The organism is Nocardioides sp. Z22_16, assembly GCF_058134365.1.
Map to the genome: position 1 here is coordinate 113,294 of NZ_JBYTTI010000001.1, position 110,193 is coordinate 223,486.

The 110,193-nt window shown below is 72.7% G+C and carries 113 protein-coding genes, 1 tRNA gene, 1 pseudogene and 1 riboswitch (2 of these 116 only partly in view); of the genes and pseudogenes, 49 read left to right on the top strand and 66 right to left on the bottom strand.

Annotation, left to right across the window (positions count from 1 at the left end):
• The 8 genes from AC3X7R_RS00535 to AC3X7R_RS00570 form a co-directional block, all read right to left on the bottom strand.
• Window positions 1-359, bottom strand: the 5' portion of a protein-coding gene (locus AC3X7R_RS00535; RefSeq protein WP_489963588.1) for a hypothetical protein. 388 nt of this gene lie to the left of the window's left edge; only the first 359 of its 747 coding nucleotides appear in the window; the start codon lies at window positions 357-359; its stop codon lies off the left edge, out of view.
• A 49-nt stretch (window positions 360-408) separates the two neighbouring features.
• On the bottom strand, window positions 409-1,032 hold the full coding sequence (locus AC3X7R_RS00540) for a hypothetical protein (protein WP_489963589.1): 624 nt from the start codon (window positions 1,030-1,032) through the stop codon (window positions 409-411).
• Window positions 1,029-1,676: a hypothetical protein gene (locus AC3X7R_RS00545; RefSeq protein WP_489963590.1), complete on the bottom strand. Its 648-nt coding sequence runs from the start codon at window positions 1,674-1,676 to the stop codon at window positions 1,029-1,031. Before AC3X7R_RS00545 ends, AC3X7R_RS00540 begins: the two co-directional genes overlap by 4 nt.
• A gap of 9 nt (window positions 1,677-1,685) precedes the next feature.
• Complete coding sequence (locus tag AC3X7R_RS00550; protein ID WP_489963591.1) at window positions 1,686-2,945, bottom strand: hypothetical protein; 1,260 nt, start codon at window positions 2,943-2,945, stop codon at window positions 1,686-1,688.
• Window positions 2,946-3,082: 137 nt separating this feature from the next.
• Window positions 3,083-3,379 (bottom strand): flagellar protein FlgN, encoded by a 297-nt coding sequence (locus AC3X7R_RS00555; protein ID WP_489963592.1) that lies wholly within the window; start codon window positions 3,377-3,379, stop codon window positions 3,083-3,085.
• A gap of 70 nt (window positions 3,380-3,449) precedes the next feature.
• A complete protein-coding gene (locus AC3X7R_RS00560; protein ID WP_489963593.1) occupies window positions 3,450-3,737 on the bottom strand; it encodes a WXG100 family type VII secretion target in 288 nt (95 codons plus the stop codon).
• Between the two features lie 91 nt (window positions 3,738-3,828).
• On the bottom strand, window positions 3,829-8,325 hold the full coding sequence (locus AC3X7R_RS00565; RefSeq protein WP_489963594.1) for a type VII secretion EssC family protein: 4,497 nt from the start codon (window positions 8,323-8,325) through the stop codon (window positions 3,829-3,831).
• A 44-nt stretch (window positions 8,326-8,369) separates the two neighbouring features.
• Complete coding sequence (locus AC3X7R_RS00570; protein ID WP_489963595.1) at window positions 8,370-9,755, bottom strand: RDD family protein; 1,386 nt, start codon at window positions 9,753-9,755, stop codon at window positions 8,370-8,372.
• A gap of 799 nt (window positions 9,756-10,554) precedes the next feature.
• Between AC3X7R_RS00570 and AC3X7R_RS00575 the strand changes: the two genes are divergently transcribed.
• Window positions 10,555-10,701, top strand: a complete 147-nt coding sequence (locus AC3X7R_RS00575) for a hypothetical protein (protein ID WP_489963596.1) — start codon at window positions 10,555-10,557, stop codon at window positions 10,699-10,701.
• 7 nt (window positions 10,702-10,708) lie between these two features.
• A complete protein-coding gene (locus AC3X7R_RS00580; RefSeq protein WP_489963597.1) occupies window positions 10,709-10,996 on the top strand; it encodes a transcriptional regulator in 288 nt (95 codons plus the stop codon).
• 59 nt (window positions 10,997-11,055) lie between these two features.
• On the opposite strand, the gene ychF is transcribed toward AC3X7R_RS00580, so the two are convergent.
• A complete protein-coding gene (gene ychF, locus AC3X7R_RS00585; RefSeq protein WP_489963598.1) occupies window positions 11,056-12,129 on the bottom strand; it encodes a redox-regulated ATPase YchF in 1,074 nt (357 codons plus the stop codon).
• A 67-nt stretch (window positions 12,130-12,196) separates the two neighbouring features.
• On the opposite strand from ychF, the gene AC3X7R_RS00590 reads away from it, so the two are divergent.
• From AC3X7R_RS00590 to AC3X7R_RS00610, 5 genes are read left to right on the top strand one after another with little or no spacing between them, the layout of a single operon-like run.
• The gene (locus AC3X7R_RS00590) at window positions 12,197-12,727 is read left to right on the top strand and encodes a PH domain-containing protein (RefSeq protein WP_489963599.1); all 531 of its coding nucleotides are present in this window, start codon (window positions 12,197-12,199) and stop codon (window positions 12,725-12,727) included.
• A complete protein-coding gene (locus AC3X7R_RS00595) occupies window positions 12,724-14,400 on the top strand; it encodes a PH domain-containing protein (RefSeq protein WP_489963600.1) in 1,677 nt (558 codons plus the stop codon). Before AC3X7R_RS00590 ends, AC3X7R_RS00595 begins: the two co-directional genes overlap by 4 nt.
• 9 nt (window positions 14,401-14,409) lie before the next feature.
• Window positions 14,410-15,186, top strand: a complete 777-nt coding sequence (locus AC3X7R_RS00600; protein WP_489963601.1) for an exodeoxyribonuclease III — start codon at window positions 14,410-14,412, stop codon at window positions 15,184-15,186.
• A 47-nt stretch (window positions 15,187-15,233) separates the two neighbouring features.
• The gene (locus tag AC3X7R_RS00605) at window positions 15,234-16,433 is read left to right on the top strand and encodes a DNA recombination protein RmuC (RefSeq protein ID WP_489963602.1); all 1,200 of its coding nucleotides are present in this window, start codon (window positions 15,234-15,236) and stop codon (window positions 16,431-16,433) included.
• Window positions 16,434-16,455: 22 nt separating this feature from the next.
• Window positions 16,456-16,893, top strand: a complete 438-nt coding sequence (locus AC3X7R_RS00610; protein ID WP_489963603.1) for a DUF6542 domain-containing protein — start codon at window positions 16,456-16,458, stop codon at window positions 16,891-16,893.
• On the opposite strand, the gene AC3X7R_RS00615 is transcribed toward AC3X7R_RS00610, so the two are convergent.
• Together AC3X7R_RS00615 and AC3X7R_RS00620 are read right to left on the bottom strand one after the other, a co-directional pair.
• Window positions 16,839-17,462, bottom strand: coding sequence for an L-threonylcarbamoyladenylate synthase (locus AC3X7R_RS00615; protein ID WP_489963604.1), 624 nt, complete (start codon window positions 17,460-17,462; stop codon window positions 16,839-16,841). The genes AC3X7R_RS00610 and AC3X7R_RS00615 overlap by 55 nt on opposite strands.
• Complete coding sequence (locus AC3X7R_RS00620; protein WP_489963605.1) at window positions 17,462-18,466, bottom strand: 4-hydroxy-3-methylbut-2-enyl diphosphate reductase; 1,005 nt, start codon at window positions 18,464-18,466, stop codon at window positions 17,462-17,464. The genes AC3X7R_RS00615 and AC3X7R_RS00620 overlap by 1 nt, the downstream gene beginning before the upstream one ends.
• A gap of 65 nt (window positions 18,467-18,531) precedes the next feature.
• Between AC3X7R_RS00620 and xseA the strand changes: the two genes are divergently transcribed.
• Window positions 18,532-19,776, top strand: coding sequence for an exodeoxyribonuclease VII large subunit (xseA, locus tag AC3X7R_RS00625; protein ID WP_489963606.1), 1,245 nt, complete (start codon window positions 18,532-18,534; stop codon window positions 19,774-19,776).
• A 24-nt stretch (window positions 19,777-19,800) separates the two neighbouring features.
• Window positions 19,801-20,007 (top strand): exodeoxyribonuclease VII small subunit, encoded by a 207-nt coding sequence (locus AC3X7R_RS00630; protein WP_489963607.1) that lies wholly within the window; start codon window positions 19,801-19,803, stop codon window positions 20,005-20,007.
• 5 nt (window positions 20,008-20,012) lie between these two features.
• On the opposite strand, the gene AC3X7R_RS00635 is transcribed toward AC3X7R_RS00630, so the two are convergent.
• On the bottom strand, window positions 20,013-20,582 hold the full coding sequence (locus AC3X7R_RS00635; protein WP_489963608.1) for a DUF4245 domain-containing protein: 570 nt from the start codon (window positions 20,580-20,582) through the stop codon (window positions 20,013-20,015).
• Window positions 20,583-20,693: 111 nt separating this feature from the next.
• Here AC3X7R_RS00635 and glpX point away from each other — a divergent pair, with 111 nt between their 5' ends.
• Window positions 20,694-21,716, top strand: coding sequence for a class II fructose-bisphosphatase (gene glpX, locus AC3X7R_RS00640; RefSeq protein WP_489963609.1), 1,023 nt, complete (start codon window positions 20,694-20,696; stop codon window positions 21,714-21,716).
• On the opposite strand, the gene AC3X7R_RS00645 is transcribed toward glpX, so the two are convergent.
• A complete protein-coding gene (locus tag AC3X7R_RS00645) occupies window positions 21,681-22,511 on the bottom strand; it encodes an alpha/beta fold hydrolase (RefSeq protein WP_489963610.1) in 831 nt (276 codons plus the stop codon). The two genes, glpX and AC3X7R_RS00645, sit on opposite strands and share 36 nt — an antisense overlap.
• An 88-nt stretch (window positions 22,512-22,599) precedes the next feature.
• Here AC3X7R_RS00645 and AC3X7R_RS00650 point away from each other — a divergent pair, with 88 nt between their 5' ends.
• From AC3X7R_RS00650 to AC3X7R_RS00670, 5 genes are all read left to right on the top strand, one after another.
• Window positions 22,600-23,553: an alpha/beta fold hydrolase gene (locus tag AC3X7R_RS00650; RefSeq protein WP_489963611.1), complete on the top strand. Its 954-nt coding sequence runs from the start codon at window positions 22,600-22,602 to the stop codon at window positions 23,551-23,553.
• A gap of 120 nt (window positions 23,554-23,673) precedes the next feature.
• On the top strand, window positions 23,674-24,963 hold the full coding sequence (locus AC3X7R_RS00655; protein ID WP_489963612.1) for an extracellular solute-binding protein: 1,290 nt from the start codon (window positions 23,674-23,676) through the stop codon (window positions 24,961-24,963).
• Complete coding sequence (locus tag AC3X7R_RS00660) at window positions 24,960-25,904, top strand: carbohydrate ABC transporter permease (protein WP_489963613.1); 945 nt, start codon at window positions 24,960-24,962, stop codon at window positions 25,902-25,904. Before AC3X7R_RS00655 ends, AC3X7R_RS00660 begins: the two co-directional genes overlap by 4 nt.
• Window position 25,905: 1 nt before the next feature.
• Window positions 25,906-26,745 carry a carbohydrate ABC transporter permease gene (locus AC3X7R_RS00665; RefSeq protein WP_489963614.1) on the top strand — a complete coding sequence of 280 codons (840 nt, stop codon included), beginning with the start codon at window positions 25,906-25,908 and terminating at the stop codon, window positions 26,743-26,745.
• Window positions 26,746-26,749: 4 nt separating this feature from the next.
• Window positions 26,750-28,036, top strand: coding sequence for an ABC transporter ATP-binding protein (locus AC3X7R_RS00670; RefSeq protein WP_489963615.1), 1,287 nt, complete (start codon window positions 26,750-26,752; stop codon window positions 28,034-28,036).
• Between the two features lie 152 nt (window positions 28,037-28,188).
• Here the strand turns inward: AC3X7R_RS00670 and AC3X7R_RS00675 are convergent, their stop codons facing one another.
• The 12 genes and pseudogenes from AC3X7R_RS00675 to AC3X7R_RS00730 all read right to left on the bottom strand — a co-directional run bounded on the left by AC3X7R_RS00675 (window position 28,189) and on the right by AC3X7R_RS00730 (window position 38,076).
• On the bottom strand, window positions 28,189-28,839 hold the full coding sequence (locus AC3X7R_RS00675; RefSeq protein ID WP_489963616.1) for a DUF1707 SHOCT-like domain-containing protein: 651 nt from the start codon (window positions 28,837-28,839) through the stop codon (window positions 28,189-28,191).
• 91 nt (window positions 28,840-28,930) lie between these two features.
• On the bottom strand, window positions 28,931-29,719 hold the full coding sequence (thiD, locus tag AC3X7R_RS00680; RefSeq protein ID WP_489963617.1) for a bifunctional hydroxymethylpyrimidine kinase/phosphomethylpyrimidine kinase: 789 nt from the start codon (window positions 29,717-29,719) through the stop codon (window positions 28,931-28,933).
• Window positions 29,716-30,303: a thiamine phosphate synthase gene (locus AC3X7R_RS00685; protein ID WP_489963618.1), complete on the bottom strand. Its 588-nt coding sequence runs from the start codon at window positions 30,301-30,303 to the stop codon at window positions 29,716-29,718. The genes thiD and AC3X7R_RS00685 overlap by 4 nt, the downstream gene beginning before the upstream one ends.
• On the bottom strand, window positions 30,300-31,076 hold the full coding sequence (locus tag AC3X7R_RS00690; RefSeq protein ID WP_489963619.1) for a thiazole synthase: 777 nt from the start codon (window positions 31,074-31,076) through the stop codon (window positions 30,300-30,302). Before AC3X7R_RS00690 ends, AC3X7R_RS00685 begins: the two co-directional genes overlap by 4 nt.
• Complete coding sequence (gene thiS / locus AC3X7R_RS00695; protein WP_489963620.1) at window positions 31,073-31,270, bottom strand: sulfur carrier protein ThiS; 198 nt, start codon at window positions 31,268-31,270, stop codon at window positions 31,073-31,075. The genes AC3X7R_RS00690 and thiS overlap by 4 nt, the downstream gene beginning before the upstream one ends.
• Before the next feature lie 131 nt (window positions 31,271-31,401).
• Window positions 31,402-32,313: pseudogene (locus AC3X7R_RS00700) on the bottom strand (FAD-dependent oxidoreductase); the annotation flags it as partial.
• Between the two features lie 14 nt (window positions 32,314-32,327).
• Window positions 32,328-32,894 carry a thiamine phosphate synthase gene (locus tag AC3X7R_RS00705; protein ID WP_489963621.1) on the bottom strand — a complete coding sequence of 189 codons (567 nt, stop codon included), beginning with the start codon at window positions 32,892-32,894 and terminating at the stop codon, window positions 32,328-32,330.
• A 23-nt stretch (window positions 32,895-32,917) separates the two neighbouring features.
• Window positions 32,918-33,027: riboswitch (TPP riboswitch) on the bottom strand.
• Between the two features lie 54 nt (window positions 33,028-33,081).
• Window positions 33,082-34,176 carry an NAD(P)-binding domain-containing protein gene (locus AC3X7R_RS00710; RefSeq protein ID WP_489963622.1) on the bottom strand — a complete coding sequence of 365 codons (1,095 nt, stop codon included), beginning with the start codon at window positions 34,174-34,176 and terminating at the stop codon, window positions 33,082-33,084.
• Window positions 34,177-34,212: 36 nt separating this feature from the next.
• Entirely contained in the window at window positions 34,213-35,268 is a 1,056-nt protein-coding gene (locus AC3X7R_RS00715; RefSeq protein ID WP_489963623.1) for an ABC transporter ATP-binding protein, read from the bottom strand.
• An 8-nt stretch (window positions 35,269-35,276) separates the two neighbouring features.
• Window positions 35,277-36,083, bottom strand: coding sequence for an ABC transporter permease (locus AC3X7R_RS00720; RefSeq protein ID WP_489963624.1), 807 nt, complete (start codon window positions 36,081-36,083; stop codon window positions 35,277-35,279).
• Window positions 36,080-36,958: an ABC transporter permease gene (locus AC3X7R_RS00725; RefSeq protein ID WP_489963625.1), complete on the bottom strand. Its 879-nt coding sequence runs from the start codon at window positions 36,956-36,958 to the stop codon at window positions 36,080-36,082. The genes AC3X7R_RS00720 and AC3X7R_RS00725 overlap by 4 nt, the downstream gene beginning before the upstream one ends.
• A gap of 2 nt (window positions 36,959-36,960) precedes the next feature.
• The gene (locus tag AC3X7R_RS00730) at window positions 36,961-38,076 is read right to left on the bottom strand and encodes an ABC transporter substrate-binding protein (protein WP_489963626.1); all 1,116 of its coding nucleotides are present in this window, start codon (window positions 38,074-38,076) and stop codon (window positions 36,961-36,963) included.
• A 163-nt stretch (window positions 38,077-38,239) separates the two neighbouring features.
• On the opposite strand from AC3X7R_RS00730, the gene AC3X7R_RS00735 reads away from it, so the two are divergent.
• From AC3X7R_RS00735 to AC3X7R_RS00745, 3 genes are all read left to right on the top strand, one after another.
• Window positions 38,240-39,850 (top strand): hypothetical protein, encoded by a 1,611-nt coding sequence (locus AC3X7R_RS00735; RefSeq protein ID WP_489963627.1) that lies wholly within the window; start codon window positions 38,240-38,242, stop codon window positions 39,848-39,850.
• Window positions 39,851-39,926: 76 nt separating this feature from the next.
• Window positions 39,927-41,597, top strand: a complete 1,671-nt coding sequence (locus tag AC3X7R_RS00740) for a hypothetical protein (RefSeq protein WP_489963628.1) — start codon at window positions 39,927-39,929, stop codon at window positions 41,595-41,597.
• A gap of 60 nt (window positions 41,598-41,657) precedes the next feature.
• A complete protein-coding gene (locus AC3X7R_RS00745; protein WP_489964299.1) occupies window positions 41,658-43,394 on the top strand; it encodes a fumarate hydratase in 1,737 nt (578 codons plus the stop codon).
• 20 nt (window positions 43,395-43,414) lie between these two features.
• Here the strand turns inward: AC3X7R_RS00745 and AC3X7R_RS00750 are convergent, their stop codons facing one another.
• A complete protein-coding gene (locus tag AC3X7R_RS00750; RefSeq protein WP_489963629.1) occupies window positions 43,415-44,668 on the bottom strand; it encodes an MFS transporter in 1,254 nt (417 codons plus the stop codon).
• Window positions 44,669-44,724: 56 nt separating this feature from the next.
• Here AC3X7R_RS00750 and AC3X7R_RS00755 point away from each other — a divergent pair, with 56 nt between their 5' ends.
• Window positions 44,725-45,702 (top strand): ArsR/SmtB family transcription factor, encoded by a 978-nt coding sequence (locus AC3X7R_RS00755; protein ID WP_489963630.1) that lies wholly within the window; start codon window positions 44,725-44,727, stop codon window positions 45,700-45,702.
• 4 nt (window positions 45,703-45,706) lie between these two features.
• Here AC3X7R_RS00755 and AC3X7R_RS00760 read toward each other — a convergent pair whose 3' ends face one another.
• Window positions 45,707-46,465: a cobalamin B12-binding domain-containing protein gene (locus tag AC3X7R_RS00760; protein WP_489963631.1), complete on the bottom strand. Its 759-nt coding sequence runs from the start codon at window positions 46,463-46,465 to the stop codon at window positions 45,707-45,709.
• A 158-nt stretch (window positions 46,466-46,623) separates the two neighbouring features.
• Between AC3X7R_RS00760 and AC3X7R_RS00765 the strand changes: the two genes are divergently transcribed.
• The 3 genes from AC3X7R_RS00765 to AC3X7R_RS00775 are packed head-to-tail and all read left to right on the top strand — an operon-like array spanning window position 46,624 to window position 50,202.
• The gene (locus AC3X7R_RS00765; RefSeq protein ID WP_489963632.1) at window positions 46,624-47,313 is read left to right on the top strand and encodes a spermidine synthase; all 690 of its coding nucleotides are present in this window, start codon (window positions 46,624-46,626) and stop codon (window positions 47,311-47,313) included.
• Window positions 47,314-47,354: 41 nt separating this feature from the next.
• The gene (locus AC3X7R_RS00770) at window positions 47,355-48,728 is read left to right on the top strand and encodes a class II fumarate hydratase (protein WP_489963633.1); all 1,374 of its coding nucleotides are present in this window, start codon (window positions 47,355-47,357) and stop codon (window positions 48,726-48,728) included.
• Window positions 48,729-48,771: 43 nt separating this feature from the next.
• On the top strand, window positions 48,772-50,202 hold the full coding sequence (locus AC3X7R_RS00775; RefSeq protein ID WP_489963634.1) for an acyl-CoA synthetase: 1,431 nt from the start codon (window positions 48,772-48,774) through the stop codon (window positions 50,200-50,202).
• Window positions 50,203-50,225: 23 nt separating this feature from the next.
• Here AC3X7R_RS00775 and AC3X7R_RS00780 read toward each other — a convergent pair whose 3' ends face one another.
• From AC3X7R_RS00780 to AC3X7R_RS00790, 3 genes are all read right to left on the bottom strand, one after another.
• Window positions 50,226-50,858: an aggregation-promoting factor C-terminal-like domain-containing protein gene (locus AC3X7R_RS00780; RefSeq protein ID WP_489963635.1), complete on the bottom strand. Its 633-nt coding sequence runs from the start codon at window positions 50,856-50,858 to the stop codon at window positions 50,226-50,228.
• A 188-nt stretch (window positions 50,859-51,046) separates the two neighbouring features.
• Complete coding sequence (phoH2, locus tag AC3X7R_RS00785; protein ID WP_489963636.1) at window positions 51,047-52,354, bottom strand: RNA 5'-3' helicase PhoH2; 1,308 nt, start codon at window positions 52,352-52,354, stop codon at window positions 51,047-51,049.
• 279 nt (window positions 52,355-52,633) lie between these two features.
• Window positions 52,634-53,410: an isoprenyl transferase gene (locus AC3X7R_RS00790; RefSeq protein ID WP_489963637.1), complete on the bottom strand. Its 777-nt coding sequence runs from the start codon at window positions 53,408-53,410 to the stop codon at window positions 52,634-52,636.
• A gap of 108 nt (window positions 53,411-53,518) precedes the next feature.
• On the opposite strand from AC3X7R_RS00790, the gene trhA reads away from it, so the two are divergent.
• The 4 genes from trhA to AC3X7R_RS00810 are packed head-to-tail and all read left to right on the top strand — an operon-like array spanning window position 53,519 to window position 58,074.
• Window positions 53,519-54,238, top strand: coding sequence for a PAQR family membrane homeostasis protein TrhA (trhA, locus tag AC3X7R_RS00795; protein WP_489963638.1), 720 nt, complete (start codon window positions 53,519-53,521; stop codon window positions 54,236-54,238).
• Between the two features lie 60 nt (window positions 54,239-54,298).
• Window positions 54,299-55,801, top strand: coding sequence for a protein adenylyltransferase SelO (locus tag AC3X7R_RS00800; protein ID WP_489963639.1), 1,503 nt, complete (start codon window positions 54,299-54,301; stop codon window positions 55,799-55,801).
• A gap of 18 nt (window positions 55,802-55,819) precedes the next feature.
• Window positions 55,820-56,461, top strand: coding sequence for a DUF1775 domain-containing protein (locus tag AC3X7R_RS00805; protein ID WP_489963640.1), 642 nt, complete (start codon window positions 55,820-55,822; stop codon window positions 56,459-56,461).
• Window positions 56,458-58,074 (top strand): copper resistance CopC/CopD family protein, encoded by a 1,617-nt coding sequence (locus AC3X7R_RS00810; RefSeq protein ID WP_489963641.1) that lies wholly within the window; start codon window positions 56,458-56,460, stop codon window positions 58,072-58,074. The genes AC3X7R_RS00805 and AC3X7R_RS00810 overlap by 4 nt, the downstream gene beginning before the upstream one ends.
• Here AC3X7R_RS00810 and AC3X7R_RS00815 read toward each other — a convergent pair.
• Complete coding sequence (locus tag AC3X7R_RS00815) at window positions 58,068-58,196, bottom strand: hypothetical protein (protein ID WP_489963642.1); 129 nt, start codon at window positions 58,194-58,196, stop codon at window positions 58,068-58,070. The genes AC3X7R_RS00810 and AC3X7R_RS00815 overlap by 7 nt on opposite strands.
• A gap of 159 nt (window positions 58,197-58,355) precedes the next feature.
• Between AC3X7R_RS00815 and AC3X7R_RS00820 the strand changes: the two genes are divergently transcribed.
• Complete coding sequence (locus AC3X7R_RS00820) at window positions 58,356-59,030, top strand: VOC family protein (RefSeq protein WP_489963643.1); 675 nt, start codon at window positions 58,356-58,358, stop codon at window positions 59,028-59,030.
• Between the two features lie 21 nt (window positions 59,031-59,051).
• Here the strand turns inward: AC3X7R_RS00820 and AC3X7R_RS00825 are convergent, their stop codons facing one another.
• Window positions 59,052-60,437 carry an SGNH/GDSL hydrolase family protein gene (locus AC3X7R_RS00825; RefSeq protein ID WP_489963644.1) on the bottom strand — a complete coding sequence of 462 codons (1,386 nt, stop codon included), beginning with the start codon at window positions 60,435-60,437 and terminating at the stop codon, window positions 59,052-59,054.
• Between the two features lie 63 nt (window positions 60,438-60,500).
• On the opposite strand from AC3X7R_RS00825, the gene AC3X7R_RS00830 reads away from it, so the two are divergent.
• Entirely contained in the window at window positions 60,501-61,079 is a 579-nt protein-coding gene (locus tag AC3X7R_RS00830) for a 1-acyl-sn-glycerol-3-phosphate acyltransferase (protein ID WP_489963645.1), read from the top strand.
• Window positions 61,080-61,170: 91 nt separating this feature from the next.
• Here AC3X7R_RS00830 and AC3X7R_RS00835 read toward each other — a convergent pair whose 3' ends face one another.
• Genes AC3X7R_RS00835 through mca form a run of 3 tightly spaced genes read right to left on the bottom strand, consistent with a single transcriptional unit; the run spans window position 61,171 to window position 62,712 of the window.
• On the bottom strand, window positions 61,171-61,443 hold the full coding sequence (locus tag AC3X7R_RS00835; RefSeq protein ID WP_489963646.1) for a GlsB/YeaQ/YmgE family stress response membrane protein: 273 nt from the start codon (window positions 61,441-61,443) through the stop codon (window positions 61,171-61,173).
• Window positions 61,444-61,498: 55 nt separating this feature from the next.
• Entirely contained in the window at window positions 61,499-61,756 is a 258-nt protein-coding gene (locus AC3X7R_RS00840) for a hypothetical protein (RefSeq protein ID WP_489963647.1), read from the bottom strand.
• Window positions 61,757-61,803: 47 nt separating this feature from the next.
• Window positions 61,804-62,712 carry a mycothiol conjugate amidase Mca gene (gene mca / locus AC3X7R_RS00845; RefSeq protein WP_489963648.1) on the bottom strand — a complete coding sequence of 303 codons (909 nt, stop codon included), beginning with the start codon at window positions 62,710-62,712 and terminating at the stop codon, window positions 61,804-61,806.
• 29 nt (window positions 62,713-62,741) lie between these two features.
• Between mca and AC3X7R_RS00850 the strand changes: the two genes are divergently transcribed.
• Window positions 62,742-63,137 (top strand): DUF4307 domain-containing protein, encoded by a 396-nt coding sequence (locus AC3X7R_RS00850; RefSeq protein WP_489963649.1) that lies wholly within the window; start codon window positions 62,742-62,744, stop codon window positions 63,135-63,137.
• A gap of 173 nt (window positions 63,138-63,310) precedes the next feature.
• Complete coding sequence (greA, locus tag AC3X7R_RS00855; protein WP_489963650.1) at window positions 63,311-63,808, top strand: transcription elongation factor GreA; 498 nt, start codon at window positions 63,311-63,313, stop codon at window positions 63,806-63,808.
• 7 nt (window positions 63,809-63,815) lie between these two features.
• Here the strand turns inward: greA and ilvA are convergent, their stop codons facing one another.
• From ilvA to AC3X7R_RS00875, 4 genes are read right to left on the bottom strand one after another with little or no spacing between them, the layout of a single operon-like run.
• A complete protein-coding gene (gene ilvA, locus AC3X7R_RS00860; protein ID WP_489963651.1) occupies window positions 63,816-65,030 on the bottom strand; it encodes a threonine ammonia-lyase in 1,215 nt (404 codons plus the stop codon).
• Window positions 65,017-66,426: an AI-2E family transporter gene (locus AC3X7R_RS00865; RefSeq protein WP_489963652.1), complete on the bottom strand. Its 1,410-nt coding sequence runs from the start codon at window positions 66,424-66,426 to the stop codon at window positions 65,017-65,019. Before AC3X7R_RS00865 ends, ilvA begins: the two co-directional genes overlap by 14 nt.
• A 12-nt stretch (window positions 66,427-66,438) precedes the next feature.
• The gene (locus AC3X7R_RS00870) at window positions 66,439-67,857 is read right to left on the bottom strand and encodes a glutamate mutase L (protein ID WP_489963653.1); all 1,419 of its coding nucleotides are present in this window, start codon (window positions 67,855-67,857) and stop codon (window positions 66,439-66,441) included.
• Window positions 67,844-69,016, bottom strand: a complete 1,173-nt coding sequence (locus AC3X7R_RS00875) for a cystathionine gamma-synthase (RefSeq protein ID WP_489963654.1) — start codon at window positions 69,014-69,016, stop codon at window positions 67,844-67,846. The genes AC3X7R_RS00870 and AC3X7R_RS00875 overlap by 14 nt, the downstream gene beginning before the upstream one ends.
• Before the next feature lie 115 nt (window positions 69,017-69,131).
• Between AC3X7R_RS00875 and msrA the strand changes: the two genes are divergently transcribed.
• The 6 genes from msrA to AC3X7R_RS00905 all read left to right on the top strand — a co-directional run bounded on the left by msrA (window position 69,132) and on the right by AC3X7R_RS00905 (window position 74,612).
• Complete coding sequence (gene msrA, locus AC3X7R_RS00880) at window positions 69,132-69,779, top strand: peptide-methionine (S)-S-oxide reductase MsrA (protein ID WP_489963655.1); 648 nt, start codon at window positions 69,132-69,134, stop codon at window positions 69,777-69,779.
• 1 nt (window position 69,780) lies between these two features.
• Window positions 69,781-70,314: a GNAT family N-acetyltransferase gene (locus AC3X7R_RS00885; protein WP_489963656.1), complete on the top strand. Its 534-nt coding sequence runs from the start codon at window positions 69,781-69,783 to the stop codon at window positions 70,312-70,314.
• A gap of 24 nt (window positions 70,315-70,338) precedes the next feature.
• A complete protein-coding gene (locus AC3X7R_RS00890) occupies window positions 70,339-71,670 on the top strand; it encodes an ABC1 kinase family protein (RefSeq protein WP_489963657.1) in 1,332 nt (443 codons plus the stop codon).
• Window positions 71,671-71,792: 122 nt separating this feature from the next.
• The gene (locus tag AC3X7R_RS00895) at window positions 71,793-72,614 is read left to right on the top strand and encodes an ABC transporter ATP-binding protein (RefSeq protein WP_489963658.1); all 822 of its coding nucleotides are present in this window, start codon (window positions 71,793-71,795) and stop codon (window positions 72,612-72,614) included.
• A 130-nt stretch (window positions 72,615-72,744) separates the two neighbouring features.
• The gene (locus AC3X7R_RS00900; RefSeq protein WP_489963659.1) at window positions 72,745-73,767 is read left to right on the top strand and encodes an aliphatic sulfonate ABC transporter substrate-binding protein; all 1,023 of its coding nucleotides are present in this window, start codon (window positions 72,745-72,747) and stop codon (window positions 73,765-73,767) included.
• Window positions 73,767-74,612: an ABC transporter permease gene (locus AC3X7R_RS00905; RefSeq protein WP_489963660.1), complete on the top strand. Its 846-nt coding sequence runs from the start codon at window positions 73,767-73,769 to the stop codon at window positions 74,610-74,612. The genes AC3X7R_RS00900 and AC3X7R_RS00905 overlap by 1 nt, the downstream gene beginning before the upstream one ends.
• A gap of 18 nt (window positions 74,613-74,630) precedes the next feature.
• Here AC3X7R_RS00905 and AC3X7R_RS00910 read toward each other — a convergent pair whose 3' ends face one another.
• From AC3X7R_RS00910 to AC3X7R_RS00935, 6 genes are all read right to left on the bottom strand, one after another.
• Window positions 74,631-75,746 carry a MalY/PatB family protein gene (locus AC3X7R_RS00910; RefSeq protein ID WP_489963661.1) on the bottom strand — a complete coding sequence of 372 codons (1,116 nt, stop codon included), beginning with the start codon at window positions 75,744-75,746 and terminating at the stop codon, window positions 74,631-74,633.
• An 18-nt stretch (window positions 75,747-75,764) separates the two neighbouring features.
• Window positions 75,765-77,792, bottom strand: coding sequence for a vWA domain-containing protein (locus tag AC3X7R_RS00915; protein ID WP_489963662.1), 2,028 nt, complete (start codon window positions 77,790-77,792; stop codon window positions 75,765-75,767).
• Between the two features lie 24 nt (window positions 77,793-77,816).
• Window positions 77,817-79,229 (bottom strand): sigma 54-interacting transcriptional regulator, encoded by a 1,413-nt coding sequence (locus tag AC3X7R_RS00920; protein ID WP_489963663.1) that lies wholly within the window; start codon window positions 79,227-79,229, stop codon window positions 77,817-77,819.
• A gap of 196 nt (window positions 79,230-79,425) precedes the next feature.
• Window positions 79,426-79,920: a GNAT family N-acetyltransferase gene (locus tag AC3X7R_RS00925; protein WP_489963664.1), complete on the bottom strand. Its 495-nt coding sequence runs from the start codon at window positions 79,918-79,920 to the stop codon at window positions 79,426-79,428.
• An 11-nt stretch (window positions 79,921-79,931) separates the two neighbouring features.
• Entirely contained in the window at window positions 79,932-80,495 is a 564-nt protein-coding gene (locus AC3X7R_RS00930; RefSeq protein ID WP_489963665.1) for a DinB family protein, read from the bottom strand.
• 39 nt (window positions 80,496-80,534) lie between these two features.
• On the bottom strand, window positions 80,535-81,365 hold the full coding sequence (locus tag AC3X7R_RS00935) for a VOC family protein (protein ID WP_489963666.1): 831 nt from the start codon (window positions 81,363-81,365) through the stop codon (window positions 80,535-80,537).
• A 22-nt stretch (window positions 81,366-81,387) separates the two neighbouring features.
• Here AC3X7R_RS00935 and AC3X7R_RS00940 point away from each other — a divergent pair, with 22 nt between their 5' ends.
• The 3 genes from AC3X7R_RS00940 to AC3X7R_RS00950 are packed head-to-tail and all read left to right on the top strand — an operon-like array spanning window position 81,388 to window position 82,508.
• Window positions 81,388-81,774, top strand: a complete 387-nt coding sequence (locus AC3X7R_RS00940) for a YchJ family protein (RefSeq protein WP_489963667.1) — start codon at window positions 81,388-81,390, stop codon at window positions 81,772-81,774.
• Window positions 81,775-81,806: 32 nt separating this feature from the next.
• Window positions 81,807-82,046, top strand: coding sequence for a hypothetical protein (locus tag AC3X7R_RS00945; RefSeq protein WP_489963668.1), 240 nt, complete (start codon window positions 81,807-81,809; stop codon window positions 82,044-82,046).
• A 48-nt stretch (window positions 82,047-82,094) separates the two neighbouring features.
• On the top strand, window positions 82,095-82,508 hold the full coding sequence (locus AC3X7R_RS00950; protein WP_489963669.1) for a hypothetical protein: 414 nt from the start codon (window positions 82,095-82,097) through the stop codon (window positions 82,506-82,508).
• 51 nt (window positions 82,509-82,559) lie between these two features.
• On the opposite strand, the gene AC3X7R_RS00955 is transcribed toward AC3X7R_RS00950, so the two are convergent.
• The 3 genes from AC3X7R_RS00955 to AC3X7R_RS00965 form a co-directional block, all read right to left on the bottom strand.
• Entirely contained in the window at window positions 82,560-83,315 is a 756-nt protein-coding gene (locus AC3X7R_RS00955) for a hypothetical protein (protein WP_489963670.1), read from the bottom strand.
• Window positions 83,316-83,359: 44 nt separating this feature from the next.
• Window positions 83,360-83,533: a hypothetical protein gene (locus AC3X7R_RS00960; protein ID WP_489963671.1), complete on the bottom strand. Its 174-nt coding sequence runs from the start codon at window positions 83,531-83,533 to the stop codon at window positions 83,360-83,362.
• 293 nt (window positions 83,534-83,826) lie between these two features.
• The gene (locus AC3X7R_RS00965) at window positions 83,827-84,297 is read right to left on the bottom strand and encodes a tRNA (cytidine(34)-2'-O)-methyltransferase (RefSeq protein ID WP_489963672.1); all 471 of its coding nucleotides are present in this window, start codon (window positions 84,295-84,297) and stop codon (window positions 83,827-83,829) included.
• A gap of 83 nt (window positions 84,298-84,380) precedes the next feature.
• Here AC3X7R_RS00965 and AC3X7R_RS00970 point away from each other — a divergent pair, with 83 nt between their 5' ends.
• Complete coding sequence (locus tag AC3X7R_RS00970; protein WP_489963673.1) at window positions 84,381-85,115, top strand: VOC family protein; 735 nt, start codon at window positions 84,381-84,383, stop codon at window positions 85,113-85,115.
• Between the two features lie 10 nt (window positions 85,116-85,125).
• Window positions 85,126-85,683 carry a TetR/AcrR family transcriptional regulator gene (locus tag AC3X7R_RS00975; protein WP_489963674.1) on the top strand — a complete coding sequence of 186 codons (558 nt, stop codon included), beginning with the start codon at window positions 85,126-85,128 and terminating at the stop codon, window positions 85,681-85,683.
• 19 nt (window positions 85,684-85,702) lie between these two features.
• Here AC3X7R_RS00975 and AC3X7R_RS00980 read toward each other — a convergent pair whose 3' ends face one another.
• Both AC3X7R_RS00980 and AC3X7R_RS00985 read right to left on the bottom strand, forming a co-directional pair.
• Window positions 85,703-86,323 (bottom strand): YigZ family protein, encoded by a 621-nt coding sequence (locus AC3X7R_RS00980; RefSeq protein WP_489963675.1) that lies wholly within the window; start codon window positions 86,321-86,323, stop codon window positions 85,703-85,705.
• 7 nt (window positions 86,324-86,330) lie between these two features.
• Window positions 86,331-87,122, bottom strand: coding sequence for a TSUP family transporter (locus tag AC3X7R_RS00985; protein ID WP_489963676.1), 792 nt, complete (start codon window positions 87,120-87,122; stop codon window positions 86,331-86,333).
• A 122-nt stretch (window positions 87,123-87,244) separates the two neighbouring features.
• Here AC3X7R_RS00985 and AC3X7R_RS00990 point away from each other — a divergent pair, with 122 nt between their 5' ends.
• A complete protein-coding gene (locus tag AC3X7R_RS00990) occupies window positions 87,245-88,756 on the top strand; it encodes a sensor histidine kinase (RefSeq protein ID WP_489963677.1) in 1,512 nt (503 codons plus the stop codon).
• Between the two features lie 50 nt (window positions 88,757-88,806).
• Here AC3X7R_RS00990 and AC3X7R_RS00995 read toward each other — a convergent pair whose 3' ends face one another.
• Window positions 88,807-90,219: a cystathionine beta-synthase gene (locus AC3X7R_RS00995; RefSeq protein WP_489963678.1), complete on the bottom strand. Its 1,413-nt coding sequence runs from the start codon at window positions 90,217-90,219 to the stop codon at window positions 88,807-88,809.
• Window positions 90,220-90,273: 54 nt separating this feature from the next.
• Here AC3X7R_RS00995 and AC3X7R_RS01000 point away from each other — a divergent pair, with 54 nt between their 5' ends.
• The gene (locus AC3X7R_RS01000; RefSeq protein WP_489963679.1) at window positions 90,274-91,320 is read left to right on the top strand and encodes an SGNH/GDSL hydrolase family protein; all 1,047 of its coding nucleotides are present in this window, start codon (window positions 90,274-90,276) and stop codon (window positions 91,318-91,320) included.
• 75 nt (window positions 91,321-91,395) lie between these two features.
• Here the strand turns inward: AC3X7R_RS01000 and AC3X7R_RS01005 are convergent, their stop codons facing one another.
• The 6 genes from AC3X7R_RS01005 to AC3X7R_RS01030 form a co-directional block, all read right to left on the bottom strand.
• Entirely contained in the window at window positions 91,396-92,244 is an 849-nt protein-coding gene (locus AC3X7R_RS01005) for a Bax inhibitor-1/YccA family protein (RefSeq protein ID WP_489963680.1), read from the bottom strand.
• Between the two features lie 186 nt (window positions 92,245-92,430).
• A tRNA-Leu gene (locus tag AC3X7R_RS01010) sits at window positions 92,431-92,504 on the bottom strand.
• A gap of 17 nt (window positions 92,505-92,521) precedes the next feature.
• Entirely contained in the window at window positions 92,522-93,082 is a 561-nt protein-coding gene (gene def / locus AC3X7R_RS01015) for a peptide deformylase (RefSeq protein ID WP_489963681.1), read from the bottom strand.
• A complete protein-coding gene (locus tag AC3X7R_RS01020) occupies window positions 93,079-93,609 on the bottom strand; it encodes a glycine cleavage system transcriptional repressor (RefSeq protein ID WP_489963682.1) in 531 nt (176 codons plus the stop codon). Before AC3X7R_RS01020 ends, def begins: the two co-directional genes overlap by 4 nt.
• Window positions 93,602-94,510 carry a uracil-DNA glycosylase gene (locus AC3X7R_RS01025; RefSeq protein WP_489963683.1) on the bottom strand — a complete coding sequence of 303 codons (909 nt, stop codon included), beginning with the start codon at window positions 94,508-94,510 and terminating at the stop codon, window positions 93,602-93,604. Before AC3X7R_RS01025 ends, AC3X7R_RS01020 begins: the two co-directional genes overlap by 8 nt.
• The gene (locus tag AC3X7R_RS01030; protein WP_489963684.1) at window positions 94,507-95,448 is read right to left on the bottom strand and encodes an EamA family transporter; all 942 of its coding nucleotides are present in this window, start codon (window positions 95,446-95,448) and stop codon (window positions 94,507-94,509) included. Before AC3X7R_RS01030 ends, AC3X7R_RS01025 begins: the two co-directional genes overlap by 4 nt.
• 73 nt (window positions 95,449-95,521) lie before the next feature.
• Here AC3X7R_RS01030 and AC3X7R_RS01035 point away from each other — a divergent pair, with 73 nt between their 5' ends.
• Together AC3X7R_RS01035 and AC3X7R_RS01040 are read left to right on the top strand one after the other, a co-directional pair.
• Window positions 95,522-96,481: a LysR family transcriptional regulator gene (locus AC3X7R_RS01035; protein WP_489963685.1), complete on the top strand. Its 960-nt coding sequence runs from the start codon at window positions 95,522-95,524 to the stop codon at window positions 96,479-96,481.
• Between the two features lie 32 nt (window positions 96,482-96,513).
• Window positions 96,514-96,900, top strand: coding sequence for a hypothetical protein (locus tag AC3X7R_RS01040; protein ID WP_489963686.1), 387 nt, complete (start codon window positions 96,514-96,516; stop codon window positions 96,898-96,900).
• Here the strand turns inward: AC3X7R_RS01040 and AC3X7R_RS01045 are convergent.
• From AC3X7R_RS01045 to AC3X7R_RS01080, 8 genes are all read right to left on the bottom strand, one after another.
• On the bottom strand, window positions 96,897-97,823 hold the full coding sequence (locus AC3X7R_RS01045; protein ID WP_489963687.1) for a Ppx/GppA phosphatase family protein: 927 nt from the start codon (window positions 97,821-97,823) through the stop codon (window positions 96,897-96,899). The two genes, AC3X7R_RS01040 and AC3X7R_RS01045, sit on opposite strands and share 4 nt — an antisense overlap.
• Entirely contained in the window at window positions 97,820-98,350 is a 531-nt protein-coding gene (locus tag AC3X7R_RS01050; protein WP_489963688.1) for a DUF501 domain-containing protein, read from the bottom strand. The genes AC3X7R_RS01045 and AC3X7R_RS01050 overlap by 4 nt, the downstream gene beginning before the upstream one ends.
• Window positions 98,347-98,838: an FtsB family cell division protein gene (locus tag AC3X7R_RS01055; protein WP_489963689.1), complete on the bottom strand. Its 492-nt coding sequence runs from the start codon at window positions 98,836-98,838 to the stop codon at window positions 98,347-98,349. The genes AC3X7R_RS01050 and AC3X7R_RS01055 overlap by 4 nt, the downstream gene beginning before the upstream one ends.
• 156 nt (window positions 98,839-98,994) lie before the next feature.
• Complete coding sequence (eno, locus tag AC3X7R_RS01060) at window positions 98,995-100,272, bottom strand: phosphopyruvate hydratase (RefSeq protein WP_489963690.1); 1,278 nt, start codon at window positions 100,270-100,272, stop codon at window positions 98,995-98,997.
• 208 nt (window positions 100,273-100,480) lie between these two features.
• Complete coding sequence (locus tag AC3X7R_RS01065; protein WP_489963691.1) at window positions 100,481-101,137, bottom strand: MazG nucleotide pyrophosphohydrolase domain-containing protein; 657 nt, start codon at window positions 101,135-101,137, stop codon at window positions 100,481-100,483.
• 10 nt (window positions 101,138-101,147) lie between these two features.
• Window positions 101,148-101,834, bottom strand: coding sequence for a hypothetical protein (locus AC3X7R_RS01070; RefSeq protein ID WP_489963692.1), 687 nt, complete (start codon window positions 101,832-101,834; stop codon window positions 101,148-101,150).
• A 25-nt stretch (window positions 101,835-101,859) separates the two neighbouring features.
• On the bottom strand, window positions 101,860-105,363 hold the full coding sequence (gene mfd, locus AC3X7R_RS01075; RefSeq protein WP_489964300.1) for a transcription-repair coupling factor: 3,504 nt from the start codon (window positions 105,361-105,363) through the stop codon (window positions 101,860-101,862).
• Between the two features lie 172 nt (window positions 105,364-105,535).
• Window positions 105,536-105,694, bottom strand: a complete 159-nt coding sequence (locus AC3X7R_RS01080; protein ID WP_489963693.1) for a hypothetical protein — start codon at window positions 105,692-105,694, stop codon at window positions 105,536-105,538.
• Window positions 105,695-105,896: 202 nt separating this feature from the next.
• Between AC3X7R_RS01080 and AC3X7R_RS01085 the strand changes: the two genes are divergently transcribed.
• A complete protein-coding gene (locus AC3X7R_RS01085; protein ID WP_489963694.1) occupies window positions 105,897-106,556 on the top strand; it encodes a hypothetical protein in 660 nt (219 codons plus the stop codon).
• A gap of 71 nt (window positions 106,557-106,627) precedes the next feature.
• On the opposite strand, the gene AC3X7R_RS01090 is transcribed toward AC3X7R_RS01085, so the two are convergent.
• Window positions 106,628-107,407: a 3'(2'),5'-bisphosphate nucleotidase CysQ gene (locus AC3X7R_RS01090; RefSeq protein ID WP_489963695.1), complete on the bottom strand. Its 780-nt coding sequence runs from the start codon at window positions 107,405-107,407 to the stop codon at window positions 106,628-106,630.
• Window positions 107,408-107,676: 269 nt separating this feature from the next.
• Between AC3X7R_RS01090 and AC3X7R_RS01095 the strand changes: the two genes are divergently transcribed.
• The 3 genes in view from AC3X7R_RS01095 to wecC are tightly spaced (at most 25 nt apart) and all read left to right on the top strand, a layout consistent with a single transcriptional unit that may run on beyond the window.
• Window positions 107,677-108,747, top strand: coding sequence for a hypothetical protein (locus tag AC3X7R_RS01095; protein ID WP_489963696.1), 1,071 nt, complete (start codon window positions 107,677-107,679; stop codon window positions 108,745-108,747).
• Entirely contained in the window at window positions 108,740-109,567 is an 828-nt protein-coding gene (locus AC3X7R_RS01100) for a WecB/TagA/CpsF family glycosyltransferase (protein ID WP_489963697.1), read from the top strand. The genes AC3X7R_RS01095 and AC3X7R_RS01100 overlap by 8 nt, the downstream gene beginning before the upstream one ends.
• A gap of 25 nt (window positions 109,568-109,592) precedes the next feature.
• Window positions 109,593-110,193, top strand: partial view of a UDP-N-acetyl-D-mannosamine dehydrogenase gene (wecC, locus tag AC3X7R_RS01105; protein WP_489963698.1) — the 5' end (the start) only. The gene runs 656 nt beyond the window's last position; 601 of the gene's 1,257 nt are visible here — the first part of the coding sequence; it begins with the start codon at window positions 109,593-109,595; the stop codon falls past the right edge of the window.

A 110,193-nucleotide genomic window follows, 5' to 3' on the forward strand; every position in this document is an offset into this window, starting at 1 on the left:
CGGCGACGCGACTCCAGCCACATGTAGACCGTGAAGAGCGCCAGGAGGATGGCGCCGCCGAAGCAGAGCTGCACCAGGATGCCCCAGCCGTCCGGCTCCTTGTCGAAGGCGACGAACGCGAGCACGAACGCCAGGCCCAGGACAGGAAGACCCAGCGTGGGCACGAGGATCGGGGCCACCAGCAGCGAGCCCAGGAGCGTGCCCCCCGCTCCCCGCTTCGGCGCCCGCGAGGTGACCAGGGCCAGCTCCTCGGCCGTGGGCTGCGGTTCCGCGGCGATCCGGGCCTCGACCTCCCCCCAGTTGAGGGGATCGGAGAACTCCGTCGTCCTCGCCCACTGCTGCAGTTCCTTCAAGGACACCGGTGACAACTCCTCATCGACGGACGAATCTTCACAATCGGGCCAGGGCTCAGAGGCTCTGCGGTGCCTTCCACCTCAGCGTGGCGACGCAGCTGTCGAAGAGGTACTTCGTCTTCATCACGAAGGGATCGTCGCTCGGCTCGTCGGGCGCGCGGCCGAAGCCGGCGACCAGCTGCAGGGCCCGGCGCCGCCCCGTGCCGGGGATCGGCGTCAGGTAGATGATCGAGTGGCTGATCATCGTCTGCGAGCCCAGGCGCACGGTCTTCTCACGTTCGAAGCGGAGCGTCCGCTTGTCACCGGCGAGGGGAGTCGCCCCCTGCTCCCGGATCAGCACCGTGGCGAGGTCGTCGAGGTTCTGCCCCGCTTCTGCCCGCCGCTCGGAGGCGATGATGGAGGCAGGCAGCCACACGGTCGACTCGTCAGGCTCGGTCGCGGAGAAGAACGCGAACGCGCCTTCGCGCTGCATGGCCTGGAACGACTGCTTGACCAGAGGCTGTAGCTCGACGTAGGCGTCCGGACGGTGTGCCTCCCTCAGCCTGGTGCGCAGCGAGCCGAGCATGTCGTCGAGCGTGCTGTCGTCGACGGGTCTGCGCGTCCATCCGGTCGGCAGAGTCATCTCGAAGTCAGGCACAGCGCGCACTCCCAGCTCGGCTCGTAGGTCAGCGGCAGTCATCGGGTCACCTCGAAGTCCCAGGGCTCCTCGACGAGCAGCCCCGGAGGCGCCACGCCCTCGAACGCCGTGCCGTCGGCGGTGTTGACGACGCGGATGTTGTGGGTGAGCGCGACGAGGCCGGGCATCGTCAGCCCCACCAGCGGGGTCAGGGTCTCATCGAGACTCAGCATGACGGTGACCTCGCCGTTGTCGAAGATGAAGTGGACGCCTGTGATCTGGACCTCGGCTCCGCCGTCCGTCGGGACCGTGCGCTGGGTGACCACGTGGAGACCGCGACCCAGGTGCGGCGCGTCCGTGGGGTGGACGACGGCGTCGTCCAGCTCGGTCCACGCCGGCATGGCGGCACTGGGCAGGATGTTGACCAGGCACATGGCCGTCTGGCCGTCGAACGGAGGCCACACCTGCAGCATCGCCACCGCCTCCGACCGGGCCCTCATCTCCAGGGCCTGCTCGAGCAGCTCGCGAGCCTCCTGCGCCGTGACCTGGTCCTCGTCCCACCCGACCATGCCGTCGATCTCGGCCGCTGATCCGGCCAGCCAATCCTCGCGCGACTCCGCGTCGAGCTCGGGAGGAAGGAACCTCCACCCCTCGAGGTCGAGGTCCTCGTCGACGAGCTCGATCACCCACCCGGCTTCGTTCGTCATCGCCACAGCCTAGGAGGTCGCGAACTTGATGAGCGGATGCTTGGGGATCGTCGGCACGCTGCCGCCGAACTGCCCCGCGGCGAGGTTGGCGTAACCGAGGTTGCGACCCGTGGTCGCGGCGAAGGTGACCACCTGGTCGACCCTGGCCAGTCGCCTGACCGAGCTCATGTTGCGCAGCCCGGCGAACGCCAGGCCTTCGTAGAGCTTCTTCTGACCGCGGTGGAACTGGGTGAAACCGGTCCGGGAGCCGGTGAACAGCTGACGGAACCCGGCGGCGGCTCCGTGGTTCTTGAAGATCGCTGCCAGACCGGCCTTGTGGAGGAACTGCTGGCCCTTCGCCATCTTGGCGGCCTGGGTGCCGGCACCCTTCAGGGCCTGGATCCCGGTGGCGGTCTTGAGGATGGTCTTGGTCGACCCGGCGCCAGCGTTCAGCAGCTTGGTCACCGACGTGATCTTGCACAGGGGGATGGCGGCCATGGCCGCGAAGGCGATGTCCGTGCCTGATCTCTCCCCGTTCTTGTAGGCCATGACCGTCACCAGCAGGAGCGCGGCGCCCACCGCGAGCGCGATGGCCGCCATCAGCGGGCCGCCGATGATGAGTGCCGCGATCCCGATGACCAGGGCCGCGATCTCCAGGAAGTCGGCCAGGGACGACCAGAAGCTGTCCTTGATGGACCCGGAGAGCTCGTCGTCGATCTTGTCCACCGCGTCGTTGAAGGCCTGCTCCCAGGTGTCGTAGCCGGCCTCGAACTCCTCAGCCGACTCCTTCCACTCCTCGTAGGCCTGCGCCTTGGCCTCGTTGTTGGCGGCCTTGTCCTTCTGGGCGTCGGTCGGCCCGTCGTCGTCCTTCTTGGTCAGTGCCCCGAAGTCGAAGACGTCTTCTGCGTCGGTCGGGCCGTCCTTGTCACCCGGGAGGCTCTGGTAGGTCTCCCACTTGGACTCGCAGTCGGCGACGGCGTTGTTGATGACCGGCTTGCACTCGTCCAGCGCCGTGCCGTAGTCCTTGATGACCGGGCCGACCGGCTGATAGAGGTTGCCTGCCTCCTCCAGGGTCTTGTAGGCGTCTCCGATCGACTCCTTGAGCTTCTCGATCGCCTTGCCCTTCTGGCTGCCGTCACCCACGGCTTCGTTCTTGATGCTCTTCAGCACCTCCGCGCTGTCCAGCATCTGCTGCCCCAGGGACTCGATCTTCTCCCCGCGGTCGATGATGTCGCCAGGCCTCCCCTCGACACGCTCGATCTCGAGCTGCCGCGTTGGCGATCGATCCATCGTCCTTCTCCTTGGGTTCTAGTTGGTGGGCGGGCTCTCCCTGACGCGGGTGGAGCCCGGCCCGACACAAGAGTCGCTTCGTGGGCGTACGCGCGGACGGCCCCGGGGTGGGGGTGGAGATCCTCCTGAGCGGAGGGTCAGCTCCCCTGCAGCTGGATCGCGGTCTGGGCGTCCCAGTCCTTGATCCCGTCGACGACTCCCTGCACGTGTTCCTTGATGCCCTTCAGGCTGTCGTTCAGCTCGCCGCGCTTGTCGTCCCAGCGCTCCTCGAAGTCGCGCGCCTTGTCGCGCAGGCTGCCCTCCCCGAAGGGCTTCCCGATCGCGGACTCGAGCGCTTCGGAGTTCGAGGTGGCGTTGTCGAACTCGTCGGTGATCGCGTCGAGCTGCGTCACGACCTGCTCGAGCTGGTCGAGCGTGATGTAGATGTCAGCCATGGTGTGGTTCCTTCCGAATCACCCCGGTGGTGGCGGGGCCGCCCGGTGCGGGCGGCCCCACCACGGACGGTCAGCCTCCGGCGAGCTGGTCGTCGAGGTCGCGGATGGCCTGGGCCATGTCGCGCAGAGCCTGGGCCATGTCGGTCACGCCGTTGGACGCGTCCTTGAGGCCGGTGGTCAGCTCCTCGTAGCCCTCCTGGAACTTGCCCGACGCCTTCTCGGTCTTGAAGCCGTCCTGGACCAGCTCGTCCACGTAGCCCTGGCACTCGGTCAGGGCGTTCTCGATGGACTCCTTGCCGTCGTCCAGCTTGGTGGCGGTGCTTTCCATCTCGTCGTAAGTTGCGCCGAAGTCGCTCATCGCTCAGTCCGTCCTCTTTGGTATGGCCTGAGGGTTTTCAGAAGCCCCCCGGCCCTCTGTCGGAGGTGAGATTCCCCCCGTGGAGCGACATCTAAACATCGGCTACGGGCATTTGGACGGTAATTCCACGGCCGGCCTGGACGAAGATCCCGCGACCGTCGGGGAAGTCGGTCCTCTTCACCCGGCCGAAGGGGACCTTGAACAGGTTGTCGCCGTCGTGGGTGTCCGCCTTCAGCGCGATCCCCTGGCGGTCCGCCTTCCAGGCACCGAGGATCCCCGAGCTGCTGGTGGCCCGGGAGATGTCGGCCTCGCCCACCAGCAGGTGCTCACTGTTGGAGATCGCCTGGAGCAGGGCCCGCATGGCCCGGTCGGCCGGCCCGTCGATCAGGTGCGGCACGTCCTCGATCACGACCATGATCCGTCCCTTCACCGACTCGTCGGCCACGATCTCGGCCAGCTCGGTGGCGAGCTCCTTCTGGTCCTCGGGCCGGGTGGCGCTGCGCACCCACTCGCGGTACGACGTCAGCTCGGAGCGGCGGCCGCCGAAGTGGAAGAGCCTGACGTCGGGGTCGAACCGCTCCACCGCCCTCACCAGCGCGCGCAGTGCGTTCGTCTTGCCCGACTGCGGCGGCCCGGTGACCACGAAGAGGCCGACCGGCTCGAAGCCGCAGGGCCCCAGCGTGTCCTCGCCGATGCCGAAGACTGGCTGCCCGTCGACCAGGTCGGGCAGCTCGGAGCTGTCGATCCGGGTGGGCAGTGCGCCGATGGGCGCGACGTCCGGCACCCCGCGGGCGCGCAGCTCGGTGGCGAGCGCGTCCATCGCCTTGGTCTGCTCGGCCACGTTGGCGGTCCCACCGAGCACCGCCATCTGCACCTCGTTCTTGTCCACCACGGCGCGGCCGGGCGGCGAGGTGTCGTCGAGGACGTCCTTCGGCGCCCCGAGCAGGGTGTACTGGTTGACGTCCGCCAGCCGGAGCACCACTCGGCGCGAGATGTTCGCCGCGACCGCCGTGGGCACGGCGCCGCTGCGGTCGGCGGTGATCGCCGCGTGCACCCCGAGGGGACGCCCCTCCCCCAGCAGCCGCATGAAGACCTGGTAGTACGGCGCCCGGGCCGAGTTGATCTCCCACTCGGTCTTGAAGGCCGGGTAGTTGTCGATCAGCAGGATGATCCGGGGCAGCGACGGATCGACCAGCTCCCGGTACTCGGTGAGGTTGGCCGCGTGTGCCTGGGCGAAGAGCTCCGAGCGCCGGTCCAGCTCCTGGCCGAGGGTCCGCAGCAGCCGCTGCACCCGCTCCGCGTCGTCACCGTCGATGATCGAGCCCACGCTCGGCAGCCGCTCGAGCGAGCCGAGGGCGCCGGAGGCGAAGTCGAGCCCGTGGACCTCGCAGGTGCCGAGGTCGGGGCGCATGCCCGCGGCCGTGGCGATGGTCTTGAGCACCGTCGTCTTGCCCGATCCCGAGGTGCCGAAGACGATGATCGAGCCGTCGCGGTCGGGCACGAAGTAGGTGGCGTTTTGCTGCTGCTTCTCCGGGAGGTCCGCGAGCCCCAGCAGGATCTGCCCGTCGCCCCGCGCGGGCAGGTCGCGCAGGTCGACGACGTTCGCGAGGTCGTCGAGCCACGGACGCCGCGGGGTCGGCAGGCCGGCCACGTCGGCGGCCCGGATCAGCGTGGTGACGACGCGCTTCTGGTCGTTGGGACCCAGGTCCTCGTCATGGGAGTCCGACTCCGCCGCCCGCTCAGGCTCCCACTCGATGATCGAGCCGAAGCGGAGCTCCGCCACCCGCACGTCGGCCGTCGGGACCTCGTCCTCGCTCGTCCAGCCGCCCACGTAGGCGGACTGGAACGGCGTGAGGCGCCCCGGACCGGTCTTGGCGATCCCACGCCCCGGCAGGCTGGCAGGGAAGGTCGCGGCCACCGGGTCGTCCACCACGTCCTTGGAGTCCGACTCGTCAGCCATGCGCAGCGCCACCCGGAGGTTGGTGTTGGCACGCAGGTTGTCCTTGATGACCCCGGCCGGGCGCTGGGTGGCCATGATGAGGTGGATGCCCAGGGAGCGACCCCGCTGCGCCACGTCGACGACACCGTCCACGAACTCCGGGACCTCGCTGGCCAGGGCCGCGAACTCGTCGATCACCAGCACCAGCGCGGGCGGGCACTCGGGATCCTGACGGCGCTCCAGCTCGAGCAGGTCCTTGGCCTTCTTGCGGTTGAACAGGTGCTCGCGGTGGTGGAGCTCGGCCCGCAGGCTGGTCAGCGCGCGGCGCACCAGGTGCGGACTCAGGTCGGTCACCAGCCCGACGCAGTGCGGCAGCTCGACGCAGTCGGCGAACGCGGAGCCGCCCTTGTAGTCGATGAAGAGGAAGGTCACCCGGTCCGGGCTGTGGGCGGCCGCCAGGCCGAGCACCCACGCCTGGAGGAACTCCGACTTGCCGGCACCCGTCGTCCCGCCGACCAGGGCGTGCGGACCCTGCCCGCGCAGGTCGAGGGTCATCGCGTCGCTGGCGCCCTGGCCGATGATGGCGCGCAGGTTGCCCGCGTTCTTCAACCGCGGACGCTCCCCCGGGGTGCGGTCGATGATGGTGTTGTTCTGCCGCCACCGCTCGATGACAGCCTCGGGATCGTGCGCGGTCTCCTTGCCCACCAGGGACAGGAACATCACCGAGTTGGGGATGTCGGAGGCGTCCTGGATCACGGTGCTGACGTCGACGACCGGGGCCATCCGCTTGGCGAACGTGTACATGTAGTTCCTGGAGACCCCCTCGACGACCACGTGCTCGAAGAGGTCGCCGTTGCGGACCAGGCCGACGGTCGCGTCGTCCAGTCCCGCCGTGACGTCGACGAAGCTGCGGCAGGTGGCGGGCAGGGACTCCACGGTCGGCGAGCAGAAGACGGCATGCACGCCCACGTCGGCTCCCCGCTCGAGCACCTGCACCAGGCGCGGTCGGTCGACGGGCGCGTCGTCGGTCACGATGACGATGACCGAGACCGGCTGGCGGGTGGTCTTCTCCTCGGCGGCGCGCGCCACGTCGGTGCCGTACAGCGTCGGGTTCCACCGCTCCGGGAACGGCCCACGCGGCTCCGGGCGCTGACCCGCGCGCATGACGTACTCCTCCAACGCGCTGAGCAGCGCGTTGGCGGTCGGCGGCGAGTCGGCGAGCGGCAGGTCCTTGAAGGGGCTGGTCTCGCTCGTGGTGTGCGGGAGCCACTTCAGCCACGAGAGCTCGGGCATCCAGCTGTCGCCCGCGATCGCGACCGTCACCACCTCGTTGGGCGCATGCAGGCCGTAGAGCTGGACGGCGAGGCCACGGAGCACGTCCGCGGCCAGCGCGGTCGGGCCGGCGACGCCGAGCGAGCCGACGACCCGCAGCGACTCCAGGACCGGGACGTCGTCGACGTACCGGTAGCGCTCGCGCAGCCGATCGAGGCGCTCGATGTACTCCGGCAGCCCGTCCTGGTTGTCCCGGTCCCCGATCGAGTTGCGCGAGGGTGACCTCGTCGTCCCGAGCCGCAGGGCCAGGAAGTTCCAGTGCTCGGGCCGGCGGGTCCACAGCAGCGGGCCCAGCCGGGCGGCGTGGTCGTAGACCTCCGCGACCGGGGGGACCTCGGCGTTCCGGGCGAACTCCTCCTCCGGCTTGGAGTGGAAGAGGGTCTCCTCGAGCTTCTCGAACTGGCGCTCGAAGAGCTCGGCCTCGTACTTCTTCTTCGTCGCCGTCTGGGTGCGCTGGTTCATGAAGTTGCCCAGCGCCATCATCGGCGTCAGGAAGATCAGCAGCAGCGCGCGCTCCCGCCCGGTGAGGGCGTAGATGGCGAGCGCCATGATGATCGGGGCCACCAGGATGGTCCACGGGAAGACCTTGTCCGCCGTCTCCGTGGGCATCCGGGGCGGCGGGTGCTCGGTCCCCGGGTAGCGCACCTCGACGCGGGGGCTGCGGTTGAACTGCAGACCGCCGCCGCGCTCGAGGATCTCCCCCGCGTCCTCCTCGAGGTCGCTGGAGAGGTGCATGACCAGGGTCGTGGCACCGATCACCACAGCCCGGTTCGGGGTGAGCCAGACCCGCTGCACGGGCACCCCGTCGAAGAGGATCCCGTTGGCCGAGTTCAGGTCCACGAGCTCGACGCGGCGACCCACCTCGATCCGCGCGTGCAGCTGGGAGACCATCGGGTCGGCGAGCTCGATCTGGTTGGTGGGAGCGCGCCCGATCGTCGCCTGCCCCAGGTGCACCGGGAACTCCTGGCCGCGCAACGGACCGGCGGTGGCGACCAGGGTGCCGACCTGCCTGCGGGACCCGTACGGGGCGGCGCTCACGGAGCCGCGGGCGCCGCGGTTGACGACCGCAGCCGTGAACCCGGAGCCGATCGGCGCCTCGCCGATGTGCACCGAGGGGTCGAGCGGCGTGAGCTCCGACCCGTCGGGCGGGGCGACGGCCAGGGTCAGGACGTCGTCGGGTCCCACCAGCATCGAGCGTGCGGGATCGGACTCCACGATGTAGCGGGCGACCTCGGCGGCCGTCGCCGTCGAGTCCGCCGTCACGACCACGTCCACCGGCTCCGCACGCTCGCGCAGGAGCGTCAGCTTGACCTTCATCCACTACCCTTCTCGAGCCGCGACGAGCGCCACGGTCTGTGCGCTCAGGTGGCCAGCACCGTGATGGTGCGGTCGCCGATACGGATCGTGTCCCCGACCCCGGCGACGACGATCTCGCCGGCTGCCACCTGGTGCTCGCGTCCCCCCTGGACGAGCAGGGTCCCGTTGGTCGAGCCCTGGTCGATCACCTCCAGGCCTGTCGGCGACGGGCGGAGCAGCGCATGCGTCTTCGACATGGAGAACCCCGGATCGCTGATCGTCAGGGGCAGCGCGCCGTCGACCGAGCGGGGCGAGCGGCCGACCACCACCGGACCCGAGAGGGCGATCCGCTCCCCGTTGTCGAGGACCAGGGTCATGCCCACCCCGGGCGGGGGCGCAGCCAGCACTGGAGCTGGCGGCGGCGGCGGCGCCGTCGCGGGAGTGCTCTCGGGCAGCCCGGGCACCACCGGGGAGACGGCGGGGCCGACTTCGGCAGGCTCCTGCACCAGGTACGCCCCCAGGCGAGGTCCACTGGCTCCCTCCTCGGGCGGCGGTGCGGTCTCACCCGGCTCCAGGCCGGTCAGCCCCACCACCACCCGGCGGTCCCGGTCGTGCGGGCGAGCGGCGCCCAGCACGCCCGCGCTCGTCCTGGCTCCCGGACGGTAGCCGCTGCGGGCGGCGCCGTCGGGCGTCGTGGCGAGCGACGGCAGTCCCTTGGGGCGTGGCGCGGGGGCCGAGGTGATGGTCTTGCGGGCGATCCGCATCCGCTTCTTGTCGTAGGGGTTCATGCCCTCGCGCACGTCGACGACCCACGCCGCCCCGGCACGGTCGTGCCAACCGCGTCCACGGTGGGCCGCGGACCAGGCGGGGGAAGCCAGGACCACCGGCGTGCCCACCACCGTGACCAGCGGCAACCAGGCCGTCAGGGCCCGCCCCGTGGTCCGCCAGAAGCGTGGCGGCCCGAGCGTGGCGACATTCACCACCCGCAGCCCGGTGGCGAGCTTGCCGAGGGTGAATCCCCATCGGCCCTGCATGAAGAGCTGGGCGACGAAGAAGATGATCGAGAGCAGCGCGGTGACCGCCCAGACGATGACAGCGACCAGGAAGTCGGGATGGTTGGTGAAGCCGTACCAGGAGATGCGCCCCCGAAGCAGGCGGCCGATGAGCGGCAACGCCCAGAGGACGAACGGCAGCTGGAGGAGCGCGAAGATGCCGACGTCGATCCCGGCGGCGAGCGCCCGGCGCCCCAGAGGTGCCGAGCGCAGACCGAGCGCCGCGGCGTACTCCGGATCCGGCTCACCGTGCTCGTCGAGACCCTCCACAGGACGCTCGTCGTCGGGCAGCTCCCAGATCGGACTCTGCGGCGTCGTTGACGCGTGCTGCCCCACAGAGTCGACGCCGACGTCGTGCGCCGCCGTGCGCACCCGCGCGCGACGTGACAGATCCCCCATGCGCGAAGGCTAACCCGTCCACCCCGCCGCCGGACGAACACTCGGCCGATGACCTGCCCGCTGACTGCACCTTGCCCCGCAGGATCCGCCGGAAGTAGGCGACCGGGAGGGCGTAGCGGTCGCAGCGCTGCGCCGAGCCCTCGGGGTGGCGCAGGTTGTGGGCAAGGACGGCGACCTGCTTGCGCAGCGGGCTTCTCCAGGGAGGCCATCGTGGCCTCCCCCGCCGCGACATAGCTCAGCAGCGGGCGGTAGCGGTGGACCGACTCGGACTCCACGACCGCCACGTCCCGACGGGCGTGCGGACTGTCTGCGGACCAACTCGACCCCGAGAATCGACAATCCTCAACGCCTACTAGCGAACCCCGACAACGCTAGACATTGAAGCGGAACTCCACCACGTTCCGGTACGGAGCAACCTTTGGCCAGAAGTAGGACGAGCAGAAGCGTCCTGACTAGAAGACAACTACTTGCACATTATGCAAGTAGTTGCGAGCATGGCTACATGAACTCGGCTCTTCCTACTGGTCCCCACCAAGACCAAAGAATCGTCACGCCCGACGAGGCACAGCGCCTTCTCGCCTCCGTCCCGGGAAGACCGCGGCGACAGATCACGATCATCGATCACGCGAGCACCGCAGCGACAGCCACCTGCTCGTTCGCGGCAGGGGTTGTCGCTCTGAGCGGTCACCCTTGGTGGGCGATCCTTCCCGCCCTGTGCGCACTGTTCACCTCGCATGGCTGGCTCGCAAGCCGCCTCAAACGGGCGAACGAACCTCGACTCAAGGCGGACCTCGCAACCGTGGCCTTCACAGTGTGGCTACTTATCCCCATCTGGCGAGGGATCACTCGCGGGGAGACCATCCCCTTCCCCGAGGCCTTCGTCTTCGCGGGCCTCGCACCAGCTGCCTGGTTGGCCTTCTACGTCATCCTGCTGCTCCGTCGCTGAGACACGCATGGCGCACAACGAACTCGACGCACATCTGGTCGCACCGAAACGCTTCGTCACGATGGCGCATCTGAATCAAGTGGAGCAAGCAGACTACTCCGCGCTGCAGGACACCACCGGACTGTCCACATCTGACCTCTCGAAGATCATCCGCGATCTCGAGGAACGGGGGCTGGTCGAAGTCGCCAAAGAACGCCGCTCACGCTATGGCGTAACCCTGGTCAGGCTTTCGTCAGAGGGACGGAAGACCTTCACTGAACTACTAGACACGATCAACCGCATCGCTGGCCGGTAACGGGAGCACCCGACCAGCGAGCCCTGCCGGACGCCTTCAGACGTTGAACCGGAACGCGACTACACGTTGAAGCGGAACTCCACCACGTCGCCGTCGGCCATCACGTACTCCTTGCCCTCGATGCGGACCTTGCCCGCCTCCTTGGCCTTGGCCATGCTGCCCGCCGCGACGAGGTCGTCGAAGGAGACGATCTCGGCCTTGATGAACCCCTTCTGGAAGTCGGTGTGGATGACACCGGCCGCCTCGGGCGCGGTGGCGCCCTGGGGGATCGTCCAGGCCCGGGTCTCCTTGGGGCCGGCGGTCAGGTAGGTCTGCAGGCCGAGGGTGGCGAAGCCGACCCGGGCCAGCACCTCCAGGCCGGGCTCGGTGACCCCGGCCTCGGCGAGGAACTCGGCGGCCTCCTCGTCGTCGAGCTCGACCAGCTCGGACTCGAACTTGGCGTCGAGGAAGATCGCCTCGGCGGGCGCGACCAGCTCACGCATCTTCGACTTGAGGGCCTCGTCGCCGAGCTCGTCGGCGTCGCAGTTGAAGACGTAGATGAAGGGCTTCGCGGTGAGCAGCGAGAGCTCGCGCAGCAGGCTGCGGTCGATCGTGGTCGAGCTGATCGGCGTCCCGGACTCGAGTGCCTCCTTCGCCTCGCGGGCGGCCTCGAGGTTCGCCACCAGCTCCTTGACCTTGCGCGACTCCTTCTCCAGTCGGGCGATCGCCCGGTCCACCGTCTCCAGGTCGGCGAGGATCAGCTCGGTCTGGATGGTGGAGATGTCGTTGCCGGGATTGACCTCGCCGTCGACGTGGGTGACGTCCTCGTCGCGGAAGACCCGGGTCACCTGGCAGATCGCCGCGGACTCGCGGATGTGGGAGAGGAACTTGTTGCCCAGGCCCTCCCCCTGCGAGGCGCCGCGGACGATGCCGGCGATGTCGACGAACTCGACCGTCGCGGGCAGGATCTTCTCGCTGCCGAAGATCTCGGCCAGCTTTGCCAGGCGGGAGTCGGGCACCCCGACCACGCCGACGTTGGGCTCGATCGTCGCGAACGGGTAGTTCGCGGCGAGCACGTCGTTCTTGGTCAGCGCGTTGAAGAGGGTCGACTTGCCGGCGTTGGGGAGTCCGACGATCCCGATGGTGAGGGCCACGGGCGTCGAGTCTAGGTCCGCCGACCTCGGGCCTCCCAATCACACGGCGCTGTGGCAGGCTCGTGCCGTGCTGATCGATCTCCCGGACGACGCGAGCGTCCCCCCGCCGGACCCGGTCGCCCTCCGCGGGCCCGCGCACCGGGTCTCCCCCCGGGCGGTCGGCTACTGGCGGACCCTCTCGCTGATCACCACGGTGGTCGAGCTGGCGATCGCCGGGGTCCTCTTCCTCGTGCTGCCGAGCTGGCCGTGGTGGGCCACGGCCCTGGTCGTCGCAGGGACCGCGGCCAACCTCGGCTACGTGCTCGTCATGCCCGGCCTCCGCTACCGCGTGCACCGCTGGGAGGTCAGCCCCGACGCCGTCCACACCCGCTCCGGCTGGCTCTCGGTCGAGACCCGGATCGCGCCGCTGAGCCGGGTGCAGACCGTCGACTCCCGGCAGGGCGCGGTGATGCGGCTCTTCGGCCTCGCCTCCCTCACCGTCACCACCGCCTCCGCGGCCGGCCCGATCACCATCGAGGGCCTGGACGCCGAGGACGCCCGGCAGCTCGTCGCGCAGCTCTCCGCCATCACCGCCACCAGCGAGGACGACGCCACGTGACCGAGGCGGACGCGTCCGGCGCGCCCGAGGCGCCGGACGTCCCGGAAGTCCCGGCCGCCACGGATCCGGTGGACCCCGCCGACCCTGATGACGGGTGGCGCCGGCTGAGCGCGCGCAAGCTGCTGCTCGACCCGCTGGCGGTGCTCCGCTCCTTCCTGCTGCCGCTGATCGCCGTCGTCATCGGCCTGAGCGGCAGCGGTCGCCCGCTGTGGACGCTGGCGGCGCTCCCCCTCTTCTTGATCGGGGCGGTGGGCCTCGGGGTGATCCCGTGGCTGACCACCTGGTTCCGGCTGGACGACGTCCAGTTCCAGCTGCGCACCGGGCTGCTCAACAAGAAGACCTCCACGGCCCGGCTCGACCGAATCCGCAGCGTCGACCTCGAGGGGCCGCTGATGCACCGGCTGCTGGGTCTGCGCACCGTGCGGATCGGCACCGGGGTCGACGACGAGCGGATCGTGCTGGACGCCGTCACCGTCGAGGAGGCCGCCACCCTGCGCCGGGTCCTGCTGGCCCGGACCAGCCAACCTGCCCCTTCGCCTGCCCCTTCGCCGGCGCCGGCGTCGGTGTCGGTGTCGGGAGCGCCCACGCAGGTCGAGGCGGGAGACGCCCGGCAGGGTGAGCCCGGGCAGCCACCCGAGCCACGGCCCGCCGCGGCACCGCCCGCCTCCGACGAGCAGGTGCTGGCGGTGCTCGACCCGACGTGGGTCCGGTTCGCCCCCTTCAGCCTGGCCCGGCTGGTCGTGGTCGCCGGCGCACTCGGCTTCCTGACCCAGGTGCTCGACGACTTCCCCGTCCTCGACCAGGGCGACGTGGAGAGCTTCTGGGAGTGGCTCACCGGCTTCGCGCTCGTCGTCATGGTCGCCCTGGTCCTAGGCACCGCGCTGCTGGGCTGGCTGGCGATCTCGATGCTCGGCTACCTGGCCCAGTGGTGGGGCCTGCGACTGACCCGCGGTCACGGCTCCCTCCACCTCGTCGCCGGCTTCTTCACCACCCGGTCGGTGAGCATCGAGGAGCAGCGGATCCGCGGCGTCGAGCTGGACGAGAAGGTGCTGCTCCGGCTGGTCCGAGGGGCCGAGCTCTCCACCCTCGCCACGGGCGTGAGCAACGGGGTGACCACCCTGCTGCCGCCCTGCCCGGTCGGGGTCGCCACCGCCGTGGGGGCCGCCGTCGTCGAGGATGACCAGCCGCTCGCGGTGCCGCTGCAGGCGCACGGAGCCGCCGCCCGCCGCCGCAGCCACGTCCGGCACCAGTGGGCCACCGTGGCCCTCCTCGTCGTGCTGGCGGTGCTCCAGCTCGACCTCCTCCGGCCCGTCCGGGAGTGGCTCTCCTGGGTGCCCGAGTGGCTCCCCTGGGCGGCGGTGCCCGCCCTTGCCGTCCTCGGCGCGGTGCTCGCCGAGGCGGCGTACACCCACCTGGGCCACGCCCTCACCTCACGGCACCTGGTCGTCGGGAGCGGTACCACCACCCGGACCCGCACCGTCCTGGAGCGCGACGGGATCATCGGCTGGGTGGTGGAGCAGACGTGGTTCCAGCGCCGCGTCGGGCTGGCCACCCTGGTCGCCACCACGGCGGCCGGACAGGAGCGGGTGGTGGTCACCGACATCCCCCAGGAGCGCGCCGTGGCGCTGGCGAACGCGGCCACCCCCGGGCTGCTCACCGGCTTCCTCGCCTAGACTCCGCCGGTGCGCATCGCGACCTGGAACGTCAACTCCCTCCGCTCCCGCATCGACCGCGTCGAGGCCTTCCTGGAGCGCCACGACGTCGACGTCCTCGCCGTCCAGGAGACGAAGGCGAAGGTCGACCAGCTGCCGCTGATGGGCCTGCAGTCGCTCGGCTACGAGGTCGCCGCGGCCGGCACCAGCCAGTGGAACGGCGTGGCCCTGATCAGCCGGGTCGGGCTGGAGGAGGTCCAGGTCGGCTTCCAGGGGATGCCCGGGTACGGCGACCCGCTCGAGGCGGAGGCCCGCGCGATCGGCGCCGTCTGCGGCGGGGTGCGGATCTGGTCGCTCTACGTCCCCAACGGCCGCAAGCCCGCCGACCCGCACTACGTCTACAAGCTGGACTGGCTGGCGCGCCTGCGCGAGCAGGCCCAGGGCTGGCTCGGCGAGGAGACCGCCCTGGTCGGCGACTGGAACGTCTGCCCCACCGACGACGACGTCTTCGACCCCGCCCAGTTCCGCAACAGCACCCACGTCACGCCGGCCGAACGGGCCGCCTTCCAGGGCTTCCTGGACGACGGGTACGCCGACGTGGTCCGCCCGTTCACCCCGGAGCCGGACAACTACACCTACTGGGACTACTACCGGCAGCGGTTCGAGCGGAACCGCGGCCTGCGGATCGACTTCATCCTGGGCTCCCCCTCGCTGGCCGCCCGGGTCACCCACGCCTTCATCGACCGCGACGAGCGGGCCGGCAAGGGCGCCTCCGACCACGCCCCGGTGGTCGCCGACCTCGCCTGACACGCGGGCCGACGCGCCGCCTCCCAGGACTGTCGGAGGTGGCGGCCATGATCGTGGCCATGGACCTCTCGACCGTGCTGACACTGGTGACCGGCCTCGCCCTCGGGCTCGCCCTGGGCGCGCTCATCGGCTGGCTGTGGGCCGGGTCGCGCGCCCCCGCCGGCGCCGCTGTCGCCGCCCTGGAGTCCCGGGCCGCCGACCAGGCGATGGTCCGTGAGGGGCTGGAGCGGCTGGCCGACCAGCTGAAGGACCTGCACCACGACCGGGCCACCTGGCAGGGCGAGTTCAACGCCCAGGTGCAGGGCATGCGGATGACCACCGAGTCGCTGCGGCGCGAGACCTCGTCGCTGGCGACCGCGCTGCGCAAGCCCCAGGTCCGCGGCCGGTGGGGCGAGATGCACCTCAAGCGTGCCGTGGAGCTGGCGGGCCTGGTCGAGCGGTGCGACTTCTCCGAGCAGCATCGGCTCGACGACGGGGCGCTGCGGCCCGACCTCGTGGTCCACCTGGCCGGTGGTCGCCACGTCGTGGTCGACGCCAAGGTGCCGCTGGACGCGTTCCTCGACGCGACCGCCGCCGAGGACGACGACGAGCGTGACGCCCACCTCGCGCGGCACGCCCGGCAGCTGCGCACCCACGTCGACTCCCTCGCCGGCAAGGCCTACTGGCGGTCGCTGCCCGAGACCCCGGAGTTCGTGGTGCTCTTCGTCCCGGCGGAGGCCTTCCTGTCGGCCGCCCTGGAGTCCGAGCCGCACCTGCTGGAGCATGCCGCCGAGCGCCGGGTGGTGCTGGCGACGCCGACGACGCTGATCGCCCTGCTCCGCACCGTCGCCCACGGCTGGAGCCACGAGACGCTCACCAGCCAGGTGGCGGAGGTCCAACGGCTGGGCCGCGAGCTCTACGACCGGCTCGGCACGATGGGCGACCACGTCGCCCAGGTGGGCCGCGGTCTGACCAACGCGGTCAAGGCCTACAACCAGGCGGTCGGCTCCCTGGAGGGACGCGTGCTCGTCACGGCCCGTCGCCTCGAGGGCCTGGGGCTGGTCGACACCTCGCTCGCCGAGGTCAAGCAGGTCGAGCTGACCCCCCGCTCCGTCTCCGCACCGGAGCTGGCCCTGGTGGAGGAGCAGACCCCCTTCCCCGACCTGGAGCGCCTCAGCGGCGGGGGCAGTAGCGGCGGGGGCAGCGGCGGGGGCAGCGGCGTCGGCAGTGACCAGCGAGCGGCGGCGCGCCGCGAGACCGGAGCGTGAGCCAGGCCCTAGGTTGGGCGCCGTGAGCCGGTCCCGGCAGCCGTGGGTGCACGGCAACGAGTCCGAGAGCCACGTGGTGGCGCTCGGGCTGGCCGTCGCGCTCACCGTGGTGGTGCTGGACCACCTGATGGTGGGCCGTCTCAGCCTCTTCTTCGACCTGTGCTTCATCACCCTCTGCCTCGCGCTGGCGGTCCGGGTGAAGGAGGAGGGCTGGTTCGTGATGGGGCTCTTCCCCCCGGTGCTGATGGTCTCGGTCTTCGTGCTGCTCGGCCTCACCGCACCCCAGCTGATCGCCGAGCACGACGACGGTGTCGTCCAGTCGGTGATCAGCGGGCTGACCCACCACAGCACCGCCCTGCTGGCCGGGTACGCGCTCTCGCTCGCCACCTGGTGGTGGCGCCACGATCAGCTCTCGAAGCGCGACGGGTCGCCCGACCCGACCCTGACCACCTCGGGATAGCCCTCGGACCAGTCGACGACCGTGGTCGGCTCGGCGGAGGTCTCACCGGCCTCGATCACCAGGTCGACCTGGTGGTCGAGCTCCTCCTTGACGTCCCACCCGAGGGTCCGCGGCTCGCTCTCCCCGGGCAGGATCAGCGTGCTGGTGAGCAAGGGCTCCCCCAGCTCGTCGAGGAGCGTGCAGACCACGGGGTGGTCGGTGATCCGGACGCCCACCGTCTTCTTCTTGGGGTGCATCAGCCGCCGGGGCACCTCGCTCGTCGCGGGCAGGATGAAGGTGTAGGGCCCGGGGGTGGCCCCCTTGATGGCCCGGAAGGCGGAGTTGTCCAGCTTGACGAACTGCCCCAGCTGGGCGAAGTCCTTGCACATCAGGGTGAAGTCGTGACGCTCGTCGAGCTGCCGGATCCGCAGGATCCGGTCGCGGCCCTCGCGGTTCCCCAGCTGGCAGCCCAGGGCGTAGCCGGAGTCGGTCGGGTAGGCGATCAGCGCGTCGTCGCGCAGCGCGTCGACCACTTGGCGGATCAGCCGCGGCTGCGGGTTGTCGGGGTGGACGTCGACGTACCTGGCCATCAGGACCCCTGCTGGGCCTTGCGCAGGTCGCGCCGCAGCTCCGGGGGCAGGGCGAAGATGAGCGACTCCTCGGCGGAGCGGACCGCCTTGGCGTCCGGGTAGCCGCGGGCGGAGAGGAAGGCCAGCACCCCGTCGACCAGGTCCTCGGGGACCGAGGCACCCGAGGTCACCGAGACCGTCCGGACGCCGTCGAGCCAGGCCTCGTCGATCTCGGAGGCGTCGTCGACCCGGTAGGAGGCCTTGGCCCCCGCCTCGAGAGCCACCTCGACCAGACGGACCGAGTTGGAGGAGTTCCCCGAGCCGACCACGATCACCAGGTCGGCGTCGACCGCGATCTCCTTGACCGCGAGCTGACGGTTCTGGGTGGCGTAGCAGATGTCGTCCGAGGGCGGGTCGAGCAGGAGCGGGAACCGCTCCCGGATCGCCGCCACCGTCTCCAGCGTCTCGTCGACCGAGAGGGTGGTCTGGGAGAGCCAGGCGACCTTCGACTCGTCGCGCACGACGATGCCGGGGACGTCGGCGGGCGACTGGACGAGCTGGATGTGCTCGGGGGCCTCGCCCGCGGTGCCCTCCACCTCCTCGTGGCCCTCGTGCCCGATCAGCAGGATGTCGTAGTCGTCGGCCGCGAACCGCTTGGCCTCGTGGTGGACCTTGGTCACCAGCGGACAGGTGGCGTCGATCGTCTTCAGCTCGCGCTCGGCGGCCTGCTGGTGGACCGCCGGGGAGACCCCGTGGGCGGAGAAGACGACGGTGGCGCCGGCGGGCACCTCGTCGAGCTCCTCGACGAAGATCGCACCGCGGGCCTCGAGGCCGGAGACCACGTGCTTGTTGTGCACGATCTGCTTGCGCACGTAGACCGGGGCGCCGTAGAGGTCGAGGGCCTTCTCGACCGTGATCACGGCCCGGTCGACGCCGGCGCAGTACCCGCGGGGGGCGGCCAGCAGCACGGCCTTCTCCGCCTCCTCGGCCGAGAGGACGGTCGGCGTACCCAGGTCGATGCTCATGGCACGCGAGTCTACGGGCCCGGCGCAGGGATCACCTGTCGGCGCCGTCACCTAGGGTGGCCGCCGTGGCCCTGGAGACCTCATCGGAGCAGCCGGCACCGGTCCGGCAGATCGCCAACGCGATCTCGGGCTGGATCGACCGCCTGGGAGCCGTGTGGGTCGAGGGCCAGATCGCGCAGGTCAACCGCCGCCCGGGCGTGCAGACCGTCTTCCTCACCCTGCGCGACTCCGTCGCCGACATCTCGGTGCCGCTGACCTGTGCCCGCAGCCTCTTCGACGGGCTCAACCCGCCGCTGGTCGAGGGGGCGAGCGTGGTGGTGCACGCCAAGCCCAGCTACTACGCCAACCGCGGCTCGCTCTCCCTCTCGGTCCGGTCGATCCGGATGGTCGGCCTGGGCGAGCTGCTGGCGCGGCTGGAGCGACGCCGCCAGCTGCTGGCCGCCGAGGGGCTCTTCGCCCCCGAGCTCAAGCGCCGCCTGCCGTTCCTGCCGCACGCCGTCGGCCTGGTCACCGCCCCCGGGTCGGCGGCCGAGCGCGACGTGCTGGAGAACGCGCGGCGGCGGTGGCCGGCGGTGCGCTTCGAGGTGGCCTACGCCGCCATGCAGGGCCCGCGCTCGGCGGCGGAGGTGATGGAGGCCCTCGACCGGCTGGAGCGGCACCCCGAGGTCGACGTCATCGTGGTGGCCCGCGGCGGCGGGTCGGTCGAGGACCTGCTCCCCTTCAGCGACGAGGCCGTCGTGCGCGCGGTCCACACGATGCGCACGCCGGTGGTCTCCGCGATCGGGCACGAGCCCGACCAGCCGCTGCTCGACCTGGTCGCCGACGTCCGCGCCTCCACCCCCACCGACGCCGCCAAGCTGGTCGTCCCGGACATGACCGAGGAGCTCAACGGCGTGCGGTGGGCGCGCGACCGGATCCGCTCCCAGCTCCGCGGGCTGCTCGAGCGCGAGCAGCGAGGTCTCGACGACCTCCGCTCACGCCCCGCGCTGGCCGACCCCCGCCACCTGCTCGACGTCCGCGCCGAGGAGATCGACGCGCTGCGCGACCGCGCCAGGCGCACGCTCTCCCACCGGCTCGACCGCGCCGCCGACGACGTGGGGCACCACCGCGCCCGCGCCCGCTCCCTCTCCCCGCTGGCCACCCTGCAGCGGGGCTACGCCGTGGTCCAGGACGCGGAGGGCCACGTGGTCACCTCGGTGGCCGGCGTGGACGCGGGAGCTGCGCTCACCGTGCGCCTCGCGGACGGCCGCCTCCACGTCACCGCGACGGCGGCCGAGGACGAGCCGATCGGCGGCGAGCAGACCCCATGACCCGACGGAGCACAGGAGCGAGCAATGGCTGAACCCAAGCAGCTGTCCTACGAGGACGCCCGGGAGGAGCTGGTCGAGGTGGTCCGCACCCTCGAGCAGGGCGGCACGACCCTGGAGGAGTCGCTGCGGCTCTGGGAGCGCGGCGAGGTGCTGGCCAAGGCGTGCGAGGAGTGGCTCGACGGGGCTCGCAAGCGGCTGGACGCCGCGATCGAGGGCGACCCCGAGGGCTGACGCCCTCAGGAGCCCGGCGTCGCCGTCCCGGCCAGCGGCTCCTCGGTCAGTCGGGAGGCGAACTCCTCCATCACGTCGCGGGGGGCCGACCCGTAGACCATCACGACGTCGCCGTCGCGCTCCCGCACCAGGGCGGTGTCGCCCCCGGCGTCGGTGAAGACCTGCCACTCACCCCCGAGGTCGCCCCCGACCCGGACGGGCTCGCCCTCGGAGGCCTTCTCGTCGACGAAGACCTCGAGCAGGTCGTCGACCGACTCGTCCTCCTGACGCAGGCCGACGTACTTCCCGGTGTCGGTGAGCATGCCGAGGCCCCAGACCGGCGGGTCGGTGGGCGTGAACGAGAGGCTGGTGACCTTCCAGCCGGCGGGGAGCTCGGCGGGGTGGACCACGTCGTGCCCAGCCTCCTGGGCCGCGACCACAGCGGTCTCCCAGTCCACGGGCTCGACCGTGGTCTCGGCGCTCTGCCGGTTGAGGTCCCTCAGCAGCACGAAGGCCAGGACGGCGACGACCAGGACCGACATCGCCCCGATCATCGCGCCCATCGAGGTCTGGTGGCGCCCGGGCTTCTCACTCACCCCGCCATCCTCTCAGCCTGCAGGTCGGCCGGTTCACCCACCCGGGCGCCGTCCTGTCCGCGCCAGCCCGCCCACGCGGGGCGACGGATCCCGCTCGATAACATGCGACCCATGACGCCCACGGACCTCCACGTCGCCCCTGAGTCCCCCGACCGCAACCTCGCCATGGAGCTGGTCCGGGTGACCGAGGCCGCGGCGATGGCCGCCGGCCGGTGGGTCGGGCGGGGCGACAAGAACGGCGCCGACGACGTGGCCGTCAACGCCATGCGGGTGATGATCTCGACCATCCAGATGAACGGCACGGTCGTCATCGGCGAGGGCGAGAAGGACAACGCCCCGATGCTCTACAACGGCGAGAGCGTGGGAGACGGCACCGGTCCGGAGTGCGACGTGGCGGTCGACCCCATCGACGGCACCACGCTCACCGCCAAGGGGATGAGCAACGCCGTGGCGGTCCTGGCGGTGGCCCCGCGCGGCACCATGTACGACCCGTCGGCGGTCTTCTACATGGAGAAGCTCGTGACCGGCCCCGAGGCGGCCGACGTCGTCGACCTCCGTCTCCCGGTCGCCGAGAACATCCATCTCGTGGCCAAGGCCAAGGGCCGGCGTCCCGAGGACGTCACGGTCGTGCTCCTCGACCGCCCGCGGCACGAGGGGCTGGCCGGGGAGATCCGCGAGGCGGGGGCCAGGATCAAGTTCATCAGCGACGGCGACGTGGCCGGCGCGATCATGGCGGCCCGCCAGGGCACCGGCATCGACCTGCTGCTCGGCATCGGCGGGACCCCGGAGGGGATCATCGCCGCCTGCGCCATGAAGGCCCTCGGCGGCGTGATCCAGGGGCGGCTCTGGCCCACCGACGACGAGGAGCGGCAGCGCGCCCTCGACGCCGGGCACAACCTCGAGCCCGACCACGTCCTGTCGACCGACGACCTGGTCACCGGCGAGGACTGCTTCTTCGTCGCCACCGGCATCACCGACGGCGAGCTGATGCAGGGCGTCCGCTACCTGCCCAACGGGGCGGCGACCACGCACTCGCTGGTCATGCGCTCGCGCAGCGGCACCATCCGCAACATCATCTCCGAGCACCAGCTGGGCAAGCTACGCAATTTCTCCGCGATCGACTTCGACAAGTGAGAGCGGCCGCGGCTCGACCAGGGTGCGGCGCACCAGGTCGATGACGCGGGGCTCGACCACCATCCCCAGGTGCGACGAGGTCACCTCGACGTGGCGCGCCTGCGGGTCCAGGCAGGCGCGGTGGTCGACCACCCCGTCCCGCCGGGAGTAGATGGAGGTGTAGGTCACCGTCTGGGCGAGCGGTGCCCGGCACTGGTCGAAGGCCGCCCGGGCGCACTCCCCGGAGACGCAGTCCTCGGCCATCAGCCCGCGCAGCCCCGCCCTGCTCAGCCGGACCAGCACCTCGACGCTGGCGGTCAGGCTGGGGTGGTGAGCCCCGGGCGCCAGCACCGGGCTGCCGAGCGTGACGATCCCCGAGACCAGGTCGGGGCGGCGAGCCGCGACGCTGCGGGCGAGCATCCCGCCGAGGCTGTGCCCGACGATGCGGACCTGTCGGCCGCGGCGGGCGGCGACCGACTCCAGCCGCGCCTCGAGCTGGTCCGCGGCGCTGGCGGTGCAGCCGACGTTGGCGTGGATGTGGGAGCGGAAGGTCTGCATGCCGTCGAGGCGCAGCGCCCGTGCCAGAGGAGCCAGGCTGGCGTCACCGGCGAGGAAGCCGGGAACCAGCACCACCGGGTCCAGGTCGCGCGTCGGGGCGGAGCCGGCGAAGGGCCGTCGGCCCAGCCGGCTCCGGCCGCGCTGCCAGGCGTAGCGGCCCAGCTCGGTCACCACGCTGCTCTCGCGCAGCACGGCCGCCGCGCTCAGCGGCTCGAACCCGTCGGGCCTCAGGAAGGAGCCCAGTGTGGTCGGTGTCACAGTCCGCACGTTAGCCACGCGACCCACCCTCGGCAGTCATTTCGCGAACCTCGCGTGGCTGCCCGAGAGCTCGTGTTGACTGATCTTCATGCCCTCTCGTACCCCGGACCGGCCTGCGCCAGTCCCGGTCTCCGAGGAGCTGCTGGCCCCCGTCAGCCCGGGCATCGAGCTCTGCTACCAGACGTTCGGCGACCACCAGGGCGACCCGCTGCTGCTCGTGATGGGGCTCGGCGGCCCCATGACCTGGTGGCACACCGGCCTCTGCGAGCGACTGGCCCGTGCCGGGTTCTTCGTGATCCGCTACGACAACCGGGACACCGGGCGCTCCACCCACCTCACGGCCCGAGTCAGCCGGAGCATGCTGGTGCGCGCCCTGCTCGGCCGCCGCGTGCGGGCGCCGTACTCCCTGGCCGACATGGCGGCTGACGCCTTCGGCCTGATGGACCACCTCGGGCTGGAGTCGGCCCACGTGGCCGGGGCCTCCCTGGGCGGGATGATCGCCCAGACGATGGCGATCGCCGAGCCGCGGCGCGTGCGGTCGCTGACCAGCATCATGTCGACCACCGGACGGCGCACGGTCGGCTGGCAGCACCCCCAGCTCCTCCCCGCCCTGATCGCCCCTCGCGACCCCGGCCGCGAGGCCTACGTGCGGGCCAGCGCCGCGCTGTGGAAGGTGATCGGCTCCCCCGCCCATCCGGTGGAGCACGAGGTCCTGGCCGCGCGCGCCCGGGAGACCTACGACCGCGGCTTCGAGGCGCGCGGAGTGCTGCGGCACATGCTCGTCGTCCTCACCCAGCCCGACCGGACGCGGCGGCTGCGAGGACTGCGGATGCCGACCAGCGTCATCCACGGGCTCTCCGACCGCATGGTGCACGTCTCGGGCGGCCGCGCGACGGCCGCGGCCGTGCCGGGCGCCGAGCTGGTCCTCGTCGACGGGATGGGCCACGACCTGCCCGACGCACTCCACCCAAGCTTCGTGGAGGTCATTCGACGCACCGCCGACCGGGCCGCCGGCGCCCACGACCCGGGGCGCACCACGTGAGTCCGGCATCACTTCAGTCACTTGCGGGTACACCGCCTCCACGGCGCGGGGCTTGCCATCCCCTGCCCGGTGCACTACATGTGATCTAGGACACAGAGGGAGGGAACCATGGGATCGCCCATGAGAAGCAGCTCGAGGCGTCGGCGGGCAGGGGTCGCTGTGGCGGCCCTGGCGCTGTGCTCCAGCATGCTCGCGGCGTGCTCCGGAGACGACTCCGGCAAGGCGACGCTCAACTGGTACATCAACCCGGACGGGCAGGAGTCCCTCAACCAGATCGCCGAGGACTGCAGCACCGACGACTACGACATCTCGATCCAGCTCCTGCCCTCCAGCGCCACCGACCAGCGCACCCAGCTGGCCCGGCGCCTGGCGGCCGAGGACTCCTCGACCGACCTGATGAGCCTCGACCCGGTCTTCATCCCCGAGTTCGCGAACGCCGGGTGGCTCGCCCCCTTCGACGGCGAGCAGGCCGACCAGGTGGTCGACGACGACGTGCTCGAGGGACCCGCCGACACCGTCATGTGGGAGGACGAGGTGGTGGCGGCGCCGCAGTGGGCCAACACCCAGGTCACCTGGTACCGCAAGTCCCTGGCCGAGGCCGCCGGGCTCAACCCCGACGAGGACTGGACCTGGGACCAGATCATCGACGCCGCCGCGGAGAACGGCGGCTCCGTGGGTGTCCAGGCCAACCGCTACGAGGGCTACGTGGTGTGGATCAACGCGATGATCCTGGGCGCCGGGGGCGACATCGTCACCGAGACCGAGGCCGGTCGCGACGCGCAGGTGACGCTGGACGACGACGCCGGACGCGAGGCCGCGAGGATCATCGCCAAGCTGGCCGGCTCGAACGCCGCGCAGGCCGACCTGACCGTCTCCAACGAGGGGACCAGCCTGGGCCAGATGTTCCCCGAGGAGGGACCGGGCGAGTTCATGGTCAACTGGACCTTCGTCTACAAGAACTACGAGGGCACCGTCGACGACTTCGACGACCTGGGCTGGAACCGCTACCCCGCCACCGTCGAGGGCGAGGAGTCCAGGCCCCCGCTCGGCGGCATCAACATCGGCGTCGGCGCCTACTCCGAGAACGTGGACTGGGCCAAGGAGGCCGCTGTCTGCGTCACCACGCCGGAGGCCCAGACCCAGCTCGCGGTCAACGAGGGCCTGATGCCCTCGCGCGGCTCGGTCTACGACCAGCCCGAGCTCACCGAGGCCTACCCGGCCGACCTCCTCGCGCTCTTCAAGGAGAGCATCGACGCCGGCGGGCCGCGACCCAAGAGCGCGCTCTACAGCCAGATCTCGAGCGCGATCCAGTCCGTGTGGCACTCTCCCGAGAGCGTCGACCCGGAGAGCACGCCCCAGAGGTCCGCGGAGTTCCTCTCCGACATCCTGGCTGGAAAGAGGCTCCTGTGACCAGCACCGTCGTGGCCCCCGACTCGAAGGCCGACCGCGCCAAGACCGGCAAGATGAGCGACCGGACCCGGGCCGAGCAGCGGCTCGGGCAGAAGCTGGTCCTGCCGGCGATCGCCCTGATGCTGCTGGTGACCGCCTTCCCCATGATGCGGGCGATCTACCTCAGCGTCTTCGACTACACCCTCACGGCCCCCGACGACCGCTCGTTCGTGGGACTCCAGAACTACGTCACCGCGCTGACCGACTCGCTGTTCTGGAAGACCACCCTCAACACGGTCTTCATCATGGTCGTCACCGTCGCGGTGGAGCTGGTGATCGGCTTCATCTTCGCGATGGTCATGCACCGGGTGATCTTCGCCCGCGGCGTCATCCGGACCTCGATCCTGATCCCCTACGGCATCATCACGGTGGTCTCCGGCTTCGCCTGGCAGTTCGCCTTCAGCAACAGCAACGGCTTCATCAACGAGTGGCTGCCCTGGGTGGCTGACAGCTTCAACTGGTTCGGCCAGTACGGCTCCGCGATCGCGGCGATCATGGTCTCGGAGATCTGGAAGACCACACCGTTCATGTCGCTGCTCCTGCTGGCCGGGCTGGCCCAGGTCTCCGAGGACATGCTGGAGGCCGCCAAGGTCGACGGCGCCACCTGGTGGCAGCGGCTGTGGAAGGTGATCCTGCCCAACATGCGCTCCGCGATCATGGTCGCGGTGCTCTTCCGGGCCCTGGACGCCTACCGCATCTTCGACAACATCTTCGTGATGACGGCCGGGGCGCAGGGCACGGAGTCGGTCTCCTTCCTGACCTACCGGCAGGTGATCGAGCAGTTCCAGCTGGGGATAGGCTCCGCGCTCTCGGTGCTGCTCTTCCTCTCGGTGCTGGTGATCGCCGGCCTGATCGTCAAGATCTTCCGCGTCGACCTGGCCGCAGCCCGGCAGGAGGGATGACATGAACACCAAGAACCGCATCGGCGTGGTGGTCGGCGCCCTCCTCATCCTGGTCTGGTGCCTGCTGCCGGTGGCCTGGATCATCTCGCTCTCCTTCAAGTCCCAGGAGGCCATCACCACCGGCAGCCCTGGCTTCCTCCCCCGTGAGGGGGGCGGGGCGGGCTGGCAGAACTATGCCGACGTGATCGCCGACGACCAGTTCCGGCGGGCCATCTTCAACTCCATCGGGATCTCGCTGATCGCCACGCTGCTCTCGGTGATCATCGCCACCCTGGCCGCCTACGCCATCGCCCGGCTGGAGTTCAAGGGCAAGAAGTTCGTGCTCACCACCGCCCTGGTCATCGCCATGTTCCCGGTGGTCGCCCTGGTGGGCCCGCTCTTCGACATGTGGCGCACCTTCGGCATCTACGACACCTGGCTCGGCCTGATCATCCCCTACATGTCCTTCACGCTGCCGCTGGCGATCTGGACGCTGTCGGCCTTCTTCCGGGAGATCCCCTGGGAGATGGAGCAGGCGGCCCAGGTCGACGGGGCGACCTCGTGGCAGGCGTTCCGCAAGGTGATCGTCCCGCTCGCCGCACCCGGGGTCTTCACCGCGGCGATCCTGACCTTCTTCTTCGCCTGGAACGACTTCGTCTTCGGCATCTCGCTGACCTCCACCGAGGCGGCGCGACCGATCCCGGCCGCCCTCTCGTTCTTCGTCGGCAACGACCCGTTCAACCGGCCGGCGTCGCTGCTGGCCGCGGGAGCCGTGGTCTCCACGATCCCGATCATCGTCATCGTCCTGCTGTTCCAGCGCAAGATCGTCGCCGGACTCACCTCCGGCGCAGTGAAGGGTTGATCACATGGCCGCCATCACCATGAAGAACATCGTCAAGCGCTACGGCGACGGCTTCCCGGCCGTCAACGACGTCAGCATCGACGTGCAGGACGGGGAGTTCATGATCCTCGTGGGGCCCTCGGGGTGCGGCAAGTCGACCCTGCTCCGGATGATCGTGGGCCTGGAGGACATCACTGAGGGAGACATGCTCATCGGGGACCGGCGGGTCAACGACCTGGCCCCCCGCGACCGCAACCTGGCGATGGTCTTCCAGAACTACGCCCTCTACCCGCACCTGACGGTCTACGAGAACATCGCCTTCCCCCTCCGGCTGGCCGGCGCCAAGGACGACGAGGTCGACCGCAAGGTGCGTGACGCGTCGAAGACCCTCGAGCTCGACGAGCACCTGGACCGCAAGCCCGGCAACCTCTCGGGCGGTCAGCGGCAGCGGGTGGCGATGGGCCGGGCGATCGTCCGCGACGCCGATGCCTTCCTCTTCGACGAGCCGCTCTCCAACCTCGACGCCAAGCTCCGTGGCCAGATGCGCACCGAGATCTCGCGGCTGCAGAAGCGGCTCGGGATCACCACCGTCTACGTCACCCACGACCAGACCGAGGCGATGACGCTGGGCGACCGGGTGGCGGTGCTGAAGCGTGGGATCCTGCAGCAGCTCGCCTCCCCGCGCGAGCTCTACGAGAACCCCGGCAACCTCTTCGTCGCCGGCTTCATCGGCTCCCCGCCGATGAACATGCTCCCGGCGGAGGTCGAGGGCACCACGGTGAAGCTGCCCTTCGGCTCCGTGGAGATCCCGCCCGAGAAGGCCGAGAAGGCCCGGGGCCGAGGGCTGCTGATCGCCGGCATCCGGCCCGAGCACTTCGAGGACGCCTCCGTCGTCGACCCCTCCAAGAAGGCGTCGGGCTCGACGTTCCGGACCAAGGTCGACGTGGTGGAGTGGCTGGGCAACGAGGCCTACGCCTACATCCCCTTCGAGGCCCCGCCGGAGGTGCAGAAGCAGCTGGCCCAGCTGGAGCAGGACCTGGACGGGGAGTCGCTGCGCACCCAGCTGGTGATCTCGCTCGACGGCGCCAGCCGGATCGCCGAGGGCGACGAGGCGGAGATCTGGGTCGACACCTCCAAGATGCACCTCTTCGACCCCTCGACCGGCGAGAACCTCACCGTCGACGAGGCGCACGCCGGGCGCATCCCCGAGCGCGACAACCCGGAGGCCGCCGCGCACGCCGAGGAGCTGGCCGACGAGGGCGACGAGATCCACGCGGCGAGCGAAGCCGGAGGCGACAGCGGGAAGGTATGAGTCTGACCCCGAGGGGGTACCACACAGACGCCGCGGGCGGTTACGCACAGCCCGTGGTCACACGGAGGGCCTCACGAGCTGCCGCCGGGTAGGCGGATCGTGAGGCCCTCTCCCGTGCCCCCTCGCGCCCGCCCGTCGTGGCCCCCTGCGAGTCAGTGGCCCAGCATCTTCTTGACCTTGCCGGGCTCCCCCGGCATCCGCTTGCGCGTCACCGTCACCGCGCCCATCAGGGCGACGCCCTTGACCCGGACGATCGGGGAGTCGGGCCGCAGGTCGGCCGGCACCTTGTCGCGGGCCTGGTCGAAGGCCCCCATCACGCCGAAGCCCTCCACCACCACGTGGGTGCCGGCGTTCACGTAGATGTCCACCGACCCCATGATCGTGTTGGCGTTGATGAGCGTCTCGGTGGCGGTGAAGCGGGCCTCGCGCAGGTCGAGCACCACGGCACCCATCATGGAGAAGGCGGTGTGGGTCGACCCGATCTGCCACACGCCCTTCCGGTCGACCCCGGAGAGGACCGCCACCGAGCTGTGGTGGCTGACCGTGGCCGGGAGGCCGGCAGCCGGCCGCGGCACGGGCAGCGTCTGGCCCAGGGGCTGCAGGCTGGTCGGGGTCGCGCCCGGGAGGTCCGCGGTCAGCGGTACCAGGTCGGCGTAGACCTTGGCCCCGTAGGCGGCCTCCAGCCGCTCGTCCAGCTCGTCGAGGTCGAGCCGCCCCTCGGCCGCGGCCTCACGCAGTGCCTCCGCCACCCGGTGCCGGTCCTGGTCGGAGATGCGCAGGCGTGAGGGGTCGGGCTGGTCCATGGGCGTCAGCCTAGCGAGCGGCAGCGGCGGAGCCGACCGGCTCCTCCAGAACCAGGGACAGCCCGCCGTCGTGGTGGCAGCGCAGACGAGCTCACCGGTCGTCGCGGAACGAGGCGCCGGGCGCGGTGTGGGCCACCGGCCCCCGGCCGCGGCCGAGCCGCCAGGCGCGGCCGGCGACCAGTCGTCCGGCGGTGTACGCCGCGGCGCGGGCCGCCGCCTCGGCCAGGGGCATCCCGTGGGCGAGGTGGGCGGCCAGCGCGCTGCTGTGGGTGCAGCCGGTGCCGTGGTCGTTGCGGGTCTCCACGCGCGCGTGGGCGATCTCCACCTGCTCCCGGCCGGGCAGGGCCAGCAGGTCGCACCCGCTCTCCCCGCCGGTGACCAGGACGGGGTGGCCGCGCGCGGCGAGCAGCCCGGCCAGCTCCCCCTGCGTGCCCTGGCACCCGGCCAGGGCGGCGGCCTCGTCGGTGTTGGGGGTGGCCACGGTCGCCAACCCCAGCAGGTGGTCGCGGTAGGCGGCGACCACCTCCGCGTCCCCCAGCACCGCCCCGCTGGTGGCCACCAGCACCGGGTCCACCACCACGGGGATCCCGGCGCGCCCGACCCGCTCCGCGACCAGCCGGACCACCTCGGCACTGCCCAGCATCCCCGTCTTGACCGCGGCGACCGGCAGGTCGCCGAGGACGGCGTCGAGCTGCGCGGCCACCACCTCCAGCGGGACGGGGTGGACGGCGTGCACGCCCAGGGTGTCCTGCGCGGTCACGGCGGTGACCACGCACGCCCCGTGGGCGCCCAGGTGGCCGACGGCGGACAGGTCGGCCGCGATCCCCGCGGCCCCACCGGAGTCGGTGCCGGCGATCACGAGCACCACCGGCGGCGTCACGGCGCCACCTCCGCCAGCAGCAGGCCGACCACCGTGGCCGGGTCGGCGGCCCGCATCACCGCGCCCATCAGGGCGACCCCGTGGGCGCCGGCGGCCCGGGCGCGGGCACCGTCCCCGGGTCCCACCCCGCCCAGGGCGAGCACCGGCACCGGATGACCGGCGAAGGCAGAGACCGGCAGCGCCGGTCCGTACCCGGGCTTGCTGCCGGTGGCGGCGTACGGCGAGAGCGTCACCCAGGAGGCTCCCTCCTGCGCGGCGAGGGCCACGTCGTCGCGGGAGTGGCAGGAGCGTCCCCAGCACGAGGCCCCGGCGGGGACCGGCTGGGTGGCAGCCAGGTGGATCCCGTGGGCGGAGGGGTCGGGCAGCCGGGAGGAGAGGACCGCCAGCCCGGGCAGCGCGGCGAGCGCCGCCACCAGGGCCTGCCTCTCCCCAGCCGGCAGGTCGTGCTCGCGGACCACCACGGCGCGCAGACCGGCGGCGTGGCAGGCTGTCACGGCGGCCAGCAGGCCCCGCCCCAGCGGCAGCTGGGAGCGATCGGTGAGCAGCACCACCCGGGGCGGGAGCAGCTCGAGGTGGCGGGTCATCCGACCCGCCCCGCCACCGGGCTGGAGGCGCGGGCCGCCGCCCGGCGCGGGATCCTGCCGGCAGCCCGTGCCGTCCACCCCGCCACGACCGCGAGCCGCAGCGCCCGCGCCATCGCGGGCGGGTCCTCCGCCCGGGTCACCGCCGAGGCCGCGAGCACCGCGGCGCAGCCCAGCTCCATCGCGAGCGCCGCGTCGGAGGCGGTGCCGATCCCGGCGTCCAGCACGACCGGGACCGCGACCGCGCTCACCACGGCCTCCAGGGACCACGGGTCGAGGACGCCGCGACCCGACCCGATGGGCGAGCCCAGCGGCATCACCGCCGCACACCCGGCGTCGGCCAGCCGGCGGGCGAGCACCGGGTCGGGTGGGGCGTAGGGCAGCACCGTGAAACCCCTCGCCACCAGCGCCTCGGCGGCGTCGAGCAGCTCCACGGCGTCCGGCAGCAGCGACTCCTCGTCACCGATCACCTCGAGCTTGACCCAGTCGGTCTCCAGGGCCTCGCGGGCCAGCTCGGCGGTGAGCACCGCCTCCCGGGCGCTGGTGCAGCCGGCGGTGTTGGGGAGCAGCCTGACGCCGTGGGCGCGCAGGGTCGCGAGCAGGCTCCCCTCCCCGGTGCCCGGCATCCGCCGCATGCTGACGGTGACCAGGCCGGGGTCGGCCTCCCGCAGCACGTCGGGCAGCAGGGAGAGCCGGGGCAGCCCTCCGGTGCCGAGCAGGAGCCGCGAGGCCAGCGCTTCGCCCGCGACCACCAGCGGGGCGTCGACGCCGCTCATCCGCCCTGCACCGCCTGCACGACCTCGACCACGTCGCCCGGGCGCAGCGCGTGCCCGGCGTGGTCCGCGCGGGGCACCACCTGGCCGTTGACCGCGACGGCGCACCCGGTCTGCGGGGTGTCCTGGTGGCGCAGCAGGGCGGCCAGGTCCCCGTCGGGCACCTCGACCGGTCGTCCGTTGAGCACGATCCTCATGGGCTCCTCCTCGATGTCGCCCAGGACGGCGCCGACCCGTGCCGGCGCGGGTCCCAGGGCTGGTGGACGGTCCCCGACTCCAGGTGGTCGGCGACCAGGCGGGCGGTCAGCGGAGCGAGCAGCACCCCGTGGCGGTGGTGGCCCGCCGCCAGCACCACCCCCGGCAGGTGGGTGGGGCCGACCAGCGGCCGGTTGTCCCGGGTGCCGGGCCGGTCCCGGGCCACGGCCTCCGACCAGGTCGCCCGGTCGAGGGCCGGGAGCAGCGTCCGCGCCGCGTCGAGCAGCCGGTGCACCCCGCCCGCGGTCACCCGGGGGTCGCTCCCGTGCTCCTCCACCGTCGCGCCCACGATCACCTCGCCGTCCGGGCGGGGCACCAGGTAGACCGGCCGGCCCCGCACCACGCCGCGCACCACGTGGCGCGGCAGGTCGTCGTCCCAGCGCACCCGCAGCACCTCCCCGCGCACCCCGCGGACCAGACCGGCGAACGGCGCGGGCAGCCGCGACCCGGTCGCCACCACGACGGCGTCGTGACCCGGTCCGGGCGCGGGCTCCCGGTCGAGGTCCCAGGACCCCGGCTCCACCACGTCGCCCAGCCGGTCCCGGAGGGCCGCGACGACCGCGCGCGGGTCGACCGCGAGGTCGCCGGGCAGTCGGAAGCCGCCGGCGACCCGGGCCAGGCCGGGCTCCGCCCGCCTCAGCTCCCCCCTGTCCAGCGGCTCGACCCGCTCCCCCAGGCGCTCGAGCAGCTCGGCCTGCCGGGCGAGCTCTTGGAGGTCGCCCGCGTCGTGGCCCACCAGCAGCGTGCCCGCGGTCTGCAGCCGCAGCCCCAGCCGGTCCGCCAGCGCCGGCCAGAGACGGGCCGAGGCCCGGCCGGCGTCCAGCAGGTCGCTCTCCCCGTGCCAGGTCTCCCCCGCCGGGCAGAGCATCCCGGCGGCGGCATACGACGCCCCGCTGCCGGGCGACGGGTCCAGCACGGTGACCCGGTGACCGCGCCGTCGCAGCTCCTCGGCGCAGGCCAGGCCCACGATCCCGGCGCCGAGGACGCGCAACCGGAGGCTCACGCGACCGCCGCCACCAGCTCCTTCGCCGCCGACACCGGGTCTCGCGCGTTCCAGATCCCGGCGATCACCGCCACCCCGTGGGCCCCGGCCGAGCGCGCCAGCGCGGCGCGCTCGGCGTCCACCCCGCCGATCGCGACCAGCGGCAGCACCCCGGCCGCCCAGGTGAGGGCGAACGCACCGAGCGGGTCGGGCAGCCCGGTCTTGCTCGGGCTCGCCCAGACCGGCCCGAAGCCGGCGTAGGACGCCCCGGCCTCCGCGGCCCGGAGCACGTCGACACGACTCCGGCAGGTCGCGCCCACGACCAGGCCGGGGGCGACGCGGTGGACGGCGGCGACGGGCAGGTCGTCGGCACCGAGGTGGACCCCGTCGGCGCCGGCCGCGAGGGCCACGTCGAGGCGGTCGTCGACGACCACCTGGGCGCCCGCGGGGCGCACCGCACCCACCACCACCTGGGTGAGGGCGAGCACCTCACGGTCGGTGCCCGTCTTGTCGCGGACCTGGAAGCCGTCGACGCCCACCGCAGCGAGGTCGGGCAGCAGGGAGAGGTCGTCCCGGGGGGACACAAGGCAGAACAGACGAGGTAGCAACGCGACGCTCCTGACGCTTCCTTCGCCGGCATGACCCGGATCAGGTTCGACGGTCGGAGCGGCTCAGCTCCCTCTCAGCCCGCTGCCGCAGGCTCCCGTGGTGGACGTCAGCGACGATAACGAAGGCCCCGGGACCTGTCCAGGGTCTCCACCGCAGGGTGAGCTAGGCGGCCGCCTCGGCGAGCCGTCGCCGCACGGCGACTGCGGCGGTGCGCCCGGCCCGGCCGGCCCCGACGGTGCTCGCGGAGGGGCCGTAGCCGACCAGCTGCACCCGCGGATCGGCCACCGCCGTGGTCGCCCCCTGCACGTTGCCCGGCACGTGCTCCAGCGCGATCCCGCCCCGCGGCGAGCGCAGCCCGAGCGGCGCCAGGTGGTCCACGGCGGCGCGGAAGCCGGTGGCCCACAGGATCGCCCCCACCTCCTCGAAGGACGGCAGCCCGGACGGCGGCTCGGCCCATCGCACCCCCGCGGGCTCGATCGAGCTGAACATCGGCCGCCACCGGTAGGCACCTAGCTCTGCTGCGCGCTGCTCCTGGGGGCGCAGCATGAGTCCGGTGACGCCGACGACGCTGGTCGGCGGCAGGCCCTCGCGGACCCGCGCCTCCACCGCGGTGACCGCGGCCAGGCCGGCCTCGGCGTCGAAGCGGTCGTCGTCGCGCCAGAGCGGGGGGCGCCGGGTGACCCACAGGGTGTCGGTGACGAGGGCGAGCTCGCCGAGGTGCTGGACCGCCGAGGCGCCTCCCCCGACCACCAGGACGCGGGTGCCACGGAAGTGGTCGGGGCCCGGGTAGCGGGCGGTGTGCAGCTGCTCCCCGGCGAAGGAGGCGATGCCCGGGTAGGAGGGCACGAACGGACGGGTCCAGGTGCCGGTGGCGTTGACCAGGGTCCGGGTCCGCCACGTCTGCTCGCCCGCTGGGCCGCGGCCCCGCACGACGAGCAGGTCGCCCTCGCTCTCCACCCGGTCCACCCGCAGGGGTCGCACCACCGGGAGCCCGTGACGGCGCTCGTAGTCGGCGAAGTAGGCCGGGACCACCTGGTTGGCGGGCGACTCCGAGCGGGTCGGCGCGACGGCGTCCGGCAGGTTCGCCACCCCATGCACGTCGTCCATCGTGAGGGAGTCCCAGCGGTGCTGCCAGGCACCGCCGGGGGCGGTCGCGGCGTCGAGCACCACGTGCTCGATTCCGAGCCGGGAGAGGTGGAAGGAGGCCGCCAGGCCTGCCTGGCCGGCACCGATCACCACGGAGTCGAGGGGACGCACACCTCCTCCAACGCCGGAGGGTGCCGCTCTATTGCGTCAGGCCCCGACGACCAGCACCGGCGCCGGCGCCACGGCCAGGGTGACCCGGTCACCGGGGCGCAGGCCGGTGGCCTGCGCGCTGGCGAGCTGCGCGACCAGCTCGGGGCCGTCGGGCAGGGCGACGTGGACGCGCGTGACGGGGCCCAGGAATCCCACCGAGACCACGGTGGCGGTGCCCTCGGCGTCCGGGGTGAGCTCCAGAGACTCCGGGCGGACCAGCGCCAGTCCCTCGCCGGTGGCCGATCCCTCGAGGACCGGCACCCGCATGCCCAGCACGGTCGCGTGGCCGGACTCGACGGTCGCCGGGACCCGGTTGGAGAGACCGACGAACTCGCCGACGAAGGCGGTCGCGGGAGCGGAGTAGAGCTCGGCCGGCGGGGCGAGCTGCTCCAGCCGCCCGGCGTTCATCACCCCGACCCGGTCGGCGACGGCGAGCGCCTCCTCCTGGTCGTGGGTGACGAAGAGGGTGGTGGTGCCGACCTCGAGCTGCACCTTGCGGATCTCGTCGCGCAGCTGGACGCGGACCTTCGCGTCCAGCGCCGAGAGGGGCTCGTCGAGCAGGAGCACCGAGGGCTCCACCGCCAGTGCCCGGGCCAGCGCCACCCGCTGCTGCTGACCGCCGGAGAGCTGGTGGGCGTAGCGGTCGCGGTGCTGGGCCAGGCCGACCAGCTCGAGCATCTCGTCGGCCCGGGCCTTGCGCTGCTTGCCGGGGCGCCCGCGCATCTTGAGGCCGAACGCGACGTTCTGGGCCACGGTGAGGTGGGGGAAGAGGCTGTAGGCCTGGAAGACCATCCCCATGTCGCGCTTGTTGGCCGGCACCTGGCTCACGTCCTGACCGCCCACGGTGACCGTGCCGGAGTCCTGGCTCTCCAGGCCCGCCAGGATCCGCAGTGCGGTGGTCTTGCCGCATCCCGAGGGGCCGAGCAGCACGACCATCTCACCGGGCTCGATCCGCAGGTCGAGCCCGTCGAGGGCCCGCACCTCCCCGTAGTGGCGGTGCAGCCCCGTCATCTCGACGGCCAGGCCCCCCTGGTCGCTCGTGCTCTGGGCCACCTGGGACATCACTTGCCTCCGGACATGGTGCGTCGACCGCGGTCGAACAAGGAGAGGAGCAGCAGCAGGACCGCCGCGAAGAGGATGGAGGCCAGCGCAGCCGCCATCGAGGTCTGGGCGTCGCTCTTGCCCAGCAGCACGATGGCCACCGGGAGGGTCTCGAAGTTGAGCAGCGAGGCGAAGGTGTACTCCCCCAGCACCAGCGCCACCGAGATGAACGCCGCACCCAGCACGCCGGGCCAGATGTTGGGGAGCACCACCCGGAGGATCACCGTCCACCAGCCGGCGCCCAGCGAGCGGGCGGCCTCGGAGAGGGTGCGGACGTCGAGGGAGGCCAGCGAGGCGTCGATGGAGCGGTACGCGTAGGGCAGGACCAGCACCACGTAGGAGAAGGTCAGCACCAGGGAGGTGTCGCCGAAGAAGTACCGCAGCCAGGTGTAGACGTTGCTGCTCCCCACCACGATCACCAGGGCCGGGATCGTCAGCGGCAGCAGGCAGAGGAACTCCACCAGGCGGGAGGCCTTCGGCAGCCGCAGCCGCACCCAGACCATCGTCGGCACCAGCAGCACCACCATCCCGACGACGGTCAGTCCGGCAAGAGTGAGGCTGGTGAGGATGGCCTGCGACATGGTCGGGTCGTCGAGCAGGCCCTGCCACGCCTCGCCGGTGCGACCCCCGCCGCGCACCTGGGTGCTGAAGTCGAGCAGCGCCACCAGCGGCAGCAGGAAGAACGTCGCGAAGGCCAGCATCAGCAGGCCCCGGACCACGCGGCCGGCCAGCGAGCCGGAGCGCCGGGCGCTGCGGACGGCACTCACTGCAACCACCTCGACGTCCGGCGCAGCAGCAGCGAGTAGCCCACCATCACGACCACGACCACCAGGATCATCTGCAGCGCCAGCGCGAAGGCGAAGTTGGCCTGCCCGAGCACCACCTCGCTGGTCAGGGCGGAGCGGATCAGCAGCGGGGTGATCGGGGCGCCCTGGCTGACCAGGGCGGCAGCCGTCGCGTAGGCCGCGAAGGCGTTGGCGAAGAGGAGCAGCGCCGAGCCCAGGAAGGCCGGGAGCAGCAGCGGGAACCCGACCTGGGTCCAGTACTGCCGGGTGCTGGCGCCGAGGTTGACCGCGGCCTCGCGCCACTGGGGCCGCAGGCCCTCCATCGCCGGCAGGAAGACGATGACCATCAGCGGGATCTGGAAGTAGGTGTAGACCAGGATCAGCCCGGGCAGGTCGTAGAGCCAGCCCGAGCCGGTCGCGTCCACCCCGAAGGCGTCGGCAAGCAGGTCGGTCAGCAGGCCGCCGAAGCCGAGGGTGGCCATCCAGGCGAAGGCCAGGGTGACGCCACCGAACTGGGCCAGCACGGCGCAGATCGACGTGATGACCCGGCGGGCGACGCTGGTCGGCGGCGCGCTCACCACCAGGTAGGTCAGCAGGGCTCCCAGCACCGCCCCGACGGCGGCCGAGCTGGCGGAGAGGAGCACGCTCTGCCACAGGGCACGCAGCGCGGTCTCGCCGCCCAGCGCCTCGATCTTGTCCAGCGAGAACCCGCCGTCGGTGTCCTGGAAGGCACCGACGACGACGGTGATCGTCGGGATGACCAGGAAGAGCGTGACGAAGACCAGGAACGGCAGCAACCCCACCGACGGGCCGACGCCGAAGCGCCGACCCGTCGAGGTGGGGAGTGTGGTCTTCACCGTCAGCCGATGGCCTTGGCCCAGTTGTCGGCCAGGTAGGCGGCGAGCTTCTCGGACTCCTCGTCGCTCACCACGATCGGGTCACCGGAGACCTCGGGCAGGTTGGCCCAGAGCTCCTCGTCGATCGTGCCGGCCTCCACCATGGCCTCGGCGCGGATCGGGCGCGCACCGCCCTTGAGCCACAGGTTCTGGCCCTCGTCGCTGTAGAGGAACTCCTGCCACAGGCGAGCGGCGGCCGGGTGCGGGGCGTCGGCGTTGATCGCCTGGAAGTAGTAGCCGGCGATCGCGGCCCCGTCGGGCACCACGACCTCCCAGGTGTCGATCTGCTCGTTGATCGCGGCGTTGTTGTAGTCCCAGTCGATGACCACGGGGGTCTGACCGGACTCGATGGTCGCGGGGGTGGGGTCGACGGGGATGAAGTTGCCGGCCTTCTTGAGCTGGGCGAACCAGTCGACGCCGGGCTTGATGTCGTCGACCGAGCCGCCGTTGGCGATGGAGGCCATCACCACGCCGGAGAACGCCGCCCCGGCCTGGGTCGGGTCGCCGTTGAGGGCGACCTTGCCCTTGAACGCCGGCTTGAGCAGGTCGTCGAGGCTGGTCACCTCGGGCACCGCGGAGGCGTCGTAGCCGATGGACATGAAGCCGCCGTAGTCGTTGACCCACTCGCCGTCCGCGGCCTTGAACTGCTCGGGAATGTCGTCCCAGGTCTGCACCTGGTAGGGCGCGTACATGTCGACGTTGGCGAGCGCGACCGACTGCCCGAGGTCGAAGACGTCGGGGGCGCGCTTGCTCCCCTTGAGGTCGTTGGCCGCGTTGATCTCGTCCTGGCTGGCCGCATCGGGCTGCGCGGAGTTGACCTTGATGTCGTACTTCTCCTCGAAGGTGGAGATCATCTCGCCGTAGTTGGCCCAGTCCGGGGGCAGCGCGATGACGTTGAGCTCGCCCTCCTCCTGCGCGGCCTCGACGAGACCGTCGAAGTCGCCGAAGTCCTCGACGGAGGTGGCCTGGGCGGCGTCGCTGTCGGCGTTGTCGGAGTCGGACTCGGGCGCAGCGCACGCGGCGAGGGACGCCATCGTCGCGAGGGCCGCGATCGAGACGAGGGAACGGCGGAACTTCACTCAGACCTCCAGGGCTGTGACGGTGAAACCTAGGTGCAACATAGCGTGCGGAGTCTCCACGCTCTTTGTGCCCTCCGCGGTGACCCCGGGTGTCCGGGCGGCGACGGGCAGTCGAACAGTCACCTCCAGTTTGCGCCCCTGGGGAAGGGGAAGGGTGCACGGCATGTCACTGCGCGGTCTCGCCTGTCTCCCCGTCCTCCTCGTGCTGGCCGGCTGCTCCCTGCTCGACGTCGGCTCCGGAGACGACCAGGGGCGGGCGCCGGAGCCGGTGAGCAGGGAGGCGGTGGTGAACCCCGACCGGGACCAGCGGGCCGTGGACCGCCTCCTGGCGGCCCTGGACCCCTGTGCGCTCGGTCTGGCGGCGGGAGCCCGACGGCCCGTGCGGACGTACTCCTCGGGGTCGTGCGAGCTCAGCCTCGCACAGTCGATGCATAGCGTCCGCGTGGATATCGGCATCCCCTTCTCCCAGGACCTGCGCCACCACCGGGCCTACCGGCCCCTCGGCGGCGCCGTCGCCTACGCCTTCAGCCCCGATCAGCCGAACTGCGGGTGGTACCTGCCGGTCAGCCAGACCATGTCGATCTCCGTCTCCCCGGTGGGCCGCCAGGACTGCGCCGAGACGGAGCGCGTCGTGGCCGGTGTGGCGAGGGTCCTGGACCAGGCGCCCGAGACGGTCCTGGCCACCCCCTCCCCGAGCTTCGTCCCGGCGTGCGAGTGGGTGCTGGCCGGCCACGGCAGCCTGGCCGAAGGCGAGCACCTGGTGCCCGGCCTCTACTCCGAGGAGCTGGGCGCGTGCTCGGTGCAGGGCCCGGCCGGAGGCGGCATGAGCGGGCGCCTGCTGGGGGTGGGCCTGGACCACGCCCACCACAGCCAGATCGTCGCGAGTGACCCACGGCAGCGCAACATCCGGGTCGCCGGCCGCGCCGCCGTCCAGGGCAAGGGGTCGACCGAGTGCTACGTCGACGTCGCCGTCGGGCCCCTCGACTCGCCGTTCGCCGGGTTCGACGACACGCTGCGGCTGCGGGCCGTGGCCGTCACCTGCCCGGAGGTCCGCGAGGCCGCGACCGCCATGGTGAAGGCGGTGACGGGGATGGAGCACACGGCCCCGGACTTCTCGGGCGGACCGTTGCTCTACCCGGCCGACGGTCCCGACCCGGCCGAGGCGACCGAGCCGCTCCCGGACTCCGACATCCGCGCCGTAGGGTCGTGCGTGCACGTCATCGACGCGGCCGGGCGCGAGTGCGCGCCGGCGACCGGTGCGGAGGTCCCGCAGGACCCGGCCGACCTCCTGCGTGCCGCGCAGGCCGACGCGCAGGTCACCTGCGCCGCGCTCCTCCCCCTGGTGCGCGAGCACTTCGGCGACGACCTGGTGGCCGGCACCGGCCTCCTCTCCCCCTCCAGCCCGCTGCGCGGCCACGGCGGGGACGACCCCGGACCCCCGGCCTGCCACTTCGGCGAGCCCGACCACGCGCTCCACCTGACCGCCGTCGCCTCGTGGGCCGCACTGGAGGACCTCGACTTCTTCGTCGCCGACGAGGCCGACGTGGTCGGCCACCCGGCCGTCGAGTACCCACCGCAGGAGGTCCTCGGCGCTCCCGGCCGGGCCTGGATGGTCGCCCTGGGCGATCCCGCGGAGCCGGGTGTGCTCGCGATCGAGGCGAGGGTGACCGCCGACCGGGAACACGGGCTGTGGCACGAGTCCCCGGTGGACGAGTCCCTGCTCGACCCGGCCCCGGCCTTCATCGCGGCGGCGGTCGGCGACCTGCTCGGCTGAGCCGGTCCCTGGTGGGCGAGGCGGGGAAGAGTCGCCCCGGTTTGCGCCGAGCCCCCCCCGGGGAAGGGTGTCCGGCATGTCCCTGCGCCGCGCCACGTCCGTGCCGTTCCTCGTGCTCGTCCTCGCGCTGACGGCCGGGTGCTCCCTGCTCGACGATGCTCCCGGCGACGACGCGGCGGCCACGCCCGAGCAGGCCGTCCCGGCGGCCGCGGTCAACCCCGACCGCGACCGGGCCGCGGTCGACCGCCGTCTGGCCGCCCTCGACCCGTGCGCCCTCGCCCTCGCGGCGGGAGCACCGCGCCCGGCGCGGGCCCACTCCCCGAGCTGGTGCGAGCTGGGCGGTGCGTCCAGGACGGTGGACGTGCTGCTCGGCGTCCCACTCCCCCAGGACGCCCGCCGCCACCGCGCCCGGGGTTTCCTGGCGGGGGCGGTGGCCTACGCCTTCATCCCGGGTTCCCCCTGCGGCTACTACCTGCCCGTGAGCCAGCAGCTGGCGGTGCGGGTCTCCGCCCGCGGCGACGCCTGCGCAGACCTCGACGAGCTGGCGACCGGGGTGGCACACCTCCTGCAGTGGGAGCCGGAGACGGTGACGGCCCCCGCCTCCCCCGCCTCCGTCCCGGCCTGCGAGTGGGTGCTCGCCGCGCACGGCGACCTGACGGACGACGAGCGCCTGGTCCACTCCATCTTCGAGGCTCCCGGCGAGCGGTCGGGCGAGTGCTCGGTGCAGGGCCCGGGAGGCGGCGGCCTGTCGGGCCGCATCCTGGGCGTCGCCCTCAGCCACGTCGCCGGCACCGAGCTGGTCGCCGGGGACCCGGAGGTGCCGGCCGGGGTCGCGGGGGCCGTCGTGCTCGAGAAGGAGGTGGAGGTCGAGGGCCGGGCTGCGGTCGAGGCCCGTGGACCCGACGAGTGTGTCCTCGACGTCGCCGTGGCGCCGCTGCCCGCCCCGCTCCCCACCGGCGCCGACACGCTGCGGCTTCGGGTCGCCACCGCCAGCTGCGAGGCGTCCCGCGAGGCGGCCACCGCGATGCTCACCGCCTTCGGTGAGGGTGCGCCCGACCTCCCCGACCTGACCGGCGAGACACTTCTCTACTCCGCCGACGGCCCCGACCCGGCGACCCTCTCCGGCCCGGCCGAGGACTCCGACGTGGCCGCGGTCGGGGCGTGCGTGCACGTCCTCGCCGCCGAGGAGCGCGGCTGCGCGCCCGCGAGCGACGCGGAGGTGCCGCCGGACCCGGCCGACCTCGTGCGCGCGGCCGGGTCGGACCCGCGGGTGACCTGCGCGGCCCTCCTCCCGCTGGTGCGGGAGCACTTCGGCGAGGACCTGGTGGCCGGCACCGGCGTGCTCTCGCGGGACAGCCGGCTGCACCGCAACGACCGGGAGGGCCCGGCGCGGCCGGCGTGCTTCTTCGGCGAGCCCGACCACGCGCTCCACCTGACCGCCGCCGCCTCCTGGTCCACGCTCGACGACATCTACTCCTTCGGTGCCGACGAGACCGAGGTGGCCGGGCACCCCGCCCTGGAGTACGCCCCCGCCGAGAACACCGGCCTCCCCGCACAGGGCTGGGCCCTCGCGCTGGACGATCCGGCCCAGCCGGGCGTGCTCGTGATCGAGGCGACGGTGACCGCCCCCCGCGGATACGGCCTCGATCCGAAGGCGGCGGACCCGGCCCTGCTCGACCCCGTGCCGGCGTTCCTCGCGGACGTGGTGGCGCAGGTGCTCGGCTCCGGGCCGCGCGACGAGGTCTGAGCCGGTGACCGGGCAGGGGCGCGCCCGGAGGTAACCTCACCGTTCGTGAGCACTCCGAGCATCCCCTCGCCCGCCACCCCTGCCGCCCCCGCCGCCGCGGCCGGCCCGGAGTTCCGCTACTCCGACCTGCTGCCCACCGGACGCGACGAGACGCCGTACCGACTGCTCACCACCGAGGGCGTCTCCACCTTCGAGGCGGCCACCCAGGACGGCGAGGTGCAGACCTTCCTCAAGGTCTCCCCCGAGGCGATCCAGCGGCTCACCGCCGAGGCGATGCACGACGTCAGCCACTACCTGCGCCCGGCCCACCTGGCCCAGCTGCGCAAGATCATCGACGACCCCGAGGCCAGCGGCAACGACCGCTTCGTCGCCCTGGACCTGCTCAAGAACGTCAACATCTCGGCCGGCGGCGTGCTGCCGATGTGCCAGGACACCGGCACCGCGATCGTGATGGGCAAGAAGACCGAGGGTGTGCTGACCGGCATCGACGACGGTGAGGCGATCAGCCGGGGCGTCTACGACGCCTACACCAAGCTCAACCTGCGCTACTCCCAGCTCGCTCCCCTGACGACGTACGACGAGAAGAACACCGGCACCAACCTGCCGGCGCAGATCGAGATCTACTCCACCCCGCAGACCAGCGGGCGGCCGGAGTACAAGTTCCTCTTCATGGCCAAGGGCGGCGGCTCGGCCAACAAGTCGTTCCTGTTCCAGGAGACCAAGGCCGTCCTCAACCCGAAGCGGATGCTGGAGTTCCTGGACGAGAAGATCCGCTCGCTCGGCACCGCGGCCTGCCCGCCCTACCACCTGGCGATCGTGATCGGCGGCACCAGCGCGGAGTTCGCGATGAAGACCGCCAAGTACGCCTCGGCGCACTACCTGGACAACCTGCCGACCGAAGGTTCCATGGCCGCGCACGGCTTCCGCGACACCGAGCTGGAGGAGCAGGTCTTCAAGCTCACCCAGGAGTTCGGCATCGGCGCCCAGTTCGGCGGCAAGTACTTCTGCCACGACGTGCGGGTGGTCCGCCTCCCCCGCCACGGCGCCTCCTGCCCCGTGGCCATCGCGGTCTCCTGCTCCGCCGACCGGCAGGCGCTGGGCAAGATCACCCCGGACGGCGTCTTCCTCGAGCAGCTCGAGATGGACCCGGCCCAGTACATGCCCGACGCCGGGATGGCCGAGGAGATCGCCGGCGGCGAGGTCGTCAAGATCGACCTCAACCAGCCGATGCCGGCGATCCTGGCCGAGCTCGCCAAGCACCCGGTCAAGACCCGCCTCTCGCTGAGCGGCCCGCTCGTGGTGGCGCGCGACATCGCGCACGCCAAGATCAAGGAGCGCCTCGACGCCGGCGAGCCGATGCCGGAGTACCTGCGCAACCACCCGGTCTACTACGCCGGGCCGGCCAAGACGCCGGAAGGGATGGCGTCAGGCTCGTTCGGGCCGACCACCGCGGGCCGGATGGACTCCTACGTCGAGCAGTTCCAGGCCGCAGGCGGCTCGATGGTGATGCTGGCCAAGGGGAACCGCTCCAAGCAGGTCACCGACGCCTGCGGCGCCCACGGCGGCTTCTACCTCGGCTCCATCGGCGGCCCCGCCGCCCGCCTCGCCCAGGACTGCATCAAGTCCCAGGAGGTGCTGGAGTATCCCGAGCTGGGCATGGAGGCGGTCTGGAAGATCGAGGTCGAGGACTTCCCCGCCTTCATCGTGGTCGACGACAAGGGCAACGACTTCTTCACCGACCCCTCGGGCGCGGTGACCGTGCCGCTCACCGGGATCCGGGTGCGCTCGGCCCAGTAACAGGTTCGGCCCAGTGACGGCTAGCCCACCAGCGCGGCCTGGGTCCGGCGCACCGCGGCCAGTCGTGCGACCGCGGCGACCCCGGTCCCGGCCGCGGCGAAGACCATCCCGAGCAGGATCCACCCGGGAAGGCCGTGATCCACGGCGGTGACGGTGACCACGGCCGGTGCCGCCATCATCGCCACGGAGTAGCCGGTGGAGGAGAGCCCCTGGTAGGCCCCGGCACTGGCGGGGTCGGCCAGCTCGAAGGCCAGTCCCCAGGCGCCCGCCTCGCACCAGACCTCCGCGAAGGACCCGACCACCTCGGCAGCCAGCAGCGCGATCACCGCCCACACCACGCCGACGCTGCCGGCGGCACCGTAGAGCAGGCAGGCGACCGCCAGCAGCAGGCTGCCCCGGCGCACCACGCGGCCGGCGGTGCCGATGTCGTGGGTGCCGCGGGATGCCTGCACCTGGAAGAGCGCGACCAGCACGGTGTTGACCACGAGCAGCACCGAGATCATCACGTCCGGCGCCTCGGTGCGGGTGGCGATCCACAGCGGCACGCCGACGCTGGTCAGCCCGAAGTGCATCGCGATCACCGAGTTGAGCGCCACCGAGGTGACGTAGGTGCCGTCGCGCAGCGGCGACGGCCCGCGCACCCGGTCGGGCACCAGGTGGGTGTCCATCACCGGCGCGAAGCCGGCGACCCGGGAGCGCAGCCCGGTCAGGGGCACCGTCGCGAGCAGGGCGACCAGGCCCACGGCGACCATCGTCGCCTGGTAGGCCTCGGCGGTGCCGACCAGCAGCGCCCCCGCGGCCAGGACGGTGCCCAGACCGATGAAGAGGTTGGTGATCACCCGCAGCCTGGCCCGGACCGCGACCCGGTCGGGACCGGCGAACCAGCGCACCTGCACCGTCGACTTCGCGGTGCCCTGCACCGCCCGGCCGGCGACCACGACACAGGCGACCAGGGTGAAGCTCGTGGCGTCGTCGGCCAGCACGTAGGCGAGCATCGCCAGGCCGTGCACGGCGTTGGCCCAGACCTGCAGCCGGTCGGCGCCGACCCGGTCGGCGGCGTGACCGCCGACGTACGAGGCCACCACGCCCGCCAGTCCGGCGATCGTCAGGCCCAGCCCCACGGTGGTCGCCCCCAGGCCGATCACCCGGGTGAAGTAGAGAGCGCTGACGCTGTAGAACAGGCCGGTGGCGAGCGCGCCCGCCATGGTGGAGAAGGTCAGCGCCCGCTGCACGGGGTCGGCGGGGAGGAAGAGGCGGCGGAGACGATCGAGCACGCCGCCATTCATCCCACGTTCCACGGCGGTCCGCCAACGATGTAGCGTCCTGCTACATGGTCGGGGCGATCGAGTACGAGCTCAGCGGGTCCGGCTACGCCGCGGTGCGGTTCGCGCTCTCCCCGATGAACGAGCTCGCGCTCTCGCTCCGCACCTGGCGCGACCCCGGCCGCTACCCGCTCCACCTGCCCTGGCTGCAGCGGACCGCCCACGTGCGGGAGGGCCTGGACGCCGAGATGCTGCTGGCGCTCACCAACGAAGGCCTCTGGACGCCGGACTTCCTGACGCCCCGACCGCGCTCGCCCCTCGCCCGCTTCGACGAGGAGCTCATCGCGCTCACCCGGACGCCGCTCCACGTGGTCCGCGAGGACCTCGCGGAGGTTCACCCCCACCCGGCCACGCGGCCGGCCGTGCTCACCGGCCGCGGCGACCGGGTCCTGCGCCGGATCATCGAGGCGCTGGAGGAGTACTGGACGGCGTGCTTCGAGCCCTGGTGGCCCCGGATGCGGGCGGTCCTCGAGGCCGACATCGTCTTCCGTGGCCGCACCATCGCGCGCGACGGACTGGCGGCGATGTTCGCCGGGCTCTCCCCGCGGATCCGGCTCGTCGGGGACGTGGTGCGCGCCGAGATCACCTCCCCCGGCGGCTTCCGGCGCCCCACCGGCGGGGAGGGGCTCACCCTGGCCCCGTCGCTGTTCACCCGTCACGCGACGGCGCCGATCTCCGCCGCCGAGACCCCGCTGATCCTCTACCCCGCCCGCGGCGCCGCCACCCTCTGGGAGAGCGACCGCCCCCAGGCGCCACGAGCCCTGGCGGGTCTGATCGGCGAGGTCCGGGCCCAGCTGCTGCGGATGCTCGACTCCCCCGCCTCGTCCACCGAGCTGGCGGTCCGCCTGGGCGTCACCGCCAGCGCGGTCAACCAGCACCTGCGCGCCATGCGCGACGCGGGACTGCTCAGCGCGGCCCGCCACGGGCGGTCGGTGCTCTACCTGCGCTCCGACCTGGGCGACGCGCTGCTGCGCGCCGGGTCCTAGGGCGTCAGACCTTGGCCCTGACCGCGGCGGCCAGCCGCTGGGCCGCCGGCATCACCTGGTGACCCAGCTTGGTCACGTGCTCGGAGACCCGGTCCTGGTAGCTGCCGCCGACGAGGACCGGCATGCCGGGCGCGGACCTCGCCAGGGTCTCGGCGAGCCGCCGGCAGGCGACGACGTCCTCCTTCGCCGGGACGGCGACCACCACGCCCGCGGGCGGGCGGCGCGACACCGAGTCGACCCAGGCCTGCACCGGCACGTCGCCGCCCAGGTAGATCGCGTCGATCCCCGCGTGCCGCAGCGCGATCGCGAAGGCGAGCACTCCCAGCTCGTGCCGGGAGCCGGGCACGAGGCCCACCAGGACGCGCGGCGCGTGCACGTGGCGGGGCGCCTGGTCGAAGAGGGTGGCGAGTCGCCGGTGCACGCTGGCGGAGGCGAAGTGCTCCTCCGCGACGCTGATCTCGTCCCGGGCCCACGCCAGGCCCAGCTGGTAGAGGGAGGGCAGCAGCCAGCCGTCGACGACCTGCTCGAAGGGGCCGAGGGCGAAGCCCTCATCGAGCACCCGGGTCACGGCGGCGCCGTCGAAGCCGACCGAGGCGCGCCACAGCGCGTGCTGGTCGCCCACCGTGGCGACCGGCTCCCGCGGCTCCTCGGCGTGCTCCTCGACCCGCACCCGGAGGGCGGCCTCGGTGGCGGAAAGTCCCTGGTGGAGGAGGTCCGCGATGCCGGAGAGCCGGCGCTCTGGGCCCCCCTGGTCCTCGTCCATGGGGTGCTCCAAGGTGCTTGCGTCCATCTCATCGCCCGATCACTGATGCTCCATCGCCACCCGGTGACTTGAGCACGACTACGTCGACAGTAGCCCCCTTCACCTGACATGGACAGCCACGAGGTGTGACGGGTCCTCCGGCGGGGAACCGCAGGGACATGAGTGACACCGTCCAGCACACCGAGGTCGCCCGCGCCGAGTCTCCGCGCGGCGAGGTGGTGCTGCGCCGCCGCAGCCGCGCGGGGGCGCCCGACGTGCTCGAGCTGCGGGTCAACGGGGCCTTCGTGATGGACACCCTGGAGACCGGCTCGGAGATCGAGATGGCCGCCCTGGCCCTCGAGCTGGTGCCCGACCCGCGCGACGTGGTGGTCGGCGGGCTCGGCCTGGGCTTCACCGCGCAGCGGGTGCTGGCCGATCCCCGCGTCGAGCGGGTCTCGGTGGTGGAGATCGAGGAGCCCCTGGTCGGGTGGATGCGCGACGGGACCGTGCCGCACGGGCCGGCGCTGCTGGCGGACCGGCGGCTCCAGATCGTGGTCGCCGACATCGCGATGGCGGTGGCGGAGGCACGCACCGGGCACGACCTGCTCCTGCTCGACGTCGACAACGGGCCGCGGTACCTGGTCCACGACGACAACGCCGGCCTCTACGACGAGCCGTTCCTCGCCCGGTGCCGCGACCTGCTCAACCCCGGCGGCGCGCTGGTGATCTGGTCGGCCGCCCCGGCGGCCGAGCTGGCGGAGTCGATGGGCACGGTCTTCGGCCACGTCGAGGAGAGCTCCTACGACGTGCTGCTCCAGGACCGCCCCGAGCAGTACCACCTCTACCACTCACGGCGTCCGGCGCCCTGAGCCCCGGGTGAGGCCCCCGGGTGCTGGGTACGGTCGTCCGCATGAGCGACTTCCGCACCGAGCACGACTCCATGGGCGAGGTCCAGGTGCCCAGCCACGCCCTCTGGCGGGCCCAGACCCAGCGAGCCGTGGAGAACTTCCCGATCAGCGGCACCCCGGTCGAGCCTGCCCTGGTCCACGCCCTCGCCCTGGTCAAGAGGGCCGCGGCCGGCATCAACGCCGAGCTGGGGGTGCTGGACGGCGCGCACGCCGAGGCGATCCGCAAGGCCGCCGCCGAGGTCGCCGCGGGGCAGCACGACGACCACTTCCCCATCGACGTCTTCCAGACCGGGTCGGGCACCAGCACCAACATGAACGTCAACGAGGTGCTGGCCTCGCTGGCGGGTGAGGGCGTCCACCCCAACGACCACGTCAACGCCAGCCAGTCCTCCAACGACACCTTCCCGACGGCGATCCACGTGGCCGCCTCGCTCGCCGTGAGCCGCGAGCTGGTCCCGGCCCTGGAGGTGCTGCGGGGCTCCCTGCAGGCCAAGGCGGAGGAGTTCGCCGGCCTGGTGAAGTCCGGACGCACCCACCTGATGGACGCCACCCCGGTGATGCTCGGACAGGAGTTCGGCGGGTACGCCGCCACCGTGGCCTACGCGGTCGACCGCCTGGAGTCGGTCCTGCCCCGGGTCCGCGAGCTCCCGCTGGGCGGGACCGCGGTCGGCACCGGCATCAACACCCCGCCAGGCTTCGCGCCGCGGGTGATCGCCGCGCTCTCCGACGAGACCGGCGAGGCCTTCAGCGAGGCCCGCAACCACTTCGAGGCCCAGGGCAGCCGCGACTCCCTCGTCGAGCTCTCCGGGGCGCTCCGCACCTACGCGGTGGGCCTGACCAAGATCTGCAACGACCTGCGCTGGATGTCGTCGGGGCCGACCACGGGGCTGGCCGAGATCCGCCTCCCCGACCTGCAGCCCGGGTCGAGCATCATGCCGGGCAAGGTCAACCCGGTCCTCCCCGAGGCGACGCTGATGGTCTGCGCCCAGGTGGTGGGCAACGACGCGACGGTCGCGTGGGCCGGCGCGGCCGGCAACTTCGAGCTCAACGTGATGATGCCCGTGCTGGCCCGCAACCTGCTGGAGTCGATCCGCATCCTCGGTGCCGCCAGCCGGCTGCTGGCCGAGCGCTGCGTCGACGGGATCACCGCCGACGCCGAGCGGATGCGCCGGTACGCCGAGTCGTCGCCGTCCGTCGTGACCCCGCTCAACAAGCACCTCGGCTACGAGGCGGCCGCCAAGGTGGCGAAGCAGGCGCTGGCCGACGGTGCCACGATCCGCGAGACGGTGCTCGCCATGGGCTTCGTGGAGCGCGGCGAGCTCACCGAGGCCGAGCTCGACGAGGCCCTGGACCTGGAGTCGATGACCCACCCCTAGGGGCTCCGGCCCGGCGCGGAGCCGGCGCCTGCATCATGGGCGCATGCTCACCGGACTCACCTCGGGACGGTCGCGCCACCGCGTGACCGTGGCCGGCACGACGCTGACCTACGACGAGCTGCTGGGCGCCGCCGCCGCGGTGGCGGCCGACCTGCGCGGACGGCACCGGGTGGCGGTGCTCGCCACGGCCACGATGGAGACCGTCGTCGCGGTCGCCGGAGCCGTCCTCGCCGGCGTCGAGGTGGTGCCGGTGCCGCCGGACTCCGGCCACGCCGAGCTGCGTCACCTGCTGACCGACTCCGCGCCGCAGGCGTGGCTCGGAACCGCGCCGCAGGCGTGGCTCGGAGCGAAGGGCGACGACACCCTCCCGGTGGTCCCGGTCGACCCGGCCGCTCGGGCGCCGTACCGGCCGACGGAGGTCGACCCCTCCCGGACCGCCTTCGTCCTCTACACCTCCGGCACCACCGGGCCACCCAAGGGCGTCCTGCTGTCGCGGCGCGCGGTCGCCGCGGGCCTGGACGGCCTGGCCGACGCCTGGGCATGGACCGCGGACGACGTGCTCGGGCACGGCCTGCCGCTCTTCCACGTGCACGGCCTGATCCTCGGGGTCCTCGGACCGCTGCGCGTCGGGGGCGGCCTGGTGCACGTGGGCCGGGGCACTCCCGAGGCCTACGCCGACGCCGTGGCCTCCGGGGCGGCGACGATGCTCTTCGCCGTGCCCACGATCTGGTCAAGGATCGCGGACTCACCCGAGCACGCGGCAGCGCTGCGCCCCGCCCGGCTGCTGGTCTCCGGCAGCGCGGCGCTGCCGGCCCCCGTCTTCGAGCGGCTGCGCGAGCTCACCGGCCACGAGGTGGCCGAGCGCTACGGGATGAGCGAGACGCTGATCACCGTCGCCACCCGCGCCGACGGAGCGCGACAAGCCGGCTGGGTCGGCGTCCCCGTCGCCGGCGTCGAGACCCGGCTGCGCACCGAGCGGGGCGAGGCGGTGCCGCACGACGGCGAGTCGGTGGGCCGCCTCGAGGTACGCGGCGCGACCCTCTTCGACGGCTACCTCGACCGGCCCGAGGCCACCGCCGAGGCGTGGACCTCCGACGGCTGGTTCCGGACCGGCGACGTCGCGGTCGTCGCCCCCGACGGCCGGCACCGGATCGTGGGGCGCGAGTCGGTCGACCTGATCAAGTCGGCCGGCTACCGGATCGGCGCCGGCGAGGTCGAGTCGGCGCTGCTGGGGCACCCGGAGGTCGCCGAGTGCGCGGTGGTGGGTGAGCCGGACGCCGACCTGGGCCAGCGAATCGTGGCCCACGTGGTGGCGCGCGGCGCCGCCTCCGAGGCGCTCGCCGCCGAGCTCACGGCGTACGTCGGCGCGGAGCTCTCCGCGCACAAGCGTCCCCGGGAGGTCCGCTTCGTCGACTCCCTGCCCCGCAACGAGATGGGGAAGGTGCAGAAGGCGCGGCTCGCGCCCAGCCCCTAGCGAGGGCGGGCGCCCCGCGGAGCTCAGTACCAGTTGTTGGCGGACTTGAACGACCAGGCCGCGCACGGGGTGCCGTAGCGGTCGGCGATGTAGTCCAGTCCCCACCTCAGCTGCACCTCGGCGGAGGTCATGTAGCCCGCGGGAAGGTCGTGGGTCTGGGTCAGCGCCTGAGGGATGCCGTAGGCCGACGAGGTGGGGTTGTCGGCGTCCACCCGCCAGTTGCTCTCGCTCACGTAGAGGGAGTCGAGGCAGCCGAACTGGGAGACCGAGAAGCCGAACTCCGGCATCAGAGCACGGGCGAGCTCGCGGGGGTCGGAGTCGTCGAGCCGCTGGGTCCGCTGGGTGACCAGTCCGGCCGAGGTGGAGAGGGCCGCCTGCTTCGCGGGGTCACGCTCGGCGCGTCTGTCGGAGCGGGAGACCGTGCCCCGGTCCGCGAGCCGGTCGGCGGCGATGTCGGAGCTTGCGGCGCTCCCGTCGTCGGCCGTGACGCGCTCCGGACCCTGCGAGGCGATCCCGGTCGAGACCGCCACCCCCGTCGAGACCGCGGCCACCCCGGTCATCACCGCGACCCGGCGCATCAGCCGTCGCGGCTCCCGCTCCCGGCGGTGGGCGCCGGGGGCGCGGTGCTTGGGGACGTACTTCTCGGGGTCCGACACAGGCTCTGGGATGACTCTCGGTGACTCGGGGGAAAGCGACCCGTGGGACGCAGGTGCGGTGACGCGTGGCCGGCTGACCTCCGCGAAGGTTCACTGAACGTTCACGGAGCGACCACGCGCCACCATGCAGGGTCTCGCCCTCCCATGCAAACCACACCCCCACTATTGGGGAGCCCGTGGGAGGAGAGTCACAGAGTGACGTCCTCCAGCATCTCGGTGACCAGCGCGGCGATCGGCGACCTCTCCGAGCGGGTCAGCGTGACGTGGGCGAAGAGCGGGTGGCCCTTGAGCTTCTCGACCACCGCGACGATCCCGTCGTGGCGCCCGACCCGGAGGTTGTCGCGCTGCGCCACGTCGTGGGTGAGCACCACCTTGGAGTTGGCCCCGATCCGGGAGAGCACGGTGAGCAGCACGTTGCGCTCCAGGGACTGGGCCTCGTCGACGATGACGAAGGCGTCGTGCAGGGAGCGGCCGCGGATGTGGGTCAGGGGCAGGACCTCGAGCATCCCGCGGTCGAGCACCTCGTCGACGACGTCCGGGGAGACCAGGGCGTTGAGGGTGTCGAAGACCGCCTGTCCCCAGGGCGACATCTTCTCCGACTCCGACCCCGGCAGGTAGCCGAGCTCCTGGCCGCCGACCGCGAAGAGGGGGCGGAAGACCACGACCTTCTTGTGCTGACCCCGCTCCAGGACCGCCTCGAGACCCGCGCAGAGCGCCATCGCCGACTTGCCGGTGCCGGCCCGGCCGCCGAGCGAGACGATGCCGATCTCCGGGTCGAGCAGGAGGTCCAGGGCGATCCGCTGCTCGGCGGAGCGGCCGTGGATCCCGAACGCATCCCGGTCGCCCCGCACGAGGTGGACCTGCTTGTCGGCGCCCACCCGGGCCAGGGCCGTGCCGCGGTCGGAGAGGAGCACCAGGCCGGTGTGGCAGGGCAGCTGGCGCGCCTCGTCGAGGTCGAGGACGCCCTCGTCGTAGAGCAGGTCCAGGTCACCGGCGGCGACATCCATCTCCAGCATCCCGGTGTAGCCGGACTCGGCCTCGCTGACGCCCTCGGCCCGGTACTCCTCGGCGTCCAGGCCGACCGCGGAGGCCTTGATGCGCAGCGGGAGGTCCTTGGAGACCAGCGTGACCTGGTGCCCCTCGTCGGCCAGGTTGCGGGCCACCGAGAGGATCCGGGTGTCGTTGTCACCCAGCCGGAAGCCCGAGGGCAGCGACCCGGGGTCGGTGTGGTTGAGCTCGACGCGGAGGGTGCCCCCGGCCTCGCCGACCGGCACCGGCCGGTCGAGGCGCCCGTTGACGACTCGGAGCTCATCGAGCATACGGAGCGCGCTGCGGGCGAAGTAGCCGAGCTCGGGGTGGTGGCGCTTCCCCTCCAGCTCGGTGATGACCACGACCGGGAGCACCACCTCGTGCTCGGCGAAGCGCTTGATCGCGCCGGGGTCGGCCAGCAGGACGCTGGTGTCCAGGACATAGGTGCGGTGCTCGGTGGTGGTCACGTCGTTCTCACCCTCACGGGGCGGCGCGCGCACTCCTCGCCCGCCCCTAGTTCGTGCTGACGGACCGGGAAGGGACCCGAGGACCGGAGTGCCGGCCCCCTCCGACACCAGGCGGCGCGAACCGGCCCGCCTGATGCGCTGCGAAGTCGTGACTGGTCACGAACGGCCTCCCGGTTTCAGCGAGCTTCCCCACTCGCCGATGGTTGGGAAAGTACGCCGGTCGGGGCGACGGCCACCAGCGACACGCAGCAACGCCGCGTGAATCCTGTGTGTCGCGTCTCAGGACCCGAAGCGCCGCTCGCGCTCGGCGTACGCCCGGATGGCACGGAGGAAGTCGACGCGGCGGAAGTCCGGCCACAGCGCCTCGCAGAAGTAGAACTCGCTGTGCGCGCTCTGCCAGAGCAGGAAGCCGCTGATGCGCTGCTCGCCGGAGGTCCGGATCACCAGGTCGGGGTCGGGCTGACCCTTGGTGTAGAGGTGCTCGGCGATGTGCTCGACGTCGATCGTCTCGGCCAGCTCCTCCAGGGTGGCGCCGGCCGCCGACCGCTCCTGGAGCAGCGAGCGCACCGCGTCGGCGATCTCCCGCCGGCCGCCGTAGCCGACGGCCACGTTGACCAGCAGCCCGTCCACGTCGCGGGTGGCCTCCTCGGCGGCCTTCAGCCGGGCGCGGGTCGCGTCGGGGAGCAGGTCGAGCGCGCCGACGGGGTGGACCCGCCAGCGCCCGGAGGCGGCCAGGGACTCCACCGCCCCCTCGATCACGGTGAGCAGCCCGGTGAGCTGGTGCGGGGGGCGGTTGAGGTTGTCGGTGGAGAGCAGCCACAGGGTGACCACCTCGACGCCGACCTCCTCGCACCAGCCCAGGAACGGCCCGATGTTGTCGGCGCCTGCCTGGTAGCCACGGTTGGCGTCTGCCCCGACGGCCCTGGCCCAGCGCCGGTTGCCGTCGAGCATCACCCCGACGTGCTTGGGGATACGGTCGGAGGGTAGGAACTTGACCACGCGGGACTCGTACGCCGGATAGAGCAGCCGGCGCACGGCGTCCTTGAAGTTCCCCATGCCTCGGATGTTACCGATGACTCAGGTTAAGACTGACGGGCCTGGGAACGACAGTGATGTGGGTCGCGCTTCGCGCCCCACGAACCTACGGTGCCGTAAGTTGGAGACATGAGCGAGTCGGTGCGCGAACGGATGGACCACCTGCACGACCAGGTCGAGGACGCCTTCGACGAGGTCAAGCCGCAGCTGCGGGGATGGCTGCACGCCGGGACGGTGCCGGTGGCGCTGGCCGCGGGCGTCGTGCTGGTCGTGCTCTCCCCCGACGGGCCCACCCGGGCGGGCTCGGCCGTCTTCGCCCTCTCCGCCCTGCTCCTCTTCACCGTCTCGGCGCTGTACCACCGCGGACGGTGGTCGCCGCGGGTCCACGAGCACCTGCAGCGCTTCGACCACTCCAACATCTTCGTGCTGATCGCCGGCTCCTGCACGCCGTTCGCCGTCCTCCTGCTCGACGGCTCCGAGCGGTGGTGGATGCTCGCCATCAGCTGGGGCGGCGCCCTGGCCGGCGTGATGATGAAGGTCTGGTGGCTCAGTCACCCCCGCTGGGTCTCGGTGCCGATCTACATCGCACTGGGCTGGGCCCCGGTCTTCTTCTTCGGCGGCTTCGTCGAGGGTGCGATGACCTACGGGGAGCACCTGGGCACCGCCGTCATCGTGCTCGTCGTCGTGGGCGGCGCGCTCTACACGCTCGGGGGGATCGTCTACGGCTTCAAGCGCCCCAACCCCAACCCGCGCTGGTTCGGGTTCCACGAGGTCTTCCACACCTTCACCATCCTCGCGTTCCTGAGCCACTACGTCGGCGTCTCCCTGGCGACGTACTCGCTGCGCTGACCTGGAGCGGCACGCCTCGACCCTCACGGGCGTGAGCACCCGGTCAGTACCGTGGCAGGGGTGAGCCAGCCCGTCATCTCGCCCGGCACCACCCCCGGAGCCAGCCCCCGCGTCAGCCTCGGCAGCGGCTTCGCCTCCGAGCTCCCCGAGCTCGCCGTGCCCTGGCAGGCCGAGAGCGCACCTGCGCCCCGGCTGCTGGCGCTCAACGAGGCGCTGGCGCGCGACCTGGGCCTCGACCCGGCCTCGCTCCGCCGCCCGGAGGGCGTCCGCCTGCTCACCGGCGAGCAGCCGCCTGACGGCGCGACCCCGGTCGCGCAGGTCTACGCGGGGCACCAGTTCGGCGGCTGGTCCCCTCGGCTGGGCGACGGGCGCGCGCTGCTGCTCGGGGAGCTGACCGACCGCGAGGGTCGGGTCCGCGACCTCCACCTCAAGGGCTCCGGCCGCACCCCGCTGGCCCGCGGGGGCGACGGCCTCGCGGCCGTCGGTCCGATGCTGCGCGAGTACGTCGTGAGCGAGGCGATGCACGCTCTCGGCGTGCCGACCACCCGGTCGCTGGCGGTGGTCGCCACCGGTCGCCCGGTGCAGCGCGAGACCGTGCTGCCCGGCGCGGTGCTGGCCCGGGTCGCCGCCAGCCACCTGCGCGTCGGCACCTTCCAGTTCGTCGCGAGCACCGGCGACACCGCCCTGCTGGGCCGCCTCGCCGACCACGCGATCGCCCGCCACCACCCCGGCGCGGCCGACGCGGAGCACCCGCACCTGGCGCTCTACGAGGCCGTCGTCGCCGCCCAGGCCGAGCTCCTCGCCCGGTGGCTGGCGGTGGGCTTCGTGCACGGGGTGATGAACACCGACAACATGACGATCTCCGGGGAGACCATCGACTACGGGCCCTGCGCCTTCCTCGACGCGCACGACCCGCAGCGGGTCTTCAGCTCGATCGACGCCGGCGGGCGCTACGCCTTCGCCAACCAGGCACCGGCCGCCGAGTGGAACCTGGCGCGACTGGCCGAGGCGATGCTCCCGCTCTTCTCCGAGACCCCCGAGGAGGCGATCGAGCAGGCGACCGCCGTCCTCTCCACCTTCCGCCCCCGCCTCGCCGCCGCACGGACCGCGCGGACCCGCGAGAAGCTGGGACTCGCCGGACGCCCGGACGAGCCCGACGCGCCGACGGTGGCCGCCCTGGGCCAGGAGCTGGAGGCCCTGATGGCCGCCGGCCGGGTCGACCACACCTCGTTCTTCCGCGCCCTGGGCGACGCCGCCCGCGGAGACCGGGAACCTGCCCGCTCGCGGGTCCTCGACCTGGCGGCGTTCGACTCCTGGCTGGAGCAGTGGCTGGCACTCGGACCCGATCCGGTGCTGATGGACCGGATCAACCCGGTCCACGTGCCGCGCAACCACCTGGTCGAGGAGGCGCTCGACGCCGCGACCGGCGGAGACCTGGAGCCCTTCGAGCGACTCGTGGAGGCGGTCACCGACCCGTTCGAGCCGCGCCCGGACAGGCAGCGCTACGCCGACCCCGGACCCGAGGAGTTCGACGCCACTTTCCAGACCTTCTGCGGGACCTGAGGCCCTACGCTCCTCCCCATGCCCTCACGTCGGCCCGCCCGGGCCCTCGCCGCCCTCGCGGGCGCCGTCGTCCTGGCAGGGACCGTGCTCGTGGCGCCCGGGGCGGGAGCACACGTCTCGGTCACCCCCGGCACGGTGACCGCCGGGGAGGAGGCCGTCGTCACCCTGGAGGTGGACCACGGCTGCGGGGAGTCGGCCACCACGCGGCTCGAGGTCCGCCTCCCCGACGGGCTGGAGAGCGTCACCGTGGCGCCCACCCGCTCCTGGCGGGTGGGCCGGGAGGGTCGGGTCCTGGTGCTGGACGCGGCCACCCCGTTGCCCAGCGACCTGCCCGCCAGCTTCGCCCTCGCGTTCCGCGCTCCGCAGGCCGCCGGCGAGGTGCTCGCCTTCCCGACGGTGCAGAGCTGCGAGGAGGGCGAGGAGGCCTGGACGCAGGTCGCCACCGACGGCGCCGCGGCCGAGCTCGACCTTCCCGCGCCGACGGTCCGGGTGGTCGGCGAGATCCCGGCGACGACGCCGGGGCCCAGCGCCCGGTGGCCGGCGCTCCCCCTGGTCGCCGTGGTCGCCGTGGGCGCTGTGGTCGGCCTGGCCTCGCTGCTGCTCGTGCTGCGGGGACGGCGGCGCCCGGGCGGGCGCGTCCCGGAGACGCGCCCGCGGTGAGGCGGCTGCTCGCGGCCCTGGTCCTCCTCGTGGCCGGGACGACCCTCGCCTCGGCCGCGCCCGCCTGGGCCCACGCGCAGCTGACCGGCACCGACCCGTCCGAGGGCGCGGTGCTCAGCGAGGCCCCCTCGGCGGTGGCGCTCTCCTTCAGCGAACCGGTGCGGCTGACCGGCCGACGGATCACCACCTACGACGCGGCCGGGAACACGGTGGCCTCCACCGCCCGGGCCGACGGGTCCCGGGTCGAGGTCGAGATGGGCGAGCAGCTCGGCCGCGGCACCTACCTGGTCTCCTGGCTGGTCGTCTCGGACGACGGCCACCCGCTGCGCGGCACCCTCACCTTCTCCGTGGGCGCGCGCAGCCCGGTGGTCACCCCGCCCCCGGCGCTCCCGTCGGGGAGCGACATGACCGCGGACCGGGGCCTGCTGGCGGGGCTCGCCCTCGCGGGGCTGCTGCTGATGTCCGGCCTCGCCGGCTTCCTCGCCCTGCTGCACCCGCACGTGGGGCAGGCCGCCCGCCGCCTCCTGCGCGCGGCGGCGGCCGCGGCGGTGGTCGCCGCCTGGGTGCAGGTGCCGGTCGCCTCCGCCTACGCCCAGGGCCTCGGCTGGTCCGGGCTGACCGAGGGGTTCGAGCCGGAGCTGGTCGCCTGGGAGATCGGTGGCGCCGCCCTGGTCACGACCGGTGCGCTCCTGGTGCTGCTGGGCAGCGGCGGGCGGGTCCTGGGCCGCGGCGACCGGGCGCTGCTGCTGGTCGGGGCGCTGACGGCCCTCTGGGCGCCCCCGCTGGTCGGCCACTCCCGCTCCTACGGGCCCGCGCTCCTCGTCCAGGGCGCCGACGCCCTCCACGTGCTGGTCGCCGCCGTCTGGACCGGCGGGGTGGTGGGGCTCTGGCTGGTGCTCCGGGAGGACGACCGCGCTGTGACGGCCAGGGCGCTCGGCCGCTTCTCGACCGTGGCCGCCGGGTCGCTGGTGCTGCTGGCGGCCAGCGGGTCCTACCTGGGCTGGCGCATCCTGGGCTCCTGGTCGGGCCTCGTCACGACGACGTACGGCGTGCTGCTGCTGACCAAGGTCGCGCTGGTGCTGCTGGTGGCGGGCCTGGCCGCCTGGAACAGGTTCGTCCTGGTCCCCCGCCTCTCCCGTGACCAGGGGGCGCAGGAGCGGCTGGGCCGGACGCTGCTCGCCGAGACGGCGCTCCTGGTGGTCGTGGCCGGGGTCGCGGGCTTCCTCTCCAACCAGCCGCCCGTCGACCAGCCCGAGCCGCCGGAGCCACCGCGCCCGGTCGCGGAGACCGTGGAGCTCGGCGACCTGCGCGTCGCGGTGGAGCTGACGCCTGGCGCCCCGGGCGCCAACACGCTGACGCTCCGGGTCCAGGATCCGGCCGACCGGCCGGTGGCACCGGCCTCGGCGCCCACGGTGGAGCTGCGGTCAGCGGAGTTCGACCTCGGCACGCTGGCGCTGCGCGGGGTGGGCGAGGGGGTCTACGAGGCTCTCGTGCCGCTGCCGCGCGGCGGCGACTGGCGGCTCTCGGTGGGTCTGAGGACGAGCCGCTTCGACCATCCGGTCGCCACCGTGAAGATGCCGATCCCGGACACCCCTGAGCGGGCGGCTCAGTAGCCCAGGCCGAGCACCGCCAGCAGGAAGCCGATGCCCGGGACCGCCCACAGCATCAGCAGGCCCCCCAGCTCGGCGAGACGGTCGTGGTCACGTCCTCGGGGTCCCACGTGCGGGGTGGTCACGGAGGCCTCCTGGATCGGGTACGGAACTCAGGGAAGGTGCCCGGTCGCCGCGATCGGGAAACCCTCCCGCACGCGTCGCGCACCTCACACCGCTCACGCTGGACCGGTGAGGTCCCGACGTGCCTTCCCCGGCGAGGTGCGCTCTGCTTGACTGCTGCGATGAGTCTGGCGACGTGGAAGGACCTCTGCCTCGACGCCGTGGACGTCGACGCACAGGCGCGCTTCTGGGCCGCCGTCAGCGGCCTCGAGGTCGCGACCGCCGAGGCGCCGGCCCGACTGAGCGGGCCCACCCCAGGGCACACCGTCTGGGTCAACCAGGTCGACCGGCCCCACGTGGTGAAGAACCGGCTCCACCTCGACGTCGACTGCGCCTCGGTCGACGACCTGCTGGCACTGGGGGCCAGGGTGCTTGCTCCCGCGTCGGAGACCGGCTTCGGCTGGACGGTGATGGCCGACCCGGAGGGCAACGAGTTCTGTGCGTTCGTCCGGGGTGCCGACCACGTGCCGGACTACCGCCTGCACGGCGTCGCGATCGACTGCGCGGATCCCGAGACCCTGGCGAGGTGGTGGGGGTCGCTCTTCGGGGCCGAGGCGACCAACGAGCCCGGGGACGACTGGTGGACCCTCACCGGGATCGCCGCGGACGACCGGATGACGCTCGACTTCTGTCCGGTGCCGGAGCCGCGCTCCGCGCCCAACCGGGTGCACTGGGACGTCACCGGCGACGTCGACGAGCTGCTGGCCCGCGGCGCGACCCGGCTGTGGGAGATGCCCGGCTGGACGACGCTCGCCGACCCGGAGGGCAACGAGTTCTGCGTCTTCCCGCGCTCCTGACGGTCAAGGCCTACGGACAGCTCACCTCAGGCACGAGGGCCGGGCGAACCTCACCGCGTGCACCGTCTTGAGCCCCTGGTCGCGGAGCACCACCTGCGCCTTGACCACGCCGCGCGCCGGCACCTGGCCACGCTTCAGGACCGCCTTGAAGGGGGTCGCCCGCGAGACCGCGACCTTCTTCCCCCCGACGGAGAAGCGGGTCCGTGCCACGTTCTTCGTGACGCCCCGCACCTCCAGGCGAGCCGCCCCGTCGCGGCAGGAGACGCGGCCGCGCAGCGTCTTCGCCTGGCGCCGCAGCTCGGCGCGGCGCGTCGCCCGGTCCTTCGCCGGGTTCTTCTCGACGACCGGGGGCAGGGTGACGGTCGGCGTGGGAGCAGGCACCGGCGGGGTCGGCTGGGCGGGAACGGTGGGCTCGGGCGTCTCGGTCGGCGCCGGGCTCGGCGTCGGCGCCGGGCTCGGGGCCGAGCCGCCGGCGCTCACGCAGGAGTCGTCGAACGGGGTCTGCGCCTGGCCGCGCAGTGCCTGGACGGTGCGCACCAGGTGCTGCGCCATCGCGTCCATGCCGCAGGCCGACGGGTGCAGGGTGGCCCCGTCGTCGTAGGTGGACAGGGCCCGGATCCACTGACGCTCGGGCGGCGCGCAGGCGGTGCGGTCGACCGAGCCGGGGATCTCGCGCATGTCGACGAACTCCACGTCCTGCTCGTCCGCGACGCTGGCGAGCAGGTCGGACATGCGGTCGATCTGGCCCTGCACGTAGGCGAACTCCCCGGTGGTCAGGGCGCCACCGAACGTGCTCGGGCACCCACCGGGCGGCAGGTAGGTGCCGTACCCGACCACCAGGATCTCGGCGTTCGGCGCCTTCGCCTTGGCCTCGGAGAGGCCCCGGGTGAGCGAGGCCTCCAGGGTGGAGAACTTCGTCGCCAGCGGGTCGGTGCCGGCCGGGGGGACGCAGTCGGTGGTGAAGCAGCCCACCGCGAGCTGCACCAGGCCGATGTCGTTGCCGCCCAGCGTCCCGAAAGTGACCAGGGTGGTGTCGGCGTCCAGGGCGTCGAGCTGCGGGTCGTTGACGGGGGTCCCGCCGCCCTGGGGGGCGAAGAGGTCCTTGGTCTGCGCGCCGCCGCAGCTGGCGTCGGTGAACGCCGCGAGCCCGCCGGGGAGCTGGTCGTCCCAGGCCTGGGCGGCGAGGCTGGGGAAGTTCAGCTCGCTGCGGCTGCAGCCCTCGGGCCGCTGCGGGGCGATGCCCGGCCCCGAGGCGAAGGAGTCGCCCAGGGCCACGTAGCGCTCACCGCCGGGGCCTCGGTCCCAGACCCGGCTGAAGGAGTCGGAGGCGGCATGGCCGGTGGGGACCAGGGCCGCCGAGGCGAGCAGGGGCACGAGAGCTGCGAGGGGAAGAGTGAGTCGGCGCACCAGATGAAATTACCCGATGTGTGACAGCCGTCATACCTCTTGGGGGTCCTTTAGGGTCTGGGCATGCTGATCCGCCGCACCCTCGCCCGCACCCTCCTCCGAGCCGCTCGATGGCGGGTGGTGGGTGAGGTGCCGCCCACCGGGATCATGGTGGGGGCGCCGCACACCTCCAACTGGGACTGGGTGGCGACCCTCTTGATGATGTGGTCACGCGAGGTCACCCCGCGGATCCTGATCAAGCGGGAGCTCTTCAAGGGCCCGCTGGGCTGGCTGCTGCGCGCCACCGGCGGGGTGCCGGTGGATCGGGACAACGCCTCCGAGGTGGTCTCGGAGCTGGCCGAGAACCTCTCCCGGGACGAGACGCTCGTGGTGGCCATCGCCGCGGAGGGCACCAGGACGAGGTCCGAGCACTGGAAGAGCGGCTTCTACCGGCTGGCCCAGCAGACCCACCTGCCGGTGGCCCTGGGGTTCATCGACGGCCCGACCAGGACGGTCGGGTTCGGCCCCACGGTGGAGATCACCGGGGACGTCCGTGCCGACATGGACGTCATCCGGGCGTTCTACGCCGACAAGCAGGGCCTGCGACCCGAGCACCGCACCGAGCCGCGACTGCGTGAGGAGCTCGCCGACGGGCAGGCCTGAGACCTCCGGACGCACGACGACCGCGCACCCACTCGGGTGCGCGGTCGTCGTGGCCGGTACGGACGAGCTCCGCCCGCAGAGCCCGACTGGGTCAGACGTGCGACTTCTTGCTCGACATCCCCTCGGCGACGCCGACCAGGATGAAGGCGGCGATCACCGCGAAGATGAAGCCGAGGAAGTTGAGCTCGAACGGGTTGGTGTTGTCGTTGAGCAGGCCTCCCAGGAGACCACCGATGATGGCGCCCACGACGCCGAGGAGCATGGTCGCGACCAGGCTCATGGACTGCTTACCGGGACGGAGCAGACGCGCGAGAGCGCCGATGACGATGCCGACGAGGAGAAGTCCGAGGATTTGAATGATCATGAGCCCGCCGTACCCCCTCTCCTGACGCGACAAACGCCGCGCCTCCGGAGGGGCCTCAGGGACGCTCGTGGTCCTCGGGATCCCGCGGGGCGACCCGGTCGCCGTAGACGCCCGCGTCGCGGGCGGCGGTGGTCTTGCGCAGCTGCCGGATCAGGCTCCAGCCGAGCAGTGCGACCGCGACGGCCATACCGAGCCAGAGCAGCAGGGCCGTCCAGCCGGCCTTGACGTCCTCGGGCTCGGGAGACTTGCGGGGGGCTCCGTCTGCCAGCGACAGCAGGGGGTGGAGGAGCGACGGGTCCAGGAGGTCGAGCATGCTCCCAGTGTCTCAGGCGCCCCCAACGGCCGCCGGGTCAGGGCCGCTCAGCCCGCGTCGCTGCTCGAGCCGTCGATGCCGGCGAAGAGGTCGTCCTCCGGCAGCTCGGTCTCGACGTGGCTCACCACCAGCTCGAAGTCCTCCGTCGGCCAGACCTCCTCCTGGATCTCGCGCGGGATGGCGAACCAGAAGCCGTCCGGGTCGATCTGGGTGGCGTGCGCCAGCAGCGCCTGGTCGCGCACCCCGAAGTAGTCGCTGCACGGGACCCGGGTGGTGATCCGGGCGTCCCACTCCGGGTTCGGCTCCCACTTCTCCAGCCGCTCGGCGAATGGCGACTCCAGCCCGTGGGCGAGCATCGCCTCGTGCAGCGCCACGCTCCGGGGGCGGTTGAAGCCGTGCTGGTAGTAGAGCTTGAGCGGCTGCCACGGCTCGCCGGCCTCGGGGTAGCGCTCCGGGTCGCCGGCCGCGTGGAACGCCTCGACCGAGACCTCGTGGCACTTGATGTGATCCGGGTGCGGGTAGCCGCCGTTCTCGTCGTAGGTCGTCATCACGTGGGGCCGGAACTCGCGGATCAGCCGCACCAGCGGCGCCGCCCCCTCCTCCGGCGTCACCAGGCCGAAGCAGCCCTCGGGCAGCGGCGGCTTGGGATCGCCCTCCGGCCAGCCGGAGTCGACGAAGCCGAGCCAGTCCTGGGTGATCCCCAGGATGTCGCGGGCGCACTCCATCTCCCGGCGCCGCACCTCGGTGATCTTGGCCGCGATGTCGGGGCGGTCCATCTTGGGGTTGAGGATCGAGCCGCGCTCCCCGCCGGTGCAGGTGACGACGTGGACGTCGACCCCCTCCGCGACGTACTTCGCGGTCGTGGCAGCACCCTTGCTCGACTCGTCGTCGGGGTGGGCGTGCACGTGCATGAGGCGCAGGCCGGCGCGCGCGCCGGCTCGGGGGCGGTCGGGCATGGCTGGAGTCTAGGTGGCACGCTAGAAGCGTGACTTCTCAGGCAGAGCTGGCGGAACGGTACGGCGCCCCCACGGAGCGTCGCCGCCTCGTGGTGAAGGTCGTGGTCGGCGTCCTCGCCGTCGTCCTCCTGGGGTGGTTGGCGTGGGCCGCGTGGTTCCACGGCAACCCCACCGCCGAGTCGGGCCAGGTGGGCTACGACGTGGTCGACGACCACACCGTGACCGTGGTGGTCGACATCCGTCTCGACGGCACGGACGAGGCGGAGTGCCTGGTCCGCGCCTACGCGGAGGACAAGACGGTCGTCGGCGAGCAGACCTTCACCGGGGTCGCCGGCCGCCAGGAGGTCACCGTGCGCACCGAGCGCCGCGCCACCAGCGCCGAGAATGTCGGCTGCCGCGCCGACGGCCAGTCCCGACGGCGCTGACCGTCGGTCGTTCTGCCGGTTGGCTGCCGGTTGATCTGTCGGCGGGCGCTTTCACCCGTCCGTTGCTAGACTGATCCGTCAACCAGTCACCCGCAGGGCTCACAGGCCTAGATCGCCCCACACGGCGGCGATGAGCCCGGCGGGTGTTGCTATTCCCGTACAGGAGTGAAGCGATGACGCAGTCGACCGATCAGGCCACCATCTGGCTGACCCAGGACGCTTACGACAAGCTCACGGCGGAGCTCGAGGACCTCAAGGGTCCCATGCGCCAGGAGATCATCGACAAGATCAGTGCCGCCCGCGACGAGGGCGACCTGAAGGAGAACGGCGGCTACCACGCCGCCAAGGACGAGCAGGGCAAGCAGGAGGCCCGCATCCGTCAGCTCGAGGACATGCTCCGCCGTGCCGAGGTCGGCGAGACCCCCGCGGACGACGGGGTCGTGGAGCCGGGGATGAAGGTCACGGTCCGCTTCGTCGACTTCGGCGACGAGGAGGTCTTCCTCTTCGGTGCCCGCGAGATGGAGGAGGAGGGGCTCACGGTCTACTCCCCCCAGTCCGCCCTCGGCGCCGCGATCAACGGGCGCAAGAAGGGCGACACGGTGACCTACGAGGCGCCCAACGGCAAGGACCTCAAGGTCGAGATCGTCGACGCCGTCCCGTTCACCGGCTGAGGCCGGCTCACTCGTAGACGCGGTGGCCGCGCTCCCGCAGCCGAGCCAGCACCTTCTCGGCGTGCGGGGCGCCCCGCGTCTCCAGCTGCAGCCTCACCTCGACCTCGTCGAGCGCGAGGCTCGGTGAGGTGCGCTCGTGGGCGACCTCGAGCACGTTGGCGCCCGTCTCGCTGACCTCGGCGAGCAGTCGTGCCAGTCCTCCGGGCCGGTCGGCGATGCAGACCCTCAGGTAGAGGAAGCGACCCGCCGAGGCGAGACCGTGCCGGATCACCCGCCCGAGCAGCAGGGGGTCGACGTTGCCGCCGGAGAGGACCGCCACCGCGGGGGTCTCGAAGGCGGTCGGGTCGTCGAGCAGGGCGGCCACGGCGGCGGCCCCGGCGGGCTCGACGACCATCTTGGCCCGCTCCAGCAGGGCCAGCAGCGCCCGGGAGAGCGACTCCTCCGAGACCGTGCGGATCTCGTCCACGTGCTCGCGGACCGCGGCGAAGGGGATCTCCCCGGGGCGGCCCACCGCGATCCCGTCGGCCATCGTGCCCATGGAGACGAGGGCCACCGGCCCCCCGGCGACCAGCGAGCCGGGGAACGCCGCGGCGCGTTCGGCCTGCACGCCGATCACCCGGACGTCGGGGCGGGTCGCCTTCACCGCGATCGCGATGCCGGCGAGCAGCCCGCCGCCGCCGGTGGGCACCAGCACGGTGCGCACCTCGGGCGACTGCTCGAGGATCTCCAGCCCGCAGGTGCCCTGGCCGGCGACCACGTCGGCGTGGTCGAAGGGATGGATCAGCACGGCCCCGGTCTCGGCCGCGAACGCCTGCGCGGCGTCGAGGGCGTCCTCGAGGTAGGCACCGGCGAAGACCACCTCCGCGCCGTATCCGCGGGTGGCCCGCTCCTTGGGGATGGGAGCGCCCTCCGGCATGAAGACGGTGGCCCGGATGCCGAGCATCTGGGCGGCCAGCGCCACGCCCTGCGCGTGGTTGCCGGCCGAGGCCGCCACCACGCCGCGCGCCCGCTCCGCCTCGCTCAGCCCGGCGATCCGCACGTAGGCGCCCCGGGCCTTGAAGGAGCCGGTGCGCTGCAGGTTCTCGCACTTGAGCTGGACCGGGCCGCCGACCAGCCCCGACAGCCAGCGGGACTCCTCCATCGGGGTGCGGACCGCCACCCCCGCCAGCGTCACCGCCGCTGCCTCGATGTCGGCCCGGGTGACCGACTCAGGCGTCGTCACGACGTCCCTCGTCGTCGTCGACCACCGGGCTCGCGGGTTCGGGCACCGGCTCGGCCTGGTTGCCCGCGGCGCGTTCGCCGGCTATCTCCTCCTCCAGCACCTCCTCGGGCTCGGCCTCCCCCACGTCGGTCTGCTCGGCCAGGTGCTGGATCACCGCGTTGGCGGCGGCGACCAGCGGGACGGCGACCAGCGCGCCACCGATGCCGGCCACGAGCAGGCCGCAGGCGATGGCCACGATCACCCCGAGGGGGTGGAGGGAGACGAACCGGCCCATCAGGAACGGCTGCAGGATGTGCCCCTCGAGCTGCTGGACCACGATCACGCCGCCGAGCATCAGCAGCGCGGTGAAGGGCCCTTGGTCGACCAGGGCCACCAGGACCGCCACCGAGCCGGCGACGGTGGCGCCGATCATCGGCACGAAGGCCCCGAGGAAGACCAGCACCCCGATCGCCAGCACGAAGGGCACGCCGAGGATCTGGGCCACGATCATCACCCCGAGGGCGTCGACCAGGGCCACGATCACGGTGGCCCGCACGAACTGGGTCAGCGAGATCCAGGCGACCCGTCCCGAGTTGTCCACGTGCTCGCGCGCCGCCCGGGGGGCGAGGCGGACCATCCAGGCCCAGATCCGCTCCCCGTCGGCGAGGAAGAAGTAGGTGGCGAAGAGGACGATGAAGAAGCCGGCGGTGACGTGACCCAGGGCGGTGCCGATGCCGGTGACCTGGCTGACCACGGCACCGTTCTGGGAGCCCTCGGTGATGGCGTCCTGCGCCACCTTGATGTAGTCGTTGATCTGGCTCTCGCTGGCCTTGAGCGGACCGTCGGTCAGCCACAGCCGGATCTCCTGGAGACCCTGCACCACCTGGTCGGCCAGGTCGGAGGCGCCGTTGGCGACCTGCTGGCCGGCGAAGGTGAGGAGCAGGCCCACCACGCCCAGGGTGAGCACCACCGAGGTGATGCTGGCGAGCCCCCGTGGGATGCCGATCCGGGCCAGGCCCCGCACCAGCGGGCTGACCAGCGCGCTGACGAGCAGGGCGATGGCGAGCGGCAGGGTGACGACCGCGAAGTCCGCGACCGTCCGCGCGATCAGGTAGCCGGCCACGGCGATGACGATGAACCGCCACGACCAGGCCGCCGCGAGGTCGAGGCCCCACGGCACCTGGGCCCGGCTGAAGTTGGAGGCGCCGCCGGTGATCACCGGGGGTTGCGCCGCCCGACGTTCGGCGCGGATCAGCGCCCACTGGTGGGCGAGCTGCTGGGTGATCCGCTCCCCCAGGCTCTCGCGGCCCTGCCCGTCGGCCGGCCCGGCCGCCTCGCCAGCCGCCTGCCCGTCGACCTGCCTGTCGACCCGAGTGCCACCACCGTCAGCGGCGCGCCGCTTGTCCCCGTCATCCATCACCTCGTCAGGCTACCCAGGCACGCCGTCCGGCCACCGCTCCCGCCACCGCTCCAGCAGCCGGTGCGCCGCCGCGGGGTGGTCGGCGGCCAGCAGGCCGGCCCACGCCAGGGCGTGGCCGTCGTCGACGACCAGGCGCGGGGAGCGGGGCAGCTGCCACCCCTCGTCGGGCTCCCCGGGGCCCCCAGGCTCCAGCGCACGCCTCAGCACCCGCTCGGCCACGCCGAGGCGGCCGTGCCGCAGCACCCCGCCGGAGCCGACCAGGAGGCGCACCTCGCGCAGGTCCTTCCCGCTCCGCTCGACCACCCGGCCGTCCGGGCCGGCGACGATCCGGGCTCGGCCGGCGTGGCGGCGCAGGGCGAGCCCGACCGCGGCACCGGCGATCGCCTCGTCGACCGTCGCCTCCGCCTCGTCCTGCGGGACCATCCCCGGATCCGCCCGCCTGGCGGCAGCGGCAGCCGCCAGCTCGTCCTGCCCGGCCGCCTCGACGGTGCCGGGAGCCGACCAGCGCATCCCGAGGTCACCCTCGACCGTCCGGGTCAGCGGCGCGGTGGCGACCACCTCGCGGGAGAGCCCGCCGGCGCCGGAGCGCGTGGTGTCGGGGTCCGGCTCCACGGCGCTGTGCACGTCGGTGGTGGCGCCCCCGACGTCGACCACCACGACGTCGCCCACCAGCCCGGCCAGCAGCGCGACCCCGGTGAGCACCACGTCGGGAGTGGCACCGCGCACCATCTCCAGGAACGCGGGACGGGCCGAGAGCCCCTTGCCGCCGATGACGTGGGAGCAGAAGACCTCCCGGATCGCGTGCCGGGCCGACTCCGGTGACAACACCCCGATCCGCGGGACGACGTTGTCCGCGGGCACCGTCGGGACACCCCCGTCCCGCAGGGTGGCCACGACCCGGTCCCTCGCCTCGACGTCGCCGGCGACCACCACGGGCAGCCGCCACCCGCGAGCGGCCAGCAGCGCAGCATCCGCCTCGAGGCCCGCCGAGTTGCCGCCGTCGGTGCCGCCCACCAGGAGGAGCACGTCGGCGGCGGCGGCGACCAGCTCGGCGTAGCGCTCCTCGGTCAGGCCACCGGCCAGGACCGCGACGACCCGACCACCGCTGGAGAGCGCCACCCGTCGGCCGGCCTCGGCGGTGACCAGCTCCTCGTTGCCGACCACTGCGATCCGCAGCCCGCCCGCCGCCGAGGAGCAGGCCAGCACCGGTGCGTCGTACGCCGTCGGCTCGACCTCGGCCAGCCTCGCCAGGCAGGTGTCGAGCCCGTCGAGCAGGTCGTCCCCGGGGCCGGGCGCGCCCGTGGGCAGGGTGGTGGGGTGGCTGGCCACCGCGACGAGCGCGCCGGTGCGGGTCTCGACCAGGACGGCCTTGGTGAACGTCGAGCCGAAGTCGGCGCAGACGACGAACGGGCTCTCAGCCGAGGGCACGGTCGAGGTCGGCCAGCAGGTCGTCGATCGTCTCGATGCCGACGCTGAGCCGGACCAGGTCCGCCGGGACCTCCAGGTCGGTGCCCGCCACGCTGGCGTGGGTCATCCGGCCCGGGTGCTCGATCAGCGACTCCACACCGCCCAGCGACTCCCCGAGGGTGAACACCTCGGCGCGCGCGCAGACGTCCAGGGCGGCCTGCTCGCCGGCGGCCACCCGGAAGCTCACCATGCCGCCGAAGCGCTTCATCTGCTTCGCGGCGACCGCGTGGCCCGGGTGCTCGGCGAGGCCGGGGTAGATGACCTCCGCGACGGCCGGGTGGCCGGTCAGGAAGTCGACGACCCGCTCGGCGTTGTCGCAGTGCCGGTCCATCCGCACGGCCAGCGTCTTCAGGCCGCGGTGGGTGAGGAAGCTGTCGAACGGCCCGGGGACGGCGCCGATCGAGTTCTGGTGGAACGCGACCTGCTCGGCCACCTCGAGGTCGCGCACCACCAGGGCGCCGCCGACCACGTCGGAGTGGCCGCCGACGTACTTGGTGGTCGAGTGGACCACCACGTCGGCACCGAGCACCAGCGGCTGCTGCAGGTAGGGCGAGGCGAAGGTGTTGTCGACCACCAGCAGCGCGCCCGCCTCGTGGGCGACGGCGGCGAGCGCCTCGATGTCGCCGATGTTGAGCAACGGGTTGGTGGGGGTCTCCACCCAGACCAGCCTGGTCCGGCCGGGCTGGATCGCCGCGCGCACCGCGTCGACGTCGGAGACCGCCGCCGGGCTGTGGGCCAGGCCCCAGTTCTGCTCGACCTTGTCGAAGAGCCGGTAGGTGCCGCCGTAGGCGTCGTCGGGGAGCACCACGTGGTCGCCGGGACGGCACAGCGCCCGGACCAGCGTGTCCTCCGCCGCCAGGCCGGAGGCGAAGGCGAAGGCGCGCTCCCCCTCCTCCACCGCGGCCAGCGCGCCCTCGAGCGCGGTGCGGGTCGGGTTGGCGGAGCGGCTGTACTCGTAGCCGCCACGCATCCCGCCGACACCGTCCTGCTTGTAGGTGCTCGTCGCGTAGATCGGCGGGATCACCGCGCCGGTGGTGGGGTCGGGCTCGTACCCGGCGTGGATCGCACGCGTCTCGAAGCCGGACTTGTGGGCGTGCTCATGGCTGTTGGACTGGCTCACCCGTCCGAGACTAGCCGCGGCGCGGATCGGGTATCCGGTCCGGGCTGACGGGAAGCAGCGGGGCCTTGCCGCGGTTGGAACACTTGACCCGTCCACCCACCCCGAGGAGCTCACGATGTTCGGCCGCGCCAAGTCCCACCTGCCCTCGCCCGACGAGGCCCTGCCCGGCCGGGACCACCAGCCGTGGCGCCTCGACCACCACCTGGTGCTGAAGACGCCCGTACAGACCGACGAGGTCCCCGACGGCATGGAGGTCGCGATCTTCGGCCTCGGCTGCTTCTGGGGCGCCGAGGAGATCTACTGGCAGATCGACGGCGTCTGGTCCACCTCGGTCGGCTACGCCGGCGGCATCACCCCGCACCCGACGTACGAGGAGGTCTGCTCGGGCCGGACCGGTCACACCGAGGCGGTGCGGATCGTCTTCGACCCGACTCAGGTCTCCTTCGCCACCCTGGTCAAGCGCTTCTTCGAGATCCACGACCCCACCCAGGGGATGCGCCAGGGCAACGACGTCGGCACCCAGTACCGCTCGGCGATCTACGTCACCTCCCCCGAGCAGGAGCAGGTAGCGCGCGAGCTGACGAAGGTCTACGGCGACGAGCTGGCCCGGCGGCAGCTCGGCGAGATCACCACCGAGATCCGCCCGGCCGAGGAGGCGGGGTACTACTACGCCGAGGACGCCCACCAGCAGTACCTGGCCAAGAACCCCTTCGGCTACCGCTGCCACGCCAACACCGGGGTGAAGTTCCCGGCCTCGGCCTGAGATGCGCTTCGAGCACGACCTCGGTGACGGGCTGGCGCTGACCCTGCGCGACCCGTCCACCGCCGAGCGCATGCACGAGCTCACCCTGGCCAACCTCGAGCGGCTCCGCGTCTGGGAGGACTGGGCGCAGGGGCCGCAGTCGCTGGAGGGGATGCGGCTCTTCACCCGCCAGCAGCTCGAGGGCTGGGTGCTCGGCCGCACCCTGCCGACGGTGATGTCGGTCGACGGGACGCTGGTCGGGGCGGTCGGGGCACGCATCGACCCGTGGACCCGGATCGCCGAGCTCGGCTACTGGGTGGACGCCGCCCACGAGGGCCGGGGAGTCGTCGGCAGGTGCGTGGCCGCGATGGTCGACCACCTGGCCTCCCGGCCCGACGTGGTCCGTCTGGAGATCCGCACCTCCGCCCACAACACGCGCAGCCGTGCCCTGGCCGAGCGGGTCGGCTTCACCCACGAGGGCACGCTGGCCGGGGCCAAGCCGGTGGGCGAGGAACGCCACGACGCGGCCGTCTACGGCTTGCTCGCGACCGACTGACCATAGATCGGCCACACTGGAAACATGGTGGATCTCCCCCGGAAGGCCGTCGCCCGCACCGCCCGGCTCGCCGCGCTGCCGCTGGGCTACGCCGGCCGGTCGGCTCTGGGGATGGGCAAGCGCCTCGGCGGCAAGCCGGCGGAGGCCGTGCTGAGCGAGGTGCAGCAGCGCACCGCCGAGCAGCTCTTCCGCACCCTCGGCGAGCTCAAGGGCGGGGCGATGAAGTTCGGCCAGGCCCTCTCCGTCCTCGAGGCGGCCCTGCCCGAGAGTGCCTCGGCGCCCTACCGCGAGCACCTCACCGCCCTGCAGGACAACGCCCCCACGATGAGCACCCAGCAGGTGCGCGACGCGATCGCGGAGTCCCTCGGGCCCGACTGGCGCGAGCAGATCACCTGGCTCGACGGCGCCGCGGCCGCGGCCGCCTCGATCGGGCAGGTGCACCGAGGCACCTGGCACGACGGCCGGCAGGTCGCGATCAAGGTGCAGTTCCCCGGCGCCGACGAGGCGCTGCTGGGCGACCTGCGCCAGCTGGCCCGCGTGGCGCGCGGGGTCGCGCCGGTCTTCCCGGGCCTGGACATCGCGGCCCTGGTGCGCGAGCTGCAGGAGCGCGCGGCCGAGGAGCTCGACTACGGGATGGAGGCCGAGGCCCAGCAGGTCTTCGCCGAGGCCTTCGACGCCGACCCCGAGATCCTCGTCCCCCACGTCGTCCACGCCACCGAGAAGGTCCTGGTGACCGAGTGGCTCGACAGCGAGGGCTCGCTGGCCCGGATCATCGCCGAGGGCACCCAGGAGGAGCGCGACCACTACGGCGAGCTCCTGGTCCGTTTCAACTTCGCCGGTCCGAACCGGACCGGGATGCTGCACGCCGATCCGCACCCGGGGAACTTCCGCACCATCCCCGCCGACGACGGTTCCCCCGGCCGGCTCGGCGTGCTCGACTTCGGCGCCGTGGCGCGGCTGCCCGGTGGCGCCTTCCCCGAGCCGGTGGGACGGCTGCTGCGGGCCGCCGCCGCCGGCGAGGCCGAGGTGCTGCTCGACGGGCTCCGTGCGGAGGGGTTCGTGCGTCCCGGCGTCCGGGTGGACGCCGGCGCGCTGCTGGAGTACCTCTCCCCCCTGCTCGAGCCGCTGACCGTCGAGCGGTTCCGGTTCAGCCGGGACTGGATGCGCAGTCAGTACGAGCGGCTCAACGACCCCCGCGCGCCGCACTTCACGATGGCGACCAGGATCAACCTGCCCCCCTCCTACCTGCTCATCCACCGGACCTGGCTGGGCGGCATCGCCCTGCTCTGCCAGCTGGAGGCCGAGGTGCCCTTCCGGGGCGTGCTGGAGGGGTCCCTGCCCGGCTTCGCCGAGTAGCGGCTCCCCCGGCCGACGCCCGGCCCGCGAGACTCCCTGGACCCTGAGGGACGCGGAGCCCCTTCATCCGCTTTAATTGCAGTAAGTCGCTGTACTTACCGCTTTTGAAGACAGGATCACCGATGAGCCTCCTCGCTCCGCCCACGCAGTCGCTGTCCAGCGCCGCCACCGCCCAGGCGCTCGAGGTGCACCTGCACGGCGTCGGCCGCGCCTTCGGCACCGGCCCAGCGCGCCGCGAGGTGCTGCGCGGGGTCGACCTGCGGATCGCGGCCGGCGAGGTCGTCGCCCTGCTGGGGCCCAGCGGCTGCGGCAAGTCGACCCTGCTCCGGGTCACCGCCGGGCTGGACCAGCCCACCGCCGGGCGGGTGCTGGTCGGGGACCGCGCCGTCCAGGGCATCGAGAGCCGCTGCGCGGTGGCGTTCCAGGAGCCCCGCCTGCTCCCGTGGCGCACGCTGCGGGCCAACGTCGCCCTGGGGCTGCCCGCCGGCACCCCCCGTCGTGCCGGCGAGGAGCTGGTCGATGAGCTCCTCGACCTGGTCGGGCTGGCCGAGCACGCCGACCACCGGCCCCGCGAGGTCTCCGGCGGGATGGCCCAGCGCACCTCGCTGGCCCGCGCGCTGGCCCGACGCCCCGGCGTCCTCCTGCTCGACGAGCCCTTCGGCGCCCTGGACGCCCTGACCCGGATGAAGATGCAGGACCTGCTGCTCGACGTGCGCCGGGCCAACCCCACCACCGTCCTGCTTGTCACCCACGACGTGGACGAGGCGCTCCAGCTGGCCGACCGCGTCGTCGTCCTCGGCCGCCACGAGGGCGAGCAGGCCGCGGGCGTCGCCGAGGTGGTCACCGTCCCGGGCGAGCGCCCTCGCGACCGCGGCTCCGTCGAGCTCGCCCAGCTCCGCGGCCGGCTCCTGGAGAGCCTCGGCGTCGACGCCCACCGCCACTGAGTCCCCCGCCCAGCCCCACTCCGCGCAGCCCCACCCCGCCCAGTCCCACCCCGCACAGCCCCACCCGCACAGCCCCACCCCGGCACATCCACGGCGCACCCGCGCCACCCCCACCAGAAGAGGAACCATCGTGACCAAGCACGACCCGACGGCCCTGCGCCGCGCGCTCGCCGGCCTGCTGAGCGCCGGCCTGCTCCTGACCACCGCCGCCTGCGCCGAGGGCGAGGCCGAGGCCGGCAGCGACGGGCGCTCGCTCGAGATCGACTTCGCCACCTACAACCCGCTCAGCCTGGTCATCAAGGACCAGGGGTGGCTGGAGGCCGCCCTGGCCGACGAGGACGTCAAGGTCACCTGGGTGAAGTCCGACGGCTCCAACAAGGCCAACGAGGCGCTGCGCGCCAACGCCATCGACGTCGGCTCGACCGCCGGCTCGGCGGCCCTGCTGGCCAGGGCCAACGGCTCCCCCATCCACACGATCGACATCTACTCCCAGCCGGAGTGGGCCGCGATCGTGGTCGGCAAGGAGTCGAAGATCAAGAGCGTCGAGGAGCTGGCCGGCAAGCAGGTGGCCGCCACCAAGGGCACCGACCCCTACTTCTTCCTGCTCCAGTCGCTCGCCGCCGAGGGGGTCGACCCCGACGAGGTGACCGTGGAGAACCTGCAGCACGCCGACGGCTGGTCGGCCCTGGCCAACGGCTCGGTCGACGCGTGGGCGGGCCTCGACCCGATCATGGCCGCCGCCGAGCAGGAGGGCGCGAAGCTGATCTACCGCGACATCGACTTCAACACCTACGGCTTCCTCAACGCCACCGAGGAGTTCCTCTCCGAGGAGCCCGAGCTGGCCCAGCTCGTGGTCGACGCCTACGCCAAGGCGCGCGACTGGATCGAGGAGAACCCGGACGAGGCGGTCTCCATCCTCGCCGAGGCGGCCGCGATCGACGAGGCGGTCGCTCGCACCGTGCTCACCGAGCGGACCAACCTCGACTTCGACCACGTCCCGGGGCAGGCCCAGCTCGACGTGCTGACCACGGTCGGCCCGCTCTTCGTGGAGTCCGGCGACGTGGAGGAGCAGTCGCAGATCGACGAGGCCCTCGACAGCCTCCTCGAGGACGAGTACGCCGCCGGCGCCGACGCCAGCCGGGTGGCCGACTGATGCCGGGCGCGAGCCGGGCGCGTGTCGACGGGGGCGCCGACGAGGGTGTCCGCGCCCCCGTGGGCCACGGTCGCCAGCAGGCGGCCTGGCTCGCGCACCCCGTCGTCCGCGTGCTGGGCGGGCTGGTGCTGCCGGCACTGCTGCTGCTGGGCTGGCACCTGCTCACCCGGACCGGCGTCTTCAGTCCCGTCCAGCTGCCGGCTCCCGGCGCCGTCCTCGAGGCGGGCCGGGGTCTGCTGGAGCGCGACGAGCTGCTCGGGCACGTCCACATCTCCACCCAGCGGGTGCTGGTCGGCTTCGCCGTGGGCGCCTCGATCGGCATCCTCCTGGGCTCCCTGCTCGGGCTCTCCCGGGTCGCCGACCTGCTGCTCGCCCCGACCATCGGCGCGGTGCGCGCGGTGCCGTCCCTGGCCTGGGTGCCCTTGCTCATCCTGTGGATGAAGCTCGGCGAGGACTCCAAGATCACCCTGATCGCCATCGGCGCGATGTTCCCCGTCTTCACCACCGTCCACCTGGCGCTGCGGCACGTCGACCGCCAGCTGGTGGAGGCGGCGCGCGCTTTCGGGCTTCGCGGCGTGCGGCTGCTCACCGCGGTGCAGCTGCCTGCCGTGGTCCCGGCGGTCTTCTCCGGGCTGCGGCTGGCGCTGGCCCAGTCGTGGCTCTTCCTGGTGGCGGCCGAGCTGATCGCCTCCTCCCAGGGCCTGGGGTTCCTGCTGGTGGACTCCCAGAACAACGGGCGCACCGACCGGCTGCTGCTGGCGATCGTGCTGCTCGCGCTGCTGGGCAAGACCACCGACGCGGTGCTGGGCGTGGTGGAGCGCTGGGCCGTGCGCCGCTGGGCGTGAGCCCTGGCGGCCGGGGAGCTAGGAGGCGCCCGCCATCCGGCGGACCGCCTCGGTGAGCACCTCGGGGGAGGTGGCGAAGTTGAGCCGCGTCCACTGGGTGGCCCGCGGGTCGAACTTGGCCCCCGGGACCAGCGCGACACCGCGCTCCAGGAAGGTGGCGGTCGGATCCTCCAGCCCCAGGCCGGAGCAGTCGAGCCAGGCCAGGTAGGTCGCCTCGGAGGGCGTCACCGCGACCTCGGGCAGGTGCTCGGCGAGCAGGTCGACCAGGAGCCGGCGCCGCTCCACGAGCTCACCGAGCAGCTGGTCGAGCCACTCCTCGCCGTCCTGGTACGCCACGGTCTGGGCCAGCACCGCGAGGTGCTGGGCGCCGTGGGTGACCACCTCGTGCAGCCCGTGGCCGGTCTCGTGGCCGGCGACCAGCAGGGCGGTCTTGAGCCCGGGCAGGTTCCAGGTCTTCGAGCCGCTCACCAGGGCCAGGCCGCGTCCGGCCCCGGGCACCGACAGGTACGGCGTGAAGGTGGCACCGGGGTGGACCAGCGGCGCGTGGATCTCGTCGGAGACCACGAGCACCCCGTGCTCGGCGGCGAGCCGGGCGACGGCGGCCAGCTCGTCGGCGGTGTGCACGGTCCCGGTCGGGTTCTGCGGGTTGCACAGCAGGTAGGCCGAGCCCATGCCGGCCTCCGCGAAGGCCTGGTCGAGGGCCTCCAGGTCGAGGCGGTGGTCGGCGCCCAGGGGCGCCTCCACGAGACGCCGGCGGGTGGCGGCGACGAAGCCGAAGAACGAGTCGTAGACCGGGGGGCTCACCACGACCGCCCCGCCCACCGGGACCCGGGCCTGGACGATCTCCTCGATGCCGATCATCACGTCGGGCACCTGCATCACCCGCTCGGGGTCGACCTCCCAGCCCCAGCGGCGCGCCGCGAAGCCGAGGAACGCCTCGACCAGCGGCGGGCTCCAGGCATAGCCGGTGTCCCCGCGCCGTACGGCGTCAGCGACCGCCGCGACCACCTCGGGGCACGGGACGGCGTCCATCTCGGCCACCCACAGCGGCAGCACGTCGGGCGGGTAGGCCCGCCACTTGATGCTGCTGCGGGTCGCGCGCAGCTCGTCCAGACCGGTCCCGAGGATCTCCATGCCTCCCGAGGCTAGCGACTACTCCTCGCCCACCCAGAACCCTCGGCCGCCGCCCCAGTCGCCCCAGCCGCCGAACTGGCCGCCGTAGGAGGGGTCCGGGCCCCGGGAGCCCAGGTAGCTGCCCACCACCGCGGCGCCCAGGTCGTCGAGCTCCGGGGAGACCATCCGCCCGTCGACCCGGCGGGCCATCGAGTCGATGAAGCGGGCCAGGCCGGGGTCCTCCCCCAGCCGGAAGAAGGTGGTCTGGGCGCCCAGCCGGCGGGCCGCGTCGAGCTCGCGGACCGTGTGGGCGATGGTCAGCGGGTGCGGGGGATAGCTGAACCACACCTCGCCGTCCGACTCCAGGTGGGCGGTCGGCTCACCGTCGGTGACGACCAGCAGCACCGGCTGGGCGTGGGGGTGCTTGCGGAAGTGCCGGTTGGCCAGCAGCAGCCCGTGGTGCAGGTTGGTGCCCTTGGCCCACTTGGCGTCCAGGGCGGTCAGCTCCTCGATCTCCATCACCTGGGCGTGCCGGCCGAAGGCGATCACCTGGAGCGCGTCGCCGCGGAAGCGGGAGGCGATCAGCTGGTGCAGGGCCAGCGCGGTGCGCTTCATCGGCACCCAGCGCCCGTCCATGGCCATGGAGAAGCTGGTGTCGACCAGCAGCGCCACGCACGCCTGGGTGCGGGCCTCGGTCTCGGCCACCTCGAGGTCGCCGAGCTCCAGGCGGACCCCGGCACCCGGCGAGCCGCCTCCCGAGGCGGTGCGGAGCACGGCGTTGGTCACCGTCCGGGTGACGTCCCAGGGCTCGGTGTCGCCGAACTCCCAGGCCCGCGACGAGCCGGTCAGCTCGCCGGCGGCGCCGGTCCGGCGTACGTCGCGCTGCCCCTGCCGCCCCGAGAGGCGGGTGGCCACGTCGCGCAGCAGCGAGCGGCCGAGCTGCCGCATCGCCTTGGGGCTGAGCCGCAGGTCCCCCTCGGAGCTGCGCCGCAGGTAGCCGGAGTCGCGCAGGGCACGCTCGAGCTCGGCGAGCTTGCGTGCGTCGACGGCCGCCTCGTCCCCGAGCTGGCGGGCCAGCTTGTCGAGGTCGACGTCGTCGAGCCGGGCCCCGCCGTAGGACTGCGCCAGCTGCTCGGCCAGCGCGTCGAGGTCGGCCAGGTCCTGCAGCACCCCGGTCCCGTCGCCGAGCCCGAGGCCCTCCTCGCCGTCGAAGCGCTCGGAGCCGCCCCAGTCCTCGCCGGGACGCAGCGCCTGCAGGTTGGCGTCCATCCGGGCCAGCTGCTCCATCAGCTCGGGGCTGCCGAAGGCCTGCGCGGAGAGCTCCATGAGCTCCTGACGCTGCTCGGGGGTCATCGAGTTGAGCATCCGCTGCGCGGCGGCGCTGCGGGCGGCCAGGGCGTCGAGGAGCTCGGCGATGTCCTGGGGGTTCTCGGGGAAGAAGTCGCCGTGCTTCCCCATGAACTGCTCGAAGTCCTCAGCGGTGTCCTCGCCTCGGCCGTGCTTCTCCAGCAGCTCGTTGAGGTCGGAGAGCATCTCGCTGATCGCCGCCCGGTCCTCCTCGCCGGCGCCCTCGAGGGCCTCCTTCATCCCGGCGAACCGCTGGTCGAGGAGCTCGCGACCGAGCAGGTCCTTGATCTCCTCGTAGGTCTGCCGCGCCTCGGTGCTGGCCCAGTCGTAGGACGAGAGCTCGCTGACCGCGGCCGACGGCGAGGGCGGCAGACTGTCCAGGCGCAGCTCGCGGAAGGCGCGGTCGCCGTCGTCCATCTCGGTGTCGCGCGCCAGCTGCTTGCGCTCCTCCAGCACCGCCTTCTCCAGCAGCTCCTGGACCTGGCGCAGCGTGCCGTCGAGGTCGTGGCGCTGGAGCAGCTCGCGGCGCTTCTGGGCGACCTTGGCGCCCAGCTCGTCGAGGCCTCGCTGGTCGCTGCCGCCGCGCCGCAGGAACTCGTGCATCGAGCGCTCCGGCGAGTAGCCGGCCATGACGTCCTGGCCGATGGCGTCCAACGCCTCGGCGAGGTCCACCGGCGGGGCGAGCGGGTCGCCGCCGGAGTAGCGCTGGTAGCGGCTCACGGCGTGGCCGCTCTGCGGGAGTGCTCAGCCATAGACCGTCTCCCGACCGTCGGAGTCCTTGCCGATCTTGCGGGCCAGGTAGAGACCCTCGAGCGCCAGCTCGATGGCGCAGGCGGTCTCGCCGTCGTTGCCGGCGTCGATGCGCGCGGCGATGTCGTCGTAGAGCTCGGACTCCCCCAGCACCGGCAGACCGGAGAGGAACTCCCGGGCGGTGACCCGGCCTCCGGTGGAGACGGTGGCGCCGCCCTCCAGGGCGTCGACCAGCAGGGAGAGGTCCAGGCCCCGGAAGCGCTCGCGCACGGTGCCGGCGAGGGCGGTGCGCAGCAGGTGGGTGAGGATCTCGGTCTCCCGGCCCTCCTCGCCGGTCTCGAACTCGATCTTGCCGTGCAGCACCTCGACGGCCGTCTCCAGGTCGACCACCCGGGCCACGGCCTGGTCCTCGCCCTGCACGGTGGCGCGGCGCAGCGCGGAGGCGGCGATCGTCTCGGCGCCGGCGATGGCGAACCGGGCGCTGACCCCCGAGCGCTGGTCGACGGCGGAGGACTCCCGCAGCGCCCGGGTGAAACGCGCGAGCACCTCCAGCAGCGCGTCGGGCACCTCGGCGGTCAGATGCGCCTCCTGCCGGATGACGGCCAGCTCGGCGTCGAGCTCGGTCGGGTAGTGGGTGCGGATCTCCGCGCCGAACCGGTCCTTGAGCGGGGTGATGATCCGCCCGCGGTTGGTGTAGTCCTCGGGGTTGGCGCTGGCGACCACCAGCACGTCGAGCGGGAGGCGCAGCACGTAGCCGCGGACCTGGATGTCGCGCTCCTCCATCACGTTGAGCATCGCGACCTGGATCCGCTCGGCGAGGTCGGGGAGCTCGTTGATCGCCACGATCCCCCGGTGGCTGCGCGGGATCAGCCCGAAGTGGATGGTCTCGGGGTCGCCGAGGTGGCGCCCCTCCGCGACCTTCATCGGGTCGACGTCGCCGATCAGGTCGGCGACCGAGGTGTCCGGGGTGGCCAGCTTCTCGGCGTACCGCTCGCTGCGGTGGACCCACTCGACCGGCAGCTCGTCGCCCTGCTCGGCCGCGACCCGCCGCCACTGCGGGGTGATCGGCTCGTAGGGGTGCTCGCCGAGCTCCGAGCCCGCGATCACCGGGGTCCACTCGTCGAGGAGGCCGACCAGGGTGCGCAGCAGCCGCGTCTTGCCCTGGCCGCGCTCGCCGAGCAGCACGATGTCGTGGCCGGCGATCAGCGCCCGCTCCAGCTGCGGGATCACCGTCTCCTGGAAGCCGTGCAGCCCTGGCCACGGGTCCTCGCCGGCGGCGAGCCGGGCCAGCAGGTTGCCGCGCACCTCCTCGCGCAGCGTCCTGAGCTGGTGCCCGGACTCGCGGAGCTGGCCCAGCGTCCGGGCGGCGGGTGCTTCTGTGTGGCCCTCAGGGGCGAACGTCGTCACCGTGCAAACGCTAGACCCGGGGTGCAAGCCCCCGCTGCCCCTCCGCGCTGAGGCGGCCGCTGCTGGGATCCCCGCTCAGGCGGGGATGCACGGGGTTAGTGGCCCGTGCATGCCCCACGAACCCCACGCAAGCGCCACGAACCCCAGGCCCGCCCGGCCGCCCCACTCCCACTCCCCGGCGCCGGCCGGGCGTCTGTCATTCCAGGGGCAGGTGCATGACGTGCAGGCCGACGAAGCCGTGCGCGGTTGAGCGGAAGGCGCCGGGGACGGTCCCGACCACCCGGAAGCCGAGCGAGCGCCACAGCGCGACCGCGGACGTGTTCGTCTCCACCACGGCGTTGAACTGGATGGCCCGGAAGCCAGCGTCGCGGTGCCACTGCACGACGTGCTCCCCGAGCCGCCGCCCCACGCCACGTCCCCGGGCAGCGGAGGCGACCATGAAGGAGGCGGTGCCGACGTGGTCGCCGCGTCCGGGGCGGTTGGGGCCCATCTTGGCGGTCCCGAGGATCGCCCCCTCCTCCTCCAGGACCACGCAGGCACCGGGCGGGGGGTCCAGCCACTGGGCCTTCGCCTCGTCGGCGGTCAGGTCCTCCGAGTAGGCGTAGGTCTCCCCCGCCGCGACCACCTCGGAGAAGATCGGCCAGATCGCCGGCCAGTCGGCGTCGGTCGCGGGCCGGATCCCGCCGCTCACAGCCCGGCCGCTCACAATCCGGTGGTCCCGTCCACGTTCTCACGGAGCAGGTCGCCGTGGCCCGCGTGCCGGGCGTACTCCTCGATCAGGTGCACCAGGATCCAGCGCAGGCTGACCTGCCTGCCCGACCAGCGCAGGCCGTCCTGCTCGCCGGGCCGCCCCCGCCGCGCGAGCTGCTCGAGGCCGCCCTCGGCCAGCGCGCGGTCGAGTGCCTGCTGCGAGCCGGCCACCTCGGCGTCGAAGAGGGCCAGCAGCTCCTCGGGGGTGTCCTGGCTCGCGGAGTGCCAGTCCCAGTCCGCGTCGGCGTCCCAGTCGACGTCGGCCCAGATCCCGGCCGGCTCCTCACCGTGGAAGACGACGGAGAACCACCACTGCTCGACGTACGCCAGGTGCTTGAGCAGCCCGCCGAGGGTCATCGTGGTGGGCGGCAGGGCGGTGTCGAGCTGGGCGGCGTCCAGCCCCTCGCACTGGCTGCGCACCACGGCGCGGAAGTGGTCGAGGAACCCACGCAGGGTGGTGATCTCGTCGGCGGCGGCGGGCTTGGTCGGCTTCGCGGTCTTCGCAGGCGTGGTCATGGCACGACCGTAGGCGGTGGCGACCGCGGTCGCAGCGGGTTATCCGCCCGCCACCCCGGCACGGCTCGCCTGCGGCAGCCGCTCGAGCGCCAGGTTCCGGACGCTCTCGACCACCTCGGGCGGGTGGTCGGTGATGCAGTACGCCGACCCGGCCGGGTCGCGCATCTGCGTCCACTCCTCGTAGACGCCCGCGACCTCGGCGCCGAGCGCCACGTGCCGGCGTACCTCCGCCTCGCGTTCGTCACAGCCCAGGTCGAGATGGGCACGCGCCGGACCTTCTGGCTCCTCCAGCCGTTGGACCAGCACCCGCAGCGCGCCGATCCGGGGAAACCAACGGAACTCCTCCTCCGGCGTCTCCGTCTGCTGCCAGGCGACGCCCAGGACCTTGCTCCAGAAGTCGCACTCGGCGTCGTACGCCGAGGCCGGGACGTCGAGGCAGACCTGGTCGACCATGCTGCGCCAGACGCCTCCCGAGCCGCCACGCCAGGTCGCCGGCTCGGTCGGCGTGGTCGCCGGGTGGGAGACGAAGCAGAAGGTGAGCCCGCCGGGCGAGCGCATCACCACGTAGCCGAGGTCGGCGACCGGCTCGGCGCCGTGGGCCTGGGCGTCGAGCGCAGCCTGCTGCGGGTCGGCGACGTGCAGGTCCAGGTGGAGGCGGGGCTCTCCCTCCCGCAGCCGCTGCACCCGCAGGTGGTCGTCGCCGGTCGGCGGGACCAGCGTGGCGAACTCGTCGTCCTCGCCCCGCGTCGGCGAGAGGCCGTAGCCGGTGACGCCGCGCCAGAAGGTGACAGCGCGCTCGAACTCCGGCGCGGGCAGGTCGACGAAGACGCTGAGCCAGGTAGGGGCCGCGCCGAGCAAGGTCTGGGGCATCACGGGACGGTAGCCTCGCCGGGTGCTGGTGCGGAAGTGTCCTTGCGGGTCCGGTACGGCGTACGACGCCTGCTGCGGCCGCTTCCACCGCGGCGCCGAGCGGCCCGAGACGGCGGAGCAGCTGATGCGCTCGCGCTACAGCGCCTTCGTCGTCGGCGAGCCCGACTACCTCTTCACCACCTGGCACCCGCGGACGCGGCCCGACCACGTCACCCTCGACGACCCGACGGAGTGGACGGGTCTGGAGATCCTCGACGTCGTCGCCGGCGGACCCGAGGACGACGAGGGGGTCGTGGAGTTCGTGGCGCGGTTCGAGGGTGGTCAGCTGCACGAGCGGAGCCGCTTCGCCCGGCGAGCGGGCCGGTGGGTGTACGTCGACGGGGACGTCGGTCACATTGACGGGACCTAGATTGCCGTCGTCGCCGAGCCCATACTGCCCTCATGCCGAAATTCGCGTCGGTCGACCAGTACCTCGCATCGCTGCCCGCTGAGCAGAGGGAAGTGGTGGAGGAGATCGAACGGCGGGTCCCCGTGCCACCGGCAGGCGACTCTGGTCTGGACGCCGACCTCGCGCCTTATGCCGGAGCGAAAGGCACGCTCAAGCTGCCGTACCCCGAGGTCGACTACGCCTTGATCGAGCGACTCGTGCGCCGGCTGCTTGAGACTCGCCCTTCGAAATAGCGTTGAACGATCCGCACGGGTTGTTCCACGGACCTGCCATGCTGCGGCATGACGTACGACCGGCTGTGGGAGCGCCTGGTGGAGTTCCTGAACGACTGGGGCACGGCCACCGTGACCGCGCCAGGACGCATCGCCGTCTCGTTCGCGCACCCGGACGGCTCCACCAGAACCGTGGAGATCCTGATGACCCGCGCGGAGTGGGACGACATGGTCACCATCCCGTTCGGGGAGTTCGGTGCTGCGGCCCGGGCGGTGCGCGCAACGGCGCTGGGCATGGAGGAGGACGAGCACTTCCTCGTCTACGAGGACTACACCCTGGTCGCGTCGCCCACCCCTGACCTGCCCGTCGATCCTGACGAGGCGCGCCTGGCCGAGCTGGCTCGGCAGCACCCGGAGGGCTTCGGCCGCTGGGTGGTGCTGGACGACGAGGGGAACGTCATCGACGAGTTCCCGCCGAGGTAGAGCACACCTGGGGGCCCGGGGCACAGCCAAGCCGAGTCGCCCCCCTTGGCATCACGACGATGCCGGGGAGCGCTCGATTCGCGGCAGGAGCTTGATCAACGGCCGGTTCTCCTTGTCCAGCTCGGCGACACGTTCGGCTGCATTCTGCGGCGTCCATCCGCCGTAGACGTCGCTGCCGTAGATGACGTCGTCGACGAGCGCGAACTGGTAGAGCACCCCCCACGGCGCGTCGGAAGAGGTGTAGGCAAAGGTGAACGTCGTTGTCTTCGGCCCGGCGTTCGCCTCGTCGATCGACTCGTACACCTCGGCGGAGTATGCGGTCTTCCCTCCGTACGGATCCATGAAGACGGGCCAGTCGGCCACCGCGTCGACCAGTGCCCGGAAGGCGGAGCGCGCGGCTCGCGCGTTCGGGTAACCCAGGAGTCCGCGTGTGAGGCCTGACGTACGACCGGCTTTGGGAACGCCAAGTGGGAAGGCGCCGGAGGCGGAGGCGGCCAGCGTGTCCTGGTAGCCGGACCTGTACAGCACCCCGCCCCGGGGGTGCCACTCCGGCATCTGGACCCCAGCAATGCTGCGGCTCGGCCCATCGACCTCGGTGCCGTAGGCGTCCCAACCCAGGGCCAGGGGGAACTCGTGGAACCGGACGGCGCCTCGGCCGGGCGACGCCTCGTCGCCGGGCGGTGAGCTGCTCGGCGCTGGCAGGTCGGCGGGGCGGGTGGGCTGCGCGGTGGGGCGCGAGTCGTCGTCCTCATTCGCCCCGAACATCGCCCACGAGATCACGAGCGCCAGCAGAGCGGTCGCGGCCACTCCCGCCACCCACACGAACGACGTGCTGCCCCGCCGCGGCCGCCTCACCGTGTCGGCGCGTCCGGCATCGTGCCGTTCCGGCGCTGCTCCTCGAACCGCTCCGACTGTTCCCGCTCCCTGCGATCGTCGTCGGCGTCGAGGATGCCGTGCGTCACGGCGGCGCGGACGACGAAGTAGAGGACGAGGAAGCCCAGAGCGCCGAGACCGATGAGGACCATGACCGCAGGCTAGCGGGATGTGGACCCGGCGGTCAGGGACTGCGCACTCGATCCCGCACGACTGGGTCGCGTTCGCGTCGTCCGCGACTCGGCAGGTCGGGGGCGACTATCCCGCTCGTTCAGCCCGCTCCCGACCCGCTCGAGCCAACCACGTCAACGCCTGCTCGAGCGGTGAACGCTCCTCGGGGCACGCTCCGGCCGAGGTAGAGCACACGTTGTCGACGGGGCGATCACTCCCCGACGATCCCTCGCACCTGCCCACCCTCCCAGAGAACGGTACAGCGCGCTCCGGGCTACTGCGCGCCCGGGAACCCGTGCTGACGCCAGGCCTCGTAGGTCACCACGGCCGCCGAGTTGGACAGGTTCAGCGACCGGCGGCCCGCCAGCATCGGGATCCGGACCTGCTCGGTGACCCGGGGGTGATCCAGCACCTGGGGCGACAGCCCGGTCGGCTCGGGGCCGAAGAGGAGCACGTCGTCGGGGCGGAACTCGACGTCGGTGTACCAGCGGGTCGCGTGGGCGGTGAAGGCGAAGACCCGCGAGGAGACGAGCGCCGGGGTGGCCAGGGCGGCGTCGAGGTCGGGATGGACCACCACCGAGGCCAGGTCGTGGTAGTCCAACCCCGCCCGCTTGAGCTTGGGTTCGGAGAGGTCGAAGCCGAGCGGCTCCACCAGGTGCAGGGTGGCGCCGGTCCCGGACACCATGCGGATGGCGTTTCCGGTGTTGGGCGGGATCCGGGGCTCGAGGAACATCACGTGGAACACGCCTCTCATTATCGAGGCACACTGTTCAGAGGCCCCCGCTCACGCTGTCGCCGCGGCGGCTGCCCCGACTCGAGGAGCTCCCGATGACCCTTCGCCTCGCCGCGTTGGAGTTCGACGCACTGCGCCCCCGCGAGCTGGCGGCCTTCTGGGGGCCGCTCCTCGGGCGGGAACCCGCCGCCGAGCCGGCGACGCTGGCGGGTCAGGGGGAGGCCGACTTCGACCTCCGTTTCGTCTCCACTGAGGCCGCGAAGTCCGGGCGGCACCGGATGCACTTCGACCTGACCAGCTCCTCCGCCGAGGACCAGGCACGCACCGTGGAGCTGGCGCTCGGCCGCGGCGCGCGTCACCTCGACGTGGGCCAGCGCGAGGAGGAGGGACACGTGGTGCTCGCCGACCCCGAGGGCAACGAGTTCTGCGTGATCGCGCCGGGCAACCGGTTCCTCGCCGGCACGGCCCGGATCGGCGCGCTGGCCGGTGATGGGCTCCGCGACGTCGGCCTCTTCTGGAGCGACCTGCTGGGCTGGCCCCTGGTCTGGGACCAGGACGAGCAGACAGCCGTCCAGTCCCCGCGGGGCGGCACCAAGATCAGCTGGGGCGGTCCGCCGGTCAGGCCCAAGCAGGGTCGCAACCGCTTGCGCTGGGTCCTGGAGGCCGACTCCGTGCCGCAGGAGTCCGCCCGGGCCGAGCAGCTCGGGGCGGTCGTGCTCGACGCCACCCCGGCGCGCGTCGAGCTCGCCGACCCCGAGGGCAACGAGTTCCTCCTCGTCGGCCCCGCCACGCCTCAGAACGCCCTCCACGGCGCCGCCCTGGCCCCCTAGGCTCGGGGGCATGTCGACGAGGGAGCCGGCGCGAGCCGACGGACGACGCAACAAGCAGCTGATCTCCGAGGCCGCGGCCCGGGTGCTGCTCGACGACCCGCAGGCCAGCATCGCGGAGATCGCCGAGGCGGCGGGACTGACCCGGGCGACCGTCTACCGGCACTTCCCGGACCGGGACTCGGTGACCCGGGCGGCGGTCCAGGAGACGGCCGCCCAGGTCATCCCCGCCGTGCTGGAGGAGATGCGCCCGCTGCCGTGGCCCGACGCGCTCACGCTGCTGGCCGAGCGGGTCGTCGGGCTCGGGGCCCGCTACCGCGACGTCGTGCTCGCGGTGGTGCCCCACCTGGAGGAGTCGGTGCGGCTCGCGGTCCAGGACGAGCCGATCGAGGCCGAGATCGCCGCGCGCCGCACCGTCGGAGAGGTGACCAGCCCGCTGCCCGACGACTGGCTGGCGCTCTGCGCCCGGATGGTCTGCCTCGCGGCGATCCGCCGTCTCGGGGATCCGGGAGTGGACCCTGACGAGCTCAGCCGGTGGCTGGCCCGGACGCTGCACGACGTCGTCGGCTGACCTGACAGGTCCGGCGGCGCTACCGCAGGTCGACCCAGCGCTCGCCGGTGCGCTCGGGGCACGCGCGTCCCGCGGTCAGCTCGGCGACCGCGACGTCGAGGCGCGCCGGGTCCGCGACGCCGAGCAGGAGCCGCACCCGGTCGCCGTACGCCGTGTCGAGCACCTGGAAGCCGCGGCTGCGCAGCTCCCCCTCGACCCGCCCGGCGTCGGCGTGGTCCAGCTCCACGGCGTACTCACCCAGGAGCCTGCGCTCCACGGTGCCGGCCTCGTCCAGGGCGGCGGTGACCGCGTCGCCGTACGCGCGGACCAGCCCCCCGGCGCCGAGCAGCACCCCGCCGAACCACCGGGTGACCACCGCGACGGTGTCGCTGACCCCGTGCCCGCGGAGCACCTGGAGCATCGGGGCGCCGGCGGTGCCCGACGGCTCCCCGTCGTCGGAGGAGCGCTGCACCGCTCCGGTGGGCCCCAGCCGGAACGCCGAGCAGTGGTGCCGGGCGTCCCAGTGGGCCCGGCGGGCCTCCTCGACGACCGCGCGGGCGGCCTCCTCGGTCTCCACCCGGCGCACGACGCACAGGAACCTCGACCGCTTGACCTCGAGGGTGGCCTCCGCGTCCGCGGCCAGGGTGCGGTAGGAGGTCACCGGCCCCTCACCACCATCCCAGCACCCCGCCACCGATGCGGACGATGAACCCGCCGACCACGAGCACGAAGAAGACCCGGACGAAGGCGGCGCCCCGCCCCAGGGCGGTGCGGGCCCCCAGATAGCCCCCGGCCATGTTGGCCACGCCCATCAGCAGGCCGATCCCCCACATCACCGCACCCTGAGGGACGAAGACGACCAGTGCGGCCAGGTTGGTGGCCCAGTTGGCGAGCTTGGCCTTGGCGGAGGCCTCCAGGAAGCTGTAGCCCAGGAGCCCGACGAGGGTGAAGACGAAGAACGACCCCGTCCCGGGCCCGAGCGCCCCGTCGTAGAAGCCGATCACCAGTCCGGTGCCGAGCGCCGCCGAGGTGTGGTGCCGCCCGGCGAACCGCAGCTCGGTGATCCCCCCCAGCGACGGCTTGAGCAGGACGTAGGCGCCGACCACCATGAGCGCCACCAGCACCAGGGGGTCGAAGGCCTCCCGCGGGATCAGGCCGGCCACCAGCGCACCGCCGACGGAGCCGAGGAAGGCGGCGCCCATCAGCGGCACGAAGGTGCGGGGATCGGGACGGATCCGGCGGGCGTACGTCGCGGAGCTGACGGTGGTGCCGCAGATGGAGGCCAGCTTGTTGGTGGCCAGCAGCTGGACCGGGGAGGCGCCCGGGAGCCCCACGAGGAGCGCCGGCAGCTGGATCAGACCACCCCCACCGACGACGGCGTCCACGAACCCCGCCGCCAGTGCGGCGAGCGCGAGGAGGACGACCACGTCGGTGGACAGGTCCAGAGCGCGTCCTTCCACAAGTTGCCGGTAGTTCGGGTACAAGGCGGCGCGGATCCGGCAGACTGACCGCTATGCCGCCGCCTACCGCACCCCAGGGATCCCGCCGGGCCCCGCTGGTGCTGGCAGCGATCCTACCCGTCGTGACGCTGGTGCTCTGGCTCCGCGCCGACACCCCGCTGGCCCCCAACACGGGCTTCATGCCGGCCTTCCTGACCCTGGTCCTCGCCTGTCACCTGCTGACCTCGACGATGCTCGTCGAGCACTACCGGGCCGGTGGCGGGGCGCGACTGCTGCTGCTCTCCGCGGCCTACGTGTGGTCGGCGATCTGCGTGGTCGCGCACGCCCTCACCTTCCCCGGCTTCCTGGGCCCCGAGGGCGTGCTGGGCACCGCCGAGGCCAGCGCCCCCTGGCTGTGGCTGGGCTGGAACATCGGCTTCCCGCTGCTGGTGGCGGCGGCGCTGGCCCCGTGGCCGACCGGGGTGCGCCGCTGGTTCTCCCGCCCCCAGGGCCGCAGCCTGCGCACCGCGATGGTGCACGGCGCGACGGCCCTGGCGGCGCTGGCCTTCGTGGTCGTGGCCACCCGCTTCGTGGACCTGCTCCCCGACGTGATGAAGGACCAGGACTACGGGGACTTCGCCGACAGCCACGGCTACCGCCTCTTCGCGCTCAACATGGCCGCCCTCGTCGTCGCCCTCGTCGGGGTGGTGCGCCGCGGACGGAGCGGCGAGCTGGAGACGTGGGCCCTGGTCGCGGTCGTGGCCTCGTGCTGCGACTCGTGGCTGGTGCTGACCGCGGACGCCCGGTGGACCGTCGGCTGGTACAGCGCCCGGGCGCTCGCCCTCACCGCCGCGATCATCGTGCTGCTCGCGATGCTCCGGGAGGTGACCTTCCTCTACGGCGAGGCCAAGCGCCACGCCGAGCTGATGCGCGAGCACAACGACACCCTGGTCGAGGCCCAGACGCTCCGCGAGCACATGGTCGCGGTGGTCAGCCACGACATGCGCACCCCGCTCACCGGTCTCGAGGGCTACCTGGAGGTCCTGGCCGAGGGCGACCTGCTCCCCGAGCAGGCGGACCGGGTGATCGCCCGCTCCCGCATGCTCGCCACCCGGCTGTCGCTGATGACCGAGGACCTGCTCGGCGTCGCCACCGCCGGCCGCGGCGGCCTCTCCCTCCAGCTCACCGAGGTCGACGTGGCGCGAGCGCTGACCGAGAGCGCCGCGGCCTTCCCCGACCTGGACCTCCGCGTCAGCACCGCCCGCCACCTGTGGGTGAAGGGCGACCCGCTGCGCCTCCAGCAGGTGCTGGCCAACCTGGTGCGCAACGCACAGAACTACGGCGCCGAGCCGGTGCACCTCGACGCCCGCCCGGTCGGCGACCGGTTCGTGCAGTTCAGCGTCACCGACGCCGGCGCGGGTGTCCCGGAGGAGTTCGTGCCGCAGCTCTTCGACGCCTACACCCGCGTCGAGGGCACCGGGCGGCACGGGTCCGGGCTCGGGCTCTCGGTGGTGCGCGACCTCATCACCGCCATGTCCGGCAGCGTCCACTACGACGCCCTCGACAACACCTTCCGGGTGGTGCTGCCCGGCGGCGTGCGGGCCGAGGCCGACTCCCTCCCGCCGCACGACGAGCGGGTGCTGGTCGCCGACTGACGGCGCCGGCCCCTCCTCCACCTGCTCGGGTCCGGCGCGTCAGGTCCGCCTCAGCTGCGGGCCAGCACGGCGAGCAGGTCGTGCCGGGTGACCACCCCGACCGGCTTCCCGTCCTCGTGGACGAGCACCGCGTCGGCCTTCTCGACCAGGTGGACCGCCTGGCGAGCAGCCTCGGTGGAACCGATCGTGGGCAGCGCCGGTGACATGTGCTGCTCGACGGCATCGGTCAGCTTGGCCTGGCCGGTGAAGAGGGCGTCGAGCAGGGCACGCTCCGAGACGGAGCCGGCGACCTCGGCGGCCACGATCGGAGGCTCCGCCCGGACCACCGGCATCTGCGAGACGCCGTACTCCTGGAGGATGTGGACCGCCTCGGCGATGGTCTCGCCCGGGTGGGTGTGGACCAGGGCGGGGAGGTGGCCCGACTTGCCGCGCAGCACCTCGCCCACGGTCAGGGCGTCGCTGTCGGCGACCTCGGTGGCGAAGCCGTACTGCCCGAGCCAGGCGTCGTTGAAGACCTTCGTGAGGTAGCCGCGCCCGGAGTCGGGCAGCAGCACCACGATGACGGCGTCCTCGCGGCCCTCGGCGGCCAGCTCGGCGGCGAGCTGCTTGGCGGCGAAGGCGGCCATCCCGGACGAGCCGCCGACCAGCAGCGCCTCCTCGCGGGCCAGCCGGCGGGTGAAGGCGAAGGAGTCGGCGTCGGAGACCTCGATGATCCGGTCGGCCACCGACTTGTCATAGGTCTCGGGCCAGAAGTCCTCCCCCACACCCTCGACGAGGTAGGGGCGCCCGGTGCCGCCGGAGTAGACCGAGCCGGCCGGATCGGCGCCGATGATCTGGATGTCGGGGTTGCGCTCCTTGAGGTAGCGGCCGATCCCCGAGATGGTGCCGCCGGTGCCGACCCCGGTGACGAAGTGGGTGATCGCACCCTCTGTCTGCGCCCAGATCTCCGGGCCGGTCGTCTCGTAGTGGGAGCGCGGGTTGTGCGGGTTGGAGTACTGGTCAGGCTTCCAGGCGCCGGGCTGGGAGGCGAGCCGGTCACTCACGTTGTAGTAGGAGTCCGGGTGCTCCGGGGCCACGGCGGTGGGGCAGACGACCACCTCGGCGCCGTACGCCTTGAGCACGTTGCGCTTGTCCTCGCTGACCTTGTCGGGGCAGACGAAGACGCACTTGTAGCCGCGCTCCTGGGCGACCATGGCCAGGCCGACCCCGGTGTTGCCCGAGGTGGGCTCCACGATGGTGCCGCCCGGCTGGAGCTCCCCGGAGGCCTCGGCGGCCTCGATCATCCGGGTCGCGATCCGGTCCTTCACCGAGCCGCCCGGGTTGAGGTACTCCACCTTGGCCAGCACCAGCGGACCGGGGCTGTCCTGTCCACGCTCCACCGTGAGCTCCGGCCCCAGCGAGGTGGAGAGCCTCAGCAAGGGGGTGTTGCCGATCAGGTCGAGGAGCGAGTTCACATACTGCATCCCGACAATCTAGTCCGAGTGCTGGGACAACCGTGAACTGATTAGGGTGGGGCCGTGGGGAAAGCCGCAGCCGCTCGCAAGCTCGCCGCCGCAGCCGCCTTCGGCGGGGGTGGTCTGTCCGTGCTGGGCGCGGGACTCTACGGCGTGCTCAACGTCGAGGCCCGGATCGCCCGGCGGGCCATCGGCAACACGACGGGCGCTCCGCCCGACGCCTCCGGCTGGTACGGCCGCGGCCGCCCGGGACCGGCGCTGCGGATCGCCCTGCTCGGCGACTCCAGCGCCGCCGGCTACGGCGTGCACAGCGTCGAGGACACCCCCGGCGCCGCGCTCGCCTCGGGGGTGGCCGCGGAGGCCCACCGCCGGGTGCACCTGCGCTCGGTGGCGGTGGTCGGGGCGAAGTCCTCCGACCTCGGCGGCCAGGTCGACCGGATCCTGCCCAGCACCCCGGACCTCGCGGTCATCCTGGTCGGCGCCAACGACGTCACCCACACCGTGCTGCCCTCCGCCTCGGTCCGTCACCTGGCCGAGGCCGTGCGCCGGCTCCGCGACGCCGGCACCGAGGTGCTGGTCGGCACCTGCCCCGACCTCGGCACCGTGCGGCCCATCCCACCCCCGCTCAAGCAGGTCGCGCGGGTCTGGTCGCGGCGCATCGCGGCGGCGCAGGCGATCGTGGCGGTCGACGAGGGCGGCCGGAGCGTCTCCCTGGCCACCAGCCTGGGGGCCGAGTTCGAGGCCGCCCCCGCGCTCTTCTTCGGCCCCGACCAGTTCCACCCCTCCGTGGAGGGCTACCGGTCCCTCGCGGCGGTGCTCCTGCCCTCGGCCCTCGCGGCCCTGGGTGTGGTCCCCGACGACGAGGCGACGCCCCAGGCGGGCCGTGGCGAACGGGTCATGCCGGTGGCCTCGGCCGCGGTGGAGGCCGCGCACCACACCGGCACCGAGCTCGACGGCACGGAGGTCGCCGGCTCGCAGCGGGGCCTGCGCGGCCGCTGGGTGGAGCTGCGCCACCGCGGACGCCGTCCCTCACCCGAGGCCGAGACCCCGCAGCAGGACGACGAGGAGCCCGGGGTCGACCAGCCCTCCCCCGGGGCCACCCCGGTCTGAGCGCACGTCCCCGGAGAAGCAGACAGGGCCCCGGATCTCTCCGGGGCCCTGCCTGGGGTGACGTCGTGCGGCTGGTCAGTCCTGGCTGAAGATCGCCAGGATGCGCAGCAGGTTGGTGTAGATCCAGACCAGGCTGACGGTCAGGCCGAAGGCGGCGCGCCACGACTCGCGGTCGTCCAGCCCGGCGGCGATGCCCTGCTCGACGAAGTCGAAGTCGAGGATCAGCATGAAGACACCGAGCACCAGGCCGACGACCGACATGAGCAGGCCGAGGGCACCGAAGCCGAAGAGGCCGATGTTGATGCCGGCGAAGCTGAGGACCAGCGAGAGCAGACCGAGGCCGACCATGCCGAAGACGGCGGCCATGACGCCCTTGCGGAACTTGTCACCGACCTTGATGCCGAGGAACTTGTAGGCCGCCAGGGTGCCGGCGAACGCGGCGAAGGTGCCGAAGACGGCGTTGGTGACGATGCCGTCGGCGAACTGCGCGTCGAAGAGCTTGCTGAGGCCGCCGAGGGCGACACCCTCGAGGGCGGCGAAGGCGAGCACCAGCGCCGGGCTGATGACCTTCTTGAACGAGTTGACCATCGACAGCGCGAAGGCACCGAGGGAGCCGATCATCGTGGCGGTGTAGATGCGGCTGAGCTGCTCGGTGGAGACCGCGCCGTCGAGGTCGCCGGTCCACCACCAGGTGAGGAACGCGGTGACCATGACGACACCCAGGGTGGCGGCGGTCTTCTGCACGACGGAGTCGATGCTCATCCGGCGGGCCGGAGCCTGGGTACCGGGGACGCCGGTGCCCCAGGTGCTGGGGTCGCCGTAGTCCTGGTCCTGGCCGTGGCCGGGGTAGGTCTGGTTGGCGTAGCCGTTCGCTCGCCCGTTGAACTCGGCGGACCGGGCGAACACCGGGTTGCTGCTCTTCATGGTTGGTCTCTCCTCGAGGCCTGATGCACGATCTCCCTGACCGCGCCTGACGTCCGACGCCCACTGTACGCAGCCGTCAGGACTTCCAACGTGCGGGTGACCGCTCGTGTTCCCGCGTCCTGGCTGGAATCAGCCGTGGAAACGGCGCCGCAGCCGGCCGATCAGGCCGGCGTGGTGCCGTCGTCGTGCCCCCGCTGGGACTCGAACCCAGACTGAGCCGCTTTTAAGGCGGTTTCCTCTGCCGATTGGGATACGGGGGCGTGGGCCTCGGGCCCGGTCAGAGATACGTCCGGCGAGCGTAGACGGCGTGCGCGCCGGCCACGCGGTCGAGGAAGAGCAGGCCGTCGCAGTGGTCGATCTCGTGCTGCAGGCAGCGCGCCTCGAAGGCGTCGGTGCGGAGCTCGACCTGCTCCCCGCTGCCGGGCAGCTGCCCGCGGACGAGCACGCGGGAGGCACGCTTGACGTCGCCGGTGAGGTCGGGGACGGACATGCACCCCTCGCGCGCCTTCTCGTTGCGCGAGGACTCCACCACCTCGGCGTTGCAGAGCACGAACGTGCCGTGGTGGGTGCGGGCCTTGGGGTGCTCGGAGACGTCGACGCAGAAGACCTTGGAGCCGACACCGACCTGCGGTGCCGCCAGGCCGACGCACCCCGGGGAGACCCGCATGGTGGCCACCAGGTCGGCGGCGAGCTGCACGACCTCGGGTGCGGTGGGGTCGACCCGACCGCCGTCGGCCGACAGCACCGGGGCGGGGGCGCGGACGACCTCCAGGACGCGCCCGGTCACCCCCAGCTCGCCCTCGGTCCACGCGGCGAGCCGGTCGTTGGTGGCGCTCACAGCTCGTCGGCCTCCGCGGGCCGCAGGGTGGCGCCGACGCCCAGCTCCTCGGCGGCCTGCTTGACCGCGGACTCCAGCGCGGCGGCGTCCGCGTCGGCCGGCAGGGCTACCTCGGCGACGAGCAGGTAGAGGTCGCCGGCCAGCCGGGTGGTCAGGTCGGTGATGTTGCCGCCGACCCGGGCGACCTCGGCGGCGATCCCCGAGACGATTCCCGGGCGGTCCCCGCCGTGGACGCTCAGCACCCACGAGGTGCCGGAGGCGTGCGCGGGCTCCTCGTGCGGGACCTCGCGGACCGTCACGGTGAGGGTGCCGTCGGCCGCCAGCGGGGCGAGCGCGGCCGTGACCTCGGTGTCGGCCACCTGGCCGGCGCAGATCAGCGTCATCGCGAAGTGCCCGCGCAGCAGGGTCATCGAGGTGTCCTCGATGTTGAGCCCCAGCGCGGCCAGCTTGTCGGTGGTCTCGGCGATGATCCCCGGGCGGTCGTGGCCCAGCACGGTGATCGCGTGGAGCGTCCCTGCGTCAGTCATGCGACGCATTCTCCCCCAGCCCGCCACCGCCCAGTCCGCCCCGGCCCAGGCCGCCCCCGCCCGTCCCGCCACCGCCCGTCCCGGCGCCGCCCAGGCCGGCCAGGTCGCGGGCCCGGCCCAGCACGTCGTCGAGCATCGCCGGCGTCAGGCGGCCGGTGAAGGTGTTGTGCTGCGAGGGGTGGTAGCAGCCCAGCAGGGTGAGGCCGTCGAGCGCGACCTCGGCCCCGTGGCCGAAGCGCGGCTTCGGGCGGGGCACCTCGACCCCCGCGCCCCGCAGCGCGCGCAGCGCCCCGTCCCAGCCGTAGGCCCCCAGCGCGACCACGGTCCGCAGGTGGGGTCGCAGCAGCGCGACCTCGCGGTGGATCCAGGGCGCACAGGTGTCCCGCTCCTCGGGGGTCGGCTTGTTGGCCGGGGGCGCGCAGCGGACGGTGGCGACCATCCGGGCCCCCAGCAGCCGCTGCCCGTCGCCGGCGTGCACCGAGGTGGCCCGGGTGGCGAGCCCGACCCGGTGCAGGCTGGCGAAGAGCCAGTCACCGCTGCTGTCGCCGGTGAAGACCCGGCCGGTGCGGTTGCCGCCGTTGGCGGCCGGCGCCAGCCCGACGATGAGCACCCTCGGCTCGGGCTCGCCCCAGCCCGCGATGGGCCGCCCCCAGTAGGGCTGGTCGGCGAACGAGGCGCGCTTCTCACGCGCGACGTCCTCGCGCCACCGGACCAGGCGGGGGCACGCCGAGCAGACGCTCACGCGGGCGTCGAGCTCGGTCAGGTCGTCGGTCCCGGCGAGCCGTCGTACGTCGTCCGGGGTGCGGGCGACAGGGGTGGTGGGCGCCGCCGGGTCCTCCGGCCAGCCGGTGCCGGGCGGTACCGGGGAGTCGAACTGCTGGCCGGTGAGCGGGTGCCTCACCCCCGGGCGCGCACGGGGTCCTCGTGCTCCTCCACGCCCCCAACGTACCCAGCCGCCGGCGGGGTCGGTCCCCGACGACGCCGACGTGGCAGGCCGAGGGCCGCGGTCGCGACGCCGAGCAGCAGTACGACGCCCCCGACGGTCTCGGGGACGTTGGGGGTCTCCCCCAGCACCAGCCACGCGGCGCTCATCCCGACCACCGGGACCAGGAGCGTGAACGGCACCACTGCGGAGGTGCGGTGGCGGGCCAGCAGCGAGTTCCAGATGCCGTAGCCCACCCACGACGCGAGGACGGCGGTGTAGGCCGTGGAGAGCAGGGCCGCCGTCGAGAGATGCGTGAGCGCGTGCCCGACCCGGTCGGGGCCGTCGAGCACGAGGCTGAGCAGGAGCAGCGGGACGGGCACGACGGTGGCCGACCAGACGGTGAGCTGCAGCCCGGAGGCGGCGCCGGCGCGCCGTGCCACCACGTTGCCGCACGCCCACGAGGCGGCCGCCGCCACGGTGACCAGCAGCGCCAGCAGCGGCGTCGCCGCGCTCCGCCCCAGGGCCACCACTCCCAGCCCGGCGGCACCGAGCAGCACGCCCGCGACCTGGCCGGCGGTCGGCATCTCGGCCAGGCGGACGGCGGCGAAGACGATGGTGAGCACCACCTGTGCCTGCAGGACCAGCGAGGCCAGCCCCGCCGGCATCCCCACCGCCATCGCGGAGTAGAGCAGGCCGAACTGGCCGACGCTCATGAAGAGCCCCACCAGGGCGACCTGGCGGAACGGCACCTGCGGCCGGGCGACGAAGAGGACCGCCAGCGCCACCACCACGAAGCGCAGCGCGACGAAGAGGAGCGGCGGCATGTCGTCCCCGAGGCCGAGGTCGATCGCCACGAAGTTGAGGCCCCACAGGGCGGCGACGAGGGAGGCGAGCAGGCTGTCCTTCAGGGGCATGGCGTCATCGTCCGGCACGGGCACCATGCACGTCCATCACACATTGATGGCTCTGAATCGGTAGCATCACTTCATGATCGACCTGGTCGCCCTGCAGTCCCTCCTCGCCCTCGACGCCCAGGGCACCGTCGGAGCGGCGGCCGCCACGCTCGGCTACACGCCGTCGGCCGTCTCCCAGCAGATCAAGAGGCTCGAGGGGCAGGCGGGCGTGCCGCTCACCGAGCGGGTCGGCCGCCGGGTGGTGCTCACCGAGCAGGCCAGGCTCCTCGTCGTCGAGGGCCGCGAGGTGCTGGCCCGCGTGGAGTCGTTGGAGTCCGCGCTGCTGGCACACGGCGGGGAGCTCTCCGGCTCGCTGCGCCTGGCGGCGTTCTCCACCGGAGTCCGCGGGCTGGTCGCCCCCCTCGCCGGGGAGCTGCGCCGCAGCGCACCCGACCTCGCCCTCACCGTCACCGAGCACGACCCGCCCGAGGCCGTCGAGCTCGTCGCCTCCGGGCAGGTCGACGTCGCTCTCGTCCACAGCTGGGTCGGGGTGGGGCTGCCCGTCCCGGGACGGGTGCGAGCCGAGCACCTCGGCGAGGACGTCGCGGAGCTGCTGGTCCACCGCGAGCACCCGCTGGCCGGGCGGGACCGGGTCACCCCCGAGGACCTGCTGGACGACACGTGGGCCTCGACCCACCCGGGGACCATCTGCCACGACTGGTTCACCTTCATGTTCGCCGGTCTGCGACCGCCGCGGGTCAGCTACTGGGCGTGGGAGTTCGCCTCGCAGGTCCGGCTGGTCGAGGAGGGCGTGGCGGTGGCCCTGGTGCCGCGGCTGGGCCGCGGCCCGCTCCCCGGCGACGTGGTGGCGGTGCCGGTGGAGGACCCGGTCCCGACCCGCACGATCAGGGTGCTGTGGCGCGAGACGATGGACGCGAGCCCGGCGATCCGGCACGTGCGGGAGAGCCTGGCGCTGCTGGTGGCGCAGGGTCAGACCCTGCGGCCCACCGACCAGGCGCTGCCGTCGAGGTCGACGGACGCCACGGGCGGCTGAGCGCCGGGAGAGGGATGGCTGAGGATCACTCCATGACGAGCGAGACCACAGGAGCAGGCGCCGAGCGCGTCGCCGTACTGACGTCCAGCGTCGCCGGTGCGCTGCTGGCGTCGCTGGTGCCCGCGACGGCCGGCGCGTGGCACGACGTCGCCTGGTGGGTGCTGGGCGGCGCCTTGCTCGGTGGGGCCGCCGGGCTCGTCACCACTGTCGTGGCGCGCCATGCGCCGAGCGTGGTCGCGCTCCTGTCGGGCGTGGCGGCTGCCGGGATGACCGGCGTCGCACTCGCCGCGTGGAGCGTCGGCGGGCCGCAGGACAGCCAGGATGCCGTGCTCGGACGTGGGCTGCTCGGCGCGGCGGTCGGGGTGGTCTGCGGCTTCGTCGCCCTGGTGACGGCACGTCGTCGTGGCGGCCGGGGTTAGTCCGTGCGGTGCGCCACCGACCAGGCGATGCCGTCGAGGATGTCGGACTCCGAGACGGTCCAGGTGTAGACCGACGTGCGGCGCAGCACCCGGTCGAGGATGACGGCACCGGCCCCGATCACGTCGGCGCGACCGGGGTGCATGAAGGGCATCGCCAGCCGCTCGGCCACGGTGGCGGCCACCAGCCGGTCGAGGAAGGCGTGGGTGTCGGAAGCGGACAGGACCGACTGGTCGATCGCCTCCCGGTCGTAGCCGGGGAGGTCGAGGCAGCCGGCGGCCACGGTCGTACAGGTGCCGGCCACCCCCACGACGGTGGCGGCCGAGCCGAGGTCGACCCCCGCCGCCTCAGCGCGGTCGAGCGCGGCGTCCACATCTGCCGCGCACGCCGCGACCTGCTCGGGCGTCGGAGGGTCGGCGCGGAGGTGGCGCTCGTGCAGCCGGACCGAGCCCACGTCCAGCGAGATCGAGGCCTCCGGGGAGTCCGCCCCCAGCACCAGCTCGGTGGAGCCGCCGCCGATGTCGACCACCAGCACGGGCGGCTCGGCCGGGGTCCGCAGGTTGCGGACGGCGCCGTCGAAGGCGAGCGCCGCCTCCTCCTCGCCGGCGATGACCTCGGGCAGCACCCCGAGGCGCTGCTGGACACCGCGGGCGAAGACGTCGGCGTTGCGGGCGTCCCGGGTGGCGGAGGTGGCGCAGAAGCGGATGCGCTCGGCCGGGACACCGTGCTCGGCGATCAGGACGGCGTACTCGTCGATGGCCGCGAAGCAGCGCGCCAGGGCCTCGGGGGCCAGCACGCCGGTGGTGTCGACGCCCTCTCCGAGGCGGACCATCCGCATCTCCCGGACCGCGACCTCCGGCAACGCCCCGATCAGCAGCTTGACGGTGTTGGTGCCGCAGTCGATCGCCGCGACGGGTTCGGTCACGGGGTCGGGTCCTGGTCGGGGACCACGCACGGGCCCTCGCTCCACCACTCCCCCAGCAGGTCGAGCACCTCGTCGCCCAGCGGGTTGACGCCGCGACCCTGGGCGAGCGACTGCCCCGCCAGCACGTGGAGGCACTTGACCCGGTCGGGCATCCCCCCGGCGGAGATCCCGGCGATCTCCGGGACGTCGAGCCCGGCCTCCCGGCCGATCTCGTCGCGGGCCGCCAGGTAGCGCTCGTGCGCGCCCCGGTAGGCGGCCGCGAGGTCGGGGTCGTCGGCCAACCGGGCCTGCATCTCCTTCATCAGGCCCCCGCCCTCCAGCGTCCCGATGCGGGAGGCGGCGCGGGGGCAGGTGAGGTAGTACGTCGTCGGAAACGGGGTGCCGTTGGGCAGCCGCGGCTCGGTGGTCACCACGTCGGGGTTGCCGCACGGGCAGCGGTGGCCGACCTCATGGATGCCTCTCGGCTCGCGCCCCAGCTGGGCGGCGATCGCCCGCTCGTCGCCGGCGTCGATGCGGCCCTGGCTCACTGTGCCTCTTCCTTCTTGCTCTGCTTCACACCGTCGATCCTGTCGGTCGGCTCCGGAGCCGGGGGCGGCGGGTTCCCGGCCAGCTCGACGGAGTCCCACGCCTCGCTCCACCAGGGGGTGGGGGTCTGGTCCCCCACGGTCTCCGGGTCGGGGAGACCGTCGCGGCCGTCCAGCGGGTTGCCCTCCTCGTCGACCACCTGGAAGCCGGTCTCACCCGGCAGCAGGTAGCCGAACCGGGCCCGCGCCTGGGCGCGCACGAAGGCCGGGTCCTCCCACCGGCTCTTCTCCCGCTCGAGCTCGGCGATGTTGGCCCGCCGCTCCTCGATGCTGGACCGGGTCTCGTCGATGTGCGCGCGCTGGTCGAGGTAGGCACGCAGCGACGAGGCGTAGGAGACCGCCAGCACGGCGAGGACGAGGAGCAGCACCCCGGCCCGGCCGGTGAGCCGGGGCCGGCGCCGCCCAGTGGGTGCCCCGGGACCTCCGGGCACCTGCGGCTGCTCGCCGGTCCGGGGACCGGCGCTCCGGGAGGGGCCGCCGACAGCCCGGCCGCGCGGTGCGGGACCGCGCTGACCGGGCCGTCGGGTGCCTCCGGGGGTTGACCGGGGGGTACGTCGCGTCGCCATCAGGCGACCAGTCTCCCTCGCTCAGGCAGTGAAACGCGGGAACGCGGCCGCACCGGCGTAGCGTGCCGCGTCGCCGAGCTGGTCCTCGATGCGGAGCAGCTGGTTGTACTTCGCTACCCGCTCGGACCGGGCGGGCGCACCGGTCTTGATCTGGCCGCAGTTGGTGGCCACCGCCAGGTCGGCGATCGTGGTGTCCTCGGTCTCGCCGGAGCGGTGGCTCATCATGTTGCGGTAGCCGGCGCGGTGGGCGAGGTCGACGGCGTCGAGCGTCTCGGTGAGCGAGCCGATCTGGTTGACCTTGACCAGCATCGCGTTGGCCTGGCCGCCGGTGATGCCGCGCTGCAGCCGCTGGACGTTGGTGACGAAGAGGTCGTCGCCGACCAGCTGCGTGCGGGCGCCGAGCGAGTCGGTGATGGCCTTCCAGCCGTCCCAGTCCTCCTCGTCGAGCGGGTCCTCGATCGAGACGATCGGGTAGGAGGAGACCAGGTCGGTGTAGTAGGCGATCATCTGGTCGGCCGACTTGCTGCCGCCCTCGAAGGTGTAGGCGCCGTTCTCGCAGAACTCGGTGGCGGCCACGTCGAGGGCGAGCACCACGTCGCTGCCGAGGCTCAGACCGGTCTGGCCGACGGCCTCGGCGATCAGGTCGAGGGCGTCGCGGTTGGAGGGCAGCTCGGGGGCGAAGCCGCCCTCGTCGCCGACGCCGGTCGAGAGGCCCCTCTTCTTCAGCACGGCCTTGAGGGCGTGGTAGACCTCGGCACCCTGCTGCAGCGCCTCACCGAAGGTGGGGGCGCCGATCGGGGCGACCATGAACTCCTGGATGTCGACGTTGGTGTCGGCGTGCGCGCCACCGTTGAGGATGTTCATCATCGGGACGGGGAGCAGGTGGGCGTTGGGGCCGCCGACGTAGCGGAAGAGCGGCAGGCCGGCCGACTCGGCACCGGCCCGCGCGACGGCGAGCGAGACGCCGAGGATGGCGTTGGCGCCGAGCTTGGACTTGTTGTCGGTCCCGTCGAGGTCGATCATCACCTGGTCGACGAGGCGCTGGTCGTCGGCCTCCAGGCCGATCAGGGCCGGGCCGATCTGCTCGATGACGGCCTGCACCGCCTTGGCGACGCCCTTGCCGCCGTACCGCTTGGTGCCGTCGCGCAGCTCGACCGCCTCGAAGGCGCCGGTGGAGGCGCCGGAGGGGACGCCGGCGCGGCCGAACGAGCCGTCGTCGAGGAGGACCTCGACCTCGACGGTGGGGTTGCCGCGCGAGTCGAGGATCTCGCGGGCGCCGACAAGTTCGATGGATGCCACGGTGCTGCTCCTGAGGGGTAGGCGAGGGGTGTCCAGGTTCGCCGCTCACCTTAGTGCGCCCCCTCGCCGGCGCCCGGGCCCCGCCCAGGAAGCAGCCCCCGCCCCCGCCCTCCGGCGCCGCGTCCCGCAGGCCGGACCCCGTCGGGACGTCATCGTCATGGGTCGTTCCGACGACCCCTCGTGATGACGTCCGGCGGGAGGGAGGTGCTCACGCCAAGCGGCGTACGGCGTCGCGGAGCGCCTGCTCCGAGTCGATGCCGTCGGCGCGGGCCCGGGCGACGAGGGCCAGCAGTTCCTGCCCGACCTCGTCGGACGTCATCGCCTCCGGCGGCTCCGACGACCCCTCGTGATGACGGCCCGCGGGAGGGAGGGAGGAGCGGCCCGCGCGCTCAAGTCGGTCGAGCACCTTGTCGGCCAGCAGCAGGGCGGGAAGACCGGGCGGGAGCCCGTCGAAGACGGAGTCGCGCTGCTTCTCGCCGGCCTTCGCCTGCTCCCAGAGCTCGTTGACGGCCGCAGCGTCCAGCGGGGCGCCCGCGGAGGCGGCGTCGCCGAAGACGTGCGGGTTGCGCCGCCGCATCTTCTCCACGATGCCGCGCGCCACCTCGTCGAGGGTGAAGGTCCCGGCCTCCTCGGCGACGGCGGCGTGGAAGTAGACCTGGAGCAGCAGGTCGCCGAGCTCCTCGCGGAGGTGCTCCCACTCCCCCGTGGCGTCACCGACGTCGATCGCCTCGAGCGTCTCCCACGTCTCCTCCAGCAGGTGACGCTGGAGCGACCGGTGGGTCTGAGCGGCCTTCCAGGGGCACTCGGCACGGAGCCGCCGCATCACCGAGGCGAGCTCCAGCAGGGGCTGCTCCTCCGGGGCCACGGCGCGTGGGTCAGCCGCAGCGCAGGTTGGCGGGCAGCCCGGCCGCCCAGCTCGGGTCGGGCTCTTCGGCGTTCGCCGCCACGGCACCCTCGGAGACGGGGACGCTGGTGTCACCGGCACCGTTGGCGGGCTCCAGCTGGCCGTCGACGACCTGCACGTCGAAGACCGGGTTGACCTCGAGCTCGAGGATCTCGGGCCAGCCCCAGAAGAGCTCGGCGCCGCGCGCGACGGCCTGCCCCTCCTGGAGCTCCTCGACGCCCTCCTCGGCCAGCAGGACCTCGCCGGTCGCCTCCCAGACACCCTGCAGCAGGGCGTCGACGGACGCCGCGGTGACGAAGTCGTCGCGCTGGTCCTCCGGCAGCTCCTCGGCCGCCACCGCCGACTGTGCCCGCACCCGCTCGTAGGCGGCGCCCGGCTCCACGTCGTACTCGTCGGCGATCTGCTGGGCCACCTCGCTGAGGGTCAGCAGGTTGAGCGACGCCTGGCGCGCCATCTTCATCGGCAGCGTCTGGCCGGCCTCCTCCAGCTGGGCCTCCGAGCTGGTGCAGAGCGCGCGGGCGACTCCGTCGACCTCGGCGACCGTGATCTCCGCGTCGCCGACCCGGGCCGCCGTCTGGGCGTCGTCGACACCGCAGCTCGAGAGCAGCACGGCGGCGGCCGCGACGGTGACGGTACGACGGAAGCGGAACGGGCTCACTTGTTCTCCTCGGTGAAGCGTGGCATCAGCTGGTCGGGGCGGGTGCGGCGGGCGACGGGTCGATGATCTGGTCGATGACTCCGTGGGCCCATTGAAGCAGGGCGATGCCGGACCCGTTCGCCGACCCGAGCGGACGCGGCACCATCAGGGCGTCCACCTGGCTGTGCAGCTTGCCCTTCGGGTAGAGCCGCTGCAGCCGCACCTGCCGTGAGTCGGGCAGGGTGACCGGGGCGAACCGGACGTTCTTGCCGGAGAGGCCGATCTCGGTGAGACCCGCCCGGCGGGCCCGCGCGCGGAAGCGGGCCACCACCAGCAGGGTCTCGACCACCTCGGGCGGCGGGCCGTAGCGGTCGACCAGCTCCTCGCGGATCTCGTCGACGTCGGCGTCACCGCGCACCTCCGAGAGCCGCTTGTACATCTCCAGCCGGAGCCGTTCGGACGGCACGTAGTCGTGCGGCAGGTGGGCATCGACCGGGAGCTCGATGCGGACCTCGTCCACCTCGTCGCTCTCCTCCCCGCGGAACTCGCTGACCGCCTCGCCCACCAGCCGGACGTAGAGGTCGAAGCCGACGTCGGCGATGTGCCCGGACTGCTCACCGCCCAGCAGGTTGCCGGCGCCGCGGATCTCGAGGTCCTTCATCGCGATCGCCATGCCGCCGCCCAGGTCGGAGTGCTGGGCCAGGGTGGCGAGCCGCTCGTGGGCCGTCTCGGTCAGCGGCTTCTCCGACGGGTAGAGGAAGTAGGCGTAGGCGCGCTCGCGCGAACGGCCCACCCGCCCGCGCAGCTGGTGCAGCTGGGAGAGCCCGAGGGTGTCGGAGCGCTCGATGATCATCGTGTTGGCGTTGGAGACGTCGAGGCCCGACTCGACCAGCGTGGTGCAGACCAGGACGTCGAACTTCTTCTCCCAGAAGTCGAGCATCACCTGCTCGAGCTGCTTCTCCCCCATCTGGCCGTGGGCGGTGGCCACCCGGGCCTCCGGGACGAGCTCGCGCAGCTTGGCGGCGGCCTTCTCGATCGACTGCACCCGGTTGTGGATGTAGAAGACCTGGCCGTCGCGGAGCAGCTCGCGCCGCACCGCGGCGACGACCGTCCGGTCCTCGTAGGCACCGACGTAGGTCAGCACCGGGTGCCGCTCCTCCGGCGGGGTGGTGATGGTGGACATCTCCCGGATCCCGGTGACCGCCATCTCCAGGGTCCGCGGGATCGGCGTGGCGCTCATGGCGAGCACGTCCACCGAGGTGCGCAGCTGCTTCATCCGCTCCTTGTGCTCGACGCCGAAGCGCTGCTCCTCGTCGACGATGATCAGGCCGAGGTCCTTGAAGCGGACGTCCTTGCCGAGCAGCCGGTGGGTGCCGACGACGATGTCGATGCTGCCGTCGGCCATCCCCGCCATCACCTCCTTGGCCTCCTTGTCGCTCTGGAAGCGGCTCAGCGCCCTGAGCACCACCGGGAACCCGCTCATCCGCTCGGTGAAGGTGCTCAGGTGCTGGGTGACCAGCAGGGTCGTGGGCACCAGCACCGCGACCTGCTTGCCCTCCTGGACGGCCTTGAAGGCGGCGCGGACGGCGATCTCGGTCTTGCCGTAGCCCACGTCACCGCAGATCAGGCGGTCCATCGGGACGGTGCGGCGCATGTCGGCCTTGACCTCGTCGACCGTGGTCAGCTGGTCGGGGGTCTCGGCGAACGGGAAGGCGTCCTCCAGCTCGCGCTGCCACGGGGTGTCCGGCCCGTAGGCGTAGCCCTGGGTCGCCTGGCGGGCGGCGTAGAGCTTGATCAGCTCGGCGGCGATCTCGCGCACGGCCTTGCGGGCCTTGTTCTTCCGCTTCGTCCAGTCGGCGCCGCCGAGCCGGTCCAGGCTCGGCTGCTCGCCGCCGACGTAGCGGGTGACCTGGTCGAGGGTGTCGGCCGGCACGTAGAGCCGGTCCGGCGGGGCCCCCCGCTTGGAGGCGCCGTACTCGAGCACGAGGTACTCCCGGACGGCTCCCTGCACGGTGCGCTGCTTCATCTCGATGAAGCGCCCCACGCCGTGCTTCTCGTGGACCACGTAGTCGCCGGTCTTGAGCTCGAGGGGGTCGATCTGCTTCTTGCGCCGCGCCGGCATCCGGCGCATGTCGCGGGTCGAGGACTTCTGGCCCGAGAGGTCCTCGGAGGTCAGCAGCACGAGCCTGCGGTCGGGGTCGGTGAAGCCGTGGTCCAGCGGACCGCAGGTCACGGTGACCACCCCCGGGCCCGCGGGCGGGTCGTCGGGACCGACCAGCCGGGCCGGCACGTCGTGCTCGCCGAGCACCTCGACCAGCCGCTGCGCCGGGCCGTGGCCCGGATACATGACCACGACCTGGTGGTCCTGGGCCAGCCACCCCTGGATGTCGCGGAGCGCCCGCTCCAGGTCGCCGCGGTAGCTCTCGACGGGCTGGGCGGAGAGGGTGCGCGACTCGACCGCCCCGATCCGCACGTCGAGGTCGAGCTCCGCCAGCTCGGCGGAGTCCCCCAGCCCGAAGGGGCTCATCGACCACCAGGGCATCCCGCGCCCGAGGGTGTGCTCGCGCACCTCGGCGACCTCGTGGTAGGAGGCGATGGAGAGGTCGATGGGGGCCGACCCGCCCCCCGCCGCGGCCGCCCAGCTCGCCCCGAGGAACTCCTCGCTGGTGGCCACGAGGTCGTGCGCGCGGGTGCGCACCCGCTCGGGGTCCAGCACCAGCACGTGGCTCTCGGCCGGCAGCAGGTCGACCAGGAGCTCCATCTCGTCGACGAGCACCGGGGCCAGCGACTCCATGCCCTCCACTGCCATCCCGGCGGCCATCTTGTCGGTCATCTCCAGCAGCTGGGGATGCGCGCGACCCAGCTCGGCGGCCCGGGCGCGGACCTCGTCGGTCAGCAGCAGCTCGCGGCACGGCGGCGCCCACAGCCGCGGGACCTCGGCCATGGTGCGCTGGTCGGCGACGGAGAAGCTGCGGATCTCCTCGACGTCGTCGCCCCAGAACTCGACCCGCAGCGGGTGCTCCTCGGTCGGGGGGAAGACGTCGACGATGCCGCCGCGGACCGCGAACTCACCACGTCGCTCGACCAGGTCGACCCGGGAGTACGCCGCGTCGGCGAGGCCGCGCACCACCTCCTCCAGCGACGCCTGTTCCCCCTTGACGAGCTCGACCGGCACCAGGTCGGCCAACCCCTTGACCTGCGGCTGCAGGACCGAGCGGATGGGCGCGACGACCACCGAGAGGGGACCGTTGCTGGCGTCCTGGCCGGGGTGCGCCAGGCGTCGCAGCACCGCCAGGCGACGTCCCACGGTGTCGCTGCGAGGACTGAGCCGCTCGTGGGGCAGCGTCTCCCACGACGGGTAGTGGGCCACCCGGGAGGGGTCGACCACCGCGCCCAGGGCGGCGGACAGGTCCTCGGCCTCCCGGGTCGTGGCGGTGACGACCAGCACGAACCGGCCGGCGTCGACCAGCCCACGCACCACGAAGGGGCGCAGCGCGGCCGGACCGGTCAGGTCCAGGGTGCGCAGCGCGCCGTCCTTGGCATCGGCCATGGACTCCGCGAGGACCGGATCCGCCAGGACGGCGTGGGCGAGCGAGGTGAGCGTGGAGCCAGAGCTCACGAAGGGGCCTTCCGACGACGGACAACACGTGAAACCCCCGGGACGCGTCGCGGCCGGGTGGTGTCTCGAGTCTACGTCGCCGTGCCGGAGCCGGCTCGGGTGCTCAGGCGGTGACCGGCGTACGCCGGGTGCGCGCGCCGGCCGGCTCGCACTCGCAGCTGTCGGAGCACGGCAGGTAGACGTGCAGCGCGTGCCCGCAGGCGGTGCACGGCCGGTCGTGCGAGAGGTGGCTGGTGCCCGAGGTGTCGACGGTGTCCCACATTCCTCCACGGTGACCCGGGACGGGGCGCAGCGTGGCCGTTCGGCCGAGACCAGCCCGGAAATGGCCCGTTCGGACTACGCCGACCACCCCACCTGGTTTGGCGATACCCAGCATCGGGTAGGACTGGCGCGGCAGCTCTCGGGGGCGGCCACACGACTTCGTGGGATCCAGACCCACGTCCATCAGAAGGGAACATCGGGGAATGAAGACCACCCGCCTCATCGCAGGCATCACCACCGCCGGCCTCCTCGGCCTCAGCCCGCTCGCGCTGAGCGCACCGGCGAACGCCACCGAGAACCTGACCACCGCCATCGTCCTCGAGAGCTCCGACCCCGCCGTGGTCAAGGGCGAGGAGGCCTGGATCACCGGTTCGGTCACGGACTCGCAGGGCTCCTCGGTCTACAAGGGGACCGTCACCCTCTACGCCATGAGCTCGAAGGACGCCGACTTCGTGCCGGTGGAGACCGTCACCTCAGGTGGCTACCTCTCCTTCCGCCACAAGCCGCAGAGCAACACCGTCTACCGGGCGGTCTACTCGGGCTACACGGCCGCGAGCACCTACGAGGACACCTACGCGCTCAGCCAGTCCGGCGACCTGGGCATGGCGGTCCAGCGCAAGGTCACCATCAAGACCAACAAGCTGATGCTGACCGGCAAGATCACGCCGGACTACAAGAAGAAGAAGGTCGTCCTCAAGCGGCTCAAGGGCAAGAACAAGTCCGTGAAGTGGCGCACCGTGAAGACCAACAAGAAGGGCGTCTTCAAGGTGAAGGCCCCCAACAAGCGCGGCTTCCGGTTCAGCGTGACCGTGCCGAGCGACAAGCACTACACCGGCTGGACGAACCCGTACATCGTCCGCTGACGCACAGCTGAGAACCACCGCGACAGCCGCGGTCCCGCATCACGGGGCCGCGGCTGTCGGCGTTCGGTGCCTCAGTCCGTCCCGTGGCGGCGGACGAAGTCGACGATCGACTCGGCCAGCTCGGGGCGGCAGACGATGAGGTCGGGGAGCGAGACGTCGTCCTTGTTGTAGACCAGCTCGGAGCCGTCGACCCGGGAGCAGAAGAGCCCGGCGGCCCTGGCCACCGCGACCGGGGCGGCGTTGTCCCACTCGTACTGACCACCGGCGTGCACGTAGGCGTCCGCGACGTCGCGGACCACGCTCATCACCTTCACGCCGGCCGAGCCCATCGGCACCAGGACGGCGTCCAGCTCCGCGGCCAGCGCCTCGACGAAGGCCGGGGGGCGCGACCGCGAGACCGCGATCCGCGGCTTCTCGGACGTGCGCGGCGGCACCACCGAGGGGATCCCGGTGTTGAAGGTCTCTCCCAGCGCGGGCTGGGCCACCGCGCCCGCGACCAGCTTGCCCGACTGCCACAGCGCCACGTGCACCGCCCAGTCGTCGCGGGGCGGCTCGGAGAACTCCCGGGTGCCGTCCAGGGGGTCGATGATCCAGACCCGCTCGGCCTCGAGGCGCGCCTTGTCGTCGGCGGCCTCCTCGGAGAGGACGGCGTCGTCGGGCCGGTACGCGGCCAGCAGCTCGGCGAGGATCGCCTGCGCGGCGGCGTCGCCCGCGTCCTTGAGGGCCTTGCCCTCCAGGCCCTGGGCCCGGACCGCCAGGAGGCGCTCGCCCGCCTGCTCGGCGGCCCACGTGGCGAAGGCATGGTCGTCGGAGAGGGCTGCGGCTGGGATCGGGGTCTCGTGGGTGGTCACGCCTCGCAGCCTCTCATGGCGCGGAACGGCATCGGCACTCCCGCGAGGCGCGTGCGCCCTCCACCAGCCCAGGGCAACCGACGAGTAAGTTGACCACCGATCATCATTTACCCAATTTTGGTGATACCCACGCTGTGTGAGGTGACACACGATGGATCCAGATGTCGGGGGGTCTGATGGTGGGGAAAAGCGTGCGGTCGGGGCACCCTGCACCGCGGACGGAGCAGGTCGGGCCTGAGGCCGCCGAGGCGGTCCGAGGGCTCCTGGAGATGGCTCCTCGGGGGTTGGCTCGCGGGTTCGACGCTCCGCGCGGAGAGTTCGCGCAGACGCTGCGGCTCGTCCGGGGACGCGAGGGGCTCCGGGTGCGCGCCGAGGGCCACAACCTGCGCTACTCGGCGATGGCCCTGCTGGGTCTGGGACGGCTGGGTGCGGCGCCGGCGCGCGACGTGCTGGGCGGCACGATGCTCGAGCAGCTGCTGGTCCGCACCGCGCACCTCGCGCTGGACCACCCCGACCCGGGCGCGGTGGCGCTGGTGGCCTGGGCGGAGGCGGAGGTCGGCCACACCTTCTCCGACAAGCTGTTCCGTCGGCTCGAAGAGGTCCTGGACACTGCCGACCCGCTGCCTACCGTGGACGTCGCGTGGATGCTCACCGCCGCGACCGCCGCGAGCCGGCTCGGCCACACCGGTGCCGTGAGCGAGCTCGCGGCCAAGAGGCTCCTGACCCACCGGGGCAGGACCGGGATCTACCCCCACCTGCTCCCCGCGGCCGCGCAGCCGCGGTGGCGGTCCCATGTCGGCAGCTTCGCCGACCAGGTGTACCCGTTGCAGGCCCTGGCGCGTGCCTCGGTGGCCGGGCGGCCGGAGTGGCTCGAGGCGGCGAACGGTACGGCGGCCACCCTCTGCGAGCTCCAGGGCGCCGAAGGCCAGTGGTGGTGGCACTACGACGCGCGCCACGGCACCGTCGTGGAGCGCTTCCCCGTCTACAGCGTGCACCAGCACGCGATGGCACCGATGGTCCTCTTCGACCTGCTCGAGGCCGGGGGCGCCGACCACCGTGCCTCCCTCGCGCGCGGCGTCGGATGGCTCGACCACCATCCCGAGGTGCTCGACGAGCTCGTCTCGCAGCGGTGGGGCCTGGTGTGGCGCAAGGTGGGGCGGCACGAGCCCCCCAAGGCGGCCAGAGCCCTGCACGCCGCCCTGTCGGCGGTCGTGCCCGCCGCGCGGGTCCCCGGCCTCGACCTCGTCCTGCCACCCCGGCGCATCGACCACGAGTGCCGGCCCTACGAGCTGGGCTGGCTGCTCTACGCCTGGCTCCCCTCCGGCGGCGACGATGAGTGAGCCCAGGACCCTCGGGCACCAGCAGCTCTTCGGCCTCGACGTCGACTCCCTGACCCTGGCCGAGACGGTCGCCCTGGCCGAGGACGCGGTGCGCACGCGCGAGCGACTCCTGATCGGCGTCGTCAACGCGGCGAAGGTCGTCAAGCTCACGGCCGACGAGCTGCTCCGCGACTCCCTCCTCACCTGCGACGTCCTGCTGGCCGACGGCCAGTCGGTCGTCTGGGCGAGCAGGGTCCTGGGCCGGCCGCTGCCCGAGCGCGTCGCCGGGATCGACCTGTTCGAGGCACTCCTCGGCCTGGCCGACCGGGAGCACCGGCGGGTCTACTTCCTGGGCGCCAGGCCGGAGGTGCTGGCGACCCTGGAGGAGGTGGTGGCGCGACGGTGGCCGGGGCTGGTGGTCGCGGGCAGCCGCGACGGCTACTTCGACGCCTCCCGGGCCCGTGAGGTGGCCGACGGGATCCGGCACTCGCAGGCCGACATGCTCTTCCTCGGGATGACGACCCCGCACAAGGAGATCTTCCTCGGGACCTACGGCCACGAGCTGGACGTCCCGGTGCTGCACGGGGTCGGGGGCTCCTTCGACGTGCTCGCGGGGCTCACCCGACGGGCTCCCGAACGCTGGCAGCGGGCGGGACTCGAGTGGGCCTACCGGGTCCGCCAGGAGCCACGCCGACTCTGGCGGCGCTACCTGGTCACCAACGCGGCGTTCGTCGGCCTGCTCGTGGCGGAGCGGATCCACCCGCGGTCGGCCTACCGCCGGCTCCACGTGCCGCGTCCTCGCGGCCCGAACTCCCACACACCCACACCGACACCGCACTGAGTGCGCAGAAGACGGGGGCAAGACGATGGATGAGGTCTTCAAGGGGCAGGTCGCGATCATCGGGCTGGGCTACATCGGGCTGCCGACGGCCGTCTCGCTCGCCGTGGGCGGGGTCGAGGTGATCGGAGTCGACGTCAACGAGAGCATCGTCGCCGCCGTGTCGAGGGGCGAGCTGCCGTTCATCGAGCCAGACCTGGCCATCGGGGTCAGCGGGGCGGTGTCGATGGGCCGGCTCACCGCCACCACCAAGACCCCCGACGCCGACGCCTACATCATCGCGGTGCCCACGCCGTTCAGGGACGACCACCTGGCCGACCTGAGCCACGTCCGTGCGGCGGTGGAGGAGATCGCTCCCCGGCTCAGGGGCGGAGAGGTCGTGGTGCTGGAGTCCACCTCTCCCCCCGGCACCACCGAGGGTGTCAGCAGGTGGCTCCAGGAGCTCCGCCCCGACCTGGTGGCACCTCACACCTCGGAAGGGGTGCCGGACTTCCACGTCGCCCACTGCCCCGAGCGGGTGCTCCCGGGCCGGATCATGGTGGAGATGATCACCAACGACCGCGTGGTGGGCGGCGTCACCCGACGCTGCGCCGCCAAGGCCGCCGCGATCTACCGGGTCTTCAGCAAGG

What these genes read in the sequence shown, in the direction of transcription:
- AC3X7R_RS00615 (WP_489963604.1), bottom strand. Translation starts at nt 17,462, where the DNA reads ATGGCCAGGTACGTCGACGTCCACCCCGACAACCCGCAGCCGCGGCTG.
- AC3X7R_RS00765 (WP_489963632.1), top strand. Translation starts at nt 46,624, where the DNA reads ATGAGTGACACCGTCCAGCACACCGAGGTCGCCCGCGCCGAGTCTCCG.
- AC3X7R_RS00605 (WP_489963602.1), top strand. Translation starts at nt 15,234, where the DNA reads ATGATCGTGGCCATGGACCTCTCGACCGTGCTGACACTGGTGACCGGC.
- AC3X7R_RS01005 (WP_489963680.1), bottom strand. Translation starts at nt 92,244, where the DNA reads ATGAAGAGCAGCAACCCGGTGTTCGCCCGGTCCGCCGAGTTCAACGGG.
- AC3X7R_RS01095 (WP_489963696.1), top strand. Translation starts at nt 107,677, where the DNA reads ATGGCTCCTCGGGGGTTGGCTCGCGGGTTCGACGCTCCGCGCGGAGAG.
- AC3X7R_RS00555 (WP_489963592.1), bottom strand. Translation starts at nt 3,379, where the DNA reads ATGGCTGACATCTACATCACGCTCGACCAGCTCGAGCAGGTCGTGACG.
- AC3X7R_RS00865 (WP_489963652.1), bottom strand. Translation starts at nt 66,426, where the DNA reads ATGGATGACGGGGACAAGCGGCGCGCCGCTGACGGTGGTGGCACTCGG.
- AC3X7R_RS01100 (WP_489963697.1), top strand. Translation starts at nt 108,740, where the DNA reads ATGAGTGAGCCCAGGACCCTCGGGCACCAGCAGCTCTTCGGCCTCGAC.
- AC3X7R_RS00970 (WP_489963673.1), top strand. Translation starts at nt 84,381, where the DNA reads ATGACCCTTCGCCTCGCCGCGTTGGAGTTCGACGCACTGCGCCCCCGC.
- AC3X7R_RS00935 (WP_489963666.1), bottom strand. Translation starts at nt 81,365, where the DNA reads ATGCCCCAGACCTTGCTCGGCGCGGCCCCTACCTGGCTCAGCGTCTTC.
- thiS (WP_489963620.1), bottom strand. Translation starts at nt 31,270, where the DNA reads ATGAGGATCGTGCTCAACGGACGACCGGTCGAGGTGCCCGACGGGGAC.
- AC3X7R_RS00565 (WP_489963594.1), bottom strand. Translation starts at nt 8,325, where the DNA reads ATGAAGGTCAAGCTGACGCTCCTGCGCGAGCGTGCGGAGCCGGTGGAC.
- AC3X7R_RS00975 (WP_489963674.1), top strand. Translation starts at nt 85,126, where the DNA reads ATGTCGACGAGGGAGCCGGCGCGAGCCGACGGACGACGCAACAAGCAG.
- AC3X7R_RS00805 (WP_489963640.1), top strand. Translation starts at nt 55,820, where the DNA reads ATGCCCTCACGTCGGCCCGCCCGGGCCCTCGCCGCCCTCGCGGGCGCC.
- AC3X7R_RS00665 (WP_489963614.1), top strand. Translation starts at nt 25,906, where the DNA reads ATGAACACCAAGAACCGCATCGGCGTGGTGGTCGGCGCCCTCCTCATC.
- AC3X7R_RS00830 (WP_489963645.1), top strand. Translation starts at nt 60,501, where the DNA reads ATGCTGATCCGCCGCACCCTCGCCCGCACCCTCCTCCGAGCCGCTCGA.
- AC3X7R_RS00540 (WP_489963589.1), bottom strand. Translation starts at nt 1,032, where the DNA reads ATGACTGCCGCTGACCTACGAGCCGAGCTGGGAGTGCGCGCTGTGCCT.
- AC3X7R_RS00890 (WP_489963657.1), top strand. Translation starts at nt 70,339, where the DNA reads ATGGTGGATCTCCCCCGGAAGGCCGTCGCCCGCACCGCCCGGCTCGCC.
- AC3X7R_RS01040 (WP_489963686.1), top strand. Translation starts at nt 96,514, where the DNA reads ATGACGAGCGAGACCACAGGAGCAGGCGCCGAGCGCGTCGCCGTACTG.
- AC3X7R_RS01020 (WP_489963682.1), bottom strand. Translation starts at nt 93,609, where the DNA reads ATGACTGACGCAGGGACGCTCCACGCGATCACCGTGCTGGGCCACGAC.
- AC3X7R_RS00560 (WP_489963593.1), bottom strand. Translation starts at nt 3,737, where the DNA reads ATGAGCGACTTCGGCGCAACTTACGACGAGATGGAAAGCACCGCCACC.
- AC3X7R_RS00690 (WP_489963619.1), bottom strand. Translation starts at nt 31,076, where the DNA reads ATGAGCGGCGTCGACGCCCCGCTGGTGGTCGCGGGCGAAGCGCTGGCC.
- AC3X7R_RS00960 (WP_489963671.1), bottom strand. Translation starts at nt 83,533, where the DNA reads ATGGTCCTCATCGGTCTCGGCGCTCTGGGCTTCCTCGTCCTCTACTTC.
- AC3X7R_RS00950 (WP_489963669.1), top strand. Translation starts at nt 82,095, where the DNA reads ATGACGTACGACCGGCTGTGGGAGCGCCTGGTGGAGTTCCTGAACGAC.
- AC3X7R_RS00650 (WP_489963611.1), top strand. Translation starts at nt 22,600, where the DNA reads ATGCCCTCTCGTACCCCGGACCGGCCTGCGCCAGTCCCGGTCTCCGAG.
- msrA (WP_489963655.1), top strand. Translation starts at nt 69,132, where the DNA reads ATGTTCGGCCGCGCCAAGTCCCACCTGCCCTCGCCCGACGAGGCCCTG.
- AC3X7R_RS00580 (WP_489963597.1), top strand. Translation starts at nt 10,709, where the DNA reads ATGGCGCACAACGAACTCGACGCACATCTGGTCGCACCGAAACGCTTC.
- AC3X7R_RS00760 (WP_489963631.1), bottom strand. Translation starts at nt 46,465, where the DNA reads ATGGACGAGGACCAGGGGGGCCCAGAGCGCCGGCTCTCCGGCATCGCG.
- AC3X7R_RS00910 (WP_489963661.1), bottom strand. Translation starts at nt 75,746, where the DNA reads ATGGAGATCCTCGGGACCGGTCTGGACGAGCTGCGCGCGACCCGCAGC.
- AC3X7R_RS00885 (WP_489963656.1), top strand. Translation starts at nt 69,781, where the DNA reads ATGCGCTTCGAGCACGACCTCGGTGACGGGCTGGCGCTGACCCTGCGC.
- AC3X7R_RS00685 (WP_489963618.1), bottom strand. Translation starts at nt 30,303, where the DNA reads ATGACCCGCCACCTCGAGCTGCTCCCGCCCCGGGTGGTGCTGCTCACC.
- AC3X7R_RS00790 (WP_489963637.1), bottom strand. Translation starts at nt 53,410, where the DNA reads ATGGGGAACTTCAAGGACGCCGTGCGCCGGCTGCTCTATCCGGCGTAC.
- mca (WP_489963648.1), bottom strand. Translation starts at nt 62,712, where the DNA reads ATGCCCGACCGCCCCCGAGCCGGCGCGCGCGCCGGCCTGCGCCTCATG.
- AC3X7R_RS00620 (WP_489963605.1), bottom strand. Translation starts at nt 18,466, where the DNA reads ATGAGCATCGACCTGGGTACGCCGACCGTCCTCTCGGCCGAGGAGGCG.
- AC3X7R_RS00735 (WP_489963627.1), top strand. Translation starts at nt 38,240, where the DNA reads ATGTCACTGCGCGGTCTCGCCTGTCTCCCCGTCCTCCTCGTGCTGGCC.
- greA (WP_489963650.1), top strand. Translation starts at nt 63,311, where the DNA reads ATGACGCAGTCGACCGATCAGGCCACCATCTGGCTGACCCAGGACGCT.
- AC3X7R_RS01085 (WP_489963694.1), top strand. Translation starts at nt 105,897, where the DNA reads ATGAAGACCACCCGCCTCATCGCAGGCATCACCACCGCCGGCCTCCTC.
- AC3X7R_RS00670 (WP_489963615.1), top strand. Translation starts at nt 26,750, where the DNA reads ATGGCCGCCATCACCATGAAGAACATCGTCAAGCGCTACGGCGACGGC.
- AC3X7R_RS00775 (WP_489963634.1), top strand. Translation starts at nt 48,772, where the DNA reads ATGCTCACCGGACTCACCTCGGGACGGTCGCGCCACCGCGTGACCGTG.
- AC3X7R_RS00905 (WP_489963660.1), top strand. Translation starts at nt 73,767, where the DNA reads ATGCCGGGCGCGAGCCGGGCGCGTGTCGACGGGGGCGCCGACGAGGGT.
- AC3X7R_RS00820 (WP_489963643.1), top strand. Translation starts at nt 58,356, where the DNA reads ATGAGTCTGGCGACGTGGAAGGACCTCTGCCTCGACGCCGTGGACGTC.
- AC3X7R_RS00630 (WP_489963607.1), top strand. Translation starts at nt 19,801, where the DNA reads ATGGCTGAACCCAAGCAGCTGTCCTACGAGGACGCCCGGGAGGAGCTG.
- AC3X7R_RS00895 (WP_489963658.1), top strand. Translation starts at nt 71,793, where the DNA reads ATGAGCCTCCTCGCTCCGCCCACGCAGTCGCTGTCCAGCGCCGCCACC.
- mfd (WP_489964300.1), bottom strand. Translation starts at nt 105,363, where the DNA reads ATGGCCGATGCCAAGGACGGCGCGCTGCGCACCCTGGACCTGACCGGT.
- AC3X7R_RS00835 (WP_489963646.1), bottom strand. Translation starts at nt 61,443, where the DNA reads ATGATCATTCAAATCCTCGGACTTCTCCTCGTCGGCATCGTCATCGGC.
- AC3X7R_RS00755 (WP_489963630.1), top strand. Translation starts at nt 44,725, where the DNA reads ATGGTCGGGGCGATCGAGTACGAGCTCAGCGGGTCCGGCTACGCCGCG.
- AC3X7R_RS00930 (WP_489963665.1), bottom strand. Translation starts at nt 80,495, where the DNA reads ATGACCACGCCTGCGAAGACCGCGAAGCCGACCAAGCCCGCCGCCGCC.
- AC3X7R_RS01030 (WP_489963684.1), bottom strand. Translation starts at nt 95,448, where the DNA reads ATGCCCCTGAAGGACAGCCTGCTCGCCTCCCTCGTCGCCGCCCTGTGG.
- AC3X7R_RS00840 (WP_489963647.1), bottom strand. Translation starts at nt 61,756, where the DNA reads ATGCTCGACCTCCTGGACCCGTCGCTCCTCCACCCCCTGCTGTCGCTG.
- glpX (WP_489963609.1), top strand. Translation starts at nt 20,694, where the DNA reads ATGACGCCCACGGACCTCCACGTCGCCCCTGAGTCCCCCGACCGCAAC.
- AC3X7R_RS00545 (WP_489963590.1), bottom strand. Translation starts at nt 1,676, where the DNA reads ATGACGAACGAAGCCGGGTGGGTGATCGAGCTCGTCGACGAGGACCTC.
- AC3X7R_RS01080 (WP_489963693.1), bottom strand. Translation starts at nt 105,694, where the DNA reads ATGTGGGACACCGTCGACACCTCGGGCACCAGCCACCTCTCGCACGAC.
- AC3X7R_RS00945 (WP_489963668.1), top strand. Translation starts at nt 81,807, where the DNA reads ATGCCGAAATTCGCGTCGGTCGACCAGTACCTCGCATCGCTGCCCGCT.
- AC3X7R_RS00995 (WP_489963678.1), bottom strand. Translation starts at nt 90,219, where the DNA reads ATGCAGTATGTGAACTCGCTCCTCGACCTGATCGGCAACACCCCCTTG.
- AC3X7R_RS00740 (WP_489963628.1), top strand. Translation starts at nt 39,927, where the DNA reads ATGTCCCTGCGCCGCGCCACGTCCGTGCCGTTCCTCGTGCTCGTCCTC.
- AC3X7R_RS00550 (WP_489963591.1), bottom strand. Translation starts at nt 2,945, where the DNA reads ATGGATCGATCGCCAACGCGGCAGCTCGAGATCGAGCGTGTCGAGGGG.
- AC3X7R_RS00770 (WP_489963633.1), top strand. Translation starts at nt 47,355, where the DNA reads ATGAGCGACTTCCGCACCGAGCACGACTCCATGGGCGAGGTCCAGGTG.
- AC3X7R_RS01035 (WP_489963685.1), top strand. Translation starts at nt 95,522, where the DNA reads ATGATCGACCTGGTCGCCCTGCAGTCCCTCCTCGCCCTCGACGCCCAG.
- trhA (WP_489963638.1), top strand. Translation starts at nt 53,519, where the DNA reads ATGAGCGAGTCGGTGCGCGAACGGATGGACCACCTGCACGACCAGGTC.
- AC3X7R_RS00570 (WP_489963595.1), bottom strand. Translation starts at nt 9,755, where the DNA reads ATGGGGGATCTGTCACGTCGCGCGCGGGTGCGCACGGCGGCGCACGAC.
- AC3X7R_RS00675 (WP_489963616.1), bottom strand. Translation starts at nt 28,839, where the DNA reads ATGGACCAGCCCGACCCCTCACGCCTGCGCATCTCCGACCAGGACCGG.
- AC3X7R_RS00655 (WP_489963612.1), top strand. Translation starts at nt 23,674, where the DNA reads ATGAGAAGCAGCTCGAGGCGTCGGCGGGCAGGGGTCGCTGTGGCGGCC.